Origin of the sequence: Paenibacillus aceris, from assembly GCF_017874035.1 — a bacterium.
GTDB classification, from domain to species: domain Bacteria; phylum Bacillota; class Bacilli; order Paenibacillales; family NBRC-103111; genus Paenibacillus_E; species Paenibacillus_E aceris.
Genome location: NZ_JAGGKV010000022.1, coordinates 1 through 115,343, shown reverse-complemented (window position 1 = coordinate 115,343; position 115,343 = coordinate 1). Strand labels below are relative to the sequence as shown.

The following is a 115,343-nucleotide window of genomic DNA, read 5'->3' as shown; positions in this document are numbered from 1 at the left end:
TTGCCTTCAGCTTTTCCGCCTCCTGCCAGAAGCGTTCCTTCGCTTTTTCCGACTTCGATATAATCAAGAATACGGTCATAAGAGGTTTGATCGATGACAGGACCCGCGGCATAGTTAAGCTCAGGCAAGCCGCTTTGCAACTGGTTCGTCAAGGCAACTACTTGCTCTACCACCTCGTCATACACAGACTCAACGATAATTGCACGAGAGCCCGCGGAACATTTTTGCCCTTGGAAACCGAAGGCAGAAGCCACAATTGCCGCGGCAGCTGCAGAAAGATCAGCCGTTTCGTCCACCACGATGCCGTCTTTTCCGCCCATTTCCGCAATGACGCGTTTAATCCAAATTTGCCCAGGTACGGTATCTGCCGCAAGCTTGTTAATGCGCAAACCAACCTCTTTGGACCCTGTGAAAGAGATAAATCGCGTTTTCGGATGAGTCGTTAAATAGTCCCCTACTTCCGCACCGCTGCCCGGAATAAAGTTGATGACGCCAGCAGGCAGACCCACTTCTTCCATTAATGCTACGAATTTGTGCGCGATAACCGGAGTCGTGGATGCCGGCTTAAGCAAGACAGTGTTACCGGAGACGACTGCCGCCATTGTCATTCCTACGCAGATGGCGAGTGGGAAATTCCATGGGGGAATGATCACGCCAACGCCTAATGGGATATACGTAAGTTGATTATTTTCACCAGGAATTTTTGCTAACGGCTGCGTCTCATTAATTTCGCTCAAACGAATCATCTCACGTGCATAGAACTCGATGAAATCAATGGCTTCTGCCGTATCAACATCGGCTTCGACGTAGTTTTTGCCGGATTCGAGCAGCATAAGAGCTGAAAATTCATGCTTGCGAGCGCGCATCAAGGCTGCTGCTTTAAACAAATACTCCGCACGCTCTCTTGCCGGAACCTTTTTCCAAGTCTCAAATGTTTCAAGGGCAACCCCCATCGCTTTTTCAGCTAGCGGCTGGTCGGCTTTGCTCACATAACCGATTACTTCGTCCACATTTCCAGGGTTAATTGACGTAATCTTAGCTTCTGTCGTTACTTTTTCCGCGCCGATGTAGAGCGGGTATTCGCGGCCCAGTTCATTTTTCACTTTAGAGATCGCCGCTTGCATAGCCTTTTTATTTTCCTCAAGGTTAAAATCGGTAAATGGCTCGTTCGCGTATGGGCTTACTTTTGTAAATGTTGTCATGTCATTTCTCCTCTCCGAATGGGAAGCTTATTTAAACATATTTTTAAGAACAAACCAGACATTGGCTGGACGCTCTGCTAGCCTTCTCATAAAATAACCGAACCAATCCACACCGTAAGGGACATAAATACGGACCCGGTAGCCTTCCTTCACTAGCTGCTTCTGCAATTCTTCACAAATGCCGTACAGCATCTGAAACTCAAACTGAGCGCCTGAAATATTATTTTTCTTAGCAAAATCTTTGGTGAAGTTGATAATCGCTTCATCATGACTGGCAATCGCCGTATAATGGCCGTTTAGCAGATGTTTTCGAATGATTTTTTTATAATTTTCATCGACTGCACTCTTTTCCGGAAAAGCTACCTGTGGAGATTCCTTGTAAGCTCCTTTTACAAGTCGCAAATTGGCGCCGAGTTCATGCAAGTCGTCTATATCCTGCATCGTACGGAATAAATACGCTTGAATGACGATACCAACATTGTCGTAGTCTTTACGAAGCTCGCGGTAAATGTCCAACGAAATTTGGCAATGCGCGTAGTCCTCCATATCAATCCGGACAAAATTACCATGCATACGAGCGCGGTCAAGAATGCGTCTCATATTGCTCACACATAAATCTCTGCTTATATCTAAACCAAGTGACGTCATTTTAAGAGATAGATTGGAGATGACGCCTGACTTGGCAATTGCATCAAGTGTTTGAATGCACATATCCGCGGATTCCAGTGCTTCCGCTTCACTGAAAACAAACTCGCCCAAATGATCAAGTGTCGCAACACGACCATCCTGATTTAGTCCGCGTACCGCATCGATGGATTGCTGAATCGTTTCTCCGGCAACAAAACGCGCGGCGCCAAAACGTAGACCGTACTTTTTCGCCAAGCGATTCGCCGTGCGGCTCTTCCCTAAAGATTGAAACATGTTCCTCATCATAATTTCCATTTGTGTTATTCCTCCAAAGGAATTTGTACAATAGTGTTTAATTCATGATTTCATTGTACACTATAATTTATATTTTGAACACTATTTGTTTATGTGTATATTTTTCATGTATTTGAACATAGAATACTGTCTATACTACTATCATACTCGCCGTCCTCTCCGAACGTGTTGAATCACTTTTAGGTTCATGGTAAATTTATAGCAAATGAATGCTACACAAATGAGGTCGACTATGTTCAAAAATGAACACTTTCCGTTAAACACCGCGATAGTAACCGTTTCTATCAAAACAACACTTGAAGAAGTATCTTCACATTTAAATAAAAATACGGCCGTTATCGCCCATTGGACAGGTCAGACCTGTTTGTTTACACCAGAGGACGCCAGTCTGCTACCAGCTCTCCCCCACTTGCATATTCAAGCCTTGCTGGAGAAAAGCACATTCTTCTTAGCAGCTTCGGTTCAACTCGACGATCCCCATTCCTTCGCTCAATTGCTGCCCGTGACGACGAACCGGCCTCTTTTGATCAAGGATAAAGAAGGGAACATTCGGGGATACTCCACCTTATCGGCCCTGCTCCATGCCACCGAAGCCGAACAGCAAAAGTGGTCATCCTATTTCACTTCTCTTGCAGATACCGTCACGGATGCTGTCACCGTCGTTGATCGCGGCGGCGCTGTGATCTGCTGGAATTCGGTTGCGGAAGAACTTTATCAGCTTCCAAGCGAAGACATCTTAGGAAAGCGCATTGGGGAGCACTTTGATGTAGAAACACTGATGGTGCTTAAAATTTTGGACGAAGGCCGTCTGATTCGAAATACATATCACCGTCCGCGGCCGGATACGCATGTCCTCATTAACGCTTCGCCGATCCGTGACACAGAGGGATACATCATTGGTGGCATTGCGACTGAGCAGGATATAACGCAGCTGGTACGATTAAATGAGCAATTAACGGCTACGGACTCGTTCGGGCTTCCTTATAAAGAGCAAACTGACGATTTATTTACTTTGATCAAAGGCAAAGGTCCTGCAATCGGCAAAGTGATCCAATGGGCCAAAAAAGTTGCCGCAACAGAAACACCCGTCCTCCTAATCGGAGAATCGGGTGTCGGAAAAGAGCAGTTGGCTCATATTATTCATCAATCAAGCTCGCGATCCGAGCATCCATTTTTGACAGTCAATTGCGGCATTGTCCCTACTGGGTTGCTTGAAGCTGAATTATTCGGCTATCAAGGCGGCGCCTTTACAGGAAGTGAAACAGGGCAAGCCGGCAAGCTGGAGCAAGCCAAAGACGGCACTTTATTTATTAATGAAGTGGAAAAACTTCCTCTGGAGCTGCAAGCCAAGCTCTACCACTATATTACGCAGCAAACAATTACCCGCTCGGGCGGAAGCCAACCTATCCGTGTGCGCACACGAATTATTATTGCTACTAAGCAGGATTTGGCCGCTAAGCTGGCTGCATCTGAGTTCCGCTCTGATCTGTACTATGCACTCAATGTTATTTCCATCCGAATTCCGCCTTTACGCGATCGAACGGAAGACATTCCTGCCATGGTCCATATGTATCTCAAACAATTTTCCTTGCAGTATCAAAAGCCGGTCCCTGCGCTCTCGCCGGAGGTCATTTTGGCACTTACGAATTATGCATGGCCCGGAAATATCCAAGAATTAAAAAATGTCATCGAGCGCTGCGTCATCCTCAGTGATGATGACATGATCCTGCTTGAACACCTGCCGTCCGTTTTACAGGAAGGACTGCCTAGTCTATCTGTTCAGGAGGGTGATTCCACCGCGATTTTGCTGAAAGCTAAAGTAACGGACGAAGAAGAAATCACGCTGATCGAAGAAGCGCTGGCCAAAACAGCAGGGAACAAAAGCGCTGCCGCAAAGCTTCTCGGTATCTCCCGCGGCACACTGTATAACAAAATGAAAGAATATCAAATGGAATAAAGCAACAAGTAAAAGTCCCCCTTCCAATTTCAGATGGAAAAGGGACTTTTCACTATTTACCCGCTTGCTCAAGCGTGTATCGGACAAAAGCCAGCGTTTCATCGATTGTGTTCAACTTATCTCCCATCCGCCATGCCATGGCTTGCCGGATCAGTGCTTCCCACTCGTTCCCGCGGGTGTTTAACATCCACTTAGCAGCAGCAGGCTTCGAGACGACAAGACCCTTCTCAATCGTGTACAAGCACCTGCACATCGTAAGAACGGCATAGACTTGATATTCACTCGTTGCGAGCCGTGATGCATCTTGCAACAAAGGGCTCCACCATTCCTTTAATATCCCTTGCGCAGCTTTAATGAGCTCAGCAGGTGCAACAGGATCAATCAACGCAGCCGGGGAAGGACCGCTCAGTACAATGCCGTGCTCACGAATGATAGCGCGCTGAATGATCCAATCGCTCGCATGTCCGTCGACACCGAAGCTTCCGTCGCATCGCAATGCAGGATGCCAGCACTGATCAGAATCGTAGCGTCTCAGCAAAGCCTGCGAAATATAAGAGCCTTCCATTTTAACGGCCCATTTGAAGCCCCGGTCTCGTAATTCAGCATGCATCTGATCCAAGGCCGGAAGCCGCTCTATGGGGAGTTCATGCCGGGTAACAACGAGAAAATCGATATCGCTCGATTCGGGATTGAAATCTCCCAGTGCTAGAGAACCGTGAACGTATACGCCAACAACGTCCTGATTGAGTACACGATGGATACCACGCAGCAGCTGCGCCAGCATTTCGTTTATATCGGGATAAGGCGTAGGATTCGGATTGTGAATGGATCTATCCCCTTTCGAAACGAAGGGCTATTTCTGATAGACAGCCGGGAAACTCTCTCCGGACATAATTTCCCCCGGTGCCACATGAATATGGGGCTCCATCGGGTGACCGCCTGTCGGTGCATAGTACGTATGTCCAGGCATATAGTGAACTGCTATCGCCCTGCGTTTTAATTCTGAGCGGTTGTTCGGACTGCCATGCCATGTCAAACTATGGTGGTAGCCGACCTGGCCTTTTTTAATTTCAAAAGGAACCGCTTCCACTTTCGCCCCTTCAGGCAGCAAATCCGGCTGTTTGTGGACCGGCATGAATTCGTCGTTCGAGCTTAAATATTTCTGATGATTGCCCCATTTATGGCTGCCGGGCACCATCCACATGCAGCCATTTTCAATCACGGCATCATCCAAAGCTACCCATGCGCTGATAAGATCTGCCGGCTGAATGACAGGCCATAGCGGATGGTCCTGATGCCAGTGTGTCGGTCCTCCCAAGACAGGCGGTTTGTATTGAATCTGATCGTGCCAAATCCGAAGCGTATCTGTCCGGCACAGCTGCGCAACTTCTTCGCATATTCTTCGATTGGCTGCATGCTGTAAATACACGTCGCTTGCCATCCAAATATTCACGATCTGAACGACGGTTTCCTTCTTCGTTATCGTCATCCCATAATGGGAGTTATCAAGCATATTTCGGTTAAGAATTGGCTTTTTGACAGATTTCCCCTCCATCACATTTTCCAGTTCTTCACGGAGTGTTTCCACTTCATCATCGGATAAAACGACATCGCCTTTAAGAAATCCCAATTCATCGAATTGTTTGATGAGCTCTTGTGATAGCATGATTGATTCCCCCTCGCTTGGTATATCTTTATTGTACGGTCATCAAGCTTTCCCGTCGTTAGATATTTCCAACCTGAAATTGCACTTTTCACAGAAAAATACAACTTTAAAAATTATCACACCTATTTTGTGAACGCATGGTGTATGATGATAAAGTAGCTTGTCAACCACTAAGGAGGTTTCATATGTCTGAGCAGCTTATCATTGGAAACGCTTCACATCTTTATGCCGTGGAAGAAGGTTGGGGCCAACTACCGGCAGGGATCCAATATGGTTATACACATGGGATTTGTGTAGACGATGAGGATCGTGTTTATGTCCATCACACTGGCAAAGATTCCGTCATTGTATTTGACAAGGACGGCACATTCCTGACATCGTGGGGCAGCGAGTTTGAAGGCGGTGCGCATGGTTTCTATTTACATCGCGATCCGGATGGCCAGCAGTATCTTTATTTTGCAGATACCAAGCGCGCGATGATCGTCAAAACAACTTTATCAGGGGAAGTGCTGCTGCGGATCACACCGCCAGATCGTCCTGATTTGTACAATGCTGAGCGCAAATATGTGCCAACAGACGTTTGTGTCGCTCCTAACGGGGACATTTATGTTTCCGATGGCTATGGGCAATCTTACGTCCATCACTACAACGCTGAGGGTACATACATCCGCTCGTGGGGTGGACCGGGCTCCGAGCCGGGTAAGCTTTCCCAGCCTCATGGCATATCCGTCAATCTTCGCGGAGAAGTACCCGAATTGTACATAGCTGACCGCAATAATAACCGTATTCAAGTCTTTACTTTAGAAGGCGAGCACCTACGTTTCGTTGAGCATAATCTGGATCTTCCTTGTTCTTTTTACTTCTTCGGCGATGAAGTCTATCTCCCAGATCTCCATAGCCGGGTGACCATTTTGGACAAAAATGACCGTTTGATCACACACTTAGGCGAAGATCAACAAGCCTACAAACAGCAGGGCTGGCCTAATCTTCCCAAAAGCTATTACCGTCCGGACCGCTTCAGCTCTCCGCACGGGGTATGTGTAGATTCCCAAGGCAACGTCTATTTGGCAGAATGGATTTCCGACGGCCGGGTGACGAAGTTAGTAAGGCAGCGATAAAAAACAGGAGCCGGTTGGCTCCTGTTTTTTTATGCTGGGACTGGCGTGCTGCGCGGGGCTTCCAACGATGTTTTATATCGTTGGAGATGACGCTACTGCAGCAAGCGCGAGCACTTATGTCATGCGAGCCCGCGGCGCACTTACCCCTTCCGCCCCTCCAGCAGCTGGTCGCGCATCCACGCATTTTGCACGATGCCATCACCATCCTTATGCAAAATATCATACAGACGCTTGCGCAGTTCTGCGACAATACGCTTATTTGCCGGATGATGAATCGCGTTATGAAGCTCATGAGGATCATGCGTCATATCGTAGAGCTCGTCGACATCCGTACAATTCCAGACATATTTCCACTCTCTAGTGCGAATCATTCGCTGCGTGTAGAGGCCGAATTGCCCGCCATTGTAGGAGGCGACAACTTCATCGCGCCATTCGGAAGGCTCGGCGCCGAGCAGCAGCGGCAGCAAGGATTCCCCGTGAAGCCGATGGTCAACCGGCGGGTCTGACCCGGTGATTGCCAACAGGGTCGGAGGAAGATCCAATAAGGTTTGCACAAATTGCTCACAGCGGCTGCCAGCTGCAATCACACCAGGCCACCGAATGATGAGAGGAACCTTCACGACGTCCTCGTACAGGACATAGTGTTTATCCAGCATCCTGTGCCCGCCGCACATGTCGCCATGATCCGTTGTAAATATAACAACCGTGTCATGGCTCCTCTCCAAAGCATCCAACTCCGCCAGCAGCTTTCCAATCGCATCATCTAATTGTGAAATGATTGCATAATAACGAGCGACAACAGGCGCCCAATCCGCCCAGTCGTACTTCTCGATCTGCCAATTCCTGAGCTGCTGCTCTTGAATATAAGGCTTATTCGCGAACGTTTCGCGAAAGCTCCCCCATTCGGGGATGTTCTCAGGTGTATACATCGCAGCAAACTCCGCAGCCGGTCGGCAAGGCAGATGCGGCTCTTGGAAATTAACCCGAAGCTGCCAAGGTGATTCACCGCACGACTCGGACAATTGCTTCATCAGTGCTCTCACCATTTCGGCTGTCTGATGGGTGCGGGTATCCTGGAGCGGCAATGGGTCTGTTTCGCCAAAGTAGCCGCTCGTATAAGTAAGTTCCGGATGATTCTCCTTCAGCCACTCCCGGTATTTCCCATCGCTTGAGACAAATACGTCATACCCATAGTGAGTCGGGTCGTACGTCGGATGCACATCCCATTTTCCGATGTAACCATTCACGTATCCCGCCTCTTGCAAAGTACGAGCCCACGAATAGCTCGTGGGCTCTAGCGCACCGACCTGCATGCCCAAGGAGAAGTTCCACAATCCGCCGAAGGATTCAGGGCGTCTGCCGCAAACGAAGGATTGCCTCGCCGGACCGCACACGGGGATATGATTATAGGCATGCTCGAACCACATGCCTTCGGAAGCAAGCTTATCGAGATGAGGCGTCAATACAGGGGCAAGCCCGCTATAGCCGAGACAGTCATACCGCAGCTGATCCACCATAATGATGAGTATATTAGGCTTCTGGGCCCTCTTCGCCACGATGATTACCTCCCCGCATGCCTGGCTGCTGAAGCTTCATCGAATCGGTCCCGCCTAGGATCTTGTATCCATTCATCCCATGTTAGGCCATATTGCAGCAATATCTCGTGGATACGATTGCGAAAAGGAAGCCCCGCTTCAATCTGTGTCAGCATCGGATCTCCCCGCCCATTCAGCATCTTCTCCGTCCACTCATCCAACTGATAAGCGAGCTCATCCGCTACAGCCGTAGAGCTTTCCGCGATATTCACGGTTTCATCCGGGTCCACGCGCAAATCGTATAATTCCCTCGGCGGACGGACAAACGGCCCCGCATCAAGCGTACGAATAAATTTATAATCCTTCGTCACGACCCCTCTGCTCGCCTGCCAAGCGCACTCGCTTAAATAAATTGCGTCATGCGTCCCCTCCGATTCTCCCCGAATACTCGGCCACAAGCTTCGTCCGTCGATGTTTGCCGGCGTCAATATGCCGGCTGCTTCCAAAATCGTCGGCATCATGTCAACTTGCTGGACTAGGCCCTTGACTCTGCGTCCCTCAGGTATTCGCCCAGGCCATCTCATGATCATTGGGACTTGAACCGAGGCTTCATATAGACCGCAATGATCCCAATAAATGTCATGCTCCGTCAAGCTCTCTCCATGATCGCCGAATAAAATCAGCAAGGTGTCCTCGTAAAGCCCTTCTGCCTTGAGAAGCTCATCGAGGTCGCGCAGGCGATCATCGAGATAACGAACCTCCGCATCATATAGAGCATTGACATAGGCAGCATCCGTAACCGGGCCCAGCAAGTCATAATGATGATGCTTAAAAAACGGATAAGCCGCATGATTATATGCGGCGTGCATACTGCGATTCGCCGGATCGTAAGGATCGCGGCTCTTATCATAGAAAGCGGGTACATAGCTTGCCGGCGGCTGATAAGGCGTATGTGGATCCCAGTAGTGCAGGAACAAAAAGAAATCATCCTCTTTGTGCTCGCGAATCCACTTGAAAGCAAGCTCATTGACGGATTTGCCGTCGATGCTGCGCGTCTTTTGAACCGAATTGATGTAGTAGCGGTAGCCTCTGGCGAACCATTCCTTTAATTGATACAAATTATCGACGGCAGCTGTCGTGAAGCCGTGGTTTTGTAGAAGTGACGGAAGCCATGACTCTTTCTTCGGCAGCTGCGTGAGAGGTGAACCATGGGAAACAACCCCCGTTCGAAGGCCTACCTTGCCAGTAAAAATCCCCGTATGCGCCACTTCCGTTGGAATGTCAGCCGCATAAGCACGTTCGAATAAAACGCCTTGCTCCGCTATTTGATCCATATAGGGCGATGTCGGCTTCTCATAGCCATAACAGCCGAGACGTGAGGCGCGCATCGTGTCCATTGAGATAAAAACGATGTTCATACGGCCTCACTCCGTCCCGTTTTCGTCGTCATGTAATCCATGATTAGAGCAACATTACTCTCCACCTCATCCATTTGCGTACGAATGACGATGTCAGGCTGCTCTGGCATTTCGTAAGGATCTCCAATGCCTGTAAATTGCTTAATTTCGGCGTTTCTGGCCTTGGCGTAAAGTCCTTTCACATCGCGGCGTTCGCACACTTCAAGCGGGCAATCCACGAAAATTTCTACATATCCGGGCAGCTCGGCACGAGCGTGCTCTCTCATTTCTTCATATGGCGTGATCGCAGATACGATGACGGTAACGCCGTTGCGCGACAGCAGCTTGCAAAGAAACACGATCCGCTTAATATTCGTGATCCGATCCTCCCGGGTAAAGCCCAGCCCCTGGGAAATCGTCTGCCTTAGCTCGTCTCCATCGAGCAGTTCTACTTTCCTGCCGCTTTCGCGAAGTGGCTCAACCAAGGCACGAGCCGTCGTTGATTTGCCTGATCCTGAGAGACCGGTGAACCACAGTACCTCTCCATGTATACTCATAACCTTCCTCCTTCGGATCGGTCTTTAGGAAATAGGAATAACAGCACCATTCGCTAGATGAGAGCGGATAGCAGCTTCAATAATTTCTTGGACAGCTAGGGCATCCTCGCCTGAGGCTGCGATTTGATCAGGAGGGACTCCCTCCTTCACTTCCTGGAGAAAGGCATCGAGTCGCAGACGAAACGTATCATCGAACCCTCGCATGCCGCCCATGATTGAATTTCGGTATACCCGCAAATCCTCCTGACGGTGCGGATAATACGTGAGGGATTCGTACACATTATCCAGAACAAATCTGCCTTGGTCGCCTGCCACCTCACAAGCCTCAATCGGGTGAATGCCGAACATATCGTAACTTCCCAACAAATGTCCTACAGCGCCGGAGGCAAACTCTAAGTTAATGGAAGCCGTTGACCAGACCGTACGGCCCGGAGCCTTCGTCAGAAAAGCTTGAACACGGCGAACTTCTCCTGCAAAATAGCGCATCACATCGAATGAATGCGGGTGCAGCGCGCGCAAATGGATCCAAGGACTGGATTCATTCGGATTGCCGATCGTCAGCTTCATGTTCACAAAAAGCGGGTTGCCGATATCTCCATTCGCCATCCACTGCTTCGCCTTCTTCGCAGCAGGCGTGAAACGGTGATTGAGATTGCAGGCCAAGCGAACGCCCTTTTCCTTGGCAAACTGAACCATTTGTCTGGCTTCTTCCAATGAGTTCGAAATCGGCTTCTCGACGAGAACGTCTTTCCCAGCCGCAATGGCTTTCATAACAGGCTCTCGATGATGAGAGCCATTTTCGATTCCACCGGTAGCCACGCTTATGATATCGAGCTTTTCGGCTTCGAGCATTGTATCCAGGTCATAGTAGGCTTTCACGCCAAACTGCGCAGCAACCGAATCCGCGAGCGTTTGGTTCAAATCGCAGATCGCGACAAGTTCGCTTTCCGGATGCTCCTTGTAGCAGCGGCAGTGTATGCGTCCGATGTGATTGACTCCGACAACCGCTACCCTCAGCATGTCGAGTCAGCTTCCACTTCTTCAGCTTCACTCTCACTAGCTGCCACTGCCTCAACTTCTTTCTCTTTCGTTTGCAGCGATCGTGCCGTTCTCGGCGAACCGATATGCATGGAATCAAAAGCCTGCTGCGAGGTCTTGAACGGACCGCAGCCCATCCCATGCCAATTCAAATTCGTATAGATCGGATTCTCGCGCCCTGTTTCTTGCTCCCGCTTCGCGATATGCGCATTTAACCGATTCATGAGATGAGCCGCTACTTCCGGCTCTTCATCGATAAGGTTATGCAGTTCCTCAGGATCACGCACCAAATTATACAGCTCCACCGGAGGCTTGAAATGCAGATCCGGCTCTAGCGCCACGATCAGTTTCCACTCCGGGGTCCGCCAGCCGTGTTTACGCATCCATGTGCACTCTGTAATATACATTTCACTTTCCGGCACCCGCTCCTCGCCTTTGACCAGCGGAATCAAGCTGCGTCCGTCGAAAGCGATGTCACAAGGAATGCCAAGAAGCTCAACAATAGTCGGCATCACGTCTTTAATTTGAGAGGAACTGGCTACGCGCTTTCCTGCCGGCAGCTTGCCCGGATACCGAAGAATCAAAGGAATTCTCAAATTTGTTTCATAAAGACCATGATGGTCATAGTAGCAGTCATGTTCATTTAAAGTCTCGCCATGATCGGACGTAATGACCACAAGTGTTTCATCTTCGATACCCAGTGTTTCCAGCGCCGTGAAAATCGATTGAATGCCGGCATCCATATAGGCAATCGCGCCATCATACTGCGCATCGATATACTTGCTGTCCGTACATCCTTCTGGGAACCAGGAACTGAAATAATCGGCAAACGGTTTAAAAGCATAAAGTTCATCCAAAGAGTGATTGTCGGGATCACACTCATCGCCGTCATAAAACATCCGTTCAAACGGCTTGGGCGGCAAATAAGGCGAATGAGGATCCATGTGGCGCAAAAAGAGGAAAAATGGCTTGCCCTCCTCCGTAAGGCGCTTCATCTCCGGGATCGCGACACGGTTCAGGTTATCCGCCTTCGGGCTTCGGCCGGTCTCGTCAGGTCCCCAGCCTTCGAAGTCAATGTACTTCTGAAAGCCGCGTGCAGATGGGTTGCCTGTGAACCCGATGCATGTCGTATTGTAGCCATTCTCCTCCAGCAGCTCGGAAAGCATTTTTACGTGCTCGCCAACGGGTCCGCCATGACGCAGCGCAACAACGTCCGTCCCGAAGCAGTCCATCCCCGTAAGCATGGAAGCATAGCCCGGAGTCGTCGGAATGCTGGGTGAAAAATGCTGCTCAAACAGCACGCCCCCCTGACTATACTGATCAATATGCGGCGTCGTCAGGCGGTGGTAACCGTAACCGCTCATATGATCACGGCGCAAACTATCTATACCTAGCAGAAGTAAATTCGGCAATTTAGATGTCATGGGAACAGCTCCTTCTCCGATTGAAATGGGTTTACCTCGCTCCAAAAGACTTCAGGACTGCATTCAAATAGCCATAGCTTTCAGCCGCTACAATGGATACCTGCGCAAGTGAGTGATCTTTCGCGCCGATGACCTCGAGGCACACAGGACCCTCATAGCCGTTATCCACTAGCACTTTGCAGTAGCTGATCAAATCAATGTCGCCACGCCCGCAAGCCTGCTTGTCAATCGTGCCCGGACCTGCTTGCCTGCCGCTGCAGTCCCGGATATGTATATGCTTCACGCGGGAGATGACAGCCGGCAGTGCAGCCTCCGGGTTCTCACCGGCCCGATAAATATGGCTGGGGTCCATATCGATGCCAAAAGATGGATTTGCGATAGATTCCATCGCTCTTAATGAGGTAGGCGTGTTATAGATCGAGCCGCCGACATGCGCTTTCACGCAAAGCGTCACCCCATACTCTTTGGCTAGCTCCGACATCCGGGTCAGCTTTTCAATTGTGAATTGCAAATCTTCTTCCACGTCCGACTTTCCGCCTGGGCCCACATTGACAACCGGTATACCGAGTTCAGCCGCAGCTTCAAAAGCCAGCGGAAGCCGGGTCTCGTTCAGCTCCGCCACCTCCATCGACAAAAGCTTTAATCCAAGCTCCTTCGCGATGCTCCTAATGCCCGGAGCCTGCTCCCGCCACCGGTCAAGCTCAATGTGCTCGCACATCCCTTTGATTGCCGACAGCTCTACACCGTCATACCCACAAAGCTTAATATGCTGCGCTGCCGTCGCGAAATCGAATTCTTTAAACAAAACGGAATTAATCCCTAATTGAATCATCCCTATCAACTCCCCCGTTTATAGTTCAACAATGCTTGACGTTTCAAATGAGCGAATCGCCGCTTCAATAATCGTCTGCGCCTTCAACGCTTCTTCCCCTGAGCCATTGATTTGATCGTAAGGCACCTTGGCATCCAGCTGTTCAATCCAGTCACTGATGCGGCTTTTGAACGTTTCGTTGAAATGGCGCATACCGCCCAGATAGCTGTAGCTCTCCGTCGCAATGCTGTAGCGCGGATAGAAGGTTAAGTGCTCACAAGCATCGTCCAGCACGAAGCGTCCTTTGGAGCCAACTACTTCGCAGCGCTCCAAGCCGTAGCTGGCTCCTGCGTCGTAGCTGCCAACCAGATTGCCGATTGCCCCATTTTCAAACTCAAGCATAACTTGCGTATTGGACCAAATTTTCCGGTTTTCGCCTTTCATCATGAAGGCGGCTACCCGCTTCACATCCCCGCAGAAATAGCGAATAACATCGAAGGAGTGCGGATGAAGCGCACGCAGATGGAACCATGGCGATGTTTCGACCGGGTTATTGATCCACATTTTCATATTAATCATGTGCAACTGACCGAGACGGCCTTCCTCTACCCATTCTTTCGCGCGAAGCGCCGCGGGTGTAAACCGATGATTCAGGTTGACGGCAAATGGCAGCCGCTTCTCTTTGGCGAGCGCCACCATCCGTTCCCCTTCGTCAATCCGATTGGAAATCGGTTTTTCTCCCAGAACGGGAATCCCTGCTGCCAGGAGCTCCATTGTTGGCTGATAATGCTCGCCGCCATTCTCCTCCCCTTTGGTTGCCATTGAACAAGCATCCAAATGAATGCCGCTAGCCAGCATATCCTGCACACTATAAAAAGCTCTGCAGCCGAATTTGGCCGCAGCCGCATCTGCTTTCTCTTTGATAATGTCGCATACAGCAACAAGCTCTGTTTTCGCATGTTCATGGTACACATTTGCATGGATCGAACCGATATTGCCTATCCCAACTACCCCAACCTTTAACGTCATTGCCCATTCCTCCCGTTTTCCTAATGAACTTCTTGCGCGTTATCAAGTACCTCCCCGTGTAAATCACGGTACTGTCCAGGCGAGCAGCCAACCTTGCGCCGAAACAATTGCGTGAAAAAGGCCGGGTCCTCATAGCCTACACGCTGAGCAACATGAATCACTTTTTCATCGCTTTCTGCCAAATACTGCTTCGCCCGATCAATCCGGATCTCATGAATCCGCTCCGTTACGGTCTGATTGGTTTCCTGCTTAAACACCCGGTTTAGCTGCCTGCTGCTCAAATTAAACAGATCGCATAAGTCGGGGATGGTCATTTTTTTATCAAAATGGCGCTCCAGAAATCCGGTGATCCGACGAACGAGTATCGTGTGATTCGCTGAGCGTGAGCTCTTTTTCTCCTTGTTAATGGAATCCGCATAGCAGCGCGACAACAGAATGAGCAGCTGCAGCATTTGCAGCTTAATGATCGTTAAATAGCCAGGTCGGTGTTGTTCCCATTCTGCAATCATCGTTTCAAGCAAAGTAAGCACATGATTCGATGCCTGCCCCATCAAATTCAGCCTGTGATGAAAGCGCTCTCTAGGATTTAAGAAAGGATGCACATAATAGTAATCCATGGACTGCGACACGCCTAATTCCTTCAGCAACGACTCATGAATCAGCTCAGGCGTAAATAGACAATTAATAATCTCGATGCTTGTTCCCGGCTCTGTACGGTACGTATGCACTTCGCCAGGATTAATGATAAACACATCCCCCGCTTGTATACGGTAAGATTCTCCTTCAAACACATGCTCCGCCTGACCGCTGACGACATAAACCAGCTCAATAAAGTCATGTGAATGGACCGTTGGCATATTCTGCTCATGATGACTGCAGCGATTAATCGTAAACGGGATTTGCTTATCCTTCATAAATTGACTTTGTCGCAGAAGATTGACCATATGTACATTTCCTTTCTGTGTTTCTATCTTTATCATAAGGCATACAGTTCAAGCTTTCATTGTGGTTTCAGCCATCTTACAAGGGGATTGCGCCATTCAGCCGATACTAAACCTGAATGACATTGATGAACTTGCGCTGCAGCAGCTGGACATGATCAACAGGCGTTTGCTCGTCGGTAATCAGATGATGAATCTGGTTCCAGGCGCCGATCATGGTAAAAGCCTGCATATCAAATTTACTGTAATCCGCAAGAACAAATACTTGCTCCGCCATACCAATCATTTTCCGTTTCACCCTTGCTTGCATTTCATTTGACTCGCTGATGCCCCGTTCCATATGTACACCTTTGCAGGAAACGAACGCTTTATTAACATGATACTCCTCCAAGGCCGCTTCCGTCAGCGGCCCTACGAAAGAAAGCGAATTAGGCACAAGGATACCTCCTGTGCTGATGACGCTGACATTCTTTTTCTCACTAAGAACCAAAGCGACCTTCAAGGAGTTGGTAATGACAGTGAGAGGAATATCCGGCAGATGAGCCGCCAAATGCCATGTCGTTGAGCTCGCATCGAGGACGATGCGATCGTGCGGCTCCACATATTTGACAGCTTGGGCCGAAATACGCTGCTTCTCCGGCACATGCACCGTTTCTCGCAGCTCGTATGACGTTTCAGACGTTTGCGGCTGCAGGCGGATCGCTCCGCCATAACTGCGCAGCAGTCGCCCTTCGCTCTCCAAGCGGTCCAAATCCCGGCGGATCGTTTCTTCGGTAACCCGGCATATCTGGCTGAGTTCAGTGACGCGCATGCTTCCCCGCTCGTTAACCAGCCGTAGAATGTGCTGAACCCTTTCCGCGACTAGCATCATCAAACACCTCCCTGAGCCTCAGATTTCCGATTCGATGTATAGGCACAACTAGCGGGCTTGGTCAAACGCAATCACCCGATCGCGAATTTCACAGAAATTGTGGATATTGACATATTCCAAAATGAACGGAACGCCTTCTGTATGCTTATGATACAAATTCAGCAGCTTCCCCCAGTCAATATCCCCGTCCCCGACACATCGGCCGTACGTATCATTGACTTTGCGATCCTTGCCATGAAAATAAGCCAGATGCGGCGTTAAATACCGGAACATCTCCTCTTCCGAATTATTCGCAATTAAATTCGCAGGATCCAGGAGCACTTGAACGTGCGGCGATCCTACCTGCGCCAAGAAATCGGCCGTTCGTTTGGCACTTGGCACAACATCCAGGACGCATGGCTCAAGCGCCAACTTAATGCCGTAGTGTCCCGCGCGTTCACCAAGCCAGCTAATCTGCTGTTTCAGCCGCTCGAAATCCTTCTCATACGAATCCGCTTGAATCCCCCGTTTTCCCGGGATAAATCCACACTCTGTCGCAACGACCGGCACGCCGTTTCCCGCTGCAATTTGCATATGCCGTTCAAAATAACGCAAATTTTCCTCCATTTCCTGTTCATCGGTTTCCAATAAATTCGTAAACACGCCAATCGAGGCAACTTCAATGCCTTGTTTGCGGTATGTTTCTACGATTTCTTGGCTTCTTTTATCCGTTAGCTCACTGAGATCACTCCGTCCGTTGTAACGCCAATAGTTGGAGTCTGTTTGCGAGAAGCAAAGCTCTGTCCATCTGAACCCATGCTCAGCCAGCAGCGCTGCTACCTCTTCGTTCGATAACTGCGGAAAGCTGCGTGAAACGACACCTACATCCATATGGGCCAACCCACCTTCATCTGAAATTATCGTAAGGCCCGCCTGCGAGCCGCACTTATGGCAAACCAACCTAACATGAGAGTTAAAACGCCTTCAAGAATTAAAAAAAGCATCATATGCGTTTCAAAAGGCACGCTCAGCAAAATATGCGAAAGGAAATTACATATAAACAAGAGCCCTAGCTGAATCGCCAGCAGCATCGCTGAAGCTTGCAGCACTTGCTTAGCTTCCGCTTTCTTTTTCAGCGGCTCAAGCTTTTCCAATGGCGTGTATTTTTTGTGGAACTGTTTGAGGTAGTGCGCCGGACGGATAAGCTCTGTATAACCGCGCCAGCCTTGAATCGCGAAGCGGATCAAGACACCTCCGTATGGACGGTCAAAGATCAGCTTGAAGTTAAGATCGTCGATAACTTCCAGCTTCATCGGAGCCGCATCGGCTTCACCGCCGCCACGCAGCCAAACCGGGAAAATCGGCGTCAGCTCAGGATCGTTCAAAATATCCTCAACCGTAAACCGAACATCTTCCGTTGTAACCGGCTGGCCGTCCGACCATTTCATCCCTTTACGCATGGAGAAAGTGAACGTTTTTGGGTCATCGCTGACTTTGTAGTCTTTCAAAACGTTACCTGTGATCTGATCACCAAGAATACCCGGTGTGTTCAGCAGCGGTTCATTGCTCATGACGAAAACGTCGGCATCCCAGTTCGGCGCAGATGTAACCGTTCTCAAAACACCGCCGTATGTACCGATTTCATACTTCATTTGGCTTTCCGGTATTTCATTCGTGAATTTATAATCGCTTGGCAAGCGATCTTTCACGTGTGGCAGCCCTTTTGACGCTAGAAACGGAGAATCCTTAAAATCTGTCAACTGCGCAGGCTTTCCGCCACCACCGTCAGGCGCTTTGGTTGGGTCCGGTGCTTTCGTTGCTTGTACCGCAGCAGTCGTTGGCGCTGGCGTTGTCGATGCTGGACTGTCTTGACACCCCCCAAGGACAAGCGTCAACATGAGTGCTGAAACCAGGAGTAAAATAATCGACTTCCTCCTTGACTTCATTTGCAACCCTTCGATTTCCTAAAATGTTTTTGAGTTTGTGGACTCATCCTCATTGTTATGGTAAATGAACCCAATAATCAACCTTATTTTCTGAAAATTCACGAAGTTCACTAAACTCACTACTCATCGTTAAGATTCGACAAGATTAGAGCGGACTAGCTGCCCATGCATAAAATACAACCGCTATCAATAGACCTTCGACATCGTTTGCCGCTATGAAAAATAGAAAAAGCGGCCTCAAAAACGCGGCAGTTTAGAGACCGCTTAAAGAGAAACGCTAGACTCACAAGATGAGTCAGGCAAACCCAAAGAAAGTCCCACAATTTCACAAACCAAAGTCCTTCATGCATGGCCCTAACGCTGTTGCCGGAATCCCGTACCACCGCAGCTAACTCAAAAAGCCCGCCCCCGAATCGGAGCAGGCTGTTCACCTAAACGTCGTGCCTCCACGACGCCATTTTATAATAATAAGCAGCTTCAACTTTGCCACTTTGCCACTTTGCACACTTCATTCTTGTTGCTCCAACATCCTCGGCCCTAGCACCCTAGCTCTTACTCACATCTGCTTTCGAAGCTGCTGAGGCGTCATGCCCAAGGATTGCTTAAACAGCCGGAAAAACTGCGTCTTGTCCTCATACCCGACACTGCGTCCGATGGATTCGACAGAATCCTTCGTTTCCAGCAGCATCCGTTTTGCTTCTCGCAGCCTGACATCGTGAACGTATTCCGTGAAGGTGAAACCCAGGCACTCTTTGAACATTTTGCTCAAATAGTACGGGGAGTAAAAACTTTCTCGCGCTAAGTCATTCAGCGTAATGTTGCCTGCATAATGCTCCTCAATATAGGACAATAACTGAGGAAGCATGTGATAGGCCGTACGCAATTCCGAGTTATGTAAGTTTTCTTGCATCGATCTGAACATCCGCGTCAATAAAAGAGTCGCGTAACCATGAAGCATGGCCAGGTAGCCGCTCTTTTTACCGCAGTACTCCATGTACATCGTTTCGAGCAACTGCTCGACCTCAATCATGCTTTTCCCCCTGAACGTGACGTGCGGCGAAGGTTTGGCAAGTGAGTCCTTAAATTCCTGAAAAAGCTTGAGCGGGAGAAACTCGGAAGCGGTTTCAGTCGTATGCAGATGATTGCTTAAAAACTCGGGATCGAACAAAATGTTCATATACTGCATATTCTTCTGAATTTCAAAGGCGTGCCGATCCCCAACATTCATGAAAAAAAAGTCTCCGCGCTGTACGGCAAACGACTTCCCGTTCACTTGATGGTAGCCGGCGCCCTGCCAAATATAGACCAACTCGATAAAATTGTGCGTATGCTCCGGTTCATTGGCCAGTTGGTGAAGTTTGTAAATGGCAATTTTCTCAGCCTGCTGGATGTAGTCAACGGATTGGTACATTTTCATCTGAACAACACTCCATTCATAATGGTCATGTTAGCAGCTGTTTGTGTGCGTACCAGCCTCTTCAGCATATCACATTACATATGAAATCGTTAGATGAAGATATGCTTAATTACAATGGTCAAAAGGCTTATTTTCATAGGCCGATCATGTCGAACGGTCTGAAAATAAAGCCCCAAAGCGTACACCTTGGAGCCCCTGATTCCCTATTCCGTTTTCTTGTACAACAAGGACTCGCCTGGTTGAAATATATGAAATTTCTGTCCCGGATACTTCTGATACAGCCGTTCAACAAACGGCGAAATGCCTTCACTGTTATTGGCATACATATCGAAGTGAACCGGAACCACGGTATCGAACTTGAGATACGCCGCCAGATCCGCTGCTTCCAAAGCATTCATATTGCCAACGACGCCAAGTCTGTTGCGGAAAATATCCCGCCCATTAATCGGCAAAAAGCCTACATCAACGCTAAAACCCGACAATGCTTCAATCAATTCCTCCGTCAAAAGCGTATCGCCCGCATGATAGAGGCATAAGCTGTCCCATTTTAACACGTAGCCTAAATAATGATCCCAGCCCTCTTCATCCTGCACACGCGCTTCATGCCAGGCCGGAATCGGCTGAATGCGCAGCTCGTCTGTGAACTGCCACGGCTCATGAACTCCAAGCGCCTGCAGCCGGTCTCGAGCAATACCCATAGCCTCCAGCGCGGGTAAGCAGGCTTTGGGAGCACCGAACCGACAGCCCGGAGATGCCTCCGCGATAGCGCGCAGCGTGCCCGGATCCATATGATCCATGTGATCATGCGTACACAGGACAAGGTCCAAGTCCGTCAATGTCTCGGGCTTCACCGGAGGCGCATACCGCCTCACCCAGAACCCTTCCGGAAACCCGGAGAGCAGATCGACAGAATTTGTCAAATAAGGATCAATCGCGATAGCCATGTCGTTTTTGCGCAAAATAACGCCAACTTGTCCAATATACTGAATTGTTAATTGATTAGATTCAAATAACATGAGACTACTCCTTCTGATGGTTGTATTGTGCTCCGAATGTATGTGTCTTCGTCCCTTTTACACCGGGCTTAACGGCAAAAATGCCTCCGGCATAGGGCTGATCCCCCGCTTGATCTTTCTCCAGCCCTTTTCGTGCCGTCGTTATATATAAGGTGTCTAACCCTTCCCCGCCAAAAATACAAGACGTTACTTTCGCTGCGGGGACCGCAATGCTATCCAGTTTAACGCCTGTTCGGGGATCCCAGCGCGACACTTGCCAACCGTCCCAGTGTGCGATCCACAGCATCCCTTCCTCATCGATCGTCATGCCGTCCGGAAACCCTTGTTCACTGGCAAAATCGATCAACGTCCTAGGACGGCTGATTTCTCCTTTTTCAGCATCAAAGTCAAAAGCTAATACCAGCTTTTTCATGGAATCAATATAGTACATCTCGTTCTCGTCAATGCTCCAAGCGATCCCGTTAGATACACCGACTCCTTCGTAAACTTTGCGATAACTATAGTCCGTTTCAAGCACATAGAGAGAGCCTGTAGCCTCTTTTTCAATGATTTCCATCGTTCCCGCCCAAAATCGGCCTTGTCCATCACATTTTCCATCGTTAAAGCGATTGGAGGGCAAGTGATCTTCAGGATCAACGAGAGGCGTTCGTGTACGCTGCTGTAAGTGATAAGACTGAAAGCCGGATTGCGTCGCGAGGACAACCTCATCATTTCCAGCGCATACGACTGCACCGACATATTCCCCAATCAGAAAGGATTCATTCTGGCCAGTCTCAGGATCAAACCTGCAAAACTTTTCACCTAAAATATCAACCCAATACAGCGCTTTCTGATCCTCATTCCAGCATGGTCCTTCTCCCAAAATGGCTTTGGCGTCCAAGACAAGCTGCACGTTTTTAGAACCCATTTGGCATCAACTCCTCTACGTTATTGTAAACCGTCCTCTGGCGAATTGGAAGAAGCAGGAACGTCTTTCCGCAAAAAAAGAAAGGGCTTTCCCTCCGTCATATCCATGACTTATAGGAAGCCCCTGCCATTATATTTAAGCTTTTAAAAATGAAATAGCATCAAGCAAAAATGCTGCAAAAGCGGCATCTATTTTTTTGCCGGATTGAGCCCGAACATGTTGTTCAAGAGCATCCAGCGCTTGTTTGACACCTTTATCATCCAAATGCTTTTGCAAAGCATCGATCATCATCAACAGGCTGTTATAAATGCCGTTATTCGTAATCCAACCTTGTTGATAAGCATATCGAACGGCCTCATCCAAATGCTTGGCATCCATGTTCACCTTCAGCACGTAATTCTCGGTCGTTGTATTCCCGGCAGCATCTGCTGACTCCACCGTCACTTGATGGTCGCCAATATGCAGCGAGAATGGTTTGAACGTATAGGGATCGCCGACACTAACACCGTCCAATTTCAATGACTTGGAAACTACGCCGCTTCCCTCATCGCTGATGTTGAAGTTCAGGCTGCCGCCGTCTGTCCAATACACGTCCATCGTGACAGAAGGTGTTATGACAGGTCCCTTGGTATCAATTTTGACTTCGGCTGTTTTCACCTGCTCTTGATTGCCGGCTTGGTCAACGCTATAGTAACGAAGCTGATGAACGCCATCCTCAGAAACCGTCACCATATTACCTTCTATAAATGCGCCACTATCCAAGCTGTATAGTGTTTTTTGCACGCCGCTGCCAGCGTCGCTTGCCGTCAATGTTATCGTTTGCGCTGAACGCTGCCACCCGGATTTCGCATCATCTGTCGTGACAGGGGCTGCACCATCCTTTTTGAAAGTGATGACATGCGTCCTGCCGAAAGAACCGGCAACCTGAATGTTGAGCTTTAGCGTCGGCGAAGATTGCTGTACCGAGATCGTGTCATCCCCGCTAACAAGCGTTAATCCCGTCTTGTTCAACTCCAAGGAAATCGCGTTTTGCGCTTGCGTTGGATCGGAAACTGCAATTTCAAGCTCTGTCTCTGATTCCTTAACCATGACAGATGCCGGATTGTAGGCAGTGATGCCTGCTGCTGAGCCCGGGTTCCAGAAATTAGCTGCCGTGATCCCAAGCTGCTTCTCTTTCACCGCATGCACATCCGCCGTATTGCTGACGATCTCGACATTCGGCGAGTGGCTGTAAGCCTCCGTTGCAGTGGCATCTTTATGAGGCAGCATGACATAAGCATAGGAGGCATTCGAAGGGGTTTGCCCGTGTTCGAAAGCCAAGCTAACATAATTTCGCGTAATTGGCGTGTCCGATTGACCGCTGTTGATCTCTTTCCAACTGCCGGTTCTTGCTTCTCGCAAACCATAGATGCTAGAAGACTCTGGGAAGTAATAACCGATATCGGAACCCGGCACATTGCCGGCTAAATGAGCCCAGTTTACGTTATTTACCGTTCCCGACCAGCCAAGCTGGCTCGATTGGACGGAGCCGTTGATCGTTAGAGCATTGTCTCCGGCATCATTGAGCTTACGATTGTCGATGATCGTTTCAACAGGTGCAGTCCCCGCCGTACTTTTGGAAATCCCTGCTCCTAGTGCAACGATTTCATCATCGAACATGAACCACGATTTCTTGCCTTGCAAATTGCTTCCTGTCACTTTGTCCATGGAAAAGTCCATGCCTGCCGCACCGTAAAGGCCATCGATGGATGAGCCGCCGACCCAATTTTTCGAGTTCATGTACGATGTCCACTCGCCTGGCGTGACGCCTTTCCCGGACTGATCGGTCGTTGTACCCGGCAAACGGAAAGAATCCACTGTCGGCCAGAAATCATTGCGGTACTGGTTAAGATCCTGATCGTACAGGAAGGTCATTCCGATTCCCGTATACCAGCCTTTTAAATTTTCGTTATTTCCTTTTTCAAAAGCAGAAATCCGGTTCGAAAAAAGGCTAAGTCCAAAGCCATATCCGTCACGCAGATGGACGACCCGGTCCATTCCCGCAAATACTTGATTAAGCTTCAATTCTCCTCTTGGCTGTATGGACGAATTGTTCATCAGCTCTTTAATCAGCGTCAGTTCATAGATCGGCAGTCCATCCACATAATTGGCATAGGTCGTATCCGTCAAAATCCATTCTTTCGCCATTCGTTTAATCGATAACGCGATATCCGCAGGCGCTCCTTCTGCTAACCGAAGCAAGGTTGTAATCGTGCTTCTGGCACTGCCTGATGCTTGTCTGGAAATGCCTCTTCCGTTGACCATATCCATATAAAGTCCTTTATAAATGACAGGTTCAAACGTATCGGAAACCCATTTGTACACATTGTTAACGTTAGGATCTGTAACCGGCCATGGAGAGCCGTTAAGCTCGTAAGTCATATCTGCTGCCCGGTTTAACCACACCGCACCATACCCCGCTGTGTATGCGATGTTCGTATGCTGTACAAGCGAACCGTCCTTGTAAACACCGTCTCCGCTATTGGTATAGATGAATTCCGGGCCGATGGCATCGCGTCCTTGTGTAATTTTTGCGCTGTTATTGCCGATCACACCCCGCATCGTTACAACCAGGGCTTTGTCCAGCAAATTAGCGCCAGTTTCGACCACGTTATTGAGGGTTCGTTTTTTCGGATCCGGGACAAATCGGTCGAGAGCTTTCATATGCTTCGTGATCTGTGTTGGCGTCAAATACTCGTACATCAGCACGAGAATATCATTCATAATTTGCGGTGCGCCGATTTCCCAATCCCACCAGTTGCCGTACTCGGTTTTGGATTCGTTGTAACGGTTAGTGTTCAGCCAATCGAGCGTGCTTAGGATATCGCTCTTCAGAGCCTCATTATGATATAAGCTTGAGCCCTTGAGTGAATAGGCGAGCGCCATCGTCCTCAGTCTGCTGTAAGCCGTCGAGACTTGCGCCGAATCCGTCGTGCTGGCAAGGTCATTCCAGGCAAGCGTTCGATTTGCTGATTTATTGAGCGTATCCCACAAGCCGGTAGCATTCGTGTTCGTGACGCTATCCACGATTTTCGTCAAGTTGGCGGAAATGTCGGGATCTGCGGGATCGTAATTCGTGCCGCCTGTCAGCTTGCTGAACCATTTGGCCCGAAGCTGAGCGTACGATTGAAACAGCTCTGCAGATTCAACGTTAACGACACATTGTGCTGAGATCGTTCCATCCGGCGTTGACACCGTAATCGTAGCGGAACCCAGCCCTGCTCCCGTTATATGACCGTTGTTGTCCACCGTTGCTACGCTAGGGTTCGTTGAGCTCCAAATGACCGTCTTGTCCGCTGCATTCGCTGGAACAAAAGTCGGAGCTAGCGCTGACGTTGCCCCCTGCGCCATGGAAAATGCCGTTTGATCCAGCGAAATCCCTGTAACTCCGTTATATTCCTCCAAACTAATATCATCAAACCAAACTTTCCCCTTACCGGTTTCAAGGAACGGTTCGATCACCAGTTTCGTTACATTTGCAGGAATCGTCATAAAGACTTGCTGCAGCGTCCAGTCCTTCGTGCCGAGTAATTTGGCGGATGCAGGTCCATCTCCTACTTTGCTCGTGTTATAAAATTGCGTCCGGAAATAAGCCCCTGTCCCCGTCACATTCTCCGTTTTTACCCACACTTTAAGTCGATAGGACTTGCCGGCTGCCACTGTCAGCACGCTCTGATTCACTGAAATTCGGCTTGTTGCAAAAGCGTCAAACAAAATAGATTTGCTCCCTTCATGATAGGTCGTAGAGTCCAAAGATACATTTGCCGTTTGATTCGGCGCTTTCCCGCTTCCTGTTGGAATCCATAACCCCCAACCGGCCGGAGCCGGACTGGTGATACCGTTCCAGCTTGCATCCGGCGTCGTTGTTGTTTGCTCGAAGCTGCCATTGTTCATCAGATTGACAGCCGCAGCTTCCGCCTTAGGATAAGCGCTTTCATAAAAAGGGAGGAAGGAAAGCAGCAGACTTGAAATCATACTGACCGATAATAGCTTACTCATTTTTCCCATAACAATCACCTCATCGACATATTTTCATATAAAGAAAACAATGGCTAGCGAATCGTTACACGAGGGAGAAGACTCCCTCCCGTTCATTGTCCGCTATGATGAAAACTCAAATCTCGAAGCTCAACCTCCCCATCGCTTTGGGTGATTTCAAGAATCACACCGCTTACATAGACAGCTGGAATTCGGATGATCACTTTATGACCGATGTTTCGTCCTTCATAAACAGTCACAGCCCTTCCGCTCTTCTTGGTGATGATCGTGACGGCAAAGCTTCTTACATGCTCACCCTTCGTCAGATCTTCCTGAATCACAATATGATCGAGTAAATGCGGCTCAGTTGGCTCATAGATCCAAGTGTTGTTCTTTCTTCTGCATTGCTCCATGGTGCCAATCGGGCTGCCAAAAACACGGCGAATTTCCGAACCGAATTCCAAAAGACGCTGCGTATCCTTCACGGGAAATAAACCTTGTCGATCGGGGCCGATATTGAGCAGCAGGTTGGCTCCCCGTCCAACGGAATGATAATAGAGCCCCATCAGTTCTTCGATGCTTTTTATCTGATGCTCGTCGGAATCACTGTAAAACCAATTGGCCCGCAGCTGGACATCGCACTCTGCCGGCAGCCAAAGCTGGCCGTCCAATTGATCCTTTTTCTCCGTTAAGATCGAAAATTCCGTAGAATCTACGACATTCCAGCACGGGATCGGTGCAATGCCATCTTCATTGCCAACCCAACGAAAGTCAGGGTCTCCCATGTTAAAAATGAGAATGTTCGGCTGCATACGGCGGATCTCGCCGATGATGCGTTTCCAATCATATTCATGACCTTCGGAGCCGCAGCCGTCAAACCAAAGAATATCGATGTCACCATAGTTCGTTAAAAGCTCGGTAATCTGGTTGACAAAATAATCATCATACGCCTTTGCATCTTGTGCATAGAAGTCAGCCGAGCCGTCAAAAGGCGAATAGTACAGCCCAGGCTTCACATCATACTTACGGCATGCGCTTACAAATTCCTGAACGACGTCGCCTTTCCCTTCTTTCCAGGGCGTTCCCGCTACCGAAAAGTCCGAGAATTGCGTCGGCCAGTTCGAGAAACCGTCGTGGTGTTTGGCAGTCAATACCGCGTAATTCATCCCCGCTTCCTTGGCCGTCCGTATCCATTGTTCGCAATCCAAGCCTGAAGGCTGGAAAGCAGAAAGGGACATCGGTCTTTCATCGAAATCGATATACCCTTCATAAAAGGTACGCAGTCCGAAATGCAAAAACAATCCAAATTCCCAGTCTTGAAAAGCAAGCTGTTTGGAAGTGGGAATTACCTTGTGTGACGTTTGCATGTCATCCGTCCTTTCTTTTCAACTCGCTTTTTTATCATAAAAGAGACTTGTTCATATGGGCAATCTTCAATTCTTGCAGCATGCTGAAAAAAAACGACGATTCCTTATAATAAAAAAAGCCGACTAGGCAAAAAAAGCCTATTTGAATCAGAACCCGATATCCCTTTGCAGGGACAATCGGGCTCTGCATGAAGCGACGATTATTTCTTCATTTTTTCTTTGTAGGCATCATTCGTTTCTTTCACATGCTGCTGGAAGCTCGGATCGTCTTTAAACGTTTTGACAAATTTGTCCCAATCCTCTAGGGAATTTTTGCCGATGATCACGTTAACGAGCATGTCGTTAAGCTTCTTATCCCAATCTGCGCCTTTCTCTTGGAACGGTGCCGTTTTGGTTAATCCGTAAGTTGGATCTGGCAAGGAACTGATCGAATCCACTACTTTTTTGTTTGCCTCAAACACGTCGCTCGGAATCCCCGTTGTCTTGGCTCTGGAATATTTATCAAAGTAACCTGTTACCCATTGCCCCGTCGTATCACCCGAATATCCTTTTTTCTTGCCTTCCTCTGTTTGCTCAACAAAACCGTCTGGTTTTACTTTATAATCAACGTCTTGAGTCCCGTAAACAGCCAGATTATAACCATCAACTGTCGATGTATAATCAAATACTTCAAGTATTTTCTTTAGTTTAGCTTCATCAACTGATTTTTTATTGATCAAGAATTGGCCGTAGAAACCGCTGGCTTGTTCATAATATGCCTTACCATCCGGCGCTTTCGGAAGCTCCATCGCAATCAGATTCGCTTTCGGATTCGCTTTTTGCAGCTCAAGGTTGTACTTGTAGGCATCTACGACGTTCGCGATCGCAAGGCCGGCTTTCCCGGCAACGAGCATATCCTTGAATTGAGCTGTCTTCAGCACAGGGAAGTCAGGCATAATGCCGCCGGCTTTGAAAGCTTTGTTCCAATAGGCAAGCGCCTCTTTGGCCTGCGGTGTCCACCAGTATGGAATCAGACTGCCGTTCTCATCCTTCCACTTTGTTCCTGTACCGAACATGGACAACAAATAGCTTGCCGGTCCCGGAGATCCAGCCATTACAGCGCCATAAGTGTCGGCTTTGCCGTTACCGTCAGGATCTTTTTTAGCAAATGCCTCTAGGACATTATAAAGCTCATCCGTCGTTTTAGGCGGCTGCATGCCCAGCGTATCGAGCCAGTCCTTGCGAATTAGCATGGACTCATGGCCATCAAGCGGTCTGACACGCGGAATGGAGTAAAGCTTCCCTTTCACGGATGCGTTTTTGAACACGTTTTCAGGAAATTTAGCCAAATTCGGATAGTTTTTAATATAGGACGTCAAATCCCAAAAAGCACCTTGATCAATGGCATTTAGAAAAGCCGGCGTATAATTGAAGTCTTCCACGAAGAGAACGTCCGGTAGATCTCTGGAAGCAAGCAGGGCATTTAACTTTTCAGTGATTTGAGCCGAAGGTATCCAGCTCAGTTTCAAATTCATATTGAATTTCTCGTTTAGCTTCTTGACAGCTTCCAATTCCCCCGTAGGTGCGGCTGCGAAGGCTAGCGTCGTAACTGAAATATCTGTAGGAGCAGTTGACTTGCTGCTGGCCGAGTTAGCTGCCTTTTGACCTTCGGTAGAAGCATTTCCGCAGGCTGCTAAAGTTGCTGTAAGCGCTGCGGCTGTCATCAGAACTGTGAATTTTTTTACCATCGTTTTCATATAAAGACCTCCCGTATATTATTCCCAATCTTATCATTCCTGTTTTAGAAGGAAAACTTCTTGTTCGGCCATTCGTATTGAAAATCGCATCCCCCCTTTCAAGGATGGAAAGCCCTCGGCTTACCCTTTCACGGAGCCAACCATCATGCCTTTGACAAAATATTTTTGCAGGAAGGGATAGACGATCACGATGGGCAGCGATGAAACGACGACGGCAGCCATTTTGATCACTTCCGGAGGCACGGTTCGCTCACTCTCCAGCATAGCGGCCACAGACGGATCTCCCATTTGCGAAGCTGAGATTAACATCATTTGAAGCAGTACTTGCAAAGGTCTCAGCGCATCTCGATTGATGTAAAGAACGCCGCTAAAATACGTGTTCCAATAAGCTACAGCGTAAAATAAGCCAAATGCGGCAAGTGCCGACACGGATATAGGGAGCATGATGCGGATAAAAACGCCGATATCGGAGCAGCCGTCTATTTTGGCTGCTTCTTCCAGCTCGTCCGGGATATCTTGATAAAAGTTTTTCATTAAGAAAACATACCAAGCGCTTGTTAATGCAGGCAATATAAGCGCCCACACCGAATCCATCAGGCCAAGACTGTCCACGAGCAAATAGTTCGGAATCATGCCCGGATTAAAGAGCATGGTCATCAATATCGCAACAAGGAAAAACTTCTTCCCTTTCAACCTTTTTCTAGATAACACATAAGCAAGCGCGCTAGTAACAATCAGGCTTAAAAGTGTACCTACGACCGCCAAGAAACCGCTGACTCCCATCGCATTCACGAACGCGTTCGTCGAGAAAATAAATTCGTATGCCGACAGACTCCAATTGTCAGGAATTAAGACGAGCGACTTGGCTAGATATTCGGAAGGATCCGTAAAGGAAATGATGACCACATAAATGAAAGGCAGCAGCGTGGCAAGCCCGAATACTGTTAAGACTGTATAGTTCAAAGCGTTGAACACTTTTGATCCCAAGCTGTTATTCATGTCAGTAAAGTCCCTCCTCGCCAAATTTTTTGGCCACGCGATTAGCTGTCACAACGAGGATAAGTCCTACAACGGATTTGAACAGACCTGCCACCGTCGCGTAACCGAATCTCCCCTGCTGGATACCAACCCGATAGGCGTAGGTGTCGAACACATCAGCCAAATGCGCAACAGGTCCGCTGCTCATTAAGTAAATTTGCTCAAAGCCAACGTCCATCACTTGTCCGAGACGGAGGATGAGCAGCACAATAATGGTCCCTCGAATACCAGGCAAGGTTACATTCCGCATTTGCTGCCAACGGTTTGCACCGTCAATTTGCGCGGCTTCGTATTGTTCAGAATTGATGCCTGCCAGAGCTGCTAGAAAAATAATAGTGCCCCAACCAGCTTCCTTCCAAATGCTTTGTGCCGTCAGCATCCCCCAGAAAAAGTTTGCATCCGTCAGGAATTCAATCTTCTGACCGCCAAATTGGACGATAAGTTGGTTTATCACGCCACTGGCTTGCCCAAAGATCAGAAAACAAATCCCCACGATAATGACCCATGAAAGGAAATGCGGTAAATAAACGACCGTTTGCACAATTTTTTTGAATAGAAGACTTCTCACTTCATTCAGCAGCAGCGCCACTATGATGGGAATCGGGAAGAAAAATACGATATTCAGCAAGGAGATTGCCATCGTATTGCGAAACAGCAGCATAAAATCAGGATTCGTAAAAAATTCGTGAAAATATTTAAACCCGACCCACTCACTGTCCCAAAACCCTAAGTATGGGGAATAATTTTGAAAAGCAAGCAGCAGTCCCCATAGCGGAAAATATTTGAATACTAGGAAAAACAATAATCCTGGCGCCGCCATAAGATAAAGATATTTATCACGTTTAATCGCGGTCTTCCATTCTTGGACCCATGTGATCGGGGCACCTTTTTCTTGTTTGATTTCGTTTGGCTCCGTATTATGCAGCCGCTCCACTTGACCCTGTAACATCTTCCTCACCCTCTTCATGTCTTTGGCATCTCGATAGCTTGCTCCTGAACAGATCGTACCTGACCGTAGTTGAATGAACAATGAACAATTCTTGTGCTCAAAAAAGCCTCACGCAAAAAAAGAGAACCCCCTATGTTATGGGGCTTCTCCCTGGATTCATGCACTTTTCTTGTCACTTAACGGAGCCGTGGAACAAAATATGGGCATATTAGTTTGCGCTATCGGTCCCCCGGAATTGCCCCGGTGTAACCCCCGTATGCTTTTTAAATACACGGATGAAATTTTTAGTTTGGTAGCCGACTTTTTCGGCAACGTCCGAGACGGACAAATCCGTTGTCCGCAGTAGATCAATCGAGCTTTCAATTCGAAGCTTCGTTAAAAATTCAATAAAGGAGACATCCATTGTCTTTTTGAACAGCTTGCTTAAATAATGAGGACTTAATCCGCAAATCTGCGCACACTGATCGAGCGACAAATCGAAGTGATAATTGTCTTCAATGAACCGGACAACTTTGTGGATTAACTGCTCATGCTCCTGATGCTGCTTGCCAAGCACATACGCTGTGATTGGAGACACCAGCTCTTCTTTGAACCACTCGTTCAATTCACGAATCGTGCTGATCTTGCGGATCTGCGTATAAGGGTCAGCTTCTGCCTCGTCTAGCAGCTTCGCCGAATCGACTCCGAACAAGTAGGCTGTTCGAATAGCGGCTGTTAGCAGCCTGTAATACGAAATTTGAATGAGCTCGGGTTTATGAATAGCCTCCTGCATCGACTTGGCGAACTCGTCCAGCATCCTCTCCGCTTCATCTTTATCGCCAATCTGCAAGGAATTTTCAAAATGTGTCTCGATTTCGATCGGATAACGATAATGAAGCTCCGAATCGCTGCCGCCTGTATGGGTGATCACCTGATTATCTCCTACAAGGATGCGTGAACGGACGGCTAGAACCGCTTCTTCATACAGCTCAGGCACATCCGAGATCAGATCGCTCTGTCCGCTCATGCCGATTGTCACCGGAAGATGCAGATAATCGGACACTAGCCCTCTAAGCCGGTCGATAAACGATTTGACGTCAGACGATCCTGCCTCTTCTTGTTCCTGCTCATAGAACAGCCAAACAGCAACTTGATCATTTAGCAGATTGATGATAATTCCTTTTCTGCTATGTGATCGCAGCAAATCATCCACGATATTTTTCACAGCGAAAACAATTAAATCACGGTCACTTTCCTGAAAACGCGCAGGACGATCCTGCTGCAAATCGTAGGCAATGACAAAGATACAATTCTCTAGTACGGCAGGCACGTCGTATCTGCGCAGCATAACGTCCAACTGCTCCTCAGAATAATGAAGAAAGCGTCCCTGTAAGAGCTGCAAAGCAAAAATTTCCCGAATCATTGGCACTTGATCACTCAATTGCTGTTGTAATTCATTCGCCTCACTGCTGAGTTCCATCCATCGCCTGTGCATAAAACCAACTTCGTCCGCATCCGCGTCAACCACCTGTCCGCCTTTGACTTGGGTAACGAGATTCTGGATGGGGCGATAAACACGCCGAGTCCCCCAGAAAGCGAACAGAGAACCAAGTACAAGACAGATGGCGACAATGACCAGCGTAATAAGGGCGATACCGTTCGATTTGGCGCTCAACTCCTTAACAGGCACGAGATTGATATACTGCCACTTGTTATAGTCGGAAGTAATCGGAGTAACCATATAGCTGGTGCCATTTACTTCAAAAGTAAACCGCGGCTGCTCCCGTTTTTGTGCGACGATATCCAACAAACCACGCGGAACAAGTTCTCCGCCCGTTGAAGTAACGAGATCACCTTGTGCATTTAGGATATACATTTGCTCACCATTGTAACTTACAAAGCGGTCCATTATATCTTTAAACAGTGCTTCATCTATATGTATAAATAACAGACCAGCAGGCTTTTTGGCGAGCAGCGGCACTTTACTGATCAATGTCACGCCACTTACGTTGTAACCAGGCAAATTCGGGTAGGGACCTGTCACCCATTTGATCTGATCCTCGGATTCAAGCTCTTTCCGCAGGGCCTCTTGTTGTTGGTCACTCTCTATTCTTCTGCCGCCGTAAATAGAAGAAATCAAATAGCCTTCATCCGGCACGTACATCGCGACGTCGCTGACTTCTTTGTTTCCGCTTTGCAGAGCGGACAATTCTCTTGAAATGCTGGAATAAAAGCCGGAATAATTCGTGCTCTTTAATTCTGTCAAATTCGAGCTGAAAAAACTGCCTAGCATCATTTGAATGGCATTGTTTTGTATCCGATCCAGTGTCGAATCAATAGTTGATGATACGTTATTCAATATGCGGACATTCGATTGGTTGACTTCTTTTTGCATGGCTGATGAAGAAAATAAATAACTTCCGAAGCCAACGGCGAGCACCGGCACGATTGTCGCGAACAAAGCTAAGGTCACCATATTGCGAAAAAACGTTTTGCGCTGAAAAAAGCGTTTCCAATAACGTTCAAGCAGATTGCTCATTGCGAACACCTCACCAACAGACTAATGAGCATTTTAAACGGATATTGGCATGAAATCAATCCTTTGCACGAAAAAGAAGATAACCATCTTTGATTTCGATGGTCATCTTCTTTGTAAAATCATATCTTCCTTTAGCACTCGGCTCCGGTCATTTCGTTCGTGAAGAAACGTTTATACTCCTTCGGCGTTAGTTTGGCAGCCGACTTGCCAACATAATGAAACTGCAGAGCGCGGCGTTTCTTAGGGGACAGATTGTAAGGGGTTCCATGTTTCAGCAACCCATGGAAGAGGAGGACTCCGCCCGGCAGCAACGGCACCGCGACATCCTTCTCAATATCAACATGCGCATCGCACAGCTGCCAATCGCGAACGGCGTAATGCGGCGTTGCACCGTCCGCTTGCGAGCCGGGTATGACGTGCATGCAGCCATTATCGAGCGCAGCTTCGTCCAACGCAATCCACACGCCGACGACTTGTTTATCGTAGGCAAGGTTCCCGTAGGCCATGTCCTGATGCCAAGGCTTTTCCCCTCCGCCGTGAGGAGGCTTAAGCAGCGCCATGTCCTGGACTAGCAGCGGCTCATCGCCAAGTATGTCATGAACGGCAGCCATGATCTCCGGATGATAGGCAATTTGCCGCAACCGCTCCTCGCAGTCAACAAACTCGTGCACTTTGCGCACCGCTAATTCGCGTTCTTCATGAGTCCTCAGTTCACTGCTCGGTCTTGAAAATTGAATTTGCGCCCCTTTGACATCGACAAAAATGAGTTCATGCAGCGCATCTTTAGCCGTTTGGATCTCGTTTTCATTCAAAACATGCTCAACAGCCATGTAACCGTCTCTACGATATTTCTCTAGTTGCTGCCTGTTCCAATTGGCAAACCCTTGGAGCTTATCTGCGATATGGTCGTATCGATACAGCTGAGCGGAGATTTCTTCAGGCGAATTCACTTTCAACATACGGGATAACCCCTTCCGTTTAAATAATTTGCTTGTTTATAGCTTTATTATAGAAACGGAAACCATTAAAATAAATGCATCAAAGCGCATAACTATTTGCACTATTTTACATATATTTGGAGGTTACTTCATGTCTGTTTTCACATCGCAAGAACTCATCCTTAACGAATATTTCGGCAAAGTCATTTGCGAACCTAATTGGAAATGGAGCCGCAAGGAGGTTCCCTTCCATGATTATGATTTGTGGTATGTATGGGATGGCGAAGGCGAAGTGACGTTGAATGGCACCCTGCATCAAGTGCGCCAAGGGGACTGTTTTCTCTTTCGTCCCGGCGATTTTACCAGCGCCAAGCATAACCCGGAACGTCCCTTAACCGTGACTTTCATTCATTTTGCAGCAAAGAGGGACGATCATGCTTACCTTAACGGGGACGCCATATCCCAGCTGCCCTCTCTAGTCAACTTCGACCCGGCCGAAGCCCATGAGTCTTATTTGGACAGGTTCATTCATGTTAGAATGTCCGGGGCTTTTGGGCATGAGGAGGAAGCCGTGATCCTGCTTAGGCTGTTGCTGCTGCTTTTTGAACGACAGTCGCCGGCCAATCAATCCCAAGTCGATCCTGCCCGCCGCTCTTTGAATCGTGTTATGATGGACGTCGCGTCTCATATCATGCAGGATCCCAGTCATCAGTATAGTATCGATGAATTAGCTCAGCTCGCTCATCTTTCACCCCGGTATTTCTCGTTAAAATTCAAAGAAGTCATGGGTCAAACGATCGAATCCTATATGATTGAAAAAAGAATAGAGCGAGCAACCTATCTCCTTAAACTCGGCATGAATGTTAGCGAGGTTGCGGAAGCGCTGGGCTACAGGAGTATTTATTTTTTTAGTAGACAATATAAGAAGGTAACAGGAATAACGCCATCCATGATTCGAATTCGCTCCTGAGACATTTTTCTTTTTGGCATCTTTCGTGCATCGTGATAAAATGTAGTTTTACAGCAAACATCTGCTAATTCAACTAGGAAGGTTAAGGTCATCATGAGCTCTTCAAATCTCTTACGTTCGTTTAATTTTTTGTATTTTGCACTGCTTGCCATGTTCGTTTCATTTCTGCCTGTCTATTTGGATGCCCAAGGACTACCTGCAACCAAAATTGGTCTGATCATCGGTACGGGAGGCATTATTACCATCTTCTCACAGCCCTTGTGGGGCATGATTAGCGACAAAACCAAAACCATTAAGAAAGTCATGCTGCTCCTATTGGCCTGTTCGAGCCTTGTAGGTTATATGCTATATACCTCCAATAGCTTCATAGTGCTGCTTCTGTTTACGATGTTTTTGTACTTTTTCTTAATGCCGCTGGATCCTTTGACGGAAAGTTTGAACTTTCAAACAGCGGAAGCTAATCGAGTCAGTTACGGTTCTATTCGGACATTTGGCGCAATTGGCTATGCCGTCATGTCCTTGGCAGTAGGATATGCGATTCAGTATTTAGGCCTGAACAGCTTGGGCTTCCTATTCGCTGGAATTGGCGTTATTAGCCTGATAATCTGTTTGGCACTTCCGGATGCTCCTGTCACAGGTAAACCAATCACATTAAAGAGCCTGCGAAATTTCCTAGGAAATAAAGAAACCATTTGGTTTATGGTGTTAATCTTTATTGTTGCCGTTCCCCAACGAATTAATGACACATTTTTAGGCGTCTATCTCCGAAAATTGGGCGGTAGTCCCGAACTCGTTGGACAAGCATGGTTCTTGGCTGCAGGAAGTGAAATTCTTGTTTTCGCCTTAAGTTTCTGGTGGCTGCGCAAAGGGAAAGAACTTGCCATCATTGCTTTCTCTGCATTCTTTTATTTCATCCGTTTCTTATTGTCCTCGTGGATTACAGAGCCTCATGCACTTGTATACTTGCAGCTGCTCCAAACTTTCACCTTTCCAATCTTTTATTCCGCGGCGATCCAATATTTATACCGAATTGTACCTGAGGAGTGGAGAGCGACTGGGCAAACCGTGCTTGCCCTGCTATTCTTCGGCGTGTCCGGCATTGTCGCCTCTTATTTAGGCGGATGGTTCTATGAAAGCTTTGGCGGGAAAACGCTATACTTATGGATTTCCATTATGTCCTTTATCGGGCTGTTGTTCAGCCTAGTATTAAGTGCAATCTATGGGAAAGCAAAGATGGCAGCCTAAGCATTTTCTGTTAAAATGATAGGAATAGAAAGAACGGGGGCCCGCATCATGGACTACATTGTTTTGGATATTGAATTTAACGGCCGAAAATTTGCGAGTGAATTACCTATGGAAGTCATCGAGATCGGAGCCGTGCGTCTCAATGACTCCTTGCAGCCGGTCGATGAGTTTTCATCATTGATCAAGCCGGTTTATTTCTCCAAATTGAACGGATTTATTAAAAAGAAAACCGGCATTCCCCAAGAAGACATCGATGGCGCCGCTGGCTTTCGCAAAGTCATTGCGGATTTCATCAGCTGGCTGAACCGGAGTGAAGCTTTTCTGCTCGTTACTTGGGGCGGCGAGGATTTGAAGCGCATTGTTTTCGATACGCGGATGCATAAATTAGACGACTCGTTCTGGATGAACGCCAGCTACTTTGATTTATTAAAGGGGTTTATTCGCTACAAAAATGTAACGAATGATGTCAGCGTCGAGGCAGCACTGCTCGATCTGCAAATCGAGGCGGAAGGCTCCGCCCATAGGGCATTGGACGATGCTCGGATGACGGCGCACGTGTTCAAAGCAATCTTTCAGGAGCTTGATTTCGAGCGGATACAGCAATATGTCGACGTTTATAGCAACGCCAAGGAAAGAAGGTTGCTCAAGACAGCCATCCGATCAATAACAGCGCAGAAAATTGTCCCTACATGGGAGCTCGTTGTTGAGCAGTATTTTACAGACAAAATGGCACTCACCGATCCAAGAAAAATTACGGAGCTGCAAGCTATGTTTGAAACCGAGATGGCCAAGGGGCCGCAGGTTGTGAAAAAATCCCCTGCGCAGTAGGATGCTTGCGGTTGTGTAACGAACTAGACACAGTTAAGCTTGTTTTACAACGCTAATGGGCTCACTCTGCTCGCTTCACCTACGTTAACTCTATAAAACAACGTTAACGTAAACCGCACAGCGAAGCCTAGCTCTCCCACCACATCATGATGACTATCATGAGTGGGAAATTAAAAAGCCAAAAAAAGCCAATCCATCTGACATGGTCATCAATGTCGAATGAATTGGCTTTTCATTATAGCTGATCAACGCCTAAACGGTTTTTGAACACAAGAGACGGAAGAACATCTCGCTCGCTGCGCTTGGACTCATTTTGTTGAATAGCGAGTAGTTTTCCAGTCAATTCAAGGAACCACATTTCATCTCGAACAGCAAGAGAAACATCGATCAAGCTTCTCACTTGTTCTTCTATATCCAGTGAACTTACCGGTAGTTTTTTGACATCCTGGTTACTGACTTCCATGACCTTACCTATCGTTGACTCACGGTCGGATGCAATCACGTAAATGCGAGTCAAACCTCCAAGTACATCCATGGATTCTACATACCCATGCAACATTTCATCTTGATTCGTAGTGGCTGTAACCCAATCACTGATTTGATAGTTCATCATCCAGCACCGCCTTTAGCGTTATTGTATTCACTAGCTATACTGTAATTATAATTGTTACAGTATCTTTTGTCAATGAGCCTCATGCTGAATGGATATTAACTATTTTGTAGGTCATTGACTGTCACAAAGGTATAGCCTTCCTTCGTCAAAGCATCTAAAACGCCTTCAATCACAAGAAGCTCCGACTTATCGTACATAGGATGCAGCAAAATGATTGAACCGGGTTTAACGTGCTGAATTACTTCATTCACTTTGTCAGAAGGTGTACTCAAATTCGTGTCCGGCTCCAAATTCCATGTTATCGTTTGAATATGCTGCTTATGTAAATAATAAGGTAAACCAATCAATTTTTTACCGTTTGGCGGACGAAAATCGATTTCACCTTCATAGCCAGTCTCGCGTATGAGCTGGTTTGTTTTTTCGATTTCATCTCTGATAAAAGACGGTTTTTTGAATACCATCCGCTTATGCGAATAGGTGTGATTCCCAATTTGATGCCCTGCCTTGGCGATCTGCTCTCCAGCTTCTCTATTCTTCTGAAGCTCACTTCCTATTAGAAAAAAAGTAGCCTTTGCCTGATATTTACCCAACAGGGATAAAATTGACGCCGTATTTTCGGTCGGACCATCATCGAAAGTTAATGCTACTACCTTTTTATTCGTCACGACATGACTGGTTAACCCGCCAAAAGCCTGAAAACTTCTGGCATTCATCCATTTATATGTACAAAATAATAGAAGAATAACGGCTAATAGTCCTATTCCAATTATGACTAATCTTTTTCTCATTTATTCACCAATCCTTCCTTTTTTTCAAAAATAATGACTCAAGCAATAAACAAAATTTACATTATTCGCTTCACTATTTATACTAATAAGGTTATTAGAACCTCTATTTTTTAGCAAGGAGCTATCCTATGAGTTCTTCTCCCGTTTTAAATGATGCCGAGTGGTTGAAGCTGCTCGAATATGTTGCTGATGCTTACACGGATGTAACCCTTAGTCGGGGGTTTACTTATTTTAAACAGGGTCAGGTCGTATCTCTAAACATTACTGAGGCTCGTCTGGTGCAAGCAAAAGTGGATGGATCTGACTCTTATCGTGTTTCCCTCAACTTAAACAAGTTCAGAGAAGGCAGCTGCACGTGTCCCGTTCATAGCTCTTGCAAGCATCAGGCTGCGGTCATGATGGAGCTTGCGGATCGTCTCGGTTACCCGGCAACCCAAATTATGAATGCGAAAATGCAGCTCAAACGCGCCGCAGCGCTCGCTACGTCCGAATCTGCCATTCATCAATTGCCGGCGATGCCGGTATTTGGCTGGCACTCGTTTATGGATCAATACACGGTCTCGATTAAACCAACGTATGATCAGGGTATTTACGCTCAGCAGTTGCGCTATCAACTGAGCATGTTAAGCAAGTTTACGATACCTTTTTCCGATCGGGATCAAGCCTTTTTTGATCTGCATCAGGAGTTATTTCTTTTGAGAAAAATAAAAGAGCAGAACATACAAGGAGGAAGCAGCTTCTTTACGTCTTCCGCCGTGTACAAAGTTTACGATGATATTTTGAACTGGTTGAAGGAGTTTGCTTCACGATTAGCTCTTGCCGAATCAGATGAGCGCCTTGAAACGACTTTCGCTTATGTCAGAGCGCAGATGGCTGAGCAATCCGGTCACAGCTACCAGGAATTTGGCGTATATACGGCTCTTTGGAAGCAATGGATGGCCGCCAATGAAACGGCAGCGCTCTCTTTTGCCCCTAAAGAAATTGAAGCGATAGAGACAGAATCCATCGAAGATAGCAGCACGTTAACACCATCACGTTCAGCGGCGAAAGCTTACTTATTACTGATGCAATCAAAATCGAAGGAAGCTTGGGCTTCTTTCGAAGCATGTCCGTCCTTTAAGGAAACGCCAGCCTATCTTTTCATCGGTTTCTTAGACCATCTAAAGGAAATTCTGGACTGGAAAGAACTCGTTAATTGGTTAGTCCAAACCGCGGTGTTCTTCAATAACCCGCGAACTCGTGAGCTCGAGACCTACGCGAAATATTGGCAAAATGCTGTCGTACATTTCCCAGAAGCTGAGGCGATGATGTGGAAAATTTTCGAGAGTCTTCTCCCCCGCTCCTATTCTCTCATCGAAAACGTTCTCTATGAGCAGGGCAAATGGAAGGCTTGGCTGGAGATGCAAATTCTTCAAGGGCATGATCCGCTTTTTCACCGGGTCAGCGTGCTCCAGCCAATTGAGAAAGAAGCGCCGCAACTGCTTCTGCCCTACTACCATCAAGCCGTGAACCACTATGTAGGCCTCAAAAACCGCCACGATTACAAGGCTGCTGTCAAGCTGCTGAAGAGACTGGAAAAAGTGTACAAAAAGATGAAGCAGCCGGGCCACTGGGAAACGTTTATGACTAGTTTCGTGGAACGGCACAGCAGGCTGCGGGCTCTGCAAGAGGAACTCAGGAAAGGGAAGCTGCTCGGATGAACGCAATATTGCATGATTTAACAGTTAATATGACACTTACAGAGAGCGGCGACGCATTATTCTGGGGGCTCCTGGACGAGCGCGAAGTGCCTGGCGACAAGCTGCGGAACCTGTTGTTCGCATGGCACGAACCGTCCTATTATGGAACCTCTTTGGAGCTGCAGCAGGCTGGAGACATCGCGGTAGTCGTTCTCCCGGCGGAAATGGTGCTCCCCTTCTTTGCGGAGCCAGGGTTTATGGACATCCTGAACATGGACAATGGGAATACCGCTATGAAAGCCATGCTTGAAGCCGCACCTCCTCTCTATCAAGAAGCAAAGGCAGGCCGCTATGTGCCCAGCTTGCACGACTTCCGTAGAGGAGCTTTGGGATGGACGTGGGATGCGGAGTCTGATGCGCTAAAAGCATTTGATTGGACGGCTTTCCAAAGCCTCGACCCTCTTGGTCAGGGCTCTGCCGGCCTGCGTGCCGCGTTCTCTGCTCTTGTCACAGCGGAGCATTATGCAAGCGAGGCCGCACTCTCTGATCTCCGCAGGGATTATCCCGCGCTGTTCCAAAAATCGGCTTCTTCCTCCGCGTTGACGGAGGAAGAATGGCTCGCATCCCTTGGCTGGCGGCCGGACACAGCCCCCTTCCGTCCTGCATTGCAGCTGCTGGAGCCGGACGAAGATGACGACACATGGCGTCTCCATCTGGTGCTCCAGGACAAACAGGATCGCTCCGTCCTAACGCCGATTCGCCTCACTGTAGACGGAACGGCTGCAGGTACGTGGGACAGCAGCTGGGGCCCTTATGTGCTGGAACGTTCTGCCGGTTGGGCAGCACGACTGGCCGAAGCTCTGCCTAGCGGAAGCAGCGGTACAGAGCTCTTGTCTAAACCGTTAAGCGACGAAGCGGCTTGGACTTTCTTAACGACAGACAGCCGGTACTTATTAGACGGCGGTTGGAACGTCATGCTGCCTGGCTGGTGGGAGTCTGCCTCCAAACGAAAACCGCGGCTTCGCGCGAAGGTGTCCTCGGAGGCGGGAGGCAAAGGCCAGTCGCTTTTCGGACTGAACGCCTTGGTTGACTTCGACTGGCGAATTGCTATTGGTGAAGCCGACCTAAGCGAGGCGGAATTCGCCGCGCTGCTTTCGCGCAATGAGCGCCTCATCCGCTTCCGCGGGCAATGGGTCTATTTGGACCCGGCACTGCTTGAGCAGATACGCAGATTGATGGCCAGCGTTGACCCGCAAGAAGGATTGTCTTTGCTTGATATTTTCCAGCTGCACCTGCTCAGTGAATCGGAGCAGGAGAACTCGCCAAAAGGAAGCCAAACGGCGGAAGATGAAGCTGAGCATGAAGAACGAATCAAACTGGAAGTTGAATTGAACGGTCATCTCATGGGGCTTTTGCGTCAGCTTGGACAGCCTTCGGAGCTGCAGGATATTCCGGTTCCAGCTGGATTGCGGGCTGAACTGCGCAGTTACCAGCAGGAAGGCTTTACATGGCTAACCTACCTGCGAAAGTTCGGGCTCGGCGCTTGCTTAGCCGATGATATGGGCCTTGGCAAAACCATTCAATTTATTACGTATTTGCTGCATCACCAAGCCGAATCCGAGCAGCCTGCTCTCTTGATTTGCCCTACCTCGGTCCTTGGCAACTGGCAGAAAGAGCTGCTCCGTTTTGCCCCGGATCTCAAGGTTCTGCTTTATTACGGGAAAGGACGTTTAAGCGGCGCTGCGCTTTCTGAAGTTCTACAAGACACTGATATTGTGCTGACCTCTTATACAACCGCTTTGATGGAGCAGGAAACATTGCAGGAGACGGTATGGAGTGCCCTTTGTTTAGATGAAGCGCAAAATATTAAAAACGCTCAAAACAAGCAATCCGCAGCCGTCCGTTCGCTTAAAGCAAAGCACCGGATCGCCCTGACGGGCACACCGATTGAGAATCGTTTGTCGGAGCTTTGGTCGATCTACGATTTCCTGAACCCCGGCTATCTGGGAAACCAGCGCGGCTTTCAACATCGTTTCGCCAATCCGATCGAGAAACATCAGGACGAAGAGCGTACGCTTCAACTGCAGAAGCTCGTCAAACCTTTTATGCTGCGCCGGAAAAAGAACGATCCTGCAATCCAGCTCGATTTACCGGAGAAGCAGGAGATGAAGGTCTACTTGAACTTGACCGCCGAGCAAGGCGCGCTTTACGAACAAGCGGTCAAAAACCTCATGGAACGCATGCAAAAGCTGGAGGGCATGGAGCGTAAAGGCGCGATCCTGTCGGCGTTAACCCAGCTTAAGCAGTTATGCGACCATCCGGTGCTGCTGACCAAGGAAGCACCGCTTTCCGAGGAGAGCCTGCTCGCCGAAGAAATCCGCGAAGCCTTCGTAACGCGCTCCGCGAAGCTGGAACGGCTTGTTGCCATGGTTGGCGAGCTGCGGGATGAAGGCGACTCCTGCCTGATCTTCACGCAGTATGTCAGCATGGGCAAGCTGTTGGCTGACATTTTGCAGGCAGAGCGGGACGAACCCGTCTTGTACCTAAACGGCAGCACGCCTAAGCAAGAACGCGATAAAATGATTGACACGTTCCAAGCCTCTGGCGGGCCCGGTATCTTTATTTTATCTCTGAAAGCTGGCGGTGTCGGTCTCAATTTGACCGCAGCGAACCATGTGTTCCACTTTGACCGTTGGTGGAATCCAGCGGTGGAAAATCAGGCGACAGACCGTGCCTATCGAATGGGACAGAAAAGGAATGTGCAGGTACACAAATTTATATCTCTGGGCACTCTAGAGGAGAAAATCGATGAAATGCTCGAAAGCAAAATGAGCCTGAGCGAAAACGTCATTTCCACGTCGGAAGCCTGGATTACCGAGCTCTCCAACGAAGAGCTTCATGATCTGTTTGCCCTGCGCAAGGAATGGTAAGGGTTACCTGCGAGCGCGATTTATGATAAGATATCGAACGAGAAGTTACAGAAAGGGAGTTAACACGTGTCTCGTATCATTCAAGTTGATGAACGCCCTTCCATAGGCGAAAGCATTCCCCTGAGCTTACAACATTTATTTGCGATGTTTGGCTCCACAGTGCTGGTTCCCATTTTGTTTCATGTCGATCCAGCAACGATTCTATTAATGAATGGGATCGGCACCCTGCTATATATTTTTATTACAAAAGGGAAAATCCCCGCTTTCCTGGGGTCCAGCTTCGCCTTTCTCTCACCTGTTTTCGTCGTCCTAGAATCGAAGGGCTACAGTTCGGCTTTAGGTGGGTTCCTCGTTGTCGGTTTGATCTTCACGATCATCGCGATATTAATTCGCTTCGTAGGGACACGCTGGATTGATGTCGTATTTCCACCAGCGGCGATGGGGGCTATCGTGTCCGTCATCGGGTTAGAGTTAGTGCCTACAGCAGCCTCTATGGCCGGCATCATTGCTCCGGCAGATGCCAAGGAAGCCTGGGTTCCCGATATGACCGTGATTACCGTCTCCGTATTCACCTTTTTGATAGGCGTGGTTGGTTCCATTGTTTTTCGCGGGCTTTTGAAGGTCATCCCGATTCTTGTCGCTATTATCCTAGGTTACTTGCTTGCAGCACTTCTCGGCTTAGTACATATTCAAGAAACTTTAAGTGCTGCTGAGTGGCTCAGACTCCCTACTTTCTACTCGCCAACTTTCGATGTAGCTAGTATTTTAATCATCGCGCCTGCAGCGTTAGTTGTCATTGCGGAGCATATTGGCCACTTGATTGTAACTAGCAATATGGTGGGTAAAGATTTATCCAAAGACCCTGGACTGAGCAGATCTTTACTTGGAAACGGGATCTCAACCATGCTTTCCTCTTTAGTGGGGTCAACGCCAAATACAACTTACGGCGAGAACATCGGTGTTATGGCGATCAGCCGCGTGTATTCCGTCTGGGTGATTGGCGGAGCTGCGATCTTGGCGGTTATTCTCTCTTTTGTCGGGAAAATCTCAGCCCTAATTCAAACCATTCCTACGGCGGTCATGGGCGGAGTATCGATGCTGTTGTTCGGTATCATTGCCGCTTCCGGTATTCGTATGCTCGTAGAAACGAAAGTTGATTATGCCAAACCGGTCAATCTGATTCTGACAACGACTGTACTTGTCATCGGTCTTAGCGGTGCATCACTGAAGCTCGGTCATTTTGAACTGAAGGGCATGGCGCTTGCCACCATTGTCGCTATTGTACTCAGCTTGTTTTTCAAGCTGCTGGATAAGTTAAAGCTTTCAAACGAGTAACGCCTCACCAGATGAGGCAATCTTGCACATGAAGGGAACTGGCGTCCGCTATCGGACGAGATCAGCCGCAAACCCGGATATTCGTGAAAGGAATATACGCCATGAAGACAGGCATGAACGCAAGTGAACGCACATTTTGGAAGAAGTATCTCGCCAAAGCGAAGCTGGATTTATCCTATGCGGCTTACACCAAAGTCCAAAAATCATGGCAGGATGAGAACCCCTCTTGTCCATTTAACCGGCTATATGTCATCTGCGAAGGTGAAGGCTATCTGAAGATCGGGGACAAGACCTATTACCCGAAACCTGGGGAGATGTACTTGCTTCCTGCCGGCAGCGACCAAGCGTATGGAACGATAAGCGACAATACCTTCGGGAAATACTGGTGCCATTTCACGGCGAAAATCGGGGATTTGGATCTGTTTCAAATTTTGCAAACTTCGCCTTGCATGAAAATTCAAAACCCTGAAGAGCTGAAGCAGGCTTTTGAGCAGATGATCGCATACAGTCAGAGTGACAGTTTAACCTCGGAATTTCGGGCCTACTCGATTCTGATGACTTTTATTGCGGATTTTATTGAGCAGAATCCATCTGTCAAGCTCAACCTGACCTCAACGCCTACGTTTGAGAAAATGAACAAAGTGCTGCTTTACATGGAGCAGCATATCGCCGAGAATGTGTCCGTTGACACACTGTCCCGGATTGCGCATTATCATCCGAATTATTTCATCAATGCATTCAAGCAATTTACGGGCTACTCGCCTATTCAATACATGAATCATCTGCGTTCGGAAAAAGCCAAAGATTTGCTGATGACGTCCGAACTAAACGTTTCGCAAATCGCTGATGCGCTTGGGATGGAATTATCGTATTTTTCCCGCATGTTCCGTGAGCAAACCGGATTTAAACCAACGGCTTTCCGAGATTTAAGGCCAAAAGCCATTGAACATAATGAATCTTTATAAATAAGGGGCCGTCCCTCGCCAGAAAGATTGGCTGAGAGACGGCCCTTTAATAAGCCGGCGTCAAATATGTTTTATGGATAAAAAGCGTTCGCCTTCGTCGTTGTTGAACACCAGCGGTTGTTCAACAGGAATCTGATTAGCGAGTTCTTGGCCCGCTCCGTGCCAATGTAGTTCAACGATTCCGCAGCATGGGCACGGACGTACCTGTTCTCGTCGTCCAGCGCGATTTCCAATTGTGGAACAGCAGCCTCTGCCGCAGCACCAAGGCGGGACAAAGACAAACTGGCCATAAAGCGAACCTGCGCATTCGAATCCTGAAGACCACGGGTCAAACTGGAAACTACGTCATTTACCGGCGATTCCATAAATCCAAGTGCATCCACAACGGCGCAGCGGATTTTATCCTCCGGATGATCAAGCAGCTTCGTTAAGGCAGGAACAGCTTTAACGGCTAACCCGCTCAGTTCTCCCAAAGCGAAAACAGCATGCGTAACTGTATTGACATTCTCATGGTTCAGCGCGGCAATCAACCCGTCAACCGCCTCGCTTCCCGAAACGGACAGGCCGTAAGCGGAAATTCGGGATACATTTACGTCATCGCTAAGGAGACCAGCCAGCAAAGCATTTGCGCCGAGCTGCCCTCTGCGCGCGAGATCATAGGACGCATTGATTGCAACAGGCTCAGATCCGCTCAGTTTATCCGCCAATTCCTGAATTTGCTGCGGATCTGACGAAGCTGTTCCAGCCAAGCTGCCTACTTCCCCGGATAACCAGTTCCATGTCTCTTCCCACATGATATCGTGCTCTGCGAGCGGAGCAAGCAAGTTGGCTGGTCTTTTCCATTCGCGCTCTTGATTATTCCAGCTCGGCTGCTTTGGCATCTCGGTGCGCATGAATTCGAACTTCAGCATGTAGCGCGGCTCTCCCAAAATATTCGGAGTGGAGCGGTGCCAAATATCGTAGTGAATCAACGCGAATGTGCCAGCCTCCCCGCTTGCCAATACTTCACCTGGGTGTTCATTGGATTCGAATGCCCGTTTCTGATGATTTTGCGTGCCCGGCATAATACCAGTCGGTCCCAAATCAACAGGCGTATCCTGCGGAAAATACATAATCATGGCCCAGTTCGGGTGATGATTACGCACGCGGTCATATCCCCAATAGCTATCCTTATGCCAACCACCCGCAGTAGGCAGCGCATTGAAATGTCCGTGTCTGTGCGCATGCATCATATAGTTCGGACCTAGTACGCTTGTTAATGCGCCAGTAACAACGGGATGATCAAAAACTTTTTGCAGTTCCCGGATGCGGGGCAGCAAATTGTTGCCGGGATTTCCCTCTTCCGCGTACACCGTGTTTAATTGCTCAAGCAGATTGGCGTGAAACGCGCGAGAAAAGTCTGTTTTAAGAATAAGACACCCGTTTGTAATAAATTCTCTCATTTGCTCGTCAGTCAATAATAATGGTTGTTGCTCCTGCATAGTTTCTGCCTCCTTAGCGTGAATGGAATGCTGTAACATACGCTTATTATAAAAAAGACGATTGAGAAACTTAATAGACATTCTTAATCATAGCTAGCACAAAACTAAGATAGCGTGATGCCAACGATTGAAACGTTTCGGTTACTTAAGAGCACGGTCTATATTTTATGGATTCGCCGGGCAACGATATTGAATGCGTATCCGGTATGGCCGCTGGGGGAGCGCATATCGTCTGTTTCACGACAGGCCGTGGAACGCCAACAGGCGCAACCGTCGTCCCGGTGGTAAAAATCACAGTGAACAAATTCACCTATTCGAACATGGAAGATAATATGGATGTGGATGTGAGTGAAATGCTTGCCGGCACCTTGCATTTAGAGCAAGCCGGCGAACGCATTTGGCAAGAAATCAGCGACGTAGCTGAAGGCAAACTAACCAAATCAGAAATTCTTGGACATCAGGAATTTAGCATTAACCGGATCGGCCCTAGCTTATAACTTAAAGAACAGCCGGCATCACATACGTATACACCACAATAAAATGACAGCTGCTGCCGGCAACGACGAACACATGCCAAACAAGATGATGATAGCGTAATTTCCGCCATAGAAAAAATACTAACCCGATCATGTACAGAACGACGCCTGCTATGATCCAAGTGATAGCCATCTGAGGCAGCCTTCCCTGCAATGGTGATATTAAGGAAGCCATGAAACCTGCGAGCAGTAAGTACAGCAGCAGTCCCCAAGGGATAAAACGCCGAATAATAAACTTGATATAACGCACGCCCCCCAAAGCGAGCGCCCAGATCAGCATCAGCATGGAGTAACCCAATGTGCCTTGCAGCGTAATCATGAGGAATGGCGTGTATGAACCAGCGATGGCGATAAAAATGGCGGCATGGTCCAGCATTTCAAAACGCTCTCCCCATTTGCGCGAGCGAGAACAATGCAGGAGTGTCGATGACAAATACACCATGCAAAAGGATAAGCCGTAAATCGCATTGCTTACCGTATAAGCAAAATCTTCGAACATTACGGCGCGTTGAAGCAGCAGCACGAGTCCGAAGGCGCTAAGCGCCGCGCCAATTCCGTGGCTCAAGGCATTTAAGCGCTCCTCCTTTAAGTGAAGGCTTTTATCCATGCTAAGGGTCACTCCTTTCTGATTATTTCCTAGATTTCCCCTTAGTCGGGACTAGTATGTAATCAGATCGAAGTGACCCCTTTTGCTTGCTGCTGAAGCCAAGGCTTGCTATTCGCCGGCGTGCTCAGACTGCTTCCTCTTCCAAAAAGAAGCAAGCTCCTTTCGATGCTTAATCGATATCAACGCAAAGTTTCCTAACCACACCCATAGAATCGCTTCCCTATATCCGCTCAGGTATAAATACACGCCTAATAGCAGCATGCCGAGCGCCACCTGTATAGCGTCTGCTGCTGGGGATGTGGAACGGCCTCTGACCAGCGCCTTTGCAACCGCCATGCACACAGCCAAAATCACCGCTAATGCCAGTGAAGCTTCAAACTTCGTCAGCGCGCTCCAAACACCGAACGTGACCGCGATCGCTTTGCCTCCCTTTCCCTTCAGAAACGGCGAAAACGCATGCCCGAAAATTGGCGCAAGTGCAATGGGTATCAATGCGTAGCCCTGAACACGCGCGTTTTCCAAGTTAAATCCCAAGATCCAGCCGAGAATCAGGTACCCTTTTAAAAAATCAAGAACAATGCCTGCAATCCCTATTTGATATCCCGCTGCTTTCCACAAATTTAATGCGCCTGGATTTCCATCTCCAACGTCTTTAAGATTGTGCCTGGCCATGAGTCCAAGCCAATAAGAAAACATCAATGAGCCTGATAAGAAAGCGCAAACCATCCATACAAGGGTCATAGCTCCCGCCTGCTTCCTACCTTAACTTGCCTTCCTTTCCATGCTACATGACCGAGAAACACAACCTGATAAGCGGAGTACAGCATGACCGCGATAAAAAATAACGTCGAGAATATGTGCAGGACAGGCATGAGGAATCCAAACACACCCACATATCTGACGAAATAGAAGAGCTGAAGCGTATAAAGCAGATAGCCCATGAATAAAGGCAGCCACCAGGATGTGTTGATAAATAAAAAGAAGGTTTCCGAAACAATCAGTCCGACAACCCAACAAGCAATGAGGACAATGGTACCGCTCTTCAGCTTGGATGTGCCCAATACAGCGCCTTTACCGAAGCCTTGAATCTGGCTTTTTATCCCCTGCGCATACATACGAAAGGAAACGAGGCCATATCCGATGAAATTCGTGACATCGATGCCCGCTTTGCGAAAAGCTGCTCCCAGATTCAGATCGTCCAACATCTCATCTTTAATGCTCTCATGTCCATTAATTTTTTCGTAATCTTCTCTAGTCGTTAAAATACAGGATCCGTACAGACCCTTATTGGGGTTGTCTCTCTCAAACGGCGAGGTAAACGCAAACACCCCCAAGAAATTAAAGATAAGAGCAAGCCTTTCTACGAACTTCACCGTATAGTGATAAGGTACAACGGAGATGACGCCACCGGCTTTATGTCTTGCCATAATCAACGACTCCAATGCCCTAGGCACCAACCGGATGTCGGCATCCAGAAAGGCGATCATATCTCCGGTGGCATGCAAATAGCCGTTCCAGACGGCCCAGTTTTTACCGGTCCAGCCTTGCGGAAGACTGGGATTTGAAACGACAGTAACCCCGTAGCCTTCCGCAATCTCCTTCGTATCATCCTCTGAAAAGTCATCCACCACGATGATCTCAAAAGGTTCTAAGGTTTGTATCTTGAGCGCATGGAGCAGATGAGGCAAATTGCACGATTCATTCCTGGCCGGAATAATGACCGACAGCTTCACTTTTTCCGCACCTGGTACATAGCCTGCTCGAAGCGCATTTTTCCTGAAAAGCAAAAAGCCGGAAAGACACCCGATTACGCAAATCAACGCAACCACCATCCTAGAAACCTCCTCTATCGCTATCCGCACATTCTCTGCATGGAGTAATCCTCGTTCAATTATGGAGATCCAGCTTGTATTGATGTATATGAACGGTCAGGAAATTTTAAGCCATGGGATTTGAGGATCTTGTCACCTCCTGCGAACATTTCAGCGATTGTGTTATAATAATCCATATCAAACTATTGGAGGCAATCTGGCATGAAAATATACGTCATCCTCTCTTTCGACGGCGAAGAAATGGAAAATGTTTATGTTGGTACAGACGAGGAGAAAGCATTGTCTCTGAAGCCCGCTGATTTCGAAAACAGCGAAGCCCTGTTCGTTGAGATTTGGGAAGACGGCGAGAAAACCGATGACTATCGCTTAGAAGAATAAAGATCTCTTATTCCATAGATTCAAAGAAAGGCGGCACCGAACATGATTCATGCATTCACCATCCAACCCCAAACATACACGACCTTCGAAGATGAAACCGAGCAGCTGGAACAGTGTAAGGAATGGGGGTTGCTTTCCGAGAAAGCGGCCAAAACAAAAGCATTTTACTACAAAGCGGGCGGCATGAATTTGCCCTGCGGCATCGTCGGCTTCGTAGATAAAATGACCGCTGTTATTGAATTCGACAATAAACAGCTGCACTGTATTCACCCCTCTTATCTGAAGGAGATGCAGGCGGCCAATTATAGCCAAAGACTTACGGCAGCAGCAGAAGACGCTACAGGGGCGGAAGTGGCAGAGACGGAAGCCGAAGCGACGGCTGTCGTGGAATCCCCGGCAGTTGACAACACCCTTACCGGACAAGCAGCCGAGGAAGTTAAAGCTCCAAAAACTAAACAGCCGAAGGAAAAAGCGAAAAAAGAAAAGGCGCCTAAGCTAGAGCTGCCGGAAGATAAAGTGAAAATGATTGCGACAGTCCAAGAATTCACGACCGTACCGAACAATTTCTCCGATAATGACGATGAAGTCATCATCTATGAAGCAGTTTCCATTACGGACCCCGCAATGGAGATCGGCACTGCCTGGTCAAGCCACAGCAATACGCTGAAAAAGCTGGAGCTCGAAATCGGAGATACCATCACTTTTGAATGTAAAATCGTTGCGAAGAAGCTTAGTAAACATCCTGTGCCCTACAAGATCAATAATCCTGCAAAATTACAAAAGGTAACGGCGGAGTAACCCGCTCTACCTCATTCAAAAAAGCTTAATCCGTCAGCATTCTTATGCTGGGATTAAGCTCTTTTACGCTGCTTGCGCAGCAGGGGGATGTGCTTCCTATGTCATTTATGCAAAATCTAAGTATCAGCGAGAGTGCGCTCTACTTTGCCTATCGCCGCCAAACGATCGGCACCGATCAGTTTCATGGCACTTTTCATGCTCATAAAGGCGTTGAAATTCTTTTTGTTCACGAAGGTCAGGGCATATTGATCGTTGATCAAAAAAGCTATGAAGTAAGAGCAGGCATGCTGTGTGTCTTCCAACCTTATCAGCTTCATCATATTCAAATGAATCCCGACATCCGGTTCATCCGCTCCATTGTGCATTTTGAGCCATTTTTATATGAATCCTATTTTGAGAAATGGCCGAGCTTGCTCGCTTTTTTTAAGCAAATGCACACCAGCAAGCTGCCCGCCCCGTGCATTTACAATATTGGCGAGCCGGCGTCGCTGCTTTCCCTTCTTTCAAGTTTACATGAGAAAATTCCGAGTTTGTCCAAGAATGACTCTGTTGAGGAATTCTCTTTATTCCTGATCGCTTTTTTTCGTGCTTTTCGGCAAATATGGGAACGAAGCGAAGTACAGTTCGACTCCGGACCCACTCGCCACAAGCACCAGGCCGAGCGCATACTGAGCTGGCTCGAAGGGCATTACACGGAGCCGCTTCGCCTTGAGCATATGGCTAGTGAGCTTCATCTGTCCCCTTATCACTTATCTCACTTGTTCAAAGAGTGCACGGGAAACAGCATTTCCGAGTATGTGACAGCACGCAGAATGCAGCAGGCGGTCATGCTGCTTACTTCTAGCGAACAGTCAATTGCTCAAATCGGCGAAGCCATCGGTATTTCCAACTGTTCCCACTTCTGCAAAACGTTTAAAAGCCGTATGGGCAGCACGCCTCATCAATTCCGCTTACAGTGGCAGAAGCAGCGTTAGTTTTGCCTGACTCGGCATCCCTATTTATACGTGCTTCCAGTCGTAATGGTCGTCGCTGCAAAGTTTTCGATCGACTTCTTTTTTTCATAGAAATGGGTCGCATTCGCTTGGACTCCTTCACGCGTATAGAAGGCATCCTCCGGACCGATCGGGAATTTCACCAACTGTCCCGTGCTGGCCGATTTATAAATGGCGGTAATGAATTCAAGCGTTTGCCTGCCGCTAATACCATCGATTAAGAGGGGCGAGCCAGTTTCAATCGCAGTAAGCACATTATCAATTTGGCCCGCGTGTCCTTCATATGCGACTTCCGGCAAGACATCATAGTAAGCTTGCAGCTGTGACTCCAGTTCTGGATTCGGCTCAGGAAAGCCATTCGATTTCGAATTGGACGCCTTCACCTTCCAGGGTGTTGACACACGCGCTTTGGCGCCTTGGAAGATCAACTGCTGCTCTTCCCCGTGATGAACGACTGAACTGGTCAGTTGACCCAGCGATCCATTCGCATAGCGCAGCAAGCCGATCGAAAGATCTTCAACCTCGGCATTATCATGAGCGACATTACTCATAAATGCCTGCACTTCACTCGGGCTGCCCATCATCCACAGTAAAGCGTCAATATGATGCACGGCGTGGTTCAGCGTAGGACCTCCGCCCTCTTTCTCCCATGTGCCGCGCCACCAAAGATCATAGTACGAATAGCCCCGCCACCAGAACGAATCGACTTGGACATGCAGGATCTTCCCCATAAGTCCGCTTTCCAGAACCGATTTCATTTTCATCATCGGCGTTTTGAACCGATTTTGAGCCACAACAGACAACAGCTTACCCGTACGACGCGAAGCATCATTCATCATATCGCATTCTTCAAGGGAGGACGCCATAGGCTTTTCCACCATAACATGCGTGTTAGCCTCCATAAATTCAACCGCCAATGAGGCATGCGTATAGGGGGGTGTACAGATGGAAACAAGATCAATCTCCGCTGTAAGCAGCTCTTTATAATCTTTCACGGCTTTGGCCTTCAGCCCGTAATGATCAATTCTCTCCTGCGCCTTGTCCACATAAATATCGCTAATCGCCACAATCTGGCAACGCTCCGGAAATTGTAAATACGCTTCGATATGCGAGGTAGAAATCGCCCCTGCACCGATTATCGCTACTTTCAGCATTTATTTTCCCCCTTCGGCTTATTGGTTCAAGCTTACCAAAATTCCCCTTTCAAATGTACGCGCATCTTGTGAAAAAATACGACTATTTTGCGGTTTGACTACCCGCTCAGCTATGATTTATGCCCAATTGGCAAAATGGCATAACAGAGTTCCCTATCGATGGCATATCCGCTATTTTTTACGATCATAGCTCTGAAGCTTGTTCGCAAACACATCTGCATTGACATAGGGCATCCCCATATTCAACCGGTAAATTTCTCTGCTTTCGCCCGAATTGATTCCTTCCTTCGTAGTGAAAAAATAACGGATGCCGAGATCTTGCGCTTCGTCTATGTTGGTTTGAGTGTAATATCCATATGGAAAGCAGAGCATGGAAAGCTCATTGCCGAGCTGCGTTTTAAGCATCCAGTCCGCCGTAAAAAGATCCTCCATGACTCTTTTCTTGCGCTCCTCCTCGGTCTCCAACCTCTGATCTTGTGTCAGGTAAATGCGATTGGTCAGCATTGGCACGAGACTCCCTGACTCGCCGGCCTTTTTCTGATGAAGGTTGTACGTATGCGAATAAAAGCTAAAACCATCGCGTTTCATTTCCTTCATTTGCTGCCAAGTCAGAAACGGTAAAGACGGATAGTCGGTGTCTAGATAGCTCACAACGACAAAATTCGTTGCCGGATATCCCATCTTTTTCAGCAGTGGATAAGCCTTCTCATAAAAAGACCGATACCCGTCGTCGAACGTAATCACTACAGCATTCGGAGGAATCGTCCCCCGCTTCTCAAGAAAACACGCATAGTCTTCAACCGAAATGACATTGTAATGTTTGTCCTTCAATAGCTGCAGATGCTGATTAAATTTGGCAGGGGAAATCGTCACGAAGGACTCTTCTTCATCCAGATGATGATACACGAGAAAGAGGGCTTGGCCCGTGTAGTGAATCACCTTCGTATCCATTGGCGGGCGATTGAATGCGCTTTCATAATGAGTGGAGCAAACATGCGATAACTGTGCTTCTTGGTTTTGCGGATTCGTCCATGAGCCAAGTACAAGCAATAGACAGAGGATTAATGTATTCAATCGACCGCGCCCTCCCCGTATTGATACAAAGATAACCAGCCTGCTTGTACAGTCTGGTTCAATTCATCATATGCAAGGCGGATCGTTGGACAGAACTTGAAAATGACGATTACGCTCGTCTACCCGCCACTTAAGGATGAAGTTTGATACTGCGCACACCTGACTACCCGACTTCCAGTAAACGATTTTCGCATAGGCCATCGGGTTAATCATCAAGCTTCAGAAAGACAAAAAAACCGCATGAAAAAAAACCCTTGTCGGCAAAGTTGCCGCAAAGGGGATTCTTTCCACATGATCTTCTTGTCTATTAATGCTTCATTTTTCTTCTGGCTTCCAATTCCTTTTTTAGTGCATGCTCAACAGATTCCGCGAGAATATCGAATTTTTCTGCAACCGAGTATCCCAGCACTACTCCGCAGTGAGTACACCTATGCAATTGCAGATCAGTCGTTTTGGAACAATTTCTACACTTGATCACAGTAAGCCAAACCTCCTAAGGAGAAAGCATTATTGTAGACTGCACAAACAAAAAATGAAAACTTTACTGGGCATCAGCCGCACAGCGGAATCCGATATTTCCTGTTGAGCTGTCCGGTGTGTTCTTGCTCCGTGCAGCTACCCGGTACCGGTTGCAGTACGATTTGTGGCACAAGTAGGAGCCTCCGCGCATAACGCGGGCTTGGCCGGATGAAGGTCCTGTAGGGTTCACCCGTTTGGCTTTGATATGGTGGTCCGGGCTGAACCAGTCCGAGCACCACTCCCATACGTTACCCGAAACGTTATACAAGCCATAGCCGTTAGGTTCGAATGCTCTAACCGGCGCTGTCCCCGCATATCCGTCGCTGGCGTTATTTTTGATCGGGAATTTCCCCTGCCAAATATTACACATATGCTTGCCGCCCGGCTTCAACTCGTCCCCCCAAGGGTAGCGCTTCTGCACTAGACCGCCCCGAGCTGCAAACTCCCATTCGGCTTCTGTAGGAAGACGCTTGCCAGACCATTTGCAGTAAGCGAGCGCATCCTGATAGGAGACATGAATAACCGGATGATCCCAGCGCTCTTCCACATTGGAATCAGGTCCTTCCGGATGCTGCCAATCAGCCCCCTCGACAACCCACCACCATGGTGTTTGCTGCACGGCGGATTTGACCTTCTGGGCCGTAGCTTCCGACACAAAGAGGTGAAAAACAAAGGACCAACCGAATGCTTCCGCTTCTGTCCGATACCCTGTTTGATCGACGAATTGCTTGAATTCCGCATTGGTTACCGTACACGGATCTATATAAAAAGGCTTGATCGTTACTTCTCGTACCGGTCCTTCTCCATCAGCAGGGAATCCTTCCTGGTCGTCCGTCCCCATCAGGAACGTGCCGCCGTTCAAATAGATCATGCTCGATTTGTCCAAAGCTTGGCTTACGATAGAGTCTTTCGTCGGTGACGGTGCCTCGATAGCAGCCGGAGTCGGAGTCGAAGTGTCCGTGTGAACTTGTGATGCTGTATCTCGACTTGCTGAACAACAGGACTTATTAGATTCCAAAAAAAGCTCCCCCTCTTCACTTAGCAATAAAATGACATACGATTCTATAAGACAAGAATATCACCTTCCAAGCGAACAAGAAAGAACCAGTCGACAACAATCGACTGGTCCTTCCTAGTTCAATGGCCTAACGCTCTGCTTTACTCGCTTAACGCTGCGGTAGACTTCCGTATAACCAGTTCTGGCTTGAGCACCTGTTCCAGCTTAGCCTCAGTAGGATTCGCGAGCTGCGCGATCAAAAGATCAACAGCAAGCTTCCCCATCGCCTCAATTGGCTGAGCGATCGTTGTCAAAGGCGGGTCTGTAACGGACGCCAAAATGGTGTCGTCGAAGCCGACAATCGACACATCCTCCGGCACGCGCAGACCTAAAGCTTTAGCTGCCTGGAGTGCGCCGATGGCCAGCAAGTCATTACAGCAAAAGAGCGCCGAAGGACGCTCCTCCTGCTGAAGCAATTCTAGCGCTTGGCGCTTGCCGTCCCGCAGCAGATCGAAACCGCCGGACTTCACCGAGGCTTCCGGGAGCTCAAGACCGGCGACCGTTAACGCCTCGCGGAAACCGCGAATCCGTTCCCGGGAGGAGCTCACCTTCAGATGCTCGGCAAGCACTGCAATCCGGGTATGACCGAGCTCCAGCAAATGCTGCGCTGCCAATTTGCCTCCATCGAAATCCCCGACATGTACGGTCTGCACATAGGGACTCGCCATCTCCCTAGCGATGGAAACAATCGGAATCGACTTATCCACTAAGGGGGTCAGCAGATCCAAATTGTCCATTCCGGTACCAATGATCATGCCGTCCACGCTTTTTTGCTGCAGCAGCGTCAGATACCGCTCTACCCGATCATCTTCATTATGCGTGGAGCAGATGACGATGCTGTATCCGAGCTTGTGTCCTTGATCTTCAACCGCATGCGCGATTTCGGCGAAAAAAGGATTAGAAATATCAGGGACAAGCAGCCCTAACGTGAATGTTTTTTTGCCGGTCAAGGCTGCTGCGATGACGCTTGGCCGATAATTCAACCGTTCCATAACGAGAAAAATTTCATTGCGCCGCTCTTCGCTAATTTTACCTTTTCCGTTGATCACCTGCGAAACGGCGGCTATCGATACTCCGGCTTCACGGGCTACATCATATATGGTTGCCTTCATTTGCTTCTCCCATCGTTGGTTCTTCCACATTAGTCTCTATTATGCTCAGAAGGCCCCCAACTTGCAACCCGTGGGTGCAGCCATTATTCGCGAGGCTTCGTCATCAGCCAGGCATGATCGGGATCATTATGGAACTTCCATGTCCGCGTAGGGCCCGCCATGACATTCAAATAGTAAACTTCATACCCTGGAGGCGCACAAACGGGATGGTAGCCTTTCGGTACCAATACAGTTTGGCCATCACGCACAACAAGCGTCTCATCCAGTGAGCGATCGTCCGTGTACACCCGTTGAATGGCAAAGCCCTGCTGAGGCTGAACGTGGAAGTAATACGTCTCCTCCAGCAACGATTCTTCGGGAAGCGCATCCCGATCATGCTTGTGCGGCGGGTAGCTGGACCAATGTCCATCCGGTGTGAAGACTTCCACAACAAGCAGGCTGTCAGCAGACTCTTGTTCGGGGAGTATATTATGAATTCTCCGCTCGATGTTGCCATACCCGCGAGCCTCGACGCCAACCTGAGATGGCTCGATCAGTCTGGCCGGATAACGGCCAAAGCCTGGTGCGGCGCAAACCGCCAACTCGACGTCCGTAAGCGCTCGAACCTCATATACATCGTCGTTCGGCACATATACGGAATAGGGCGGAATTTTCTCAAACACGCTCATCCGCTCGCCGATGCCTTGCCAGGTTTGGAGCTTGGTGGAAACATCCGCTTTCCCGCTTAATAGAACGAGACAGAATTCATTACTGCCTGTTTCACGGCGCAAAACTTGGCCTTCTGCAAGCTTGACAACCTGGAACCCTACATACTCCCATCCGGCAGATTCGGGCGTTACGGTTAGGACAACGCCCTCCTTATCAGCCTCATGAGCTTTTACGATCAGATTTGAATCCGACATGCTGTCCCCTGCCTTCCTCTTGCATTATTGAGCTACGGGCTGCTGAGAACGCAGCTCGCTGATTTCACTGATCTTCACCGGACGCTTAAGTATGCTGGAGAATTTAGCAGCCAGCGCAATGCGTTCAGCTTGCAGCCCATCAAATCCTTCGACAGGGAGCGCATGACCATTCACCAAGCTATGAATGAACATTTGAGTTTCCTCTATATAAGCTGCATTGTAACGCTCCAGGAAGAAATGCAGCGGTTTATCTCGCATGATGCCTTCCGCTGTAGAAATTTCCGCTGTATTCGGATGATCGTTGGTTACGGCGACACTGCCTTTGGAGCCGAATACTTCCACCCGTTGATCGTACCCGTACACCGCTTGACGGCTGTTATCAATGACGCCGAGTGCCCCGTTTGCAAAACGAAGCGTTACAATCGCCGTATCGACATCGCCATGCTCCGCGAAGACCGGATTGATCAGCACATTCCCCTGTGCATAGACTTCCTCCACTTCGCTGCCGGTTACGAATCGGGCCATATCAAAGTCATGGATCATCATATCCATGAAAATACCGCCGGAGACTTTAATATAATCCGGATGCGGAGGATTCGGGTCGCGTGATGTGATTTTCACAATATGCGGTTGTCCGATGGTTCCGTTCTGAACATGGTCGCGCACCCGTTTAAAGTTATGATCGAACCGGCGATTGAACCCGATTTGCAGCTGAACGCCCGCTTGACGCACTACATCCAGCGCTTCTTCAGTCTGTATAATGTCCATGGAGACCGGCTTTTCACAAAAAATATGCTTACCCGCCTGCGCCGCTTGCTTAATAAGCGGGACATGCGTATCTGTTGACGAACAAATAAACACAGCATCAATATCGGGATTGGCAATTAACACCTGACTGTCCTGGACGACTTGATCGATGCCTCTCTCCGCTGCCCAAGCCTCCAGCTCCGCCCCGGCAAATAAATCACTAACCGCAACAACTTCAACCTGCGGCAATTTCAACAAATTATCGGTATGAATTTTTCCGATGCGTCCCGCACCGATGATGCCAACTCTGATCTTCTTCATTGTACGTTCCCTCCCGCTTTACCATCGCTGCCAAACAAACGTATTTTCGCTTTTACTGAAGCCTTGATCGCTTCCCGCGCCGGGATCAAATAATTGCGTGGGTCGTAAGCTTCCGGATGCTCTTGTAAAAAACTGCGAATTGCCGCTGTGCAAGCCGCCTGGTTATCTGTATTGACATTGATTTTAGACGTCCCCAAATCAATCGCTTGCCGAATTTCGCTCTCCGGCAGTCCGCTGCCGCCGTGCAGAACAAGCGGCAAACCGGTTAACCGCTGAATTTCACCCATCCGGTCAAAACCCAGCTTTGGCTGCCCCCGGTAAGGCCCGTGTACGGAACCTAGAGCAGGCGCTAAACAATCAATCCCTGTTTGATACACCAGTTTGACGCAGTCCTCCGTCACCGCATACATTCCTTCGGCTTCATCTACGATTAAGTCGTCCTCTCGTCCGGTAATTCTGCCGAGCTCTGCTTCAACGGTTGCCCCAAGGACATGAGCCATTTGAGTGACCCGTTGGGTCACTTCGATGTTGGCTTCCAACGAATGGTGCGAAGCGTCGATCATGACAGAGGTAAACCCGGCGTGAATCGCCCGTACGCACACTTCATAAGTTGAGCCATGATCCAAGTGAAGTGCGACCGGAACCGTAATGCCATAATGCTCGATAAGCGAATTGACCATCCCGACAATGCAAGGAAGACCACCCATATAAGGGATGTACGGCTCGCTGACACCGAGAATGACAGGTGCCTTTTCTTCTTGTGCCGCCTGCAGGATTGCTTGTGTAAACTCCAAGTTATTCAAATTAAACTGCCCAACGGCATACTGATCTTTGAGTGCGTTTTGCAGCATATCTTTCATCGAAACCAGCGCCATGCCTTCCACTCCTTCTCGATCTCCTACATGTCTTTAACTTCTATTACCAGCGGGCTGTTACCATTTTCTTACGTGTATAAAATTCAACGCCATCCGTGCCGTTCGCATGAAGATCGCCATAGAATGATTTCTTCCAGCCTGAGAATGGGAAGAACGCCATCGGAGCCGGTACGCCGAGGTTGACGCCAAGCATGCCCGCATCAATCGTATCCCGGAATTGTCTTACAGCGCTTCCGCTATCCGTAAAGATGCAAGCGCCATTTGCAAAATCCGAGCGATTAGCCAAATCAATGGCTTCCTCCAGAGAATCTACCCGCACAATAGAAAGCACAGGCGCAAAAATTTCATCTTTCCAAATTTTCATATCACATTGCACGTTGTCAAAAATCGTTGGTCCAACGAAATAACCTTCTCCGCCGGAAGCCGCATCTTTGCGTCCGTCGCGCAACAGCAGTGCGCCTTCTTGCTCACCGGTCTGAATGTATTGAAGCGTGCGCTCCTTATGCGGTCCTCGAATAACTGGACCAAGGAAAATGCCTTCCTCATTGCCGTTACCGATCGTAATTTTGTCCGCTGCTTCAACTAGCTTTTCAACCAGTTTATCTCCCACATCCCCAACGGCAACTACAACCGAGCACGCCATACAGCGTTCGCCTGCTGATCCGAATGAAGCATTAATAATTTCTTTAACCGTCAGATCCAGATTTGCATCCGGCAGAACGATAGAATGGTTTTTTGCGCCAGCCAGCGCCTGCACCCGTTTCCCGTGTGCGGAAGCCGTTTTGTAAACATATTCAGCGATAGGCTGCGAACCTACGAAAGAAACCGCCTTAATGTCCTTATGTTCCAAAATGCCGTTCACCACATCGTGGGCACCATGAACAATGTTCAGTACGCCTTCAGGCAGACCAGCTTCCATAAACAGCTCAGCCAAACGGTTGGCAAGCAGCGGCGTCCGCTCGGACGGCTTCAAAACAAACGTATTGCCGCAGGCAATCGCCAGCGGGAACATCCAGCAAGGCACCATCATCGGGAAGTTGAAAGGTGTAATACCGCCAACTACACCGACTGGGTAGCGATACATGCCGGACTCCAATCCCGTTGCGATATCCGGAAGCTGCTTGCCCATCATCAGATTCGGCGCACCTGCCGCGAATTCGACGCACTCAATGCCGCGAAGCACTTCACCGTATGCTTCCGTGTAGCTTTTACCGTTCTCTTTGGTCACGAGGCGCGCCAGTTCTTCCCAATGCTCTACTAGCAGCTGCTGGTATTTGAACAGTACACGGGCTCTGCGCGGAACAGGTGTAGCGCTCCAAGTTTTAAAAGCAGCGTTTGCCGCTTGAACGGCTTGATCCACATCCTCTTTTGTTGAAAATGGCACATAAGCGATTACTTCTTCGGTTGCCGGATTCATCACGGCTTCGTTTTGCGTTGCAGTTGATTCTACCCATGCTCCGCCAATTAAGTTTTTCAATACTTGTGTCATTGTTGGTTCCCCCTTCATTGTTGCCTGGTTTCTGATTTATCGTTTATGACGCTGTAATTTCATTGCGGTTGCAGCGCTCAATATAGTCTTCTACTTGGTTAACAGTAGGCATTGCGTCCGAGCAGCTATGGCTGGAAATGACGATACATGCGGCTGCGCTTCCGAATTCCATACTCTTCTCAAGCGTCCAGCCTTGCATAACGCCATACAGGAAGCCTGCGGCATAGGAATCCCCTGCACCAAATGTTTTGACGACTTTGGCCGGGAAGCTTTTCGCCCGGTGCCCTTCATCATCCTGTGTATATGCGATGGAGCCTTCTTTCCCATGCTTGATGATGACGATTTTAGCGGAATGATTAAACCATTTGGAAGCCGTCACTTTGTCATTGGAAGACTCGTTATTTTCGAAGCACTCCATCATATCGAATTCTTCTCGTGTTCCGAGGATGATATCGCATTTTTCAGCGGCAAGATTGTAATAAACGGCCGTCTCTTCGGGCGATGTCCATGTATAAGGGCGGTAATCCAGATCGAAGACGATGACTGCGCCATGCTTTTTGGCATAATTCAGTGCTTGGAACACGGCTTCGCGCGATGGGCTTTTGGCAAGCGCCGTCCCGGAAATGAGCAGTACCTTAGCCTGTGCGATGAGCTCTTCTTGAACCTCGTTTGGCGTCAGTTTGAGGTCAGCGGCGTTGTCACGGTACATCAGAATGCTGCAATCGGTAGGACTTTTAATTTCTGTAAAAGCAAGTCCCGTCACGGCTCCGGTTGTATCCGTTACAACACCTGTGGTTTCGATCTTGTTACGCTGTAAATAATCCGTAATAAAACGGCCCATCTGGTCGTTAGCGACCTTTCCGATAAAAGCTGATCTAAGGCCCAATCGCGACATACCAATCGTGATGTTCGCAGGCGATCCGCCAACATATTTGGTGAAAGTCATCGTTTCTTCCATCGGCCGATGAATTTCGTTCGCGTTCAAATCGATGCATAAACGTCCGATAGCTACAAAATCAAGCGCCTTATTCGTTGGAAAGGATACATAAGTCATGGCTTCTCTACCTGCTTTCTTGGGATATGAGCGTTTGGATAAAATCAAGCGATTTCTTCGCGTACTCGTAAGCCGGATGTTCAGCGGGGTCCTGCTCGCCTTCGAGCATTGCCCACCCGTTATAACCGCGATCCAGCAGCTCTTTAAAAATCGGAGCGAAATCCAAGCAGCCGTCGCCCGGAACCGTGAACACGCCTTGCCGGATGCAGGTAACGAAATCTGCGTTCGCTGCACGAGCTTGATCGAGTACTTCTTGGCGGATATCCTTCAAATGAATATATGCGATACGTTCGTAATGCTTACGCAAAACCGTAAGCGGATCCGCACCGCCGTAATAGGCGTGACCGGTGTCAAACAGCAGATATACAAGATTAGGGTCAGTCAGCTCCATTAAGCGGTCGATTTCTTCCGGCTGCTCCACAGCCGTCCCGCCGTGATGATGATATGTCAGTTTGAGACCGTATTCCTGTGCGATGGCTCCTGCGGAGTTCAGACCTTCAGCCAGCGAGCGCCACGCTGCGTCATCAAACCGCAGCACTTCTTTCTCGTTTGGCGTTCGGCGGGGATCAAAATGCAGCGAGCCTCCGACTTCGCACGTCGAAATGACGGTGCTTCCCATTTCGTGAAGGAACTCTACATGCTTGCGATACGCCTGGAGTTCCTCCTCCCGATAGGCCGGGTCAGAGAACAGTACCGATTTCCACTGTGATACCAACCCAATGCCGCGCTTCGCAAGCTCTGCCTTCAGAACGGTCGGATCCTTCGGGTATTTGCGTCCCATCTCTGTGCCGGTTAACCCTAAAGCCTGAATCTCATCAACAATTTGCTCAAATGTGGTGTCAGCACCGTGTTCTCTGACATCCTCGCCGACCCAGTTAATCGGATGAATGCCAAGTTTAAAAGGCAGCTTTCCCATTCTTGGTTTCCCCTCTCGCTAAATAATGGTGACCGCCTCAATGCGGGCCTTCATGTTTTCGTGCGCCTTCACAACCTTGCTTGAAACGGATACTTCCGGTACGCCCACATTCCACCAGGACTCATACCCATCCGTATTCGTGCCGGGAACAACTTTAATCTCGATGAGTGTTGTCACACTCTCCTGTTTGGCTTGCTGCAGCGCCAGCTTTAGCTCCTCAGCCGTACTTACTTTATATGCCTTAGCCCCGAGGCTGCGGGCATGGGCGGCAAAGTCTATGCTCATGTACTCCCCAGTTAAGCCGCCAGTAGCTTGTGAGCGGTAACGGAATTCATTACCGAAGCCGTCACTGCCTTGGCTTCTTTGAAGGTTATGGATGCATTGGAAACCATGGTTGTCAAACATCAGAACGGTAATTTTGCGTCCCTCTTGGAGGCTTGTTACCATCTCCGAATGCATCATCAGGTAACTGCCATCGCCTACGAGGGCATAGACATCACGTTCCGGTTCTGCCAGTGCAGCGCCGAATGCTCCTGCGATTTCATATCCCATGCAAGAGAAACCGTACTCCATGTGGTAGGTTTTGGGTTCTACCGACCGCCATAAACGATGCAAATCGCCCGGCAGACTGCCCGCTGCGCACACAATGACGGAGGAAGGGTCGATCCCTTCGTTGATTACCCCCAGCGCCCGTGTTTGCGCAAGCCCATCTTCATGCTGAGCTGCGTATAAGCGGTCCACTTCAGCATCCCATTCCTGCTTGAGTTCTGTGATTTCCCCGTTTTCGTAGCTGGTTCTATAGGCTGCTTGCGTAAGCGCTTCCTGCAAGGCGATAAGTCCTTCCCTTGCATCTGCGGTAATTCCAATGCCATTTAGCTTCGAAGAATCAAACCCACTGACATTTATGTTCACAAACTGAACGTCAGGGTGGGCAAAAGCCGACTTCGACGCCGTCGTAAAATCTGAGTATCGCGTACCTACGCCGATAATGACGTCCGCACCTTGCGCAAGCCGGTTGGCCGCCAGCGACCCGGTTACGCCGATGGCGCCGACCTGCAGCGGATGGTTCCAAGGCAAGGCGCTCTTGCCGGCTTGCGTCTCCGCCACAGGAATGCCGAAAGCTTCGGCAAACGCCGCAAGCTCTTGCGAGGCGGAAGCGTACAGCACGCCGCCGCCGGCGATGATGAGCGGCTTGCGCTTGCCCTTCAGCAGCTCCGCTGCTCGTTTGACCGCACCTTCTGCGGCCGGACGACGGTCAATATAATGAACTTTCTTCTCAAAGAAAGCTAACGGATAGTCATACGCCTCTGCCTGCACATCTTGCGGCAAGGCTAAGGTGACAGCTCCGGTTTCCGCCGGATCCGTCAGCACCCGAATGGCCTGTACGGCAGCTGTCATCAGCTGCTCCGGCCTGACGATCCGGTCCCAGTACTTGCTCACCGTTTTAAAAGCATCGGTAGCCGAAATCGTGTAATCCTGAACGGATTCCAATTGCTGCAGTACAGGATCTGGCTGTCTGGATGCAAAATTATCTCCCGGCAGCAGCAGCACCGGAATGCGATTGACAGTCGCCGTTGCTGCGGCTGTGACCATATTCAGTGCACCCGGGCCAATCGAGCTGGTGCAGGCATAAATTTGCTGCCTGTTCCGCTGTTTGGCGAAAGCGATTGCAGAATGCACCATTCCTTGCTCATTTTTGCCTTGCTTATAAGTGAGGCTTCCCGCGCTTCGTTCCAGCGCTTCACCAATTCCCGTCACGTTGCCATGTCCAAATATACCGAAAACACCTTCAACAAACTTTCGTTCAGTTCCGTCAACCGATATGTATTGGCTGTCTAAGAATCGAAGCAAGGCCTGTGCCATCGTTAAGCGGATTGTGCTCATGGGTATCTCGATCTCCTTTGCTATCCCTTGGGATTAAGCGCTTAATCTCTCCTGTTTTAAGCACTTAATCACCAAATGGGTTAAGCGCTTAATTTGATATTACTACAGGTTTTCAAATGCTACAACATTTTTTTTCCTGAACCATTTTTTCTTGAAAATGAAGTCTTTTCGGTGGGATGCGGAAAGTAGTTTTTTTACATATATATTCAACTTTGTTAGGCTTTCATTCGCTGATTTTGAAGATTGAAGGGATAAGCTTTCTATCGTACACGTGGTGAACGGATGACGGGGATAAAAAATGCCGGACGGATCAGGAACGTTACTCTTCTTTCAGTCTTAGCGATCAGCTGCGGCTGGATAGGCCGGCTTATCGATTTGAAAATGGGCACGGATGCCAATGGCAGTCAGAGGCAGCTCAACTGGATAGTCACGCTGCTTCTGACGCATGGCATTTCCCCTATTTATCTCTCTTTGTAGATAGCGAGTTCAATTCCAATTCGTAGCTAACAAACGCCAGCTTGCTGCTGTCGGGAGACCACGAGTTCACGTTAATGGTACCTTGACCGCCGAACAACTTCACCAAAGTCCGAGAGTCACCGCCACCGCTTGGCATCAGCCGTATTTCCACATGCTTATTCGGGGGATGGTCGCCGGGGTCGACATCACCTTTTTTATATGCGATATAGGCGACAAACTCACCATTGGGAGACAGATGAGGGAACCAGTTATTGCTTTCCTCAAAAGTCATCTGCGTCTGCTCGCTGCCGTCTGAGTTCATGCGCCATACCTGCATAAGACCCGAACGTACGGAATTGAACCAGATGTGCTTGCCATCAGGCGAATATTCAGGTCCGTCATTGAGACCTAGACTATCCGTTAATTGTGTTTCAACGCCTCCCGTAACGGGGATCGTGTAGATGTCATATTGACCGTTCCGTTCAGCGCAGTAGGCAAGTTCGCTGCCGTCAGGCGACCAGCCATGCAGGTAACTCGGCGCCAGTGGAGTAATGAGAATTGGATGGATGGGCTGTCTTCCCTCCAACGGAACGATATAGATACGGGATTGGCCGTCTTCCTGCGTATGGTGGCTTACTGCCATTTGTGTATTGTCAGGCGACAGTACATGGTCGTTGTTACAGTGATCGGCGAAGCCCGAGTCGATAAGCGTACTTTCTCGATTGGCGAGATCAAACGAATAAAGACGACCCAGGCTATTGTAGATGAGCCGCTTGCCATCACTCGTCCAATTCGGCGCTTCAATCAGGAAATCGAAAACGGCCAGCTGTGTTCGCTCGCCCGTTTGGATATCGACGGTCTCCAGAATACTTTTCACGTTGCGGCCTTTATTCGTCAGCGGTGCTTTTAATGTATTCATTACTTACCTCCGTGTCCAATAGGATGCCATTACATGAGTTGAATACTTCGATGTTTTGCGTGCGGAAACCTGCATGGATGGGATGTTTCGTGAAAGTCGGCGCTGGATGCAGCCGTGCTTTGGGGAGCGGGGCAGCACACCGTGGAGTAGCACACGGAGCGTTAAGTTTGTTTTGCGACGCTAACGTGGTGAGTCTGCTCGTTTTGCTTTCGTTAGCGCTGTGAAACAGCGTTCCTCCACCAGCTTATTGCCGCTCCCACCACCATCCCAACAAAAAAGACACCCTCAGTCCTACGACCGAGAATGTCTATGTCGCCCCCCTATTTCACAAGCCCATGCGGATCAATCACGAATTTCCGCGAAACTCCGCGATCAAACTCCTGGTAAGCGTTAGGCGCTTCCTCTAAGGAGATTTTCGTCGCGTTCACGGCTTTTGCGATTTGCGCTCTGCCACTGAGAATCGCCATCATCAGGTCGCGATGGTATTTCATGACCGGCGTTTGGCCGGTGACGAATGTATGGGACTTGGCCCAGCCCAGTCCAAAACGGATTTTCAGCGTGCCGATTTTGGAATCATCGTCCACTGCACCCGGATCGCCTGTAACATACAGCCCCGGAATCCCCAGTCTTCCACCAGCGCGGGTAACTTCCATGATGGAGTTAAGCACGGTCGCCGGAGCTTCGCCGTGGGCCTTCCCATGCCCATGAGCCTCGAAGCCTACGCAGTCAATAGCGCAATCCACTTCCGGAGTGCCCAAAATCTGCTCGATCTGCTCCGCCAAATTGGCATGCTCACGCAAATTGACGGTCTCGCAACCAAAGCTTTTCGCTTGAGCCAACCGTTCCGCGTTCAAGTCTCCCACAATAACGACCGCTGCGCCCAATAACTGAGCGGAATGCGCTGCGGCAAGACCGACGGGACCTGCACCGGCAACGTATACGGTCGACCCAGGACGAACACCGGCGCTAACTGCACCATGGTAGCCTGTCGGAAAAATATCGGATAGCATCGTTAAATCCAGGATTTTTTCCATAGCTTGTGCTTTGTCCGGAAACTTCAGTAGTTGAAAATCGGCATAAGGCACCATGACGTACTCGGACTGACCGCCTACCCAGCCGCCCATATCGACATACCCATAGGCAGACCCGGGCCGATCCGGGTTCACATTCAGACATACATTCGTATGGCGCTCTTTGCAGTTGCGGCAGCGTCCGCAGGCAATATTGAACGGTACGGAAACGAAATCTCCTTTTTGGATAAATTCCACGTCGCGACCAACCTCAATGACTTCTCCAGTGATTTCATGTCCCAAAATAAGGCCGGACGGCGCCGTCGTTCTTCCCCTGACCATGTGCTGGTCGCTGCCGCAAATATTCGTCGTAACGACTTTTAGAATGACGCCATGCTCGCATTTGCGTCCTACGTTTAACGGGTTAACGCCCGGACCATCACGTAAAATGAGATCCGGATAATCGGTATCCCGGATTTCTACGCTCCCTGGTTTGTTATATACGACCGCTCTATTTCCTGCCATTTTCGTATTCCTCCCAATTTGAAATGTCACTTACGTCGATCGAACATCCGCGAAACAATCATCATCGAGTCTAGGGGAAGCGTTTTCAATAAATTGAGTTTATGTATGCCAATAGTTACTTACATCTCTCTCCATTATATGAGACAAGCACGACGAAGTATTCAGCTTAAAGTAACAATGTTGTAACCAGAATCACACTAAGTATTCCTGCGAAACCCTTTAGAGATGAATGAACACTAAAAACCATCCGTCGCATAGTACTCATTTGTATCTGTACGATAAATGGCAATGGTGCGGTCTTTATAGTCGATCCGGATGACATCCTCCCGTTCAATTTCATTCGCTTCGCAGGCTTCAATCCATTCATTGAGCGCCATGTGTCATTCCTCCGGTCATCGTTGTGTTGGTCTTCGTGCTTCTCTCTTCACTCGCATCAGGTGCCTTGGCTGGGCCGAAATAGTAAGGACGCGCTGTACTAGGCAGCGGCTTAACAATCGTGTAGGCCGGATCTTTGCCCTGTTTGATAAGTGCAATCATCACTTCTTTCAGTGCAGCCCCCAGAGAAGTGCATGGCTTCGGACAATCTCCCTGCATCTCTTTATGCAGAGCAGGCAGAGCATGATAGGGAACCATAGGAAACATATGATGTTCAACATGATAATTCATATTCCAGTAAAGAAATCTAAACACCGGATTCAGGTACATCGTACGTGTATTCAAACGATGATCCAACACATCCTCATGCAATCCCAAATGCTGCGACAACCCAAACAACAACATCAACAATGTGCCGTAAAAGGTCGGCAGTCCAATAAACATTAGGGGCAGAAGACTCATTTGAATAATCGATAGCGCGATGACAGAGGCAAGAATCAACAAATAAATCCGTGCTTCAAGGTACACTTTGGGACGCTCAGACACTGGGATATACTCATTTTCCGTTGCATCTACTTTACCTGAGCAATGCAGGAAAAACCGTTTGATCTCCTTCGGTCCGCCGTACAAATGAAAAATTTCCATAATAAGAATTCGCCAGATCGGCGGTCTTTCCGTCAAAATTTCAGGATCACGGCCGACAATGTACGTATCGCTATGGTGGCGGGTATGACTCCATCGCCAAGGCGTTGCGGACCGCAGCACCATGAAAGAAGCAATCTGATACAGCACCTCATTCATCCAAGGGGTTTTAAAAGCCGTCCCGTGCCCGCATTCATGCCAACGTGAATCTCCCGGAGCCGCATACAGTGTGCCATAGATGAAAAATGCCGGAATAGCCCACCAAGTTCCCCAGGAGTAAAACGCGAGAATGCCGGTAGCGATGAGCAGCACAAACAAAATGACCGTGTCGCGTATCGCAGGCCCGTCTTTGCGCTTCATAAGCTCCTTCATTCTCTGGCGGGGAATCGGAGACGTATACCATTCTGTAGTCACGAGTCCCCTTTCCTGCGCCCGCTGATTCTCCTTACCCGTAAGGCTGTAATCCCTTTTATGGTTAGTTGAGGACACAGCTGAACCCTCCTTCTTCCCGCTGATTATGCTCTCATTGTACAGACCATTTCCCAAGAAGTATTTATCCCAAAGTAACAATATAGTAACCAATATCACACTATGTCAGATTCCCAGAAATTTGTATAATGGAAATAAGCAATTGGACGGATCATGCGGAGGCGCGTTATGACAAATAAGCTTTATTTTATGGAACCTAGCGAAACGCTCGAGCAGCTGAAACAGTACTATTTTCCTCCTTATATTACGCTCGCCCATATGTTTCATGCCCCTAACGGTTGGAGGCTGTTGCCTCGTTCGCTTAAGCAGTATCAACTGCAGTATGTTGTCGAAGGAATCGCAGACTATCACATTAATGGACACGATTATGTCACGAAGCGCGGCGATTTAATGTTTCACAGACCGAATGAGCCTCACTACATCACGACACGGCCGAACGAGCCCTATGTCTGTTTATCGGTTGTTTTCCATTTTGGCGATTCCGGTTTCCCTGTCCAACAAGTCGTACAGGTTTCGAATGAAAGCGCGTCGCATTATATGGGAAATTACCAAAATCACACTATCGAACAGAAGTTGACGGAGCTTGTTCATCATTACCGGATGCCGGAAGTGATTGACCATTTTCAGTGTCAAAGTTTGCTAACGCAAATTTTGCTCCAGATGTCCAAACGAAAAAAAGAGCTTGCCGTCAGCTCCTCGAAGAAAGAAGTTGCTAACAAAGCAAAGCTCATTCTTATACGCAACTATATCTCCAACCGCTTGCAGGATGGTTTTACCCACCAAGATCTTGAGAAGCTCACCGGATGGAGCCGCAACTACATGATTACACAGTTTCGCACCGCATTTGGCATGTCGCCTGTACAATATCTGGTTTGGATCCGACTCGAAAAAGCCAAGGAACTGGCGCTGCAATCCGGCCAATCCTTTGGCGAAATTGCCAATCAGGTCGGCTATACGAATATCCATGCCTTCGGTAAAATTTTCAAGCGCAAGACAGGGATGAGTCTGAGTCAATTTTGCGCCACGCTTTTTAAGGATACGCCGGACAAATAGCAGTGAAGGCGAAGCAGTTTATTGATGCGTGACCGAGTAATCATACACCCAGTTCTCGGCGTAGGCATCCGGGCTCTCTCCCGGTGCAGTCGAATCATTGGATTGCGTATAGTTCCCAATTTTGAAGAAGCATCCTGTTACGTTTTTGGTTTGGGTGTACGGCACCGTTTGACCATTGTACTCATAGGAAATGACTCCGTTCGCTACAATGATTTTTACCGTAAACAACGTTCCCAGCGTATAGTTGCTGTCAAGCAAATAGCCATGGGTATTGTTCCCGTCAGTGATGTAAATTTTGGCCGTTGTGGAAACACCGCCAGGATTATTGCCTTCAACGCGGAACACGGTAACGTCATCGTTGGCATCATGGATTTGGCCGACGACGGTGTGAGGTTTAACCGAAGTCAAGTGAGTCACCTTTTGCTTGATGTACATCGTATGGGTTTTCCCATCATTACTGCCCCATGACATCTGGCTGCTGGAGTCCCCATTCGTATAATTATCCTTCATCTCACGAAGCTCGCTTCTTGGATTGCTGGACCCGGACGTTGACACGGCGCCATGGTTGGCACGAAATTGAACGGCATAACCATCAGCATCATGCACAACTTTGAACCAAGGATCGATCGAATACGTATTTAGCGCAGGCTGTAACACTTCGAGGGGACTAGTGGAACCGGATTGTTTCGGAATCGGTAAGGTGATCTTCCAGTTTTTTAAATAAAGAACTTCGGAAGGAAGTGTTGGCGCTGTAGGCGGCGTTGGTGTAGGAGTTGGCGTGGATGTTGGTGTTGCGGTAGGCGTTGGTGTCGCTGTAGAGGTCGGTGTTGGCGTCGAGCTTGTGCCGCTGTCAAGCGTAAAATCATCAAAGCGTACATCGGAAGAGGTCGTGCCCCTAGCAAAAATCAATGCGCTGGTATTAGATGAGCCTGTCGTAAAGTTGACGGTAAATTGTGTCCAGGCTGCTGCATTGCCGCCTGCCGTAACTTCGCTGCCGCCGTAGTTATTAGCGCCAATGACGCCTTGCCCTTTTATCCACGCTTTCAGCGTATAGCTCGTATTTGCTGTCAGACCGGAGATCGTTTGCTGAAATTCGCCGCCGGAAGCGGAAGATTTGGCCGAATAACTGCCGCTATGCGAATCGCTGGATGAGATGGAAACGGAGCCAACTTTCGTCCATCCCGTTGCATTGCTTTCGAAGCTAGGATTAGTGATCGCGATGGACGCTGCGATTACCGATGTAACACCGCTAAATATTAAGGCAGTCGACAATAGCAAGGAAAGCATAACTAAGTAATGGATAGGCTTTAACACATCTTTTCGCATAATAATCCTCCTAGTCATTGATAAGTATTTTGTTTGTGTCTGTACGCATTACTGTTATTACGGATATTCAGGCATGCTTCAAGTGAACAAATCAAATCGTGTAATTAGGATAGCGGCCTCCTTTCATGTTTGAAATATAACGTTTAGTTCCGTGTAAGCGCTTTACATTGTTCATTATAGTTAATTTTTTCCTGTTTCTGTTGCGTTTTTTTTAGATACACTTGTGTTAATCCTAGAGATCGAGAGCGCTCGAAATGCGCGGATACGAAAAAGCGGCTGTGCCCCAAATCCCCCCAGCAATTGGGCTACTAAAAAGGCTGCCCCCTTAGAAGATTACCTTCAAGGAGCAGCCTCTGAACATACAGCTTAATTCCGAACCAAGTTTGCCTGCGTACTGCGCGTCACTTCATCAATTTCTTTCAGCTCTTCTGGCGTAAGCTTCTCAGAAACCGTTTGCCACACATCTGTAATGTGATGCGGTTTGGAGGCGCCCAGAATCGCCGATGTGATACCTTGGACGCTAAGAACCCAGCTCAGCGCTAGCTGAGCCAGCGTCCAGCCCCTGCGTGCTGCGATAGGCTTCAGCTGCTCCACAATGTGGAAGTGACGCTCCTGTTCGAGCAGCGTTTGCAGCCGCTTCTCGTTTGCGGCCCCGCGCGTCCCGGCTGGCGGCTGCTGCCCGTAGGCGTACTTCCCTGTCAAAAGCCCGCGCCCCAATGGACTATAAACAATAACACCTACGCCCTCGGAGATAGCAAACGGCAGCAGCTCATGCTCAATTCCGCGTGCGATCAGGCTGTATTCCGGCTGGACGCTCTCGAAGCGTTCAAGCCGCTGCAGCGCGGATATGCCATGCGCTTTGGCGATTTGCCATGCCGCATAGTTCGAAGCTCCGATATAACGCACCTTCCCTTGACGAACAAGATCATCCAGGGCGCGCAGCGTTTCTTCCAGCGGCGTTTGCTCGTCGAATCTATGTACCTGGTACAAGTCAATATAGTCGGTTTTCAACCTCTTCAGACTATTTTCCACGGCACGGTATATATGATACCGGCTCTGTCCGGCATCGTTAGGGCCAAGTCCGACACGACCATGCACTTTTGTCGCAAGAACGATTTGATGGCGGCGAGCGCCAAGCAAATTGCCTAGAATGGTCTCGGACTCGCCGGTTTCAAGCGGATTATTTTTGTCCATCCCGGAACCATAAACATCCGCTGTATCGATCAGCGTAATCCCTGCATCAAGCGCCGCATCCAGCACTTCAGCAGATTCCTTCTCTCCGATCCATCTGCCGAAAGCCATCGTGCCAAGGCTAACCTCCGATACCTGTAATCCCGATCTTCCCAACCGTCTTTGTCCAATACTCATACCTTCATCTCCCTGTGCTATTAGTTAAACTGCTTCAATTCAACTTATTCGCAACTGCCTCTGTTAACGCTTAGAAGGTTGTACTACGAAAAAAGAGACAATCCATGAATGGAATGCCTCCGTTGGTACGGTAGGTAAAAACCGAGTTCATAACTCGGATTAATTACATGTTAGCACTATGATGAATAATCGTCAATATGCCCTGTACAAAAATACAAGCAATCTCACAACTTTTGAATCTACTGTATTACGTCAGAAAGGAGCGTGCTGTCATGAATTCAAAGCGCGTCACATTTACTACCGGTATATTGCGAAGACCAAAGAAAACGAAATTTGCCTTAGTCGATGTTGTCAATCTTCATAAGTTCGTTAGCCGCAAGCTTACGGTACAAATCTTTGACTGGTCTAGTGGATCGCCAGTCCCTTTAAAGGTCACTCCTTGCGGTACGAGAACATGTAACGTGACTGTCGGGCCAAATAAGTCTGTCTTTTTATATGCCGATGTGTCGCAAGTGAAATTCAAGTATGAGGTTCGCATCACCCAGCGAGATTGCCGTACTCTTGTAACGAATGTATTTGGTGTTACTAATGCCCCGTTCACACCACAGGTCGGGGACACCGTGCTTCAAAGCAATTTAATCAAAATCACCTAAGGTCGGGGGATGCAATCCTCCGGCTTTTCATTTCAGCACGTGATAACGGGTAATATATTCATCCAATTGCTGGCTAATCGCAACGACCTTTTCATGGGTAAAGCAGCCGTGTCGTTCGGCTTCTTCAATCATTTTCATGCGTAATGCTTCAATTTTCTGTAGTAATAATTCCATCTCCGCAATTCACACCAATTCTGTTCAGTATCGTTAGTTATTTCATTATAAATCATGATGCCGCAGAAGTTTGTAAAAGTTTGTCGACATGCTTTGAAGAAATTGTGAAAATTTATTTCATTACGAAAATGATGTTGAAACCATTGATTTTATTAGATAAAAGGGAGTTCGATCTCAATCGCAGTCCCTACTCCTACCTTACTTTGTATCCGCATATTCCCTTGATGCGCTTCAATAATTCGATAGCAAACCATGAGTCCGAGTCCAGTCCCTTCTTCTTTGGTCGTGAAAAAAGGGTCACCTAGTCTAGGTAAGAGTTCTTCAGCAATTCCGACCCCGTTGTCATTGAGTTTAATCGACATTCTTCTCTTATCTGCATGTTGAAGAACAATATCAATATTCCCGCCTGACGGCATAGCTTCAAGGGAATTTTTTAGCAAATTAATAAAGACCTGTTTCAGCTGCCCCTCATCGCTTCTGACCATGTATTCAAAATCCTTGCTGCTTTCGAACTGAATCTCTACGTTGTGCAGAAGCGCTTGGGGCTGGAGCAAGGAAACTACGTTACTGATAATGCTGCAAATATTTTTATTTTCAAATTTACTGCTTTGCGGCTTCGAAATTAGCATAAATTCGTTCACGATATTGTTGATTCGATTTAATTCAACCAGCATAATGTCTGTGTACTCGAGAATCTTTTGGGGAGGTGCGCTTTTGATAAGCTGCAAAAACCCAACAAGAGAGGTTAGCGGATTCCGAATCTCATGAGCGATACCTGCCGCTAATTGACCGACAACCGAAAGTTTTTCCGAATGCCGCAGCATCTCTTCCGCTGTCTTGCGCTCTGTAATATCTCTTAGTACCGTTTGAATGACAGGTCTTTCCAAATAGTTATGGAGAACGACAGATGAGGCCTCAATGGCGATGGGATCTCCATGCAATCCTAATAGTTTCAGTTCAATAAATGGAATATAATTATCCACTAATGCAACAGACTTTACTCTCGCTTTAACCTGCTCATGGAAATCGGGGTGCACGAATTCAAACATGTTTCTACCTATAATTTCGCTTGGGGCTTGTGCTCCGAGCAGCCTCAAACCGATATCGTTAATATAGCAAATGATACTTTCCTGATGGACAATGATCGGCTCCGGGAGCAGCTTTAACATGCGTCTGTACTCTTCATCCCGTTCGCGTACAATGCTTTCCATCACCTTTTTGTGCGTAATATCTCTGCACAGTAATTGGATCGATGGTTTGCCGAAATATTCAATCGGAACCGCTCTGATTTCGACATTGATCACTTCATTGTTAATTCGCAATAATTTCTTTTCAATAATGTCAGTGGGCTTTTTCTCTTTGAGAAGATACTCGATCTGCGCCCCAAGCTCATTTCTCTCATCCGCATGAATAAACTCTATGGCAAGCTTCCCTAGCAGCTGATTTTCATTTTCGGCTCCCACAAGCTTAAATGCTGCCTGGTTTGCATAAACAATAATGGAATCACTATAGACGATGATAGGTTCCGGTGATAGCTCTACCAAATTACGATAACGCTCTTCACTTTCTTTCAGCTTCTCATCCTCCATTTTACGATCGGAAATATCCTTAGCCACCTCGAGAAGCGCAAAAATACGGCCTTCACTGTCCTTTAGCGGGGAAACGGTCATGCTCGCACTGAAGGAGTCGCCATTTTTTCGAAGTTTATGCGTCTCATAGCTCTGCGCTGTATCATGAACAATCACTTGCGAATGAATGTTTCTTACTCGGTCTACTTCGTTTAAGGGTACTGTTTTCAGACACTTTCCAAAGACTTCGTCTTTCGTCCATCCGTACATTTGCTCATACGCCCGGTTTACTTGCAAAATTTCATTATGAAGATCGATAACCGCTACGCTGGCATTTGTATGATGAAAACATATGTCGAATAGTTGATTGATTTGCTGCATGTGCTGCTTCCAATTTGTCGGTATTGGTTTACTCTCTATCATTTTATCCATGTTGTTCTACCCTCACCCTATCAATAAACGCTTGTTGTTTAAGTAACAATTCTATGCTGCTGCGCATTTTCCTTTCCAAAATAGGGCAAAAACACACATTCCATTTTATGGATATCTATAAAATGAAAAATAGAGCGGCTCAATTGGAGCCCGCTCCTTCTTTGGGGACAGAATCTTTCAAATGGTTTTGGATAAAGCGATAAACCTTTCCATTGTGCAGCAATTTTATTTAGGTCAAGATCACAGCTTGATGCGCAGTTAATGCTAAACCATTTAGAAAATGAATTTCGTCGCCTATCACCTCAAAGTTCACTTTCTCGCCGGATACACGTATGTCTGAAGTTCGCTCTACTTCTGACTTCGGCAGTTTAAGCCGCTTGAGGTTTAACACACCGCTTTTGATTTCCAAAAGAATGCGGTCCGCCGATAACTCGAAGATCCCCCATCCCTGATCCAACGACCAAATCGTTCTGAAATGATCTTCGCCGTTGACGACAGGATGGAATCCGATCATCCCTTCCGCCATGTTAAACACAAAGCCGCTAAATGCATGCAGTAAGGAATAGCTTGCCATAGAGCGCGCATAGTTGCTGCCGCACTCGATCTCATTCCACGGATTGCGCTTCTCTCCGTCGTAGCGGTCACGAATGGCTTGGACGATGGATACGCCTTCCTCCACAAGTCCTTCCTGAATCATATGGGAGGCAGCTTGATATTCAAATCCTGTCATCGTTTCCGAATTATAAGTAAGAGGAATAGCCGGCTTGGTTGTGCCCTCAGGCCATGTGCAGATGACGAGTCCAGCCTCATCATTCAGTGCGTACAAGCGCCAGGTATTCGCCTCGCTTCTCATGCTTTTCTTGAAATTATGCTGATACAAAGCCTTTAGCGTTAGACGTGTCTGGTTTGGATCAAAGATTTCACCTAACCCGCATAAATGAGCATGCCACTGCGCCACGACCTGATCGATGGCACAGCCTTCGCCAATTTGGTATTTGATCTCTTGTACCTCTTCATTCCAGTAATTTTGAATCGTCTCCTCGTCTCCAAATGCACGAAGCATTGCCTGATCTGACAAATCAAGCTGCTGGACATAGTAGGAACCATTAAATAAATGCTTGTCTATCCACGCTTTTCCATTCTGGAACATGCATAGATAAGTCTCTGCCGTCGATGACTCCCCCAAATGAGCAGCCATCTCCGAACCCGCCTTTAACGCCGCCAGATAAAAGCCGCCAAGCCAAGAGTTAGGGCCAAACAGCTCCATGTCCAACGTATGATGCTGCCTGCCCATCAGCACGCCAGTTTGTTCAGGGTCCCACCGATCCTCGTTGCTTTGCGCCCAGGCATATTCAATCGATTGCTTGATGGCAGGCCACTGGGCAGCTAACCACTGCGTACTGCCGGATATTTTCCAATCACGGTAAGCTTTAATCACACCGCCAAATTGACCGTCTGCGCACGCGCGGAAATTTTGCGCTTCTCGTCCCACCGGAAGCATGAGCCGAAATGACATTCTTCCATCTGCTCTTTGATTGTATTTGAAATCCAAATGGCGCATGCTCCGCTCCAACGACGGAAAAAGAAACGGCATTGCATAAGCATAGTTCCAAACATGCGTACAAGATCCCTCGCAGCAGCCGCTATCTTCGATACATCCCTCAAATCCATAGAAAGAGCCGTCGGTTAAGCGCATGCTTGTAGCTGTCTTCAAAACGGAAAGATTCGCAGAAACAGCCTCCAGCACAGCTTCGGGCAGCGTTGCTGCGAACAGCGCTTCTTTAAAGGCTAACGTTTCTGTCAAAAGGCGCTGCCAATGGCTTAGCGCATAGGCGGCTGTTGAGCGAGAATCTTTGAATAATGTCGCATAGTAGTTTTTCCAGCTGTTTCCACCGCCTGTTTGCGGATTCCAATAGTTGTGCATATTGGGGAAGTTCCAGCAAATCGCAAACCTAACTTTTCTTCTCTCGCCAGGCTGCAGACTGAAGTGTGACGCCAGGGAGGCCGTATCTTTATTCCGTGGGTTCGTTAGCGCCTCTACCTGGTAGATCCGGTTCTTCAGTTTCCCCGGCTTCGTGAAGTCACGCCAATACATTTCCAGCGCATCGCACCATCCACCGCGATACCAGTAATTCTGATGGCTGACTTCATCGGCATCTGTTGCGATACAAACATCCCCGAATTGCGGATGCTCGGCATCGAACTGTATAGAGGAAAGTGACAGCGTGTGCAAATTCTGTCCTTGCTCGCCTAAAGCCTCTGCATATTGATGCTGAATCCCTTTCTCGCCAGGAACGGGATTGCTTATGGACAGACACAACGTATACGTAATCAGAGCATCGGTTGTGTTGTGAATTTCCCATTCAAAAAACGCCGCAGGCAAGCTCGAATCCTTATCATTTAATGGAATGAAAGGATTAAACGCCATCAGTTCAATTTGCCCTGGGAAGCCGGGATCCCTAAATGTCATTTCGGCTAAAGGGAATTCACCGGCGAATTCAGTGTGCTGGAAATGCGGCATCCCCGCCATCGTCTGGCTCTCCGGACCAAATCCATACCCGCTATGCAGATTGCCGCCTCGAACAGGCTCCCCGATGTACGGCGATTGCAAATCACCGTTCAAAATCCGTGCGTCGACAAGCTCCCCGTCCTTCTCGGCTTTAATGGAGAAGTGGCTAAAACCGTTAAAGCTCCGTTTATTGGGGCGATTCATTATTTCCCAGTCAATCAACCTGCCGTTGCCGGACAAACCGATGCTTCCGCTGCCAATACCGCCGAGCGGGAAAGAAATTTCTTTTGTTTTCACGCCAACATATCGCTTTTTCATGATAAATCTCCTCTTATGGGCATAATCGATGATATACATGCAGATCTTTCTTATGCCATAATAGTAAAGGAAAAGGCCTGACAAATCTTTGTCTAAAGACCGTTATTTCTTTGTAAAAAACGATTATGTTTCTCGCTTGGAGGACGCATTATGAATATCGAAGACCTCAATCTTGTCCCCTTCATACGGGATGCCGATTATGCCATCCGGCCTCCTTTTTTACTTGGGGAACGCAATTTAATGGACTATATCATTTTTTATGTACAGGAGGGCATATTTGAGATATGCACGAACGGAAATTCTCACATTTTAAAAGAAGGGGATTTGGCGTTACTGCAGCCGGGGGATATCCACACAATAAAGGGATTAACCAATACGATTAATCCCTACATCCATCTTGATTTTTTTTATCATCCGAACCGCAAATCGAGCTTCATTACCCTCCCAGGGCAGGTGGACTTGAGCACCTACCGGGCGCTTATGCAGCCGACACTTAACCAATGTGACGGTATCCGTATACCGCTTAAATTAACGTTCAGCCATTCACAGAAAATGAAGGATCTCGTCTTGAAAATCATTGAATGCTGGCAATTGCAATCCTATGTCGGCCGGATGGAAGCCCATCAATTGGCACATGAGTGGATAGCCGTATTAATTAAGCAATACATGGTGTCCCAAACAGGGTCAACGCAAGCAAAGCCATTCTTAAACTGGATTACTTCCTATTTGGCTTTCCACATCTCAGAGCCTATTTCCGTACAGGATATGGCCTCAAGAGCGGGGTTATCTACATCTCGATTCACCGTGTTATTTAAAGAGCATTTTGGCCTGACGCCCCACCAATACTTGCTGAAATTCCGCATCGAACATGCGCAGGAGCTGTTGAAAGAAGGCAAGCCCATTAAAGTGATCAGCGAGTATTGCGGTTTTACCGATGTGCATCATTTTGCGAAGACGTTTAAAGCTTCGGTCGGTCTCACGCCCGGCGCTTACCGGGATAGTATCACTTTCTGAGTAGAATTAGTCAGCCGACACCGCCGTACGCTCCGTCCGATTGGCCATCCAATCCTCTAACGTCGCAACACGCTCAGGATATTTATAGCTTCTTGCCAAGAAACCTGCTCCATGAGCCGGCATTGGATCCTGATCAGTAGGCTGATAGCGCAGATCAACACTCCAGCGAACCTCGTCGGATAAATTCGGCGTCGACATATGCAAACAACGGTCATTGAACAGAATCGCACTCCCTGCCGTAACCGGGAGAACGACCGTCTTGGTCTTCCCAAGCTGGCTTTCGTGCAAGGCCGTGTACCCTGTTCCCGTCTCTGATTCTTGGTGCCACTTCAGTAAGCGCTTACGGTGAGTACGCGGTTTAATATGCAGACATCCGTTAATCTCATTTGCGTCAACAAGCGGAATCCATACTGTGATCACGGGATTGGAATTGGCATCGGGCCAGTAGGACTTATCCTGGTGCCAAGGCACTGCGCCTGCTGCAACCTTCGGAATTTTCGGTCTCGTGTTGTACACCGGATTTGAGAAAAGTTCTCCTCCGATTAAGGACTCTACCGCATCCAGAATTTTGGGATTGCTCATCAAGTGAAAGTAACCGGGAATTCGGTCTCTCCAGCTTCTTCCATATTTGAGGAAGTGCTCCGCCGTTAAATCTTTAAACAACTCGGCCAGACGGTATTTAAAAGGCCGATCTTCTAGTTTGTCATGAATGAGTCCTGCTTGCGCAAGCTCATCTGCGATAGCCGAAACTTTGCTGTTCATCGCCTCAATCGCCTGTGTGAGGTCTTCTTCTTGAAGCAGGTTAGGAATGACCAAATAGCCCTCCAAATGATAAAAGTCGATTTGCTCTTTGCTCAAACTTCCGCCGATTTGACTTACATTCATGATTTCCATTCCTCCTTGAAGTTGATCTACACTTATTAATTTAGCATCTTTGAGCAAAAAGGTATTTATCCGCTTGTTCAACGATTGATCAATTCTTCCGGTTATTTTATTTTCATCCAGCTCGAAATGAATTACTATTAGAGGACAATGCGCAAAAAGGGAGGTTGCCCCATGCCGATTTTGACAGCAATGAACCCATCGATAAGAACGGCTCACCACTACCGCTTTCCTTATGAAAAAAACAGCAGCGAATCTTTCCGGTTAGGCTACTGTTATGCTTTTCATCTCGTGACTGGCGGCAAAGGAGCTGTGACGCTCCCGTCGGGGACCTTTTCCATTGCCAAAGGTGATTTGCTCTATTTCCCTCCTAAATGGCTGCACTCCTTTCATTCTGACAACGTACACGCTTTATCCACCTATAATATCTATTGCGACTTATGGACTCCTCGCCCGGACGTTGGGGCAAAACATCTCGTTTGGAAAGAAACCGACTTCGACCCACATATCTTGACGGCAATCGAACCAAATGCAGACTTGGACAGTTTGCCTAATCTGCTCCATTTCCAGCACCAAAGCGCTTTATCCGACCTGTTCGCCCTCGTGGTGGAGCAGCACCAGAATTCCGCACCCTACTCAGATGCTATTGCCAAGAGCCTCCTTCAAGCATTGCTGCTAAAAATTGTGCAGCTTCATACCTACGCGCCATTCATTGATTACCGCATCAAGCCACTGCTCGATAACATTCACAAAAAGGCTTATGCTGTCTCCCGTTATGAAACATGGCTGGAACAAAGCAAGCTGAAGAAAACACAGTTTCACCAACTGTTCAAACAAGCCACGGGCATGTCCCCCAAAGCCTATTGGACATCGGTCGTCATGAAACAAGCCGCTGCCGCTTTAAAAGAAAGTACCCGATCGGTCACTGACATTGCTGAGGATTTGGGCTATTCGTCTATCCATCATTTCAGCAAGCAGTTCACGCTATATTTTGGCATCTCGCCTTCGGAATACCGGAATCGGCAGTGGTCGTAGCAAAATTAAAAAGAGCTGTCCTCAAGTAGATAACTCCACTTTGGGACAACCCTTTTCTTATAAAGCTTCCAACAAACGCCGGCGCTCCGTTGAACCCATTGCCAAATGGATGAGGTGAGCCATTAATTTCTTCTGTTCCGGATTTAATCTGGCGAACACTCTTGGTTCTAGCTGGCACAGCTCCCTAATGACGGATTCCAGCTCCGTTTTTTTCACCATGTCCTCCGGTTCATCCGTAAAGTCCGGAAACGCCTTCGCTTCCGCGAACTCTTGAATGACATGATCCGAAAGTATTTGTAAATAGGGCTTTCTTTTTTGCTTAATAAAACCGTTGATTTCTTCCAGCAAAAATTGAAAAGCATCGCTTTTCCTGCTTACGCCAAAAGCCGCTTCTAGCTGCCCGCTTTGATCGTCGCTCTCAAAATCGAAATAATCGAATAGTTTGCTCTGAATATAAACGCTGTGATAGAAGGAGTCACCTTTATTGTTAAAGGTGGTCGGCTGCTTATACTTTTCCTCCAGATGGGAGTCGATAAAATAGAGCTTGGAATACTCATGATTGATCCGGTCCTGCCAACGGACAAATTTAATCTTGAACGCCGTCTGGCTGCCCGGATGGACAATGTCGAAGCATTCTTTTTCGCCGATCAAACCCCTGTAATCCAGGGATTGTCCGTCGATTCGAAGTACGAAGCCCTTCTCCGCGTGAAGCTCCAAAAACCAGCCGAACTCCTTGCATAAGAAAGCAACTAAATCCTCTTGAATGAAGTCTTTAATAATATTATGGAAAGTTACCGTCGTCCCGGGCTCTTCGTCCGTGAGCTTCGTTTTGGTCACCGCATAAGCGTCCAATTCATTGGAGAGTATGCGTATCGTATAGGAGTTTTTAAGCAAACCGTCAACGTAGGTCGTTTTCCAGGTCGCATCTGAAGCAAAACGATGGAAAGTTAATCGGCCGATGCCATTTTTACCATGCATGGCCGAGGTTGTTCTAGAGCGCCTATCCGGATCAATCTGCTTCTCAGATTCAAAAAAGGGCGTAAACTTTCGTTCCAATTCACGCCGGTCAATCCCATAACCGTTATCCGTAATCACAATGTGGTCAATGCCGCCAAGGATATTTTGGTGCAGCTTCATATCTACCATCGTGGCCCCTGCATCGAAGCCGTTCCAAATATATTCGGAAACCGCCTGCAAATAATCAAATTTACGAAGAGTTTTTTCGATCCCTTTTGAGGATATTTGTATTTTGCCCAAAATGATCATTCCCTTCTATGAGTAAACGCTGCCTTCCTCTCTATCATATTCCAAATCTCTCATTCCGTATGTCGATTTCTGCCATCCTTTTGTTATTGATTTTCGACAAAAAAAGAACAAGCCCCCGGTTTCGCGACTCCTCAGACCGCCGTCCCCATTTTAAAAAAGAATTAACATGCGGTTAACGTTCCACGAATAATCGCATGTTACGCTTAACGTATCTAGGAACTACAGGAGGGATTCTTATGCGCCTCGCGTTGTTTACCGATACCTACGTTCCTCAAATGAATGGCGTTGCGCTCACGCTTGGACGGCTCACCGATTACTTGAATCGCCGTGGCGTTGAGCATCTTGTGTTTACCCCGAAGTGTACCGATGAGATGGCTTACTCTGAACTGATCCGCCCTGTCCCCTCTATCCCTTTCTTCCTTTATCCCGAATGCCGGATTGCCCTGCCGAACTTCATTTCTCTGAATTCTGAGCTTGACCGATTCCGCCCCCACCTACTCCATATGGCTACTCCGTTCAACATCGGTTTGTGCGGTCTGCACTACGCCCGCAAGAACCGGATTTCGCACGTAGCCTCCTACCATACCCATTTTGACCGTTACCTGGCTTACTACCGGATGAAAAGAGCCGTCCCCTTATACTGGACGTATATGAAATGGTTCCATCAATCCTGTGACGCTACATTTGTGCCCTCAACCGATACGATGGACCATCTGCATGCACAAGGCCTCGACCGCCTGCTGCTGTGGTCAAGAGGTGTCGATTGTGCGCTCTACACCCCCGAAAAGAATAGCTGCACTGTTCGCGAGAGGTATGGTATCACCGCTCCTTTCCTTCTCTTATATGTAGGGCGCATTGCCCCGGAAAAAGATATCGATACATTATCCGCCGTCATGCGCACTTTACCGGATTCCCTGAAAGAACGTGTCCACTGGCTCGTCGTAGGAGACGGTCCGCAGCTCGGAGAGCTGCGCGAGCAAGCTCCACACAATGTGACGTTTGCCGGCTACAAGCAAGGCGAAGAACTTGCTGAAATCTATGCCTCCTCGGATCTCTTCGTCTTCCCTTCCAGTACCGAAACGTTTGGTAATGTCGTCCAAGAGGCAATGGCCTCCGGTCTGCCGGTCATTGCCGCAAATAGCGGAGGAGTTCGCGATATGGTCGTCCAGGGCCAGACAGGGGCGTTATGTGCACCTCGCCAGCCTGAAGCGTTTGTCCAGGCCATTGAGGCTTGGATGAATGCCCCTGAACAATGGGCTGACTTCCGTCTTGCCGCAAGGAAGTTCGCGCTTGGGCGATCATGGGATGCTATTTTTGATCGACTGCTCGGGGATTACGAACAGATTATTGATGCGCGAAGGATTGGAAACAAATTAGGATTCTATACCGCTTAATAAAAGGGGGGAACATCCATGCGATTAACATTAGTCGGGACCGGATATGTCGGATTGGTAGCCGCTGTGTGCTTCGCAAAACTGGGGCACGACGTGATTGCGGTTGACCGCGAGCCTATTATTCGCGGGCTGCAGGAAAACAAGCTCAACATATGGGAGCCACAACTGGAGCAAGAGTTGGCTGACGTTTCTGCGAAGGGCAATTTGCGTTTTGAGACCGATGTTGTCAAGGCTTCAGCGGATGCCGACGCGCTGATGGTTGCCGTCGGCACACCAACGCGCCCGGACGGACATACAGACTTGGGCCACATCCATGAGGTGCTGGCTCAATTGATGCAATCGACCACTTGCCCGCCCTTTGTGATCATTAAAAGCACTGTCCCAGTGGGCACCTGCGACGAGTTGGAAGCGAGCCTGCTGGCGGCCGGTCTTCATACGGAAGTGGTCTTTAATCCCGAATTTTTGCGGCAGGGCAGTGCCTTGAACGACTTCATGGAGCCGGATCGCATCGTATTCGGCTGCAAAACGCCACAAGCGGAAACACTGCTTCGCGAGTTATATGACGGCATCGAGGCACCTATTCATGTATGTGAAAGGCGCAGTGCCGAGCTCGTTAAATATGCGTCCAATGCTTTTCTGGCCATGAAGATCTCATTCGCCAATATGATGTCCGACGTGTGTGAAGGTTATGGCGCAGATATTCGCCATGTGATGAGCGGGGTCGGTGCTGACCGCCGCATCGGACCTGAGTTCCTCTCGGCAGGCGTCGGTTACGGAGGCTCCTGCTTCTCTAAGGATTTGCAAGCTCTCTTGACAACCGGGAAGCTGATCGGCAGATCGCTTCCCCTTCTGGAAGCGGTCGCCAAAGTCAATGATCAGCGCATTCCAAGGATGATTGCCAAGCTTATTTCCCTCTGGGGCAATCCCTTAGGCAAGCGCCTCTGCGTATTAGGCATCTCGTTCAAGCCGAATACGAATGATGTTCGCGACGCGCCATTCTTGACCCTATTAGCGCAATGCGAGCGTCATGGCATTGAGGTTCAAGCCTACGACCCTGTCGTCAGGCAAGTCGGGGCAAAAACTGTTAAAGTGCTGGAATCCCCTTATACCGCAGCGGCCACTGCCGATGCCGTTCTGATTATGACGGAATGGCCGCAGTTCGCTGAACTGGATTGGCCTTACCTGCTTCACCTTATGCGCCAGCCTCTGGTACTTGATGGACGAAACCTCTTGCCCAGCGGCGTCATTTCACAAATTGTGGACGTGGTTAAAGCCGTCTATGTGCCCGTTGGACGACCGATGGAGTGCAGCTTGTCTGCTAGGGAAGAAAGCCTCTAAAGGCCGCCACACTGCCAGCCTCATGGAAAAAACCTAGCGGACAGTCCGCTAGGTTCATTTTGTTTTCACGTTTCCTAAGCAAATATGATTCTGTTTACCTGCTGTCAATTCCAACAATAGTGACATGTTCAACAGACTTCAGCGAAGCATAGATATCCGTTGCCAGCACTTTTTCATAAGTTAACAACTTCAATTCCAACTGATTCGAGCCGCCTTGATCAATCGCTACATCCACGATGACAGACCCCGGTTTCATCGTTTTGACAACGGCTTCTGTTACGAGTCGCGGTGCACGGCTCCCCGGAATCAATACGGTGCCGATCAGCAGGTCCGCTTTTTTAACAGCCTCCGCAATATTGCTTCCATGCGACATAAGCGAGCGCAGACGCCCCTGAAATAGGTCATCCAATTGGCGAAGTCAGTCCGGATTCACATCAAGCACCCCAAAAAGCAGCATGTGCTCTTTTGGGGGTTCGTAGTAGACCTCTTTATTTACTTCTTGATCTCCTCTAGTGGAGTATGATGCCCGTAAAACGTTTTTTCTCGTTGAACCGGCGCTGTCCATTTCACTGCATTCGCGATGACTCGCTGAACATCTTTGTTATGATAGGTCGGGTATGTCTCATGACCTGGACGGAAATAAAATATTCGGCCTTGACCTCGCCGATATGTGCAGCCGCTGCGAAACACTTCTCCACCTTCGAACCAACTGACGAAAATCAACTCATCAGGCACAGGGATATCAAAATGCTCGCCGTACATTTCCTCCTCTGCCAAATCGATATAAGGACCAATTCCCTCTACAATTGGGTGTGAGGGGTCAACAACCCAAAGCCGTTCTTTCTCATCCGCCTCTCTCCAAAGGAGATCACAGGATGTTCCCATCAGCTTACGGAATAATTTGGAATGATGGCCGGAATGCAGGACAACTAACCCCATCCCCTTATGCACTCGGTCACAAATGCGATCGACGACGGCATCGTCAAAGCCCTTATGATCAACGTGGCCCCAGTAAATAAGAACATCGGTGTTATCCAGAGTCTCTTGGGTTAATCCATGCTCCGGCTCTTGAAAGGTTGCAAAACGAATCTCAAACCCCTCTTGCTTTATACCATCTGCAATCGCTCCGTGCATGCCTTTCGGGTAAATGCAAGCCACCTCTTCTTTTCTTTGTTCTTGCAGAAATTCATTCCAAATCGTGACTTTTATCATAATAACGCACTCCCCTCATTCCTAAATGAAGTTATAGGCTTCTCGTTATTCCGTCTTTGGCTGAATCTATAATCGCTTGCAGTACTTGTTGATTACGATAACCGTCATGCAAAGTCGGTAGCAGCGTAGAATGAGCCTGCTCCAAATAATCCACAAAATCCTGCAGCATAGGCTTCATTTCTTTCTCATCTAAATGAATGACTTTTTCAGTAAGCTCCATCTTCTCACCTTCTCTTACCGTCAAGTGAACTTCATTGGGACGTTCGACAGAAATCCTAGCCGTGCCCAGATCCCCAAACAGCGTAACCTCAAATTGGTTTTTGGTTCCAATTGCATTTTTGTGTGTATAGAACGTCCCCATCACTCCGCCTTCCAAAACACACTGAAACCCTGTGAAATCGTCTACATCTACAGCCACAAGCTCACCGGTTCTCAGATCTCTTCTACGATCGATAAATGTGCTCATCATACCGCTTACCTGCACAAATTCACCGACGAAAAAACGCGCTGCATCTACCATATGGGAGCCAATATCCGCTAATATACCTGAACCTGCCATCTCTTTATTAAACCGCCATGTATACTCTTTATTGAACATTGGCGCATTTTCCTCTTGCAAGTAGTGCGCAGCGAAATGCCGGATACGCCCTAGAGCACCTTGTGCAACAAGCTGTTTAACATACTGGAAACAAGGCCTGTACCGATAGGAAAATCCAATCATACAGGGGATCGGATTTTTTTCATACATGCTTGCTAACTCATCCGCTTCTTCCAATGTCCGTGTGAATGGCTTCTCGGAAAATACAGGTTTGCCGCATGCCAAAGCATATTTCAAAATCTCATAATGAAACTTATTGGAGACACCGGATAAAATAACGTCTATTTCTGGATCGTCAATTATCGCTTTAAAGGCTGTATACCTCTTCTCAGCCGGCAAATTCAATCTATTTCCTACTTGTTCAACAGCCTTCTCGTTCACATCACAAATAGCCCCAACTCTTGTATACGGAATTTTTGAAAGATGATTCATATGATAATCACCTATTCCTCCAAGGCCGATAATCCCAAAGTTCCATGTCTCTTTCTTCATCTTATACCCTCCTGGTCATATCACTTCAACGTGCTTGGCCGATCGTGGAACAAGAATTTCGTTCAATTATTTTACTTTGTATGATGACATTTCTCGGGATGTCGCCCTGCAGAACGCCTAATTGGCTCATTAATAATCTGACAGATTGAGCTCCTAATTCCGATGGCTGCAAATCCATACTGGTCAGCGGCGGATTCGATTGAACCATCATGGAAAGGTCTCCGCATATGACGAAGATAGAGACATTTTCAGGCACTCTGAGATTAAGATCTTTGATCGCGTTTAGGGCACTGAATGCTGTGCGGTCATCATCCGCAATAATCGCAGTTACGCCTTTCTTTTGTTCGCCTAAGATCGCCATCGTTTCCTCATAGCCATATTCCAAGTATTCATTTGAACTTAAGTCAGGCTTATGGTGAATCATGTGCTCTTCTACTTGAAGATGATGATCTTCCATCGCTTTGATAAAGCCCTCTTTTCTACCAATGGATACCGTCATTAGCTCGTTTGCATTTAAAAACATGATGTTCTGATGACCTTTATCAATTAAGTATTTACAAATATTATAAATGATTGCGTAGTTATCGTTATCCACACAGTAGGCATTATGAACTGTTGAATTCATGACCCTGCCTACAGTAACAAAGGGAATTTGCTCCGTGTACATAAGGTTGATTCGCTCGTCATCGGTTGTTGGTCGCATAATCACAGCACCATCAATGGGGTAACTCGACAAAAATGGCGTGTGTACCTTTTGCAAAGGAATCATATCAAGCAGTACCCGGTATCCATAGTAAGAGGCTTCCAAGATGACCCCATTAATGAATTGCGTATGAAATGCGCTAAAAAAGAAGCTGCCATGCGGGATGGTTAACCCGATCGCCATTGTTTTCTTCGTCACCAAGCTGCGCGCAATATGATTCGGCACATAATTTAATTGTTTGGAAACACTCAGCACTCTCTCTTTGACATCGTTGCTTGTAGGTCTTTTTTGACTAAAAACGTTGGACACTGTCCCTTTCGAGACTTTCGCTAATTTGGCAACATCATCTATTTTAGCCATCTCTTCATAAACATCCCTTCAGGAACCATCCGGTCATGCTAATTTTTCATTGAGCTCCTCTACCAAATCGACTAGCTCCAGCGGATGATTGATCGTATATTGGGGGATTTCACTTTCGTCTGCGTGCAGCTTCGGATATCTAGGCGTCCAACTTAAAAAGACACTCGTGATCCCCATTTGATTAGCCCCCTTCACATCCCGGCTCAAGTTATTGCCAACCATAACAATTCGGTAACAGTCCTGTTCACTAAGATCTAATGCGCCAATTGCGGCCTTAAACATCCGTGGACTAGGTTTGGAGGCTTTCACCGTCTCAGAATAGACCATCGTCGTAAAGTAATCGTACAAGCCATTCTGTGTCAAAATATTTTTAAAAGATTGCGCATTTCCGTCGGCTACGATCGCTAGTGTATAGCCCCGTTCGGCAAGCGTCTTCACCATGACATCCGCTCCAGGGATCACATTGGCTTGAATAACAATATCGTGATCGTCTCTAATCTCAGTTCCTTCATCAATTATCGTATCTCCGCAATCCAGAAAAACAATGAGTTTCTTTTGATCCGAATTTTTATTTGTAGGATGACTCATAGGTTACACCTCTTAGGTTTAATGTATCTGCGTAGTGGCACGCAGCAAAATGGTTATGGCCTACAGCTTGCAGCTCCGGTTCTTGCTCAACACACTTATCTGTTTTGTACCTGCACCTTGGGTGAAAATGGCATCCCTTTGGAGGATTAGCCGGATTCGGAACCTCTCCTTCGAGAATGATCCGATCCTTCTTCGAATCGGGGTCCGGCTCTGGCACCGCCGACAAAAGGGCTTCGGTATACGGGTGCTTCGGATGGGCAAATAACGAATCCACCGGCGCCAGCTCTACGATTTTCCCCAAGTGCATGACCGCAACCCGGTCAGAAATGTTTTGCACAATTGATAAATCATGAGAGATGAAGATATAGGTAATCCGCAGCTGTTCTTGCAAATCCTTCAGCAGGTTAATAATTTGGGCTTTGATGGAGACGTCCAAAGCCGAAACCGCTTCATCACAAACAATGAGTCTCGGCTGTGAAATAAGCGACCTTGCAATCGCTATACGCTGTCTTTGTCCACCGGAAAATGCGTGGGGATATCGTTTGAGATAACTGACATTTAAGCCCGTTTTTTCTGCGATTAAAGTCACTTTCTCATCCAATTGCGATTTCGTCAGCTTGAAGTTGGCTAAAAGCGGCTCGGAAATAATGTCATATACACTCATTCTTGGACTCAGTGATGAAAAGGGGTCCTGAAAGATCATCTGTATATCTTTTCGGTATTTTTTGAATTCCTTGCCCCGTAATCCTAAAAAGTCTACTTGCTCTTCACCGTCAGGATGATAAAGGACTTGCCCGGATGTAGCGTCCATCCCCCTTACGATGCATCGTCCTAACGTCGTTTTGCCACAGCCCGATTCTCCGACGATGCTTAACGTCTCGCCTTCCAAAAGCTCAAAAGAAACATTGTTCAGCACACGGATCGAGGAAGGCTTGCTAAACAGCTTGTTCTGCGATTTAACTTGAAAATCCTTGTTCAAATGACTCACTTTCAAGATTGGTTTAGACATCCTTATTCTCCTCACCCTCTGCCTTGTAGAGAAAACATCTCACCATATGGTGATCGGAGATGTGTGTTTTCGGGACGGCTTGCTTATTGCAAACACCCTCGACTCTCTCTGTGCAGCGTTCGTAGAATCCGCACATCGGCGGCATATTCATAGCCATTGGAACGGTTCCTTCGATCGATTCCAATCGGGTATGCCGGTTTCCGGATAATTTGGGCATGGATTTGAGCAGCCCTTTGGTATAGGGATGTTTAGGATTATTGAAAATTTCTTTCACTGTCGATTGTTCGACAATTTTTCCCAGGTACATAACAGCTACTTCATCGCACATTTCTGCAATAATCCCAAGATCATGAGTCACCAGCAGAATGGCCATGCCAAACTCGCGTTGAAGTCCCTTCATAAGCTCCAACACTTGTGCTTGAATGGTTACATCAAGCGCTGTAGTAGGTTCATCGGCAATTAGCAATTCGGGGTTACAGGACAAAGCCATGGAGATCATCGCCCGTTGGCGCATTCCCCCGGAAAATTCATGCGGAAATTGGTCAAAACGTTTCTCTTGATCGGAAATTCCGACTTTACTGAGCATTTCCAATGCAATTTTTTTAGCTTCTTTTTTGTTTTTGGTTCGGTGAATTAAAATAGATTCCATGATCTGATTCCCGATGGTGTACATGGGTGAAAAAGCCGTCATCGGTTCTTGAAAGATCATGGCAATTTTTCTACCCCGAATGGAACGAATCTGTTTACTGCGTGAAGGAAGAGATAACAAATCCAACTGATTCAAAGCCTTCTCAGAATCGGAGTGATACACGATCTTCCCCGTCGTTTCGCACTCTTTGGGATTAATGGAGATAATCGCTCTGCTGGTCAAGCTTTTCCCGCAGCCGGATTCGCCGACAAGGCCCAGCGTTTTGCCTTTCTTGATTTCAAAGTCAACGCCATCAACAGCCTTCATTTCTCCATTATCCATTTGAATGCGAATCTTTAGATCTTGGACGGACAGAAGGGGGCGTTCATTAAGTGAAACGGAGGCTTGCGATGTCATACTATCCCCTCGCTTTAATGGATTATTTCTTGTAAGGATCCGCAGCATCGCGCAATCCGTCGCCAAGAAAATTAAAGGTCAAAACGGTAACGATTACAAAACCTAAAGGGATCAGTTTCCATGGATACAAAGCGACATTCTCGATTTGCTGCGCTTCTTGAAGCAGGACTCCCCAGCTGGTAGCCGGCGAACGTATCCCGAGCCCTAGAAAGCTCATTGCTGTTTCGCCAAGAATCATACCCGGTATCGCCAAGGTCGTTGCCACTACCAAGTAAGAGATAAACCCGGGCAAAAGATGCCTTATAATAATTTTCGCGTCGCTGACTCCCGCTATTTTGGCAGCCAGCACGTATTCCTCATTTTTTAATGAGATGAACTTGCCTCTTGCAACCCTGGCTAATTCCGTCCATCCGATAAACGCGAAGATGATGACGATATACAGATACATCGTAACAATTGGAACCCTGGCCGGTATTGCAGCCGACAAGGCCATCCACAGAGGAAGCGTCGGGAATGAACGAATAATTTCAATACTCCGCTGGATAACCGAGTCCAGCCAGCCTCCGAAATATCCGGAAACCCCGCCGATAAACAAACCTAAAACGAAACTAATGGATACGCCAATAAGCGGGATGCTTAGTGAGACTTGACTTCCCAGGAATACACGGGATAATAAGTCTCTGCCCATACCATCCGTACCGAACAAAAAAATGCGTCCTGGCGCATCTACGCCAAATAAATGGATATTCGTGGAAAACAAGCCTAGAAACTTATAATCCTCCCCCTTTACAAAAAAACGGAGCGGATGACGAACCTTCTCGTCCTGCACGAATATTTTGCGTAGAGTAACTGGATCTCGTCCTGATTTAAGATCATTGACAAACGGCCTAAAGTGAAAATGGCCATCCGCATCCTTGAAGCTTACTTTCGTCGGAGGTGCATTTACGTATTTACTGTCATAGCTTTGCAAGCCGTAAGGCGCAATAAACTGGGCAAAAATAGCAGCCATATAAAAACAAGCTAGAATCACGAGGGAGATGCGGGCTAACTTATGCTTCTTTAAACGCCGATACATAAGCCGCCATTGCGAACTGTGGGAGACATCACCGTTTTTTTCAGCTTTCGCAGGAGCTATATTCTGTTTCCCTATAATTGGAATTGTTTTCATGGTCACATACCTCTGAACTCTGTGCGAATTTTTGGATCGAGCCATGCCAATAAAATATCCGATATCAATGTTCCCAGTACCGTCAGGACAGCCATGAACAATAACCATGTACCTGCCAAATACATATCCTGTGCTAATAAGGCGTTGTACATGACCGGCCCTTGAATAGGCAGATTAAGCACAATCGCAGTAATTGTCGAGCCTGTGAAAATCGATGTAAGCGACCAGCCGATGGTGCTCACGATTGGATTCATAGCAGCGCGCGTCGGATATTTGAGCAATATTTTGGTTTCCGATAAGCCTTTGGATCTTGCTGTCACCACATTGGGCTTATTTAATTCGTCCAGCATCTGACCTCGCATGACTCGAATCAATTCTGCCGTATTCGCCAAGCCAATCACGATGACTGGAATAATCATATGTTTCAATAAATCCAGAACCTTATCCAACGACCATCCGGCATTGACGAAGTCACTGGAAAATAAACCTAGCAAAGGATCGCCAAAATACACATAGGACAGATACATTAAAATAATGGCCATTAAAAAGTGCGGCGTCGCCATCCCCAGAAACCCTACGGCTGAAAAAATATAATCGCCAATCGAATACTGCTTTACAGCGCAGTAAATGCCAATCGGAACCGCTACCGCATAGGTAAACGCCATGGTCACCAAAGACACAACAATCGTTAACCCCATGTATTGCGAGATGACAGCCGTAACCGGCTTGTTATAACTGAAAGAGTAACCGAAGTCGAAATTTATGAACATATTGCTCATCCAAGCTAGATATTGAATAAACCAAGGCTGATCCAATTTCAAGCTTGCTCTCATTACATCCATATCATGTTGTGTCATCACATCGCCCGCCGCAGCCATCTTCGCCGCATAAGTCGATACATAATCACCTGGTGGAAGTTGAATGATGTAGAAGACGATCATGGAAATAAAAAAAACGACAGGTATGACCAAAATGATTCTTCTTACAATGTATTGGAGCATCTCAATCTATCCTCTCCGGTTAATTCGGGTGATGCCGCCTGAAGATCATAATGGGGGGGGAGTTAGATTCCCCCATTATTTCGTAAAGGACTATCTTATTGCTTGATAAAGAATTGCGAAGGATGAGCATGCCCTATGCTTCGGAATTCGTCTGCATAAACCAATTCCTTAGGTACATTAGCTATTTTGTTCGATGCAACAATCAGTTTTGGTGTTGGGCCTGCATAACCAATAAGCCACTGATTCTTTTGATGAAGTTTAATAATTTCATTACTCCATTTGGTGATTTCCTCTTTGCTTGTAGACGATTTAACTTTATTCCAGTAATCCAAAATTAACGCTACATCGCCTTCGGGTTTTACCCCGTCTTTTCCATTGGAGGACGTATACAATCCGTAATTTCCAAGCCAAGGTGTCAATACTCTCAGAGGCACTAAAGTGTCAGGTCGGAAAGCTACATTGACAAGAGAAATATTCTCTGTTGTTACTGGAATCTTATTCGCGTATTTGAGATCATTGTGAGTACCTAGATCCACCACTTTCAGATCTACCTTAAGGCCAACTTGCTCATAATATTTTTTGATTAATTCCAAGAAAGTTGCCGTATTCGTATTCGGTTCAATAATTGTGATGGTTAAATCAGATCCGTCCGCATTTAAACGGAAATTGTTCTTATCCCGTTTAGTCAGACCTAATTCATCCAGAAGTTGATTCGCTCGCGACTGATCAAATTTACTCCACTGATCTGCCCAGCCTTGTTGGTACCCGGTCAGTCCCTCCGGCACTGATGCCTGTTGAGGAGCGCCTAAACCATTCGTAACGATCTCTGAGATTTCTTTACGGTCGACCGCAACGGAAACAGCTTCTCTAAATCGGATATCCTGGAACAGCTTGCGCAGGTTAGGGTCAGGAATGGTTTGATTAAACTGAAGACCCGCACTTGACCATGTTGGCGTCGTCCAAGGCAATACCCGGAACCCTGCCTTTTTCTCATTTTCTTTCAATACTGTGAAGTCTTTAAAATCAAAATCAAGAAGATTATAATCTCCCGCTAATGCGCCAAGAACTCTTTGTGCGGGATCCTGAACTTTGGTAGCTACGATACGGTCCATGTAAGGCAGTTGATTTCCGTCTTTGTCTGTTTTCCAGTAATAAGGATTGCGCTCCATAATAAACTGATCACTATTCGGATCATTTTTAGCTACCCACGCTCTTAAGGTCGGGATTTGAGGATTTACCCAATAGTAGTAGCCCGTTGCGACCAGGAAAGATTTCACATCTTCAAAGCCCCATTTTTTTGCGATTTCAAGCGCTTTCTCCTGACCGACAAATTCGGGCAGTATCGTTTTTTGGAAATGCGCCGGTGCGAAGAACCATTTGTTATCAATCGCAACGCGTTCCAGGAACTGCACACTTGGATATTTATGAACCACTTTAAATGTGTAATCATCAACTTTGGTTACTTTAGCCAAAGCTTTCTCCCCTGTAACAGGGTCAACGGAGTAATATGCGTCATAGATTTTTTTGCCAAAGGTTTCTTTCGTGAGCATATGCTCCCAATAGAACAGGACATCATCGGCTGTAAAAGGCTCCCCATCTGACCACTTCATACCTTTTCGTAAATGGATCGTGAACTCCGTTGAATCTTTATTGACTTCATAGCTTTTGGCCACGTTTGGTTCAACCGTACTTCCATCCTTATTAAAGCGGAAAAGCGCTTCCTCTGTAGGTTGGCCAACAGCCCAGCGATCGTTAGGTCCGCCCCAAGGCATCTTCCAATCTCCGCCGTATTTCCCGATTTCGTCTAATACTTTTTCCACCATGATATCTTCTTTGACGGGCATCCGCTCCGCTACAGGCTTCAACGTACCCGCGCTCACAAGCTTGGTTAACATAGGGGCTTCTTTAAATGCATCTGTCTTTGCCTGAGATGACGCAATGGGAGCCGTTGTAACGGCTGAACTCGCCTTTGGACTACTTTCGCTTTCACTCTCACACGCCGCAAAAACAATTGCAAAAACCATCAACATCATGCCCAAAAACATTCTGTTTGTTTTCAAACTTATCCCCTCCATGACTAATCTGGTACTTCAATCTTCCTAGCAGCTTACTGGAAAATGGTTCCCTTTCACCTCCTAGACAAATTAAACATTAAACGGGTTTAATAAAAATGACGAAGGGACTTCGCATACAAGAAAACATAGCTGTTTATGTAGGATTAAACCGGTTTAATTGCATGTATGAGTAATGGAGAACGCATAATAGCCCTCGTGAAAACAATGTATTAAACCGGTTTAATTACATCCATGGTGAAAAGCGCTTCCCCTTTTCGAGGGGATTCTTACACAAAACATTTCGAATAGCTTCAATGTTAAACCGATTTAATCGTGGCCAACTACAAATGTAAGCGCTTAACCAAATCAATTATCTGTATCGTACAGTGGATTTATGAAAATTGCAACAGCTTTTTTTGGAAGAAAATAGTGTCGAAAATAGTCGGATAAACCCGCTAAACAATCGTCATTTTTAGATTAAATTCGTCATAATCCGAATGGGTCACAGCTCTGAGAGGAAAAAGAAAAAAAATCCTGAATGCATCCGCTAGGGACGCTTATCCAGGATTGGAAACAGCAGCTTTTGATTCGGCTTCGTATACATGTTCGTTTTCCAGATCACTTCCGAGCCGGTATCGATCCTCCCCTCGACCTTCTGGCCATTGCTCAACAGAATCGCTGTCTTTAAAGCCATATAGCCCATATTGAACGGCTTCTGGACGATCATTGCCTGCATGATTTCCTCCTCCAGGAATCCGATTTCTTCCATGGAGCTGTCGAAGCCAATAAGCTTCACCTCGCCAGGCTGCCTCCAATCACGAAGCGCCTTCGCTGCGCCAAGAGCCGAGGGCTCATTTAATCCGACAATGCCTTTCAAATTCGGATAATCCGTCAGCAGTTGTTTCGTAATGTCATACGCCTTATCCGAGGAACCCTCACTATAGTAGGTATCCAGGATTTGAAAGCCCTTGTCCTTTTGAATGGCATCCCGCAGACCGTTTTCTCTTTCAATTGATGTGGAAGATCCCTTGATAAAGTTTATAATGGCGACCTGGCCTTTACTCGGCAGCGCCTCGATTAGCGCTTCTCCCGCTTTTTTGCCCGCTACCACATTATCCGTGGCAATAAGGGACTTGGAAATGCCTCCTTTGAGGCCCGAATCCAAAGTAATTAAGGGGATTCCCGCTTTTACAATTTCATTCGCAATTGGCACAGTACGCTCATAATCCAAAGCCGCCAGCACAATCGCCTTCGGCTTCGGCTTCTGTGCCATCACCTCGCGCAAGAGTCGAATTTGGCCATCGACATCTTTTTCCGTATCCGTGCCGACAACTTTCACTTCACTTCCCATTTCTGCGGCAGCGGCATTGACGCCTTGCTCGACGACCTGCCAGAACTCGATCCGCTTATCGATCGTCTTGGGCACAAAAACGATGGACTGACTATTTTTACCGGAAACCTTCAAGCCGTACACATAAATAAAGATAAACAAGATGGCAACGACAACCAAGAAGTACCAACGCTTCATTCGTCTTTCACCTCCATCACCGAACTTGGAATCCGCAGGGTTACCGTCGTCCCCTCTTCCGGTTCGCTTTCGAAAGACAAACCATACGCTGCGCCATAAAACAATTGAATGCGGTGATGCACATTCCATACACCAAGTCCATGATCCTTGGAAGGTCCCAACAAAGCTTGCAACTTGGCTTTATCCATACCTAATCCATTGTCGCTAACTGTAATTTGAATGACACCATCGACCATTCGGCCGTGAATGCCGATATGACCGTGTTCTTCCATTCGTCTAATCCCATGATAAATCGCATTCTCAACCAGCGGCTGCAAAACGATCCTTAAGATCCGGCAAGCATGAAGCGCTGGCTCAACCTCGATCTCATACGAAAATTTGTTGGTATAGCGCATCGACTGGACCGTGAGATAGTTGGATAAATGCTCCATTTCCATCGAGATGGGAACCTCTTGTTCCCCTTTTCCGATGCTGTAGCGCAGCATTTTGGATAGCGCCATGGTCATGTTTACGACATCTCTCATTTTGTTCGTTTCCGCCATCCAAATGATCGATTCCAGCGTGTTATATAGAAAATGCGGATTAATCTGAGATTGCAGCGCTTTGATTTCACTCGTCCTAAGCAGCGCCTCTTCATGAACAATTTGCTTCATCAAGTCTTTTATTTTCACAATCATGACATTGAAGGTTCTCGCTAATTTCCCTATCTCATCGGCTTGCGTAATATCCGCCCGGATATCAAAATCCCCTTGCTCCACCTGCTTCATATGCGCTTCCAGTTTTTTAATCGGCCTGCTTAGTGTAAAAGACAGCACAATGGAAATACCCAGCGCGATAATTAAACAAATACTGCCCCACAAAACGGTGGACAACTGTATTTTCTTCTTATTGCCAACAAGCTCTTCGGGATAAGTGACACCGACAATTTTCCAACCGAAATTCGTCGTTCGGATCGATAAGATTTTCTTATGCTGATTTTCCTCCAAAGAAAGCTGGCCGTCTTCCGAGGCTAAAATGTCTGCGATGGGTTCGCTTTTCAAATTCGTATGTATGATCTGCTGCTGAGGATGGTAGACGAGATCTCCTTCGGAATTGACAATGAATACATAGCCTCTCTTCCCCAGTTGAATATGGCTGCAGAGGTCATTAATGATATTGTAATTCAGATTGACCAACAGCACGCCGGTCTTGTCCAAATGATCATTGCCCCGAAATTGTTGACTCATGGAGATAACCCAGGGATATTGGTTCCGATAGACATGCTCTACTTCAGAGGAAGATATATTGATGGAGCCGTTCTTTGCTTTCGTATACCAATCCTGAGCAATTAATTCAGGGTAGCTTTTCACAGAGCTTTGCTCCCTGTCGGAGATTACCGCACCGTTTGAGCCTACAAATAGAATGGCGCTAATGTCATTTCTAGACTGAACGATGACGTGCAAGGAGCTTTCGATGGCATTAACTAAGCTTTGCCCCACCGCGGAATGAGGATCTGACATTGTCAAATACTGCCCGATTTGTCCGTTATTATATAAAAGAGAGGAGATACTTTTCATATTGTCAATATACGTCTCGATGGTCGTGCCAACCTGATTGACGAGTTCTTTCGTGTACTGCACGGAGTTTTCCGTAACGGAATCCGACGATTGGCGGTACGTGTTATAACTCAAAATAAAGGTGGTACCGATGATCAAACAGGAAAAGGCGACTGCTATGCTCGTATGAATACTTTTAAATCTAAAAAAACGCCTCTTATTCAAGAGAGATCCCCTCTCTACTTACGGCTCTGAATTCTTTGGGCGTCATCCCGTGATGACGTTTGAAAATAACGCTGAAATATTGAGGATCGCCATATCCCACCTTCAATGCAATTTCATAGGCTTTCAAGTTCGTCTCCGACAGCAGTTCCCTCGCCTTCGCAAGCCGGATCTGGGTGACATATTCGATAAAGGATTGGCCTTTCTTTTGTTTGAACAGTCCGCTGAAATAATTCATACTCATATACACATGCTGGGCGACGTCACCAAGCGACAAATTCTCATCCTGATAGTTTTCCAAAATATACTCTTCAGACCGAGACAGCAGAGAGTCTACATCCTGCGCCATCTTCAAAATCACCTGTTCAAACAGCTGCATACATAACGATTCCAACCACACTTTTACTTCATCCAGTGTTTTGTAAGCTCGAACCTGCCCCAGAATATCCGCTGCCTCCATGGCGTCATGACCGGAATCCTCAAATAATTGAATAATCGAAACCAAAAATCTTTGCACATAAATATAGCAGCGATCTACCGACGACTGCGAAGCGCGCAGCTCATTGATCCAGTCGCCAAGCAGTTTGGCGAACTGCTCTTTGTTGCCCGTTTTCAGCGCAGCGATCAACTTGCGTTCCCATTCTGCATGATGCACCTGCAGCTGGTCTTTGCCATGCACGATATCTTCGATGGAGATAATCTTATTTTTGCCGACCAGAAAACGGTAGTCGAGCGCGGAAACCGCTTCTGAATACGATTTAGACAGCTCCTCCATCCTAGGATAAGGCCTGCCGATTCCAAAAGACACACGAACCTTCACATACTTTTCAATGCTACTTGCGGCTTGCTCCGCATATTTCTGAACAGATAATGAAAGAGATGGCAGCTCACCGGCAAAAATAATGCCGATCTTTTCGTCTCTAGTTCGAAAGACAATGCCTCCCTGTTCTAACTCAAAGATTTCATGAACGATATTATAAACGGCAAACCGCAGCAATTCGGTCTCCGAGCTTATTTTCGCTTCAAAATGATACAAAAACTCTTCCACGTCTAGCGTTAACGCCACATAGTAAGGTCCGGAAAGCGATAAATGAAACATTGCAAATTTATTCTGGATCTCATCTTTCTTCACTTCACTCGAGACCATCCGCTCCAGAAACTGCTCCCGAAGCAAAGGTAGGCTCATATTTAATTGACTTTGCAGCCTGGAAACATCTTCATTCCTTAAACGTTTGTCATCCAGTTCTTTTTTTAAATGATGTAATATGCCTGTAAATTCTTGATGGCTGACGGGTTTCATTACATAATCGTACACTTTGAGCTTTACGGCCTGTTTGGCATATTCGAATTCTCCGAACCCTGTCATGATGATGACGGTAACATCCCGGTATCGATCGGCAACAGCGGCAGCCAGAGCAAGCCCATCCATATGGGGCATCGAAATATCCGTAATAATGACATCAGGCACCCGGAACTCAAGGGAATCCCAAGCCTCTCTGCCATCACCGTAGGAGCCGATCAATTCAAATCCATGAGTCTCCCAATTCATTTTCCCGCGAATGCTCTCGCGTACCGCTTCTTCGTCGTCAACAATAATAAGGGTATACATCGTACCACCTCTGAATCAACAAATTCACTTAAACATCACACTGTTATTCGAGAATAGCGCTTACATTTCCTTTTCGTCCGTATGAATTTCTTTTGGAAAAAGAGGCTGCCCGCGTAGGAGCAACCTCTGCCATATCCACAACGCATCCTCATTCTTAGTTATAAAGCAGCGCCTTGATTTCAGCCGAATCTATATTATTTTTATCATACCAGTGGAAGCCCGTATCGATGGATTTCTCTACTTTTTCACCTTTGCTTGCCATGACTGCCGCTTTGACAGACCAGTACCCGATACCGATTGGATCCTGTGTAATGGCTCCGGCCATTTTACCGCTCTTAATCGCATCGATTTGCGCCTTGCCGGAGTCATAGCCGATAATGACGATCTTATCGTTTTTGAGCTCCGTAACCGCGTTGACGACACCGATTGCCGAGCCTTCATTGGCCCCGAAAATGCCCTTCAGGTTCGGATGTCCTTGAATGATCGCCTTTGCCAAATCGGTTGATTTCAATTGGTCGCCGCCGCCGTATTGAATGTCAACGATTTTAATGTTGGGATGCTTCGCTTTCATTTGTTCCACGAAGCCGTCTCTGCGGTCAACGCCGGTGCGGCTCGTTTGGTCGTGTACGACTAGGGCGACTTCGCCTGCATCGCCGATCTTCTCGGCCATTTTGTCAGCGGCGAGCGCTGCTGCTTTCTTATTATCCGTTGCTGCCGTCGTGACAGGAATATCGCTGTCTACGCCGGAGTCGAAGCCGATCACCGGAATATTCGCCGATTTCGCCTTTTGCAGGAGTGAGACGGACGCTTTGCTATCCAGCGCTGCGAATGCGATCGCGGTAGGCTTTTTATCTAAAGCAGCTTGCAGCATTTCAATCTGTTTATCCACTTGCGCTTCCGTTTCAGGACCTTCGAACGTAATGGTCACGTCAAACTCCTTCGCCGCCTTTTCTGCTCCTTGTTTCACCGCTTGCCAGAACTGGTGTTGAAAGCCTTTGGAGATTACAGGAATATAAGGCTTTGTACTGTTGGAAGAAGCTGGTTTTGCCGTTGATGAAGTTGTTGTGCCCGTCGTTGAGCTTGAGCCGCAAGCAGCCAGAAGAGATGCAGAAAGTGTAAGTGCAGCGGTGACCATGACAAGTTTACCCATTTTGTTTTTCATTTTGTCGTCTCCCTTTTACATGAAATTGGTATATTAATTCTTAAAAAGAATGAATACCGAATACCACTATCTCGCTTTGCGCCGACGCAAGATGTCTGCATATACCGCGAGTAAAACCACGATACCTACGATAACCGTTTGCCATTCTTGAGGAACGGATAAGATCCTTAATCCATTCGTCATCACACTCATAATCAGAGCACCAATGACCGTTCCCAGAATAGACCCCTGGCCCCCGCTTAACGAAGTGCCCCCAATGACGACGGCCGCGATGGCCTCCAATTCATACCCCATTCCAAGTGCAGGCTGCGCCGAATCTAATCTTGAAGCAATCATGACTCCTGCAATCCCGCTGAATAAGCCGGTCAGCACATAAATGGAAATTTTCCAAAAATGAATGTTAACGCCGGATAATCGCGTCGCTTCTTCATTGCTGCCTAAGGCGAAGTTATAGCGCCCAATAACCGTCTTGGTCAACACCAAGCTCGAAATGATCGCTAACCCGAAAAAAATCAGGATGGCATTGGGCACTGCAAAGCCCGGAATTATTTTCTCCAGCGCCGTCCCCATCACGATTTCACGAAATGCCGGCGTTTCATTAAAATAAATCGGTTTGGCATGGGAAATGACGAGCGACAACCCTTTCGTCATCATCATAACGGCAAGCGTCGCAATAAACGGCGGGATATTCATCTTGGCCACGGCAACACCGCTGAATAGTCCGCAGAGAACACCCGTTAAAATTCCCGCCAGAATTCCGATTGGAATCGGCAAATGCCAGTTGGTAATGAATACTCCGGTCATTACGGCAGCGAAAGTCATGACCGTACCGACACTAAGATCGATGCCGCCTGCTATAATGACGAAGGTCGAGCCTAGCGCCAGCACGCCGATAACAGCTGTAGATAGGAGAATTCCGACGATATTGGTAAATTGCAGGAAATTGCTGGAGGATACTGAGAAAATAACCACTAAAAGCGCCAAACTCGCGAAAGCTAAAAGTTTCTGTGTTGCGGCAGTCTTACGAATAGTTGGCTTTGAAACTTTCAAACTGCTTAATTGCATATATGACCTTCCTTTCTTAAATGCGGCTTGTCGCTAATCTCATGATCTCTTCTTGATTGGCCAGTTCCCCTGGAAGCTCGCCGGTTATTCTACCCTCGCACATCACCAGTACACGATGGCTTAAACGCAGAATCTCGGGCAGCTCGGATGAAATCATAAGAATGGCTTTCCCTTGCTTGGCCAAATCCTCGAGCAGCGCGTAAATCTCCGATTTTGCACCCACATCGATGCCTCTTGTCGGCTCATCGAAGATGAGCACCTGACAGTCACGATGCAGCCATTTTCCAATAACAACCTTCTGCTGATTGCCTCCTGACAGAAACTTTGCTTTTTGCTGCACATTTGGCGTTTTTATTTTCAGAGCTTCCACATAGTGCCCAGCTACCTGTTCGACTGTGCCATCTTTCATCCAACCGAAACGGTTTCGGAATTTCCTTAAGGAGGGCAGCGCAATATTAGCCCCAACCTCCATATCCACGACCAACCCATAGCGCTTGCGATCTTCCGACAAATAACCGATGCCGTGTTTCACTGCATCATGGGTGCCGCGAATGCTTACTTTCTTTTCGTTCATATAAATCTCGCCCTTATCCATACGATCCGCACCAAATATCGCACGGGCTACCTCGGTTCGTCCCGCCCCCATCAAACCGGCAACCCCTACAATTTCACCGGCATGCACAGTAAAGCTAATATCCTTGAAAGCATTCCCTCTGCTGAGGTTCCTGACTTCCAAGATGTTCTGCTTCGACCCGGCTTGCAGATGCGGGCGCTTCTCGACTTGGATTTCTCTGCCCACCATCATCGAAATGATCATATCCATGGAGGTTTCCTTCGTTTTCACAGTAGCAATGTAACGGCCATCGCGCATGACGGTGATACGGTCGCTAATTTTTCTAAGCTCTTCCATGCGGTGGGAAATGTAAACAATGCCTACGCCGTTTCCGCGCAGCTTCTCAATCATCCGGAACAATTCGTTAATTTCCGTTTCTGTCAGAGCCGCTGTAGGTTCATCCATGATTAGCACTTCGGAATGGAAAGACAATGCTTTGGCAATCTCAATCATTTGCTGCTTCGCTACGCTAAGCTCCGATATTTTCATACGCGGATCCAAATTCAGATTGAGCTGTTGCAGGAGCGCTGCCGTGTCGTCGTTCATTTTTTTCTCATCAAGTAAAAATGGCAGTGATTTGCGCGGCTCCCGGCCAATGAACATATTTTGCGCAATCGTCAAATCGGGAATTAAATTGAGCTCCTGATGAATGATGCTGATGCCGAGCAATTGGGCTGACTTCGTATCCGGGATCTGAACCTCTTGACCTTTTAACAGGAGGCGTCCGCCGTCTTTCTGATAGATGCCGGTTAAGATTTTCATCATCGTCGATTTTCCTGCCCCATTTTCACCGACTAAAGCATGGACCTCACCTGGGTTTAATTCAAATTGACAACCTGAAAGCGCCTGTACACCGGGGAAATATTTGTCGATCTTTTCCATTTGGACGAGTGGTTGTATCACTGCTGTTGTTCACCTCGATATCGTTTACTGTCTTCATATTAGCTGTAAACGCTTAATTTGTGAGTGGAGTATTTTCTTAAAAAAGTCGAATAATTACCGAATATACGGTGGGTTTCGGACGTTGCTCGGACGAGCGCATGGATGCCCCGCCCTTAATAGGGAAACACCATTCCCTTATTTAGGCGAAAAGCGGAATTTCGGGGGGGGCGGAGGGGAACTACAGGGTCTTACTCAACCCCTATCGTCCAAATAGCCGCCAAAATGATGAAATAGCGGATCACACGCAAAGGGATGGTTTTGGCAAAATAAGAGCCCTGTAGTTCCCCAACAGACAACGTAATTCCTACATAAATGAAAAAGGAGCCTTTCGGCTCCTCATCTTACTGAACTTTATTCCGCTTGAAGCCAGGTAATATCCTTCTGCTCCAATTGGTCCTTCCACTCCTTGGGAGCGCCTACATTGCTAACGATAATATCGATCTTGTTCAAATCAGCAATCTTATAAAATTGCACTTGTCCAAATTTCGAATGGTCCGTTACCACAATGTTGATCTTCGACTGTTCAATCAATTTTTTGGCAAATTGACCTCGATCTTCGTCGAAAGCGGTAATCCCTTTGTCCAACATAATCCCATCAATCGAAATAAACGCTTTATCCACATAAAAGTTCTCGATCATCTTTTCAGCCATTGAGCCGACAACACGCGACTGTAAAGGGCTTACCTTGCCCCCGATAAAGAAAATATCACCGGAAAGCAGCTCTTTGTTCTTATAATCGATGAGCAGATAAAGTGCTGGAACGGAATTCGTGAGCACGGTAATGTTCTTCTTATTTAGCAAATAATCGATGATATGCAGTGTCGTTGAACCATCATCGATGAAAATGACCTCATTGTCTTCCACTAATGTCGCAGCTTTGCGGCCTATCATTTTCTTTTCATCGGCATGCAAAATTTCTCGCTTAAGATGGGATGGCTCCTCGCGCGAGATATTAATCTTCACGGCACCGCCGTAAACCCGCTTCAGTTTATTCTCATCTTCCAATTCCTCGAGATATCGGCGGATCGTTTCAGAAGAAACGTTGAGACTCTCCACTAAGTCGGTCGTCTTAACTTTGCCCTCCAGATTAAGAAGGTTTAATATATAGTCTTTACGCTCTTCACCGATTAATGACATGGTACCCTTCCTCCTGGTCAACTTCGAATAGCATAACGTAATTATAGGGCTTTCTTCCTAATTTGCCTATCCGTCCTCATGAATAATAACGGCCAGGAATAGAAACAGTCTAAACAAAGAAGCATGTGCCAACAATGAAATGAATGCTTCCATTGACGGTACATGCATCGCTCATCCGCTGTCATTTGAGATTAATTGACCTACGATACGTTTCTAACTCATATGGTAGCAAGTTTAAGCAAGCAGTGTCAACATTTTCAGATTAACGTTTCTCATAGCGTTTGATAGCCAGCTTCTGGATCTCTAAAGCACGATCGATTTTGGAAGATTTGATTTTGCTCACATAACTATCAAAAGTGTCTACGGATTCTACGCCGAGAATTATTTTTAAAGACATCTCGTCAACCAGTGTCATGACATCGTTCATAATGGAGGAAAGCTCCGCGCTTTCGAGCTCCGTTTTCGGAATCTGCGGCATCATATGTTCGTCGACATTCGTATTCGACCAATCCAGAACAGCCGATCTTTGTTGAGGCAATGTATAATATTGCTCCATGTATCGGATATCTTGAACAAAGGGACCAAAATAGCTCGCCCGCGTATACATCGCCAGCGCTTGGGACGGCGCCAGCTTATCGCGGTTGCGTAAAATAAAATCGGAGTACGTTGGATATCCTTCTTCCATGGTGTAGCTCGTTCCCTCGATGCCGAAGTTGAACAACATGTGACCTTCCTCGCTGTACCCATAATCGAGCAGCTTGGCGGCTGCTTCCGCATTTTTGCTTTTGCTCGAAATTGCTACACCGCCTGTTCCTACATAGGCATAGCTGCGTTGGCCGAACTCCGGCTTATCGCCTTTTTTCAGAACTGGGTAAGGAGCGGCTGCGAACAGGACGCCTTTTTCCTTCTCTTCCACGATAGGCTGCCATTTACCGATTCCTGCGCCGGCATTCCAGACTGTTGCACCGCTTCGTCCTGTAATCATATTTGAATCCATGGTTTTGGTATCTACCGTGGCAATATTTCTGTCCAGCAGCCCCTCTGCATACCATTGATGGAACGTTGCGAGAAATTGTTTGTAGCCTTGCTCCATCGGGCCAAATTTCACTTGTCCCTTATCCAAGTAGAAGCCTTTCTTAATCCCGAAAGCGCCAACGAAAGCACCGCCTTCAATGCCGAATAGCGGATTCGGTACGCCCAAAAATGTTAGCGGCGCCTCGACGCCTTTCTTCTCTTTAAAAGCTTTTAATACGATGTACCACTCATCCATTGTCGTCGGCGTCTGAAGCCCCAGCTCATCAAGCCAGTCCTTGCGGATAATCGGACCTTGATATGTCCGCAGCAGCTCATCGCCGCGAATGAACGGAAAGACATAATAGCTGCCGTTGTCCGTTTTGACCTGCTTGTCTACATCCGGATGCTCCGCTAAATATTTCTTGAGATTAGGCGCATAGTTGTCGATAAGGTCATTCAATCTCAAGATATATCCGTCGCTGATCGCCTTGTCCGGGCCTCCCGGATGGCTGTCCCACTCATATTCCATCATATCCGGCAAGTCCCCTGACGCCAGCAGCACATTCATTGCTTCTTTGGCCTGATTCGCCGGGGGCTGGATAAACTTGAGGCGGACTCCCGTTCTTTTTTGCCACTCTTGAAAAAAGGGTACATCTTGTGTACTCGGCTTTACACTTGCCGCATTGCCGTTAAGCTCCGCCCAATAGGTTAAAGTTTTCTTGGCTGTATCAGATTGATCCGCTCCCTCGGCAGCTTCGTTGTGCGGGGCTGTCGGTCCAGGTCTATCAGAAGGAAAAACAGATGTACAGGCTGATAGCGCGAGGACGCCTATCGCCATAATCAGGAAGCAGAATTGTTTACGTAATATCATCAGGCGAACCTCCATAAGCTGGGATCTAGCAGTTCAACTCCGTGCGGATCCGTGCATTTCCTTGTATTTTCCGGGCGTTATCCCCTCATTTTTTTTGAAAACACGAATGAAAGTGGCCACTTCATTATACCCGACGGACTTGGCAATTTCTGAGATCGAGTCCTGCTTATAGCCAATCATTCGCTTAGCCTGCTGAATCCGGAATTTCGTAATATAATCCAACAATCCTTCGCCGGTTCCATCCTTGAAAAGCTTCGAAACGTAGCTCCCCTTGAGCTCGAAGCGTTCACCGATCGTATTGACATTGAGATTCGCATCCTGATAATGCTCCTCAATATAGCGGGTCACATTCGCGATCAGCTCTCGCAGAGTCTCTGCTCGCTCTTTCGTTAAATTTGTCTCCATCTTGGCGGCTGCGTACGCACACACTTCTTTGAGCAAAGTCAGAAGCTCCTGCTGCATTTCGAGTATCGTATCGCATGCGATAATGGAGTCCATCCACAGCGGATTGTCCCCTAGCAAACGGCTTTCTCCGTCACCAAGCTCATTAATCGCCTTCACCATCGTTCCGACTAGATTAAAAATTAAACATCTAGCCAGCGTCAGCGAAACGAGAGGCTTATTGAAATTCCGTTCCATAATCTCATTCATACTGGAAGACGCCTGCTCGAAATCGCCAATTTTGATTAAATTGATAATTTGCTGCTCCACTTGAAGCGGATAATAGTAGCCCAGAGGCAGCTTATCCGCAGAATCGATCCGGATTTCATCATAAGTGATGATCTCCCTTTTCCCTCGAACCATCTTGTATTCCATCGCGTCCAAAGATTCACTGTAGGCCTGGGCTACACCAAACAAAGAGGAATGTATGCCTCCGATGGAGATCGTGAGATCCATGTGAAAACGAAGTAAAAACCGCTGAGCTTCAGCGGCAATCCAGCTCAGATCTTCCTTCCGCTCAGCCGCTTCATTTTCAGCAAAATTGACTAAACAAACCATCATATCATCGACCTCCGCGACGTATCCGGCATGATGACGATGACCGACTAATTCTTCTACCACGTTGGTGATAATGAATTGAATCAGCTTTCGCCTTTCATTCATGTCCATACCCGGCAAATTGGAGGAAAGCTTCTCGTTATTCTCAACGGCAAATAAAATAACCGCAAACTCGTTGGAAATCAGTTCCATATGGAACGATTTGAATGCCTCTTCATATGAAATGAGCGTATCGATCTTCCCTTTCAGGAGCCGATTCAGCATATTCGAGCGCAGCACATATTGATGCGACTGCAATTGCAGCGCAATTTGATCCTTTTCGCTGCGGGTATCCGATATGGCTCGCTGAATGAAGCTCAGCTCATTCCCGTCTGTTCGTTCCTCCGCCGAATGCTTGTCCGAAAGCGACTGAACAAGCCGTTGAATCGGCGAATAGTTGCGGCGCATGAAAAACCAAGTTAACACACCTGCGCCAATAAGCGAGATGAGGATGCTGACATAGGTGAAGTTACGGACATATTCCGCTTTCTCCCAATAAATCCGACTAGGGATTACCAACACGTACTTCAAATCAGATACAGCCGATTGCATATAAAAGAGTTCTGAATCCCCGTTCTTCGCCGGCGAATACGCCACATGATCCGGATCGAGCGCTTGCTCCAGAATCAGGTTTTTATTGACCGACACAGGAAGATTGGAAAGCAGAACTTGATTGTCATGGTTAAGTATTAAGATTTGCCCGCCGCTAAAGCCGGAAATCGTTTCCATTGCCTTCTGAAATCGCGCCAAATCCGCCATCACGACGACGGTCCCCGTTTGTTTCCCATTCAAATCTTTGGGCAAATGCGCAATGTACGCAATCGAGGTTTGAGGGCTGTCGGCATCGGAATGAGGCAGCAAGAGAAACTGGTTATTAGCCGCGTTGTTGATCGTATCGAGCCACTGCTCATAACGAAGCGTGCCCGTGTTGTGAATCGTATCAAAAGCTGTTTTCATATCCCTGACATTACCAGGCCGTAGAATTGAGGAGTTCTGGTCCCAAGTCACATAGAACTCGTCAATCGTTGCATACGAGGTTTGATACATCCTGAATTCTTTCACTAATTGAAAAGCAAGGAATTGGTCGTCGCTCTGCCGGATGTTGGAGTACATCAAAGATTGAAGCTTCGTATTCCAGGTGATTTCCATATTCAATCGCTTCATCAAATCGATTTGTGCGTCAATCGTGTAACGTACTTGTTTGAGCAAAGAGTCATTCGCCCGGTGAATCTCGCTTTTTAACGCGTTGCTGGATTGTGAATAAATAATTAAGCTCATCATCATAGGGATGAACAAAACTGCGCTGTAGGAGATTAACCAAGTAAAAATAATGCTTTTTCTTTTTCGCCATAGAAATCCGATGTTCAATATGGATCTCCTCCCATTGGATGATCGATATAGGTCTGAAGGGATTGTCTCCACTTCCCTATATTATACCTCTATATGCAAGGGGAGGAATGTCCAAAATGACAAATCCAATTGACAAAAGCTCTATTTGGAGCGGATTCGAAGCGTTTTACCCCTTCAAAGAACCGACCATGACCCCTTTGACAAAGAATCGTTGAACGAACGGGTAAATGCAAAGAACCGGTAATGTCGCAACAACAATCGTTGCATATTTAATCGTTTCACCGATCTGGTGGCGGTCGCCCGCATCTGCGCCAACCGACATGCTATCCGTTGAATTCGCGATCAGAATCTCTCGGAGAACAAGCTGCAGCGGGAACAGATCACGGCTTTTAATAAACACGGAAGCATAGAACCAACCGTTCCATTTATCCACCGCATAGTACAAAATCATAACGGCAATGACAGGCATGGAAAGCGGAATAATGATACGGAACAAAATCGTAAAATGGTTCGCGCCATCGATTTTGGCCGACTCCTCCAAGCTGTCAGGGATCGACATAAACGCTGTGCGCATGATGATCAGATTGAACGTACCGATGGAGAACGGAATGATCGTCGCCCAAAGGGAATCAAGCAAACCGACATTTTTGACAACAAGATATAAAGGAATTAAGCCCCCATGGAAAAACATCGTGAACACGATAATGAGCATGAACGCCTTGTTCCAGATGACATTTTTACGGGAAAGCACATACGCGCCCAGCGCTGTCATCAACAGGTTCACCGTAACGCCCGCAACGACGATGAACAGCGTATTCCGGTAGCCGATGAGGATGCCCGGATTTTTCATGACTCCTTTATAAGCTTCCAAGCTAAAACCGAGCGATTTGAGCAGAATCCCCTTGTGCGCGACTAACCGGCCCGCATCGCTTAACGAGGCGAATAGCACATATAACAAGGGATATAAAGTGACAATGACCAGCGCGATCAGAATCAAATAGATGGAGATATCGAACAATTTTTCGAGAATACCTGTTTGTTTTTTCATAGACCTCACCTCACCATAGACTGCTTTCGTTAACTTTGCGGCTAATATAATTCGCTGTAATCAGGAGGATCAGGTTGATGACCGAGTTAAATAAGCCAACGGCCGAGCTGTAGCTCCATCCGAACTCTAAGAGCCCCTTGCGATAGACAAAAGACGAGATCACGTCTGCTGTTTCATACGTTACAGGGTTGTACAGCAAAATAATTTTCTCAAAGCCCACATTCAACAAATTCCCCATCCGCAAAATAAACATAATCGCAATGGTCGGCATGATCCCCGGCAAAGTAATATAAATAATCTGCTTCCATCTGCTTGCCCCGTCCATACGGGCCGCCTCATACTGCTCCTGGTCGATCCCCATTAAAGCGGCAATATAAATGATGGATTCCCAGCCAATTCGCTGCCAAATTTCGGAGAGAATATAGATCGGACGGAATAATTCCGGCTTCTGCAGCATCGCTTGCCCGTCGTAGCCGAATGCCATCACGATTTTATTAATGACCCCATCCGCATTCGTAAAATCCGTAATAATCCCGCAAATAACGACCATCGAGATAAAATAAGGCATGTACGTGATCGTTTGCGCTACACGTTTAAACATCTTGCTGCGCACTTCATTGATGAGCAAAGCCAAAATAATTGGCGCCGGAAACTCAAAAACGAGTGAATACAACGAGATGACAATCGTATTTTTCAAAATACGCCAAAAATAATAACTGCCAAAAAAGTCCTGAAAATGTTTAAAACCGATCCAAGGGCTGCCCAAAATCCCTTTCATAGGCGAATATTCTTTGAATGCGATCAAAGCACCATACATCGGTGCGTAGTGGAAAATAAGATAATAAGCAAGTACGGGAACCATCATCAAATACAAATATTTATTTAAAACAAAGTCGCGGACATAGCGGTTTACGTCCATTTTTTTCCGAACGAGCTGCGCTTTCTCTAGCGGTCTGGCACTTTCCATCTTCATCCTCACCCCAATTCAAATTAGGAGAGAGGGCTTTCAGAAAGCCCTCCCTTTCTTACTTTTCGCCCTTCCTTACCGCTTGTTGTAGCGTTCAAGCGCTGCTTTTTGAATCGCTATGGCGCGGTCCAGGTTGAGCGATTTCATTTTGGCAATGTAGCTCTCATACTGGCTGGCCGGCTCGTTGCCCAGAATGATTTTGAGCGTCATCTCATCGACTAACGTATTGATGTCATTCATAATTTTCGCATATTCGGAGCTCTCTTCCGGTGTTGGCGTGAGTGGTGGCAAGCTGTATTTGTCGGCATCCGTTTTCTTCCAAACATTGACCGCATCTCGCTGCGAAGGCATCGTAAAGAACTGCTCCGCATAGCGTTTATCCTGGATAAACGGACCGTTGTAGCTTCCGCGGACGTACATCGACATCGCTTGCGCCGGAGCTAATTTATCCGGATTCTTCATTAGCAGATCCGTATATTTCGGGTAATCGTTCTCCATTTTGTAGCTGACTCCTTCGGTTCCGAAGTTGAAGAACATACGGCCTTCCTCGCTGTAGCCGTAGTCCAGCAATCTCGTAGCTAACTCAGGATCTTTGGCTTTGGATGTAATCGCTACGATACCGCCGGAGGAATACGGTTTATCCTTTTGTCCGAACTTCGGTGTGTCGCCTTTTTTCAGTACGGGATACGGAGCTGCGACCAATTGGGCTTTCGGATCCTTGGCTTGAACAAGTGGCTGCCACTTGCCGATTCCGCCGCCAGCATTACCGATACTCGCGCCGGTGCCACCGGATGCGAAGCTGCCATCCAGCGCTTTCGTATCGACTGTGGCAATGTTTTTATCTAAAAGACCATCTTTGTACCAGCTGTTGAATAAGCTCAAATACTCTTTGAAGCCTTTCTCCGCAGGGCCGAATTTAATCTCTCCATTCTCCAGATAGAAACCGCGGTTAATGCCGAACGCCCCTAAGAAAGCGCCGTTATAAGATTCATTAAAGAATCGAGGCTTGGAGATAAAAGAAAGAGGTGCGGCTGCGCCTTTCTTCTCTTTGAACGCTTTGAGCGTCGTTGTCCACTCATCAATCGTTTCCGGTACAGGAAGTCCAAGCTCGTCCAGCCAATCCTTGCGAATAATCGGACCTTGGAAAACTTGAAGGTATTCATCCCCTCTTATAAAAGGAAACGCATAGTAGCTGCCGTTATCCGTTTTGACCATTTTGTCGACTTCCGGGTGTTCCTTTAAATATTTCTTTAAATTCGGCGCGTATTTATCGATCAAATCATTCAATTTCAGAATGTAACCATCTTTAATCGCTTTCTCAGGCCCACCGGGGAAGTCGCTTAGAAAGTTGTATTCAATCATATCCGGCAAATCTCCGGACGCCAGCATGACGTTAAGTGCTTCTTTCGTTTGCCCTGTTGGAGGCGCCGTGAATTTAAGCGGCACGCCGGTTTTCTTTTGCCAATCTTGGAAGAAAGGCACATCGCTATGCGTTGTTTTGACTCCAGTTAAGTTACCGTTTAACTCGCCCCAGTAGGTAAGTGTTTTATCCGTTTTAATCGGGTACGTCGTGGCTGTTCCCGCCGCTGACGATTGCGATTCTTTGGTTGCTGGCGCAGTTTCCGTCTGAGAGGAGCAAGCGATCATTGTGCTCATCAACATGACGGTCATCGTTGAAGCTAACATTTTCTTCATTCTTTGACCCTCCATTATGGTTATGGTGAGATGCATCTCTTCCTAAAGCCTAATGCAATGCGTAGGAGGAGAATATGAGTAAAATGAGAAAACGCATGATGAATTTATGTGTGAAAATTGATCATTTCTCCAAAACAATCGTCGATTTCGCAAAATCAGCTTGAAAAAACAAAAAAAGACTGACCGAAAAGTCTTGGGTGACCTTCGGGCAGCCTTACTATGACTCGCGATTTACCTCCGCAAGCCGTCTTTTATATTTCATGAACCAATCAAATAGCGCCGGGTTATTGTACACTTCATTCATAATCGAGTGTTTCAGTCCCGGAAAGGTCGTAAAGGCGACGTCTTCTCCTCTTTGCTGCAGAGCCTCCACCATCGTTTTTGACCCGTTTATCGAAACAACATCGTCGTCTTCGCCATGAAAAGTCCAGACAGGCATTTTGCTCAACAAGTGTGCCTTCTGCGCGTCAAACCAACCGGCAAGCGGAGCAACCGCAGCAAATCGATCCGGATGATGTGCAGCCATGTCCCAAGCACCATTGCCTCCCATACTGAATCCGGTCAAATATATTCGCTCGGTATCCACTTGATAAGTGGAACAAATTTCATCCAATAAGGCAATGAGACCATCTCTTTCATAAGGCCATGAAGAAAGTGCCGGGCATTGCGGAGTAAGTACAAAGAACTTAAAATCACCTTGTTTCTCCGCCATCCATGTGAGCCCGTAATCATCTAGCAGATGGATATCATCCCCGCGTTTTTTAATGCCGTGCAGGAACATGATTAGCGGCCATTTCTTTTCCAAATTCTCTTCATACGCAGTGGGAACAAACAACTGATAGCCCAAATTTACTCGTTTGGTAATCACTTTGTCTAGCCTTCGATTGTCAATTGGCATATGAATCTCCCCTACTATAAGCTTCTTTGCTTACTTAAATTTGGCGAAACCCGTTGCCTACAAACTTTGATCCATGCGAAAATGCCATCCTATGTATCATCCTTTCAAACAAACAGATTACACAATAATACCATATATTGGATACTAATTGTTCAATTTTTTAAACTTGTTACTCTAACATAATAAAGTAGGGGAACCACTCTCATGGCTCCCCCCTTATCGAACCGCACGTGCCCTACTAAGGCATACGGCTCACCAACGTGATTCAACTTGAGC

At 47.6% G+C, this 115,343-nt stretch carries 94 protein-coding genes and 2 pseudogenes (1 of these 96 running past the window's edge); 20 read left to right on the top strand and 76 right to left on the bottom strand.

What is annotated here, in order from left to right; genetic code table 11:
* A protein-coding gene (pruA, locus tag J2Z65_RS28330; protein WP_167068413.1) for an L-glutamate gamma-semialdehyde dehydrogenase crosses the window boundary here: on the bottom strand, positions 1-1,202 show its 5' portion. Its footprint begins 367 nt before the window's first position; the window shows 1,202 of its 1,569 coding nt (coding positions 1-1,202); it begins with the start codon at positions 1,200-1,202; its stop codon lies off the left edge, out of view.
* A 27-nt stretch (positions 1,203-1,229) separates the two neighbouring features.
* Positions 1,230-2,144, bottom strand: coding sequence for a proline dehydrogenase family protein (locus J2Z65_RS28325; RefSeq protein WP_167068416.1), 915 nt, complete (start codon positions 2,142-2,144; stop codon positions 1,230-1,232).
* 232 nt (positions 2,145-2,376) lie between these two features.
* Between J2Z65_RS28325 and J2Z65_RS28320 the strand changes: the two genes are divergently transcribed.
* Complete coding sequence (locus J2Z65_RS28320; protein ID WP_167068418.1) at positions 2,377-4,101, top strand: sigma-54 interaction domain-containing protein; 1,725 nt, start codon at positions 2,377-2,379, stop codon at positions 4,099-4,101.
* A 52-nt stretch (positions 4,102-4,153) separates the two neighbouring features.
* Here the strand turns inward: J2Z65_RS28320 and J2Z65_RS28315 are convergent, their stop codons facing one another.
* Complete coding sequence (locus tag J2Z65_RS28315) at positions 4,154-4,885, bottom strand: aminoglycoside adenylyltransferase domain-containing protein (protein ID WP_167068421.1); 732 nt, start codon at positions 4,883-4,885, stop codon at positions 4,154-4,156.
* A gap of 69 nt (positions 4,886-4,954) precedes the next feature.
* The gene (locus tag J2Z65_RS28310; RefSeq protein ID WP_167068424.1) at positions 4,955-5,767 is read right to left on the bottom strand and encodes a phytanoyl-CoA dioxygenase family protein; all 813 of its coding nucleotides are present in this window, start codon (positions 5,765-5,767) and stop codon (positions 4,955-4,957) included.
* A gap of 185 nt (positions 5,768-5,952) precedes the next feature.
* Between J2Z65_RS28310 and J2Z65_RS28305 the strand changes: the two genes are divergently transcribed.
* Positions 5,953-6,885, top strand: a complete 933-nt coding sequence (locus J2Z65_RS28305) for an NHL repeat-containing protein (RefSeq protein WP_167068427.1) — start codon at positions 5,953-5,955, stop codon at positions 6,883-6,885.
* Between the two features lie 140 nt (positions 6,886-7,025).
* Here the strand turns inward: J2Z65_RS28305 and J2Z65_RS28300 are convergent, their stop codons facing one another.
* From J2Z65_RS28300 to J2Z65_RS28200, 21 genes are all read right to left on the bottom strand, one after another.
* Entirely contained in the window at positions 7,026-8,441 is a 1,416-nt protein-coding gene (locus tag J2Z65_RS28300) for a sulfatase-like hydrolase/transferase (RefSeq protein WP_167068430.1), read from the bottom strand.
* Positions 8,442-8,446: 5 nt separating this feature from the next.
* Positions 8,447-9,838 carry a sulfatase family protein gene (locus J2Z65_RS28295; protein WP_167068433.1) on the bottom strand — a complete coding sequence of 464 codons (1,392 nt, stop codon included), beginning with the start codon at positions 9,836-9,838 and terminating at the stop codon, positions 8,447-8,449.
* Positions 9,835-10,374, bottom strand: a complete 540-nt coding sequence (gene cysC, locus J2Z65_RS28290) for an adenylyl-sulfate kinase (protein ID WP_167068436.1) — start codon at positions 10,372-10,374, stop codon at positions 9,835-9,837. Before cysC ends, J2Z65_RS28295 begins: the two co-directional genes overlap by 4 nt.
* Positions 10,375-10,398: 24 nt before the next feature.
* Positions 10,399-11,394, bottom strand: a complete 996-nt coding sequence (locus J2Z65_RS28285) for a Gfo/Idh/MocA family protein (protein WP_167068439.1) — start codon at positions 11,392-11,394, stop codon at positions 10,399-10,401.
* Positions 11,388-12,836, bottom strand: coding sequence for a sulfatase family protein (locus J2Z65_RS28280; RefSeq protein WP_167068442.1), 1,449 nt, complete (start codon positions 12,834-12,836; stop codon positions 11,388-11,390). The genes J2Z65_RS28285 and J2Z65_RS28280 overlap by 7 nt, the downstream gene beginning before the upstream one ends.
* Before the next feature lie 31 nt (positions 12,837-12,867).
* Complete coding sequence (locus J2Z65_RS28275) at positions 12,868-13,668, bottom strand: sugar phosphate isomerase/epimerase family protein (RefSeq protein ID WP_167068445.1); 801 nt, start codon at positions 13,666-13,668, stop codon at positions 12,868-12,870.
* 18 nt (positions 13,669-13,686) lie between these two features.
* Positions 13,687-14,676 carry a Gfo/Idh/MocA family protein gene (locus J2Z65_RS28270; protein WP_167068448.1) on the bottom strand — a complete coding sequence of 330 codons (990 nt, stop codon included), beginning with the start codon at positions 14,674-14,676 and terminating at the stop codon, positions 13,687-13,689.
* Positions 14,677-14,696: 20 nt separating this feature from the next.
* Positions 14,697-15,620 (bottom strand): AraC family transcriptional regulator, encoded by a 924-nt coding sequence (locus J2Z65_RS28265; RefSeq protein ID WP_167068451.1) that lies wholly within the window; start codon positions 15,618-15,620, stop codon positions 14,697-14,699.
* Positions 15,621-15,726: 106 nt separating this feature from the next.
* The gene (locus tag J2Z65_RS28260) at positions 15,727-16,485 is read right to left on the bottom strand and encodes a DeoR/GlpR family DNA-binding transcription regulator (RefSeq protein WP_167068661.1); all 759 of its coding nucleotides are present in this window, start codon (positions 16,483-16,485) and stop codon (positions 15,727-15,729) included.
* A 51-nt stretch (positions 16,486-16,536) separates the two neighbouring features.
* The gene (locus J2Z65_RS28255; RefSeq protein ID WP_167068454.1) at positions 16,537-17,358 is read right to left on the bottom strand and encodes a sugar phosphate isomerase/epimerase family protein; all 822 of its coding nucleotides are present in this window, start codon (positions 17,356-17,358) and stop codon (positions 16,537-16,539) included.
* A 26-nt stretch (positions 17,359-17,384) separates the two neighbouring features.
* Entirely contained in the window at positions 17,385-18,413 is a 1,029-nt protein-coding gene (locus J2Z65_RS28250; RefSeq protein WP_167068456.1) for an ABC transporter substrate-binding protein, read from the bottom strand.
* Positions 18,414-18,969: 556 nt separating this feature from the next.
* Entirely contained in the window at positions 18,970-19,830 is an 861-nt protein-coding gene (locus J2Z65_RS28245; protein ID WP_167068459.1) for an AraC family transcriptional regulator, read from the bottom strand.
* A 203-nt stretch (positions 19,831-20,033) separates the two neighbouring features.
* Positions 20,034-20,846, bottom strand: coding sequence for an MBL fold metallo-hydrolase (locus tag J2Z65_RS28240; RefSeq protein ID WP_167068462.1), 813 nt, complete (start codon positions 20,844-20,846; stop codon positions 20,034-20,036).
* Between the two features lie 4 nt (positions 20,847-20,850).
* Complete coding sequence (locus J2Z65_RS28235; protein WP_167068465.1) at positions 20,851-21,753, bottom strand: SMP-30/gluconolactonase/LRE family protein; 903 nt, start codon at positions 21,751-21,753, stop codon at positions 20,851-20,853.
* 135 nt (positions 21,754-21,888) lie between these two features.
* Positions 21,889-25,800 (bottom strand): polysaccharide lyase family 8 super-sandwich domain-containing protein, encoded by a 3,912-nt coding sequence (locus J2Z65_RS28230; RefSeq protein ID WP_167068468.1) that lies wholly within the window; start codon positions 25,798-25,800, stop codon positions 21,889-21,891.
* A gap of 83 nt (positions 25,801-25,883) precedes the next feature.
* On the bottom strand, positions 25,884-27,137 hold the full coding sequence (locus tag J2Z65_RS28225) for an alpha-L-fucosidase (RefSeq protein ID WP_167068471.1): 1,254 nt from the start codon (positions 27,135-27,137) through the stop codon (positions 25,884-25,886).
* Between the two features lie 200 nt (positions 27,138-27,337).
* Positions 27,338-28,873, bottom strand: coding sequence for a type 2 periplasmic-binding domain-containing protein (locus tag J2Z65_RS28220; RefSeq protein WP_240160079.1), 1,536 nt, complete (start codon positions 28,871-28,873; stop codon positions 27,338-27,340).
* A gap of 120 nt (positions 28,874-28,993) precedes the next feature.
* Positions 28,994-29,872 (bottom strand): carbohydrate ABC transporter permease, encoded by an 879-nt coding sequence (locus J2Z65_RS28215; RefSeq protein WP_167068474.1) that lies wholly within the window; start codon positions 29,870-29,872, stop codon positions 28,994-28,996.
* Position 29,873: 1 nt separating this feature from the next.
* Positions 29,874-30,860 (bottom strand): ABC transporter permease, encoded by a 987-nt coding sequence (locus J2Z65_RS28210; protein WP_167068477.1) that lies wholly within the window; start codon positions 30,858-30,860, stop codon positions 29,874-29,876.
* 208 nt (positions 30,861-31,068) lie between these two features.
* Entirely contained in the window at positions 31,069-33,378 is a 2,310-nt protein-coding gene (locus tag J2Z65_RS28205) for an AraC family transcriptional regulator (RefSeq protein WP_167068480.1), read from the bottom strand.
* A 131-nt stretch (positions 33,379-33,509) separates the two neighbouring features.
* A complete protein-coding gene (locus J2Z65_RS28200) occupies positions 33,510-34,337 on the bottom strand; it encodes a phytanoyl-CoA dioxygenase family protein (protein WP_167068483.1) in 828 nt (275 codons plus the stop codon).
* Positions 34,338-34,467: 130 nt separating this feature from the next.
* On the opposite strand from J2Z65_RS28200, the gene J2Z65_RS28195 reads away from it, so the two are divergent.
* From J2Z65_RS28195 to J2Z65_RS28185, 3 genes are all read left to right on the top strand, one after another.
* On the top strand, positions 34,468-35,286 hold the full coding sequence (locus tag J2Z65_RS28195; protein ID WP_167068486.1) for an AraC family transcriptional regulator: 819 nt from the start codon (positions 34,468-34,470) through the stop codon (positions 35,284-35,286).
* A gap of 93 nt (positions 35,287-35,379) precedes the next feature.
* On the top strand, positions 35,380-36,531 hold the full coding sequence (locus J2Z65_RS28190; RefSeq protein ID WP_193581167.1) for an MFS transporter: 1,152 nt from the start codon (positions 35,380-35,382) through the stop codon (positions 36,529-36,531).
* Between the two features lie 48 nt (positions 36,532-36,579).
* Positions 36,580-37,359 carry a 3'-5' exonuclease gene (locus J2Z65_RS28185; protein WP_167068489.1) on the top strand — a complete coding sequence of 260 codons (780 nt, stop codon included), beginning with the start codon at positions 36,580-36,582 and terminating at the stop codon, positions 37,357-37,359.
* A gap of 235 nt (positions 37,360-37,594) precedes the next feature.
* On the opposite strand, the gene J2Z65_RS28180 is transcribed toward J2Z65_RS28185, so the two are convergent.
* Positions 37,595-37,972 (bottom strand): hypothetical protein, encoded by a 378-nt coding sequence (locus J2Z65_RS28180; protein WP_167068492.1) that lies wholly within the window; start codon positions 37,970-37,972, stop codon positions 37,595-37,597.
* Positions 37,973-38,067: 95 nt separating this feature from the next.
* Complete coding sequence (locus J2Z65_RS28175; RefSeq protein WP_167068495.1) at positions 38,068-38,760, bottom strand: polysaccharide deacetylase family protein; 693 nt, start codon at positions 38,758-38,760, stop codon at positions 38,068-38,070.
* Positions 38,761-38,888: 128 nt separating this feature from the next.
* Here J2Z65_RS28175 and J2Z65_RS28170 point away from each other — a divergent pair, with 128 nt between their 5' ends.
* From J2Z65_RS28170 to J2Z65_RS28155, 4 genes are all read left to right on the top strand, one after another.
* Positions 38,889-40,460 (top strand): SWIM zinc finger family protein, encoded by a 1,572-nt coding sequence (locus J2Z65_RS28170; RefSeq protein ID WP_167068497.1) that lies wholly within the window; start codon positions 38,889-38,891, stop codon positions 40,458-40,460.
* Positions 40,457-43,369, top strand: coding sequence for a DEAD/DEAH box helicase (locus tag J2Z65_RS28165; protein ID WP_167068500.1), 2,913 nt, complete (start codon positions 40,457-40,459; stop codon positions 43,367-43,369). Before J2Z65_RS28170 ends, J2Z65_RS28165 begins: the two co-directional genes overlap by 4 nt.
* Positions 43,370-43,435: 66 nt before the next feature.
* Positions 43,436-44,704: a uracil permease gene (gene uraA / locus J2Z65_RS28160; RefSeq protein WP_167068503.1), complete on the top strand. Its 1,269-nt coding sequence runs from the start codon at positions 43,436-43,438 to the stop codon at positions 44,702-44,704.
* A 101-nt stretch (positions 44,705-44,805) separates the two neighbouring features.
* Positions 44,806-45,669: an AraC family transcriptional regulator gene (locus J2Z65_RS28155; protein WP_167068508.1), complete on the top strand. Its 864-nt coding sequence runs from the start codon at positions 44,806-44,808 to the stop codon at positions 45,667-45,669.
* Positions 45,670-45,740: 71 nt separating this feature from the next.
* On the opposite strand, the gene J2Z65_RS28150 is transcribed toward J2Z65_RS28155, so the two are convergent.
* Positions 45,741-47,150: a HEAT repeat domain-containing protein gene (locus J2Z65_RS28150; protein ID WP_167068511.1), complete on the bottom strand. Its 1,410-nt coding sequence runs from the start codon at positions 47,148-47,150 to the stop codon at positions 45,741-45,743.
* Positions 47,151-47,305: 155 nt separating this feature from the next.
* Here J2Z65_RS28150 and J2Z65_RS28145 point away from each other — a divergent pair.
* Positions 47,306-47,647: pseudogene (locus J2Z65_RS28145) on the top strand (UxaA family hydrolase); the annotation flags it as partial.
* Between the two features lies 1 nt (position 47,648).
* Here J2Z65_RS28145 and trhA read toward each other — a convergent pair.
* The 3 genes from trhA to J2Z65_RS28130 form a co-directional block, all read right to left on the bottom strand.
* On the bottom strand, positions 47,649-48,293 hold the full coding sequence (gene trhA, locus J2Z65_RS28140) for a PAQR family membrane homeostasis protein TrhA (protein ID WP_167068514.1): 645 nt from the start codon (positions 48,291-48,293) through the stop codon (positions 47,649-47,651).
* Positions 48,294-48,401: 108 nt separating this feature from the next.
* Complete coding sequence (locus J2Z65_RS28135) at positions 48,402-49,034, bottom strand: glycerol-3-phosphate acyltransferase (RefSeq protein ID WP_167068517.1); 633 nt, start codon at positions 49,032-49,034, stop codon at positions 48,402-48,404.
* A complete protein-coding gene (locus J2Z65_RS28130) occupies positions 49,031-50,125 on the bottom strand; it encodes a glycosyltransferase family 2 protein (protein ID WP_167068520.1) in 1,095 nt (364 codons plus the stop codon). Before J2Z65_RS28130 ends, J2Z65_RS28135 begins: the two co-directional genes overlap by 4 nt.
* A gap of 201 nt (positions 50,126-50,326) precedes the next feature.
* Here J2Z65_RS28130 and J2Z65_RS28125 point away from each other — a divergent pair, with 201 nt between their 5' ends.
* The 3 genes from J2Z65_RS28125 (at position 50,327) to J2Z65_RS28115 (ending at position 52,275) form a co-directional block, all read left to right on the top strand.
* Positions 50,327-50,503, top strand: coding sequence for a hypothetical protein (locus tag J2Z65_RS28125; RefSeq protein WP_167068523.1), 177 nt, complete (start codon positions 50,327-50,329; stop codon positions 50,501-50,503).
* A 42-nt stretch (positions 50,504-50,545) separates the two neighbouring features.
* Positions 50,546-51,301: a hypothetical protein gene (locus J2Z65_RS28120; protein WP_167068526.1), complete on the top strand. Its 756-nt coding sequence runs from the start codon at positions 50,546-50,548 to the stop codon at positions 51,299-51,301.
* Positions 51,302-51,399: 98 nt separating this feature from the next.
* Positions 51,400-52,275, top strand: a complete 876-nt coding sequence (locus tag J2Z65_RS28115; protein ID WP_240160080.1) for an AraC family transcriptional regulator — start codon at positions 51,400-51,402, stop codon at positions 52,273-52,275.
* Between the two features lie 20 nt (positions 52,276-52,295).
* Here the strand turns inward: J2Z65_RS28115 and J2Z65_RS28110 are convergent, their stop codons facing one another.
* The 12 genes from J2Z65_RS28110 to J2Z65_RS28055 all read right to left on the bottom strand — a co-directional run bounded on the left by J2Z65_RS28110 (position 52,296) and on the right by J2Z65_RS28055 (position 66,772).
* Positions 52,296-53,447, bottom strand: a complete 1,152-nt coding sequence (locus J2Z65_RS28110; RefSeq protein ID WP_167068529.1) for a Gfo/Idh/MocA family protein — start codon at positions 53,445-53,447, stop codon at positions 52,296-52,298.
* A 171-nt stretch (positions 53,448-53,618) separates the two neighbouring features.
* The gene (locus J2Z65_RS28105; protein ID WP_167068532.1) at positions 53,619-54,521 is read right to left on the bottom strand and encodes a polysaccharide deacetylase family protein; all 903 of its coding nucleotides are present in this window, start codon (positions 54,519-54,521) and stop codon (positions 53,619-53,621) included.
* A 541-nt stretch (positions 54,522-55,062) separates the two neighbouring features.
* Positions 55,063-55,971, bottom strand: a complete 909-nt coding sequence (locus tag J2Z65_RS28100) for a formylglycine-generating enzyme family protein (protein WP_338111830.1) — start codon at positions 55,969-55,971, stop codon at positions 55,063-55,065.
* Between the two features lie 227 nt (positions 55,972-56,198).
* Positions 56,199-57,209 (bottom strand): LacI family DNA-binding transcriptional regulator, encoded by a 1,011-nt coding sequence (locus J2Z65_RS28095; RefSeq protein ID WP_167068539.1) that lies wholly within the window; start codon positions 57,207-57,209, stop codon positions 56,199-56,201.
* Positions 57,210-57,292: 83 nt separating this feature from the next.
* Complete coding sequence (iolB, locus tag J2Z65_RS28090) at positions 57,293-58,111, bottom strand: 5-deoxy-glucuronate isomerase (RefSeq protein WP_167068542.1); 819 nt, start codon at positions 58,109-58,111, stop codon at positions 57,293-57,295.
* A gap of 24 nt (positions 58,112-58,135) precedes the next feature.
* On the bottom strand, positions 58,136-59,179 hold the full coding sequence (gene iolG, locus J2Z65_RS28085) for an inositol 2-dehydrogenase (protein ID WP_167068545.1): 1,044 nt from the start codon (positions 59,177-59,179) through the stop codon (positions 58,136-58,138).
* Entirely contained in the window at positions 59,176-60,054 is an 879-nt protein-coding gene (fba, locus tag J2Z65_RS28080; protein WP_167068547.1) for a class II fructose-1,6-bisphosphate aldolase, read from the bottom strand. Before fba ends, iolG begins: the two co-directional genes overlap by 4 nt.
* A 43-nt stretch (positions 60,055-60,097) precedes the next feature.
* Entirely contained in the window at positions 60,098-61,543 is a 1,446-nt protein-coding gene (locus J2Z65_RS28075) for a CoA-acylating methylmalonate-semialdehyde dehydrogenase (RefSeq protein ID WP_167068550.1), read from the bottom strand.
* A 43-nt stretch (positions 61,544-61,586) separates the two neighbouring features.
* Entirely contained in the window at positions 61,587-62,597 is a 1,011-nt protein-coding gene (iolC, locus tag J2Z65_RS28070) for a 5-dehydro-2-deoxygluconokinase (RefSeq protein WP_167068553.1), read from the bottom strand.
* Between the two features lie 7 nt (positions 62,598-62,604).
* On the bottom strand, positions 62,605-63,513 hold the full coding sequence (gene iolE, locus J2Z65_RS28065) for a myo-inosose-2 dehydratase (RefSeq protein ID WP_167068556.1): 909 nt from the start codon (positions 63,511-63,513) through the stop codon (positions 62,605-62,607).
* A gap of 18 nt (positions 63,514-63,531) precedes the next feature.
* Positions 63,532-65,397, bottom strand: a complete 1,866-nt coding sequence (iolD, locus tag J2Z65_RS28060; protein ID WP_167068559.1) for a 3D-(3,5/4)-trihydroxycyclohexane-1,2-dione acylhydrolase (decyclizing) — start codon at positions 65,395-65,397, stop codon at positions 63,532-63,534.
* Positions 65,398-65,854: 457 nt separating this feature from the next.
* Positions 65,855-66,772, bottom strand: coding sequence for a TolB family protein (locus J2Z65_RS28055; RefSeq protein ID WP_167068562.1), 918 nt, complete (start codon positions 66,770-66,772; stop codon positions 65,855-65,857).
* A gap of 89 nt (positions 66,773-66,861) precedes the next feature.
* On the opposite strand from J2Z65_RS28055, the gene J2Z65_RS35805 reads away from it, so the two are divergent.
* Positions 66,862-66,996, top strand: a complete 135-nt coding sequence (locus J2Z65_RS35805) for a hypothetical protein (protein ID WP_275691092.1) — start codon at positions 66,862-66,864, stop codon at positions 66,994-66,996.
* Between the two features lie 96 nt (positions 66,997-67,092).
* On the opposite strand, the gene fdhA is transcribed toward J2Z65_RS35805, so the two are convergent.
* The 3 genes from fdhA to J2Z65_RS28040 form a co-directional block, all read right to left on the bottom strand.
* On the bottom strand, positions 67,093-68,307 hold the full coding sequence (fdhA, locus tag J2Z65_RS28050) for a formaldehyde dehydrogenase, glutathione-independent (RefSeq protein ID WP_167068565.1): 1,215 nt from the start codon (positions 68,305-68,307) through the stop codon (positions 67,093-67,095).
* 236 nt (positions 68,308-68,543) lie between these two features.
* A complete protein-coding gene (locus J2Z65_RS28045; RefSeq protein ID WP_167068568.1) occupies positions 68,544-68,684 on the bottom strand; it encodes a Rieske (2Fe-2S) protein in 141 nt (46 codons plus the stop codon).
* Positions 68,671-69,813, bottom strand: coding sequence for a fatty acid desaturase (locus J2Z65_RS28040; RefSeq protein ID WP_167068571.1), 1,143 nt, complete (start codon positions 69,811-69,813; stop codon positions 68,671-68,673). Before J2Z65_RS28040 ends, J2Z65_RS28045 begins: the two co-directional genes overlap by 14 nt.
* Positions 69,814-69,981: 168 nt before the next feature.
* Here J2Z65_RS28040 and J2Z65_RS28035 point away from each other — a divergent pair, with 168 nt between their 5' ends.
* Entirely contained in the window at positions 69,982-70,866 is an 885-nt protein-coding gene (locus J2Z65_RS28035; protein ID WP_167068574.1) for a helix-turn-helix domain-containing protein, read from the top strand.
* 18 nt (positions 70,867-70,884) lie between these two features.
* Here the strand turns inward: J2Z65_RS28035 and J2Z65_RS28030 are convergent, their stop codons facing one another.
* Both J2Z65_RS28030 and J2Z65_RS28025 read right to left on the bottom strand, forming a co-directional pair.
* Complete coding sequence (locus J2Z65_RS28030; RefSeq protein WP_167068577.1) at positions 70,885-72,192, bottom strand: polysaccharide lyase family 7 protein; 1,308 nt, start codon at positions 72,190-72,192, stop codon at positions 70,885-70,887.
* Positions 72,193-72,558: 366 nt separating this feature from the next.
* On the bottom strand, positions 72,559-73,560 hold the full coding sequence (locus J2Z65_RS28025) for an aldo/keto reductase (RefSeq protein WP_167068581.1): 1,002 nt from the start codon (positions 73,558-73,560) through the stop codon (positions 72,559-72,561).
* A 272-nt stretch (positions 73,561-73,832) separates the two neighbouring features.
* On the opposite strand from J2Z65_RS28025, the gene J2Z65_RS28020 reads away from it, so the two are divergent.
* The gene (locus J2Z65_RS28020) at positions 73,833-74,213 is read left to right on the top strand and encodes a hypothetical protein (protein ID WP_167068583.1); all 381 of its coding nucleotides are present in this window, start codon (positions 73,833-73,835) and stop codon (positions 74,211-74,213) included.
* A 27-nt stretch (positions 74,214-74,240) separates the two neighbouring features.
* On the opposite strand, the gene J2Z65_RS28015 is transcribed toward J2Z65_RS28020, so the two are convergent.
* From J2Z65_RS28015 to J2Z65_RS28005, 3 genes are all read right to left on the bottom strand, one after another.
* The gene (locus tag J2Z65_RS28015; RefSeq protein ID WP_167068586.1) at positions 74,241-74,387 is read right to left on the bottom strand and encodes an aspartyl-phosphate phosphatase Spo0E family protein; all 147 of its coding nucleotides are present in this window, start codon (positions 74,385-74,387) and stop codon (positions 74,241-74,243) included.
* Between the two features lie 152 nt (positions 74,388-74,539).
* On the bottom strand, positions 74,540-76,387 hold the full coding sequence (locus J2Z65_RS28010; protein WP_167068589.1) for a PAS domain S-box protein: 1,848 nt from the start codon (positions 76,385-76,387) through the stop codon (positions 74,540-74,542).
* A gap of 229 nt (positions 76,388-76,616) precedes the next feature.
* Entirely contained in the window at positions 76,617-79,214 is a 2,598-nt protein-coding gene (locus tag J2Z65_RS28005) for a GH116 family glycosyl-hydrolase (protein WP_167068592.1), read from the bottom strand.
* A gap of 150 nt (positions 79,215-79,364) precedes the next feature.
* Between J2Z65_RS28005 and J2Z65_RS28000 the strand changes: the two genes are divergently transcribed.
* Complete coding sequence (locus J2Z65_RS28000; RefSeq protein ID WP_167068595.1) at positions 79,365-80,228, top strand: helix-turn-helix domain-containing protein; 864 nt, start codon at positions 79,365-79,367, stop codon at positions 80,226-80,228.
* A gap of 6 nt (positions 80,229-80,234) precedes the next feature.
* Here J2Z65_RS28000 and J2Z65_RS27995 read toward each other — a convergent pair whose 3' ends face one another.
* The gene (locus J2Z65_RS27995) at positions 80,235-81,113 is read right to left on the bottom strand and encodes a phytanoyl-CoA dioxygenase family protein (protein ID WP_167068598.1); all 879 of its coding nucleotides are present in this window, start codon (positions 81,111-81,113) and stop codon (positions 80,235-80,237) included.
* A 171-nt stretch (positions 81,114-81,284) separates the two neighbouring features.
* Between J2Z65_RS27995 and J2Z65_RS27990 the strand changes: the two genes are divergently transcribed.
* Positions 81,285-82,145 (top strand): AraC family transcriptional regulator, encoded by an 861-nt coding sequence (locus J2Z65_RS27990; protein WP_167068601.1) that lies wholly within the window; start codon positions 81,285-81,287, stop codon positions 82,143-82,145.
* Positions 82,146-82,202: 57 nt separating this feature from the next.
* Here the strand turns inward: J2Z65_RS27990 and J2Z65_RS27985 are convergent, their stop codons facing one another.
* A complete protein-coding gene (locus J2Z65_RS27985) occupies positions 82,203-83,402 on the bottom strand; it encodes an ATP-binding protein (RefSeq protein ID WP_167068604.1) in 1,200 nt (399 codons plus the stop codon).
* 203 nt (positions 83,403-83,605) lie between these two features.
* Here J2Z65_RS27985 and J2Z65_RS27980 point away from each other — a divergent pair, with 203 nt between their 5' ends.
* A complete protein-coding gene (locus tag J2Z65_RS27980; RefSeq protein WP_338111828.1) occupies positions 83,606-84,805 on the top strand; it encodes a glycosyltransferase family 4 protein in 1,200 nt (399 codons plus the stop codon).
* 18 nt (positions 84,806-84,823) lie between these two features.
* Positions 84,824-86,143: a UDP-glucose dehydrogenase family protein gene (locus J2Z65_RS27975; RefSeq protein ID WP_167068607.1), complete on the top strand. Its 1,320-nt coding sequence runs from the start codon at positions 84,824-84,826 to the stop codon at positions 86,141-86,143.
* A gap of 172 nt (positions 86,144-86,315) precedes the next feature.
* Here J2Z65_RS27975 and J2Z65_RS35470 read toward each other — a convergent pair.
* From J2Z65_RS35470 to J2Z65_RS27860, 23 genes and pseudogenes are all read right to left on the bottom strand, one after another.
* Positions 86,316-86,585: pseudogene (locus J2Z65_RS35470) on the bottom strand (alanine dehydrogenase); the annotation flags it as partial.
* Between the two features lie 50 nt (positions 86,586-86,635).
* Complete coding sequence (locus J2Z65_RS27965) at positions 86,636-87,355, bottom strand: ThuA domain-containing protein (protein ID WP_167068610.1); 720 nt, start codon at positions 87,353-87,355, stop codon at positions 86,636-86,638.
* Positions 87,356-87,386: 31 nt separating this feature from the next.
* Entirely contained in the window at positions 87,387-88,445 is a 1,059-nt protein-coding gene (locus J2Z65_RS27960) for a Gfo/Idh/MocA family protein (protein ID WP_167068613.1), read from the bottom strand.
* 25 nt (positions 88,446-88,470) lie between these two features.
* Positions 88,471-89,508 carry a LacI family DNA-binding transcriptional regulator gene (locus J2Z65_RS27955; protein WP_167068615.1) on the bottom strand — a complete coding sequence of 346 codons (1,038 nt, stop codon included), beginning with the start codon at positions 89,506-89,508 and terminating at the stop codon, positions 88,471-88,473.
* 33 nt (positions 89,509-89,541) lie between these two features.
* Positions 89,542-90,096, bottom strand: a complete 555-nt coding sequence (locus tag J2Z65_RS27950) for an HAD family hydrolase (RefSeq protein ID WP_167068618.1) — start codon at positions 90,094-90,096, stop codon at positions 89,542-89,544.
* A complete protein-coding gene (locus J2Z65_RS27945) occupies positions 90,077-91,105 on the bottom strand; it encodes an ABC transporter ATP-binding protein (RefSeq protein WP_167068621.1) in 1,029 nt (342 codons plus the stop codon). The genes J2Z65_RS27950 and J2Z65_RS27945 overlap by 20 nt, the downstream gene beginning before the upstream one ends.
* Positions 91,098-92,150, bottom strand: a complete 1,053-nt coding sequence (locus tag J2Z65_RS27940) for an ABC transporter ATP-binding protein (RefSeq protein ID WP_167068624.1) — start codon at positions 92,148-92,150, stop codon at positions 91,098-91,100. The genes J2Z65_RS27945 and J2Z65_RS27940 overlap by 8 nt, the downstream gene beginning before the upstream one ends.
* Before the next feature lie 22 nt (positions 92,151-92,172).
* Positions 92,173-93,318, bottom strand: coding sequence for an ABC transporter permease (locus tag J2Z65_RS27935; RefSeq protein WP_167068627.1), 1,146 nt, complete (start codon positions 93,316-93,318; stop codon positions 92,173-92,175).
* A 2-nt stretch (positions 93,319-93,320) separates the two neighbouring features.
* Positions 93,321-94,319, bottom strand: coding sequence for an ABC transporter permease (locus tag J2Z65_RS27930; protein ID WP_167068630.1), 999 nt, complete (start codon positions 94,317-94,319; stop codon positions 93,321-93,323).
* 95 nt (positions 94,320-94,414) lie between these two features.
* Positions 94,415-96,379, bottom strand: coding sequence for an ABC transporter substrate-binding protein (locus J2Z65_RS27925; protein ID WP_240160081.1), 1,965 nt, complete (start codon positions 96,377-96,379; stop codon positions 94,415-94,417).
* Between the two features lie 541 nt (positions 96,380-96,920).
* Positions 96,921-97,901 carry a substrate-binding domain-containing protein gene (locus J2Z65_RS27920; RefSeq protein WP_167068633.1) on the bottom strand — a complete coding sequence of 327 codons (981 nt, stop codon included), beginning with the start codon at positions 97,899-97,901 and terminating at the stop codon, positions 96,921-96,923.
* A complete protein-coding gene (locus tag J2Z65_RS27915; protein WP_167068636.1) occupies positions 97,898-99,661 on the bottom strand; it encodes a sensor histidine kinase in 1,764 nt (587 codons plus the stop codon). The genes J2Z65_RS27920 and J2Z65_RS27915 overlap by 4 nt, the downstream gene beginning before the upstream one ends.
* The gene (locus tag J2Z65_RS27910; protein ID WP_167068639.1) at positions 99,654-101,267 is read right to left on the bottom strand and encodes a response regulator; all 1,614 of its coding nucleotides are present in this window, start codon (positions 101,265-101,267) and stop codon (positions 99,654-99,656) included. The genes J2Z65_RS27915 and J2Z65_RS27910 overlap by 8 nt, the downstream gene beginning before the upstream one ends.
* Before the next feature lie 154 nt (positions 101,268-101,421).
* A complete protein-coding gene (locus J2Z65_RS27905; protein ID WP_240160082.1) occupies positions 101,422-102,429 on the bottom strand; it encodes an ABC transporter substrate-binding protein in 1,008 nt (335 codons plus the stop codon).
* Between the two features lie 66 nt (positions 102,430-102,495).
* Positions 102,496-103,494, bottom strand: coding sequence for an ABC transporter permease (locus tag J2Z65_RS27900; RefSeq protein WP_167068642.1), 999 nt, complete (start codon positions 103,492-103,494; stop codon positions 102,496-102,498).
* A 16-nt stretch (positions 103,495-103,510) separates the two neighbouring features.
* On the bottom strand, positions 103,511-105,010 hold the full coding sequence (locus tag J2Z65_RS27895; RefSeq protein WP_167068645.1) for an ATP-binding cassette domain-containing protein: 1,500 nt from the start codon (positions 105,008-105,010) through the stop codon (positions 103,511-103,513).
* Between the two features lie 390 nt (positions 105,011-105,400).
* On the bottom strand, positions 105,401-106,186 hold the full coding sequence (locus tag J2Z65_RS27890; protein WP_167068648.1) for a DeoR/GlpR family DNA-binding transcription regulator: 786 nt from the start codon (positions 106,184-106,186) through the stop codon (positions 105,401-105,403).
* A 262-nt stretch (positions 106,187-106,448) separates the two neighbouring features.
* On the bottom strand, positions 106,449-108,071 hold the full coding sequence (locus J2Z65_RS27885) for an extracellular solute-binding protein (RefSeq protein ID WP_240160083.1): 1,623 nt from the start codon (positions 108,069-108,071) through the stop codon (positions 106,449-106,451).
* 33 nt (positions 108,072-108,104) lie between these two features.
* Positions 108,105-110,477, bottom strand: a complete 2,373-nt coding sequence (locus J2Z65_RS27880) for a helix-turn-helix domain-containing protein (protein WP_240160084.1) — start codon at positions 110,475-110,477, stop codon at positions 108,105-108,107.
* A gap of 148 nt (positions 110,478-110,625) precedes the next feature.
* Complete coding sequence (locus J2Z65_RS27875) at positions 110,626-111,507, bottom strand: carbohydrate ABC transporter permease (RefSeq protein ID WP_167068651.1); 882 nt, start codon at positions 111,505-111,507, stop codon at positions 110,626-110,628.
* A 10-nt stretch (positions 111,508-111,517) separates the two neighbouring features.
* Positions 111,518-112,426 carry an ABC transporter permease gene (locus tag J2Z65_RS27870; RefSeq protein ID WP_167068689.1) on the bottom strand — a complete coding sequence of 303 codons (909 nt, stop codon included), beginning with the start codon at positions 112,424-112,426 and terminating at the stop codon, positions 111,518-111,520.
* Between the two features lie 123 nt (positions 112,427-112,549).
* Positions 112,550-114,169, bottom strand: a complete 1,620-nt coding sequence (locus J2Z65_RS27865; protein WP_167068654.1) for an extracellular solute-binding protein — start codon at positions 114,167-114,169, stop codon at positions 112,550-112,552.
* 217 nt (positions 114,170-114,386) lie between these two features.
* A complete protein-coding gene (locus J2Z65_RS27860) occupies positions 114,387-115,067 on the bottom strand; it encodes a carboxylesterase family protein (RefSeq protein WP_167068657.1) in 681 nt (226 codons plus the stop codon).
* Between the last annotated feature and the right edge of the window lie 276 nt (positions 115,068-115,343).

What these genes read in the sequence shown, in the direction of transcription:
- J2Z65_RS28230 (WP_167068468.1), bottom strand. Translation starts at nt 25,800, where the DNA reads ATGGGAAAAATGAGTAAGCTATTATCGGTCAGTATGATTTCAAGTCTG.
- J2Z65_RS28255 (WP_167068454.1), bottom strand. Translation starts at nt 17,358, where the DNA reads ATGGATGTAGGTGTCGTTTCACGCAGCTTTCCGCAGTTATCGAACGAA.
- J2Z65_RS27930 (WP_167068630.1), bottom strand. Translation starts at nt 94,319, where the DNA reads ATGCTCCAATACATTGTAAGAAGAATCATTTTGGTCATACCTGTCGTT.
- J2Z65_RS28155 (WP_167068508.1), top strand. Translation starts at nt 44,806, where the DNA reads ATGAAGACAGGCATGAACGCAAGTGAACGCACATTTTGGAAGAAGTAT.
- J2Z65_RS27905 (WP_240160082.1), bottom strand. Translation starts at nt 102,429, where the DNA reads ATGAAAAACAAAATGGGTAAACTTGTCATGGTCACCGCTGCACTTACA.
- J2Z65_RS28130 (WP_167068520.1), bottom strand. Translation starts at nt 50,125, where the DNA reads ATGGTGGTTGCGTTGATTTGCGTAATCGGGTGTCTTTCCGGCTTTTTG.
- J2Z65_RS28325 (WP_167068416.1), bottom strand. Translation starts at nt 2,144, where the DNA reads ATGGAAATTATGATGAGGAACATGTTTCAATCTTTAGGGAAGAGCCGC.
- J2Z65_RS28205 (WP_167068480.1), bottom strand. Translation starts at nt 33,378, where the DNA reads ATGAGCAATCTGCTTGAACGTTATTGGAAACGCTTTTTTCAGCGCAAA.
- J2Z65_RS28200 (WP_167068483.1), bottom strand. Translation starts at nt 34,337, where the DNA reads ATGTTGAAAGTGAATTCGCCTGAAGAAATCTCCGCTCAGCTGTATCGA.
- J2Z65_RS28110 (WP_167068529.1), bottom strand. Translation starts at nt 53,447, where the DNA reads ATGCTGAAAGTAGCGATAATCGGTGCAGGGGCGATTTCTACCTCGCAT.
- J2Z65_RS28235 (WP_167068465.1), bottom strand. Translation starts at nt 21,753, where the DNA reads ATGGGTTCTAAAAACGTGCAGCTTGTCTTGGACGCCAAAGCCATTTTG.
- J2Z65_RS28185 (WP_167068489.1), top strand. Translation starts at nt 36,580, where the DNA reads ATGGACTACATTGTTTTGGATATTGAATTTAACGGCCGAAAATTTGCG.
- J2Z65_RS28005 (WP_167068592.1), bottom strand. Translation starts at nt 79,214, where the DNA reads ATGAAAAAGCGATATGTTGGCGTGAAAACAAAAGAAATTTCTTTCCCG.
- trhA (WP_167068514.1), bottom strand. Translation starts at nt 48,293, where the DNA reads ATGGATAAAAGCCTTCACTTAAAGGAGGAGCGCTTAAATGCCTTGAGC.
- J2Z65_RS27965 (WP_167068610.1), bottom strand. Translation starts at nt 87,355, where the DNA reads ATGATAAAAGTCACGATTTGGAATGAATTTCTGCAAGAACAAAGAAAA.
- J2Z65_RS28320 (WP_167068418.1), top strand. Translation starts at nt 2,377, where the DNA reads ATGTTCAAAAATGAACACTTTCCGTTAAACACCGCGATAGTAACCGTT.
- J2Z65_RS28265 (WP_167068451.1), bottom strand. Translation starts at nt 15,620, where the DNA reads ATGGTCAATCTTCTGCGACAAAGTCAATTTATGAAGGATAAGCAAATC.
- J2Z65_RS28015 (WP_167068586.1), bottom strand. Translation starts at nt 74,387, where the DNA reads ATGGAATTATTACTACAGAAAATTGAAGCATTACGCATGAAAATGATT.
- J2Z65_RS28125 (WP_167068523.1), top strand. Translation starts at nt 50,327, where the DNA reads ATGAAAATATACGTCATCCTCTCTTTCGACGGCGAAGAAATGGAAAAT.
- J2Z65_RS28150 (WP_167068511.1), bottom strand. Translation starts at nt 47,150, where the DNA reads ATGCAGGAGCAACAACCATTATTATTGACTGACGAGCAAATGAGAGAA.
- J2Z65_RS28175 (WP_167068495.1), bottom strand. Translation starts at nt 38,760, where the DNA reads ATGAGAAAAAGATTAGTCATAATTGGAATAGGACTATTAGCCGTTATT.
- J2Z65_RS28270 (WP_167068448.1), bottom strand. Translation starts at nt 14,676, where the DNA reads ATGACGTTAAAGGTTGGGGTAGTTGGGATAGGCAATATCGGTTCGATC.
- J2Z65_RS28295 (WP_167068433.1), bottom strand. Translation starts at nt 9,838, where the DNA reads ATGAACATCGTTTTTATCTCAATGGACACGATGCGCGCCTCACGTCTC.
- J2Z65_RS28285 (WP_167068439.1), bottom strand. Translation starts at nt 11,394, where the DNA reads ATGCTGAGGGTAGCGGTTGTCGGAGTCAATCACATCGGACGCATACAC.
- J2Z65_RS28075 (WP_167068550.1), bottom strand. Translation starts at nt 61,543, where the DNA reads ATGACACAAGTATTGAAAAACTTAATTGGCGGAGCATGGGTAGAATCA.
- J2Z65_RS28020 (WP_167068583.1), top strand. Translation starts at nt 73,833, where the DNA reads ATGAATTCAAAGCGCGTCACATTTACTACCGGTATATTGCGAAGACCA.
- J2Z65_RS27910 (WP_167068639.1), bottom strand. Translation starts at nt 101,267, where the DNA reads ATGTATACCCTTATTATTGTTGACGACGAAGAAGCGGTACGCGAGAGC.
- iolG (WP_167068545.1), bottom strand. Translation starts at nt 59,179, where the DNA reads ATGAAGAAGATCAGAGTTGGCATCATCGGTGCGGGACGCATCGGAAAA.
- J2Z65_RS28010 (WP_167068589.1), bottom strand. Translation starts at nt 76,387, where the DNA reads ATGGATAAAATGATAGAGAGTAAACCAATACCGACAAATTGGAAGCAG.
- J2Z65_RS28220 (WP_240160079.1), bottom strand. Translation starts at nt 28,873, where the DNA reads ATGAAAACGATGGTAAAAAAATTCACAGTTCTGATGACAGCCGCAGCG.
- J2Z65_RS28165 (WP_167068500.1), top strand. Translation starts at nt 40,457, where the DNA reads ATGAACGCAATATTGCATGATTTAACAGTTAATATGACACTTACAGAG.
- J2Z65_RS28025 (WP_167068581.1), bottom strand. Translation starts at nt 73,560, where the DNA reads ATGAGTATTGGACAAAGACGGTTGGGAAGATCGGGATTACAGGTATCG.
- J2Z65_RS27865 (WP_167068654.1), bottom strand. Translation starts at nt 114,169, where the DNA reads ATGAAGAAAATGTTAGCTTCAACGATGACCGTCATGTTGATGAGCACA.
- J2Z65_RS28245 (WP_167068459.1), bottom strand. Translation starts at nt 19,830, where the DNA reads ATGAAAATGTACCAATCCGTTGACTACATCCAGCAGGCTGAGAAAATT.
- J2Z65_RS27935 (WP_167068627.1), bottom strand. Translation starts at nt 93,318, where the DNA reads ATGAAAACAATTCCAATTATAGGGAAACAGAATATAGCTCCTGCGAAA.
- J2Z65_RS28095 (WP_167068539.1), bottom strand. Translation starts at nt 57,209, where the DNA reads ATGAAGGCAACCATATATGATGTAGCCCGTGAAGCCGGAGTATCGATA.
- J2Z65_RS28035 (WP_167068574.1), top strand. Translation starts at nt 69,982, where the DNA reads ATGACAAATAAGCTTTATTTTATGGAACCTAGCGAAACGCTCGAGCAG.
- J2Z65_RS28180 (WP_167068492.1), bottom strand. Translation starts at nt 37,972, where the DNA reads ATGATGAACTATCAAATCAGTGATTGGGTTACAGCCACTACGAATCAA.
- fdhA (WP_167068565.1), bottom strand. Translation starts at nt 68,307, where the DNA reads ATGGCAGGAAATAGAGCGGTCGTATATAACAAACCAGGGAGCGTAGAA.
- J2Z65_RS28225 (WP_167068471.1), bottom strand. Translation starts at nt 27,137, where the DNA reads ATGCAAACGTCACACAAGGTAATTCCCACTTCCAAACAGCTTGCTTTT.
- J2Z65_RS27920 (WP_167068633.1), bottom strand. Translation starts at nt 97,901, where the DNA reads ATGAAGCGTTGGTACTTCTTGGTTGTCGTTGCCATCTTGTTTATCTTT.
- J2Z65_RS28250 (WP_167068456.1), bottom strand. Translation starts at nt 18,413, where the DNA reads ATGAAGTCAAGGAGGAAGTCGATTATTTTACTCCTGGTTTCAGCACTC.
- J2Z65_RS27885 (WP_240160083.1), bottom strand. Translation starts at nt 108,071, where the DNA reads ATGATATTACGTAAACAATTCTGCTTCCTGATTATGGCGATAGGCGTC.
- J2Z65_RS28170 (WP_167068497.1), top strand. Translation starts at nt 38,889, where the DNA reads ATGAGTTCTTCTCCCGTTTTAAATGATGCCGAGTGGTTGAAGCTGCTC.
- fba (WP_167068547.1), bottom strand. Translation starts at nt 60,054, where the DNA reads ATGGCGCTGGTTTCGATGAAAGATATGCTGCAAAACGCACTCAAAGAT.
- J2Z65_RS28030 (WP_167068577.1), bottom strand. Translation starts at nt 72,192, where the DNA reads ATGCGAAAAGATGTGTTAAAGCCTATCCATTACTTAGTTATGCTTTCC.
- J2Z65_RS27940 (WP_167068624.1), bottom strand. Translation starts at nt 92,150, where the DNA reads ATGACATCGCAAGCCTCCGTTTCACTTAATGAACGCCCCCTTCTGTCC.
- J2Z65_RS27890 (WP_167068648.1), bottom strand. Translation starts at nt 106,186, where the DNA reads ATGTCATTAATCGGTGAAGAGCGTAAAGACTATATATTAAACCTTCTT.
- J2Z65_RS27975 (WP_167068607.1), top strand. Translation starts at nt 84,824, where the DNA reads ATGCGATTAACATTAGTCGGGACCGGATATGTCGGATTGGTAGCCGCT.
- J2Z65_RS28305 (WP_167068427.1), top strand. Translation starts at nt 5,953, where the DNA reads ATGTCTGAGCAGCTTATCATTGGAAACGCTTCACATCTTTATGCCGTG.
- J2Z65_RS27955 (WP_167068615.1), bottom strand. Translation starts at nt 89,508, where the DNA reads ATGGCTAAAATAGATGATGTTGCCAAATTAGCGAAAGTCTCGAAAGGG.
- J2Z65_RS28310 (WP_167068424.1), bottom strand. Translation starts at nt 5,767, where the DNA reads ATGCTATCACAAGAGCTCATCAAACAATTCGATGAATTGGGATTTCTT.
- J2Z65_RS28215 (WP_167068474.1), bottom strand. Translation starts at nt 29,872, where the DNA reads ATGAATAACAGCTTGGGATCAAAAGTGTTCAACGCTTTGAACTATACA.
- J2Z65_RS28280 (WP_167068442.1), bottom strand. Translation starts at nt 12,836, where the DNA reads ATGACATCTAAATTGCCGAATTTACTTCTGCTAGGTATAGATAGTTTG.
- J2Z65_RS28275 (WP_167068445.1), bottom strand. Translation starts at nt 13,668, where the DNA reads ATGATTCAATTAGGGATTAATTCCGTTTTGTTTAAAGAATTCGATTTC.
- J2Z65_RS27980 (WP_338111828.1), top strand. Translation starts at nt 83,606, where the DNA reads ATGTTACGCTTAACGTATCTAGGAACTACAGGAGGGATTCTTATGCGC.
- iolB (WP_167068542.1), bottom strand. Translation starts at nt 58,111, where the DNA reads ATGTCGGATTCAAATCTGATCGTAAAAGCTCATGAGGCTGATAAGGAG.
- J2Z65_RS28055 (WP_167068562.1), bottom strand. Translation starts at nt 66,772, where the DNA reads ATGAATACATTAAAAGCACCGCTGACGAATAAAGGCCGCAACGTGAAA.
- J2Z65_RS28135 (WP_167068517.1), bottom strand. Translation starts at nt 49,034, where the DNA reads ATGACCCTTGTATGGATGGTTTGCGCTTTCTTATCAGGCTCATTGATG.
- iolD (WP_167068559.1), bottom strand. Translation starts at nt 65,397, where the DNA reads ATGAGCACAATCCGCTTAACGATGGCACAGGCCTTGCTTCGATTCTTA.
- J2Z65_RS27875 (WP_167068651.1), bottom strand. Translation starts at nt 111,507, where the DNA reads ATGAAAAAACAAACAGGTATTCTCGAAAAATTGTTCGATATCTCCATC.
- J2Z65_RS27950 (WP_167068618.1), bottom strand. Translation starts at nt 90,096, where the DNA reads ATGAGTCATCCTACAAATAAAAATTCGGATCAAAAGAAACTCATTGTT.
- J2Z65_RS28000 (WP_167068595.1), top strand. Translation starts at nt 79,365, where the DNA reads ATGAATATCGAAGACCTCAATCTTGTCCCCTTCATACGGGATGCCGAT.
- J2Z65_RS27990 (WP_167068601.1), top strand. Translation starts at nt 81,285, where the DNA reads ATGCCGATTTTGACAGCAATGAACCCATCGATAAGAACGGCTCACCAC.
- J2Z65_RS28190 (WP_193581167.1), top strand. Translation starts at nt 35,380, where the DNA reads ATGAGCTCTTCAAATCTCTTACGTTCGTTTAATTTTTTGTATTTTGCA.
- J2Z65_RS27860 (WP_167068657.1), bottom strand. Translation starts at nt 115,067, where the DNA reads ATGCCAATTGACAATCGAAGGCTAGACAAAGTGATTACCAAACGAGTA.
- iolC (WP_167068553.1), bottom strand. Translation starts at nt 62,597, where the DNA reads ATGACTTATGTATCCTTTCCAACGAATAAGGCGCTTGATTTTGTAGCT.
- J2Z65_RS28195 (WP_167068486.1), top strand. Translation starts at nt 34,468, where the DNA reads ATGTCTGTTTTCACATCGCAAGAACTCATCCTTAACGAATATTTCGGC.
- J2Z65_RS28260 (WP_167068661.1), bottom strand. Translation starts at nt 16,485, where the DNA reads ATGCTAGTCGCGGAAAGGGTTCAGCACATTCTACGGCTGGTTAACGAG.
- J2Z65_RS28115 (WP_240160080.1), top strand. Translation starts at nt 51,400, where the DNA reads ATGTCATTTATGCAAAATCTAAGTATCAGCGAGAGTGCGCTCTACTTT.
- J2Z65_RS27870 (WP_167068689.1), bottom strand. Translation starts at nt 112,426, where the DNA reads ATGGACGTAAACCGCTATGTCCGCGACTTTGTTTTAAATAAATATTTG.
- cysC (WP_167068436.1), bottom strand. Translation starts at nt 10,374, where the DNA reads ATGAGTATACATGGAGAGGTACTGTGGTTCACCGGTCTCTCAGGATCA.
- J2Z65_RS27960 (WP_167068613.1), bottom strand. Translation starts at nt 88,445, where the DNA reads ATGAAGAAAGAGACATGGAACTTTGGGATTATCGGCCTTGGAGGAATA.
- J2Z65_RS28210 (WP_167068477.1), bottom strand. Translation starts at nt 30,860, where the DNA reads ATGTTACAGGGTCAAGTGGAGCGGCTGCATAATACGGAGCCAAACGAA.
- J2Z65_RS27995 (WP_167068598.1), bottom strand. Translation starts at nt 81,113, where the DNA reads ATGAATGTAAGTCAAATCGGCGGAAGTTTGAGCAAAGAGCAAATCGAC.
- J2Z65_RS28240 (WP_167068462.1), bottom strand. Translation starts at nt 20,846, where the DNA reads ATGTTATTTGAATCTAATCAATTAACAATTCAGTATATTGGACAAGTT.
- iolE (WP_167068556.1), bottom strand. Translation starts at nt 63,513, where the DNA reads ATGGGAAAGCTGCCTTTTAAACTTGGCATTCATCCGATTAACTGGGTC.
- J2Z65_RS28120 (WP_167068526.1), top strand. Translation starts at nt 50,546, where the DNA reads ATGATTCATGCATTCACCATCCAACCCCAAACATACACGACCTTCGAA.
- J2Z65_RS28045 (WP_167068568.1), bottom strand. Translation starts at nt 68,684, where the DNA reads ATGGCGCTCAATGAATGGATTGAAGCCTGCGAAGCGAATGAAATTGAA.
- J2Z65_RS27945 (WP_167068621.1), bottom strand. Translation starts at nt 91,105, where the DNA reads ATGTCTAAACCAATCTTGAAAGTGAGTCATTTGAACAAGGATTTTCAA.
- J2Z65_RS28315 (WP_167068421.1), bottom strand. Translation starts at nt 4,885, where the DNA reads ATGCTGGCGCAGCTGCTGCGTGGTATCCATCGTGTACTCAATCAGGAC.
- J2Z65_RS27900 (WP_167068642.1), bottom strand. Translation starts at nt 103,494, where the DNA reads ATGCAATTAAGCAGTTTGAAAGTTTCAAAGCCAACTATTCGTAAGACT.